This is a genomic window from Streptomyces sp. NPDC001980 (genome assembly GCF_040296885.1).
In the GTDB taxonomy this organism is placed as follows: domain Bacteria; phylum Actinomycetota; class Actinomycetes; order Streptomycetales; family Streptomycetaceae; genus Streptomyces.
The window spans coordinates 113,643-228,985 of record NZ_JBEOYD010000013.1 but is presented as its reverse complement, the minus strand read 5'-3'; the positions used below and the strand labels follow the sequence as shown (position 1 = coordinate 228,985).

98 protein-coding genes and 2 pseudogenes (2 of these 100 cut by a window edge) are annotated in these 115,343 nt (G+C 70.6%); 63 read left to right on the top strand and 37 right to left on the bottom strand.

The genetic code is table 11. The annotated features are described in order from the left end of the window. The 4 genes from ABT137_RS22010 to ABT137_RS21995 all read left to right on the top strand — a co-directional run. Positions 1-232: the final stretch of a hypothetical protein gene (locus ABT137_RS22010; protein WP_351711323.1), read on the top strand. 395 nt of this gene lie to the left of the window's left edge; 232 of the gene's 627 nt are visible here — the last part of the coding sequence; its start codon lies beyond the left edge, outside the window; the stop codon is at positions 230-232. 1 nt (position 233) lies between these two features. Beyond that, positions 234-893, top strand: a complete 660-nt coding sequence (locus ABT137_RS22005; RefSeq protein WP_351711321.1) for a hypothetical protein — start codon at positions 234-236, stop codon at positions 891-893. A 69-nt stretch (positions 894-962) separates the two neighbouring features. Further along, complete coding sequence (locus tag ABT137_RS22000) at positions 963-1,841, top strand: LLM class flavin-dependent oxidoreductase (RefSeq protein WP_351711319.1); 879 nt, start codon at positions 963-965, stop codon at positions 1,839-1,841. 58 nt (positions 1,842-1,899) lie between these two features. Continuing rightward, positions 1,900-2,379 (top strand): GNAT family N-acetyltransferase, encoded by a 480-nt coding sequence (locus tag ABT137_RS21995; protein WP_351711317.1) that lies wholly within the window; start codon positions 1,900-1,902, stop codon positions 2,377-2,379. Between the two features lie 30 nt (positions 2,380-2,409). On the opposite strand, the gene ABT137_RS21990 is transcribed toward ABT137_RS21995, so the two are convergent. Then, positions 2,410-2,922 (bottom strand): DinB family protein, encoded by a 513-nt coding sequence (locus ABT137_RS21990; protein WP_351711315.1) that lies wholly within the window; start codon positions 2,920-2,922, stop codon positions 2,410-2,412. Between the two features lie 51 nt (positions 2,923-2,973). Between ABT137_RS21990 and ABT137_RS21985 the strand changes: the two genes are divergently transcribed. From ABT137_RS21985 to ABT137_RS21965, 5 genes are all read left to right on the top strand, one after another. Beyond that, positions 2,974-3,777 (top strand): methyltransferase domain-containing protein, encoded by an 804-nt coding sequence (locus ABT137_RS21985; RefSeq protein ID WP_351711313.1) that lies wholly within the window; start codon positions 2,974-2,976, stop codon positions 3,775-3,777. Positions 3,778-4,658: 881 nt separating this feature from the next. Beyond that, positions 4,659-5,432, top strand: a complete 774-nt coding sequence (locus tag ABT137_RS21980) for an isoprenyl transferase (protein WP_351711311.1) — start codon at positions 4,659-4,661, stop codon at positions 5,430-5,432. Positions 5,433-5,865: 433 nt separating this feature from the next. Further along, on the top strand, positions 5,866-7,191 hold the full coding sequence (gene phoH2, locus ABT137_RS21975; RefSeq protein ID WP_351711309.1) for an RNA 5'-3' helicase PhoH2: 1,326 nt from the start codon (positions 5,866-5,868) through the stop codon (positions 7,189-7,191). A 426-nt stretch (positions 7,192-7,617) separates the two neighbouring features. Beyond that, complete coding sequence (locus tag ABT137_RS21970; protein WP_351711307.1) at positions 7,618-8,313, top strand: aggregation-promoting factor C-terminal-like domain-containing protein; 696 nt, start codon at positions 7,618-7,620, stop codon at positions 8,311-8,313. Positions 8,314-8,559: 246 nt separating this feature from the next. After that, positions 8,560-10,026, top strand: a complete 1,467-nt coding sequence (locus tag ABT137_RS21965; protein ID WP_351711305.1) for an AI-2E family transporter — start codon at positions 8,560-8,562, stop codon at positions 10,024-10,026. A gap of 20 nt (positions 10,027-10,046) precedes the next feature. Here the strand turns inward: ABT137_RS21965 and ABT137_RS21960 are convergent, their stop codons facing one another. Next, positions 10,047-10,586 (bottom strand): alkyl hydroperoxide reductase, encoded by a 540-nt coding sequence (locus tag ABT137_RS21960; RefSeq protein ID WP_351711377.1) that lies wholly within the window; start codon positions 10,584-10,586, stop codon positions 10,047-10,049. A gap of 4 nt (positions 10,587-10,590) precedes the next feature. Further along, positions 10,591-11,142: a peroxiredoxin gene (locus ABT137_RS21955; RefSeq protein WP_351711304.1), complete on the bottom strand. Its 552-nt coding sequence runs from the start codon at positions 11,140-11,142 to the stop codon at positions 10,591-10,593. A 190-nt stretch (positions 11,143-11,332) separates the two neighbouring features. Between ABT137_RS21955 and ABT137_RS21950 the strand changes: the two genes are divergently transcribed. Then, on the top strand, positions 11,333-12,295 hold the full coding sequence (locus ABT137_RS21950) for a LysR substrate-binding domain-containing protein (protein WP_351711375.1): 963 nt from the start codon (positions 11,333-11,335) through the stop codon (positions 12,293-12,295). Positions 12,296-12,301: 6 nt separating this feature from the next. Here ABT137_RS21950 and ABT137_RS21945 read toward each other — a convergent pair whose 3' ends face one another. From ABT137_RS21945 to ABT137_RS21935, 3 genes are read right to left on the bottom strand one after another with little or no spacing between them, the layout of a single operon-like run. Next, positions 12,302-14,650, bottom strand: a complete 2,349-nt coding sequence (locus ABT137_RS21945; RefSeq protein ID WP_351711302.1) for an ABC transporter permease — start codon at positions 14,648-14,650, stop codon at positions 12,302-12,304. Beyond that, the gene (locus ABT137_RS21940) at positions 14,647-15,336 is read right to left on the bottom strand and encodes an ABC transporter ATP-binding protein (protein ID WP_351711300.1); all 690 of its coding nucleotides are present in this window, start codon (positions 15,334-15,336) and stop codon (positions 14,647-14,649) included. The genes ABT137_RS21945 and ABT137_RS21940 overlap by 4 nt, the downstream gene beginning before the upstream one ends. Beyond that, the gene (locus ABT137_RS21935) at positions 15,333-15,857 is read right to left on the bottom strand and encodes a PadR family transcriptional regulator (protein WP_351711298.1); all 525 of its coding nucleotides are present in this window, start codon (positions 15,855-15,857) and stop codon (positions 15,333-15,335) included. Before ABT137_RS21935 ends, ABT137_RS21940 begins: the two co-directional genes overlap by 4 nt. A gap of 209 nt (positions 15,858-16,066) precedes the next feature. On the opposite strand from ABT137_RS21935, the gene ABT137_RS21930 reads away from it, so the two are divergent. Beyond that, positions 16,067-17,005 carry an NAD-dependent epimerase/dehydratase family protein gene (locus ABT137_RS21930; protein WP_351711296.1) on the top strand — a complete coding sequence of 313 codons (939 nt, stop codon included), beginning with the start codon at positions 16,067-16,069 and terminating at the stop codon, positions 17,003-17,005. Between the two features lie 310 nt (positions 17,006-17,315). Continuing rightward, positions 17,316-19,766, top strand: a complete 2,451-nt coding sequence (locus ABT137_RS21925; RefSeq protein WP_351711294.1) for a transglycosylase domain-containing protein — start codon at positions 17,316-17,318, stop codon at positions 19,764-19,766. 185 nt (positions 19,767-19,951) lie between these two features. Here ABT137_RS21925 and ABT137_RS21920 read toward each other — a convergent pair whose 3' ends face one another. The 3 genes from ABT137_RS21920 to ABT137_RS21910 all read right to left on the bottom strand — a co-directional run bounded on the left by ABT137_RS21920 (position 19,952) and on the right by ABT137_RS21910 (position 24,533). After that, positions 19,952-22,045, bottom strand: a complete 2,094-nt coding sequence (locus tag ABT137_RS21920; protein ID WP_351711292.1) for a SpoIIE family protein phosphatase — start codon at positions 22,043-22,045, stop codon at positions 19,952-19,954. A gap of 304 nt (positions 22,046-22,349) precedes the next feature. Further along, positions 22,350-23,063, bottom strand: coding sequence for a cytidylyl-2-hydroxypropylphosphonate hydrolase (gene fomD, locus ABT137_RS21915; protein ID WP_351711290.1), 714 nt, complete (start codon positions 23,061-23,063; stop codon positions 22,350-22,352). A gap of 84 nt (positions 23,064-23,147) precedes the next feature. Further along, positions 23,148-24,533, bottom strand: coding sequence for a class II fumarate hydratase (locus tag ABT137_RS21910; protein WP_351711288.1), 1,386 nt, complete (start codon positions 24,531-24,533; stop codon positions 23,148-23,150). A 186-nt stretch (positions 24,534-24,719) separates the two neighbouring features. On the opposite strand from ABT137_RS21910, the gene ABT137_RS21905 reads away from it, so the two are divergent. Continuing rightward, positions 24,720-25,094, top strand: a complete 375-nt coding sequence (locus ABT137_RS21905; protein WP_351711287.1) for a hypothetical protein — start codon at positions 24,720-24,722, stop codon at positions 25,092-25,094. Between the two features lie 321 nt (positions 25,095-25,415). Here the strand turns inward: ABT137_RS21905 and ABT137_RS21900 are convergent, their stop codons facing one another. Beyond that, a complete protein-coding gene (locus ABT137_RS21900) occupies positions 25,416-27,086 on the bottom strand; it encodes a fumarate hydratase (RefSeq protein WP_351711286.1) in 1,671 nt (556 codons plus the stop codon). Between the two features lie 181 nt (positions 27,087-27,267). Here ABT137_RS21900 and ABT137_RS21895 point away from each other — a divergent pair, with 181 nt between their 5' ends. Beyond that, positions 27,268-27,969: a DUF1707 SHOCT-like domain-containing protein gene (locus tag ABT137_RS21895; RefSeq protein ID WP_294011963.1), complete on the top strand. Its 702-nt coding sequence runs from the start codon at positions 27,268-27,270 to the stop codon at positions 27,967-27,969. Positions 27,970-28,122: 153 nt separating this feature from the next. Further along, positions 28,123-28,506: a WhiB family transcriptional regulator gene (locus tag ABT137_RS21890; protein ID WP_351711283.1), complete on the top strand. Its 384-nt coding sequence runs from the start codon at positions 28,123-28,125 to the stop codon at positions 28,504-28,506. Between the two features lie 135 nt (positions 28,507-28,641). Here ABT137_RS21890 and glpX read toward each other — a convergent pair whose 3' ends face one another. Continuing rightward, entirely contained in the window at positions 28,642-29,679 is a 1,038-nt protein-coding gene (glpX, locus tag ABT137_RS21885) for a class II fructose-bisphosphatase (RefSeq protein ID WP_351711281.1), read from the bottom strand. Positions 29,680-29,805: 126 nt separating this feature from the next. On the opposite strand from glpX, the gene ABT137_RS21880 reads away from it, so the two are divergent. Further along, entirely contained in the window at positions 29,806-30,330 is a 525-nt protein-coding gene (locus ABT137_RS21880; protein ID WP_351711279.1) for a DUF4245 domain-containing protein, read from the top strand. Between the two features lie 105 nt (positions 30,331-30,435). Here the strand turns inward: ABT137_RS21880 and ABT137_RS21875 are convergent, their stop codons facing one another. From ABT137_RS21875 to ABT137_RS21860, 4 genes and pseudogenes are all read right to left on the bottom strand, one after another. Then, the gene (locus ABT137_RS21875; RefSeq protein WP_351711277.1) at positions 30,436-31,026 is read right to left on the bottom strand and encodes a malonic semialdehyde reductase; all 591 of its coding nucleotides are present in this window, start codon (positions 31,024-31,026) and stop codon (positions 30,436-30,438) included. Between the two features lie 151 nt (positions 31,027-31,177). Continuing rightward, positions 31,178-31,417, bottom strand: coding sequence for an exodeoxyribonuclease VII small subunit (locus ABT137_RS21870; protein ID WP_351711275.1), 240 nt, complete (start codon positions 31,415-31,417; stop codon positions 31,178-31,180). A 40-nt stretch (positions 31,418-31,457) separates the two neighbouring features. After that, complete coding sequence (gene xseA / locus ABT137_RS21865) at positions 31,458-32,666, bottom strand: exodeoxyribonuclease VII large subunit (RefSeq protein WP_351711273.1); 1,209 nt, start codon at positions 32,664-32,666, stop codon at positions 31,458-31,460. Further along, positions 32,659-32,799: pseudogene (locus tag ABT137_RS21860) on the bottom strand (amino acid permease); the annotation flags it as partial. The gene xseA and the pseudogene ABT137_RS21860, both read right to left, overlap by 8 nt. Positions 32,800-32,911: 112 nt before the next feature. Here ABT137_RS21860 and ABT137_RS21855 point away from each other — a divergent pair. Both ABT137_RS21855 and ppgK read left to right on the top strand, forming a co-directional pair. Continuing rightward, complete coding sequence (locus ABT137_RS21855; protein ID WP_351711269.1) at positions 32,912-33,925, top strand: 4-hydroxy-3-methylbut-2-enyl diphosphate reductase; 1,014 nt, start codon at positions 32,912-32,914, stop codon at positions 33,923-33,925. Positions 33,926-34,001: 76 nt separating this feature from the next. Further along, complete coding sequence (gene ppgK, locus ABT137_RS21850; protein ID WP_351711267.1) at positions 34,002-34,751, top strand: polyphosphate--glucose phosphotransferase; 750 nt, start codon at positions 34,002-34,004, stop codon at positions 34,749-34,751. Between the two features lie 69 nt (positions 34,752-34,820). Here the strand turns inward: ppgK and ABT137_RS21845 are convergent, their stop codons facing one another. Continuing rightward, the gene (locus ABT137_RS21845; RefSeq protein WP_351711265.1) at positions 34,821-35,372 is read right to left on the bottom strand and encodes a DUF6542 domain-containing protein; all 552 of its coding nucleotides are present in this window, start codon (positions 35,370-35,372) and stop codon (positions 34,821-34,823) included. A 198-nt stretch (positions 35,373-35,570) separates the two neighbouring features. Here ABT137_RS21845 and ychF point away from each other — a divergent pair, with 198 nt between their 5' ends. Next, positions 35,571-36,659, top strand: a complete 1,089-nt coding sequence (gene ychF, locus ABT137_RS21840; protein ID WP_351711263.1) for a redox-regulated ATPase YchF — start codon at positions 35,571-35,573, stop codon at positions 36,657-36,659. Here ychF and ABT137_RS51060 read toward each other — a convergent pair. Continuing rightward, positions 36,611-37,225: pseudogene (locus ABT137_RS51060) on the bottom strand (hypothetical protein); the annotation flags it as partial. The gene ychF and the pseudogene ABT137_RS51060 overlap by 49 nt on opposite strands. 136 nt (positions 37,226-37,361) lie before the next feature. On the opposite strand from ABT137_RS51060, the gene ABT137_RS21835 reads away from it, so the two are divergent. Further along, a complete protein-coding gene (locus ABT137_RS21835) occupies positions 37,362-38,780 on the top strand; it encodes an ATP-binding protein (protein ID WP_351711261.1) in 1,419 nt (472 codons plus the stop codon). Between the two features lie 357 nt (positions 38,781-39,137). After that, a complete protein-coding gene (locus tag ABT137_RS21830; RefSeq protein WP_351711259.1) occupies positions 39,138-41,312 on the top strand; it encodes a DEAD/DEAH box helicase in 2,175 nt (724 codons plus the stop codon). 67 nt (positions 41,313-41,379) lie between these two features. Here the strand turns inward: ABT137_RS21830 and ABT137_RS21825 are convergent, their stop codons facing one another. Further along, complete coding sequence (locus ABT137_RS21825; protein ID WP_351711257.1) at positions 41,380-42,381, bottom strand: LacI family DNA-binding transcriptional regulator; 1,002 nt, start codon at positions 42,379-42,381, stop codon at positions 41,380-41,382. A gap of 246 nt (positions 42,382-42,627) precedes the next feature. Between ABT137_RS21825 and ABT137_RS21820 the strand changes: the two genes are divergently transcribed. The 8 genes from ABT137_RS21820 to ABT137_RS21785 all read left to right on the top strand — a co-directional run bounded on the left by ABT137_RS21820 (position 42,628) and on the right by ABT137_RS21785 (position 54,747). Continuing rightward, positions 42,628-43,962 (top strand): ABC transporter substrate-binding protein, encoded by a 1,335-nt coding sequence (locus ABT137_RS21820; protein WP_351711255.1) that lies wholly within the window; start codon positions 42,628-42,630, stop codon positions 43,960-43,962. 7 nt (positions 43,963-43,969) lie between these two features. Then, a complete protein-coding gene (locus ABT137_RS21815) occupies positions 43,970-44,917 on the top strand; it encodes a carbohydrate ABC transporter permease (RefSeq protein WP_351711253.1) in 948 nt (315 codons plus the stop codon). A gap of 11 nt (positions 44,918-44,928) precedes the next feature. Further along, positions 44,929-45,771, top strand: a complete 843-nt coding sequence (locus ABT137_RS21810) for a carbohydrate ABC transporter permease (RefSeq protein ID WP_502984561.1) — start codon at positions 44,929-44,931, stop codon at positions 45,769-45,771. A 29-nt stretch (positions 45,772-45,800) separates the two neighbouring features. Beyond that, on the top strand, positions 45,801-48,527 hold the full coding sequence (locus ABT137_RS21805) for a glycoside hydrolase family 38 N-terminal domain-containing protein (RefSeq protein ID WP_351711251.1): 2,727 nt from the start codon (positions 45,801-45,803) through the stop codon (positions 48,525-48,527). Between the two features lie 62 nt (positions 48,528-48,589). Beyond that, on the top strand, positions 48,590-51,568 hold the full coding sequence (locus ABT137_RS21800; protein WP_351711249.1) for a glycoside hydrolase family 2 TIM barrel-domain containing protein: 2,979 nt from the start codon (positions 48,590-48,592) through the stop codon (positions 51,566-51,568). Between the two features lie 74 nt (positions 51,569-51,642). Next, on the top strand, positions 51,643-52,350 hold the full coding sequence (locus ABT137_RS21795) for a response regulator transcription factor (RefSeq protein ID WP_351711247.1): 708 nt from the start codon (positions 51,643-51,645) through the stop codon (positions 52,348-52,350). Beyond that, complete coding sequence (locus ABT137_RS21790) at positions 52,347-53,873, top strand: sensor histidine kinase (protein ID WP_351711245.1); 1,527 nt, start codon at positions 52,347-52,349, stop codon at positions 53,871-53,873. Before ABT137_RS21795 ends, ABT137_RS21790 begins: the two co-directional genes overlap by 4 nt. A 46-nt stretch (positions 53,874-53,919) precedes the next feature. Continuing rightward, the gene (locus ABT137_RS21785; protein WP_351711243.1) at positions 53,920-54,747 is read left to right on the top strand and encodes an oxidoreductase; all 828 of its coding nucleotides are present in this window, start codon (positions 53,920-53,922) and stop codon (positions 54,745-54,747) included. Positions 54,748-54,830: 83 nt separating this feature from the next. Here ABT137_RS21785 and ABT137_RS21780 read toward each other — a convergent pair whose 3' ends face one another. Further along, positions 54,831-56,009, bottom strand: coding sequence for a serpin family protein (locus ABT137_RS21780; RefSeq protein WP_351711241.1), 1,179 nt, complete (start codon positions 56,007-56,009; stop codon positions 54,831-54,833). After that, positions 56,006-57,211 (bottom strand): serpin family protein, encoded by a 1,206-nt coding sequence (locus ABT137_RS21775; protein WP_351711239.1) that lies wholly within the window; start codon positions 57,209-57,211, stop codon positions 56,006-56,008. Before ABT137_RS21775 ends, ABT137_RS21780 begins: the two co-directional genes overlap by 4 nt. A 100-nt stretch (positions 57,212-57,311) precedes the next feature. On the opposite strand from ABT137_RS21775, the gene ABT137_RS21770 reads away from it, so the two are divergent. The 6 genes from ABT137_RS21770 (at position 57,312) to ABT137_RS21745 (ending at position 63,900) form a co-directional block, all read left to right on the top strand. Then, positions 57,312-58,529 (top strand): DUF4190 domain-containing protein, encoded by a 1,218-nt coding sequence (locus ABT137_RS21770; RefSeq protein WP_351711237.1) that lies wholly within the window; start codon positions 57,312-57,314, stop codon positions 58,527-58,529. Positions 58,530-58,676: 147 nt separating this feature from the next. Beyond that, positions 58,677-59,429 carry a GntR family transcriptional regulator gene (locus ABT137_RS21765; RefSeq protein ID WP_351711235.1) on the top strand — a complete coding sequence of 251 codons (753 nt, stop codon included), beginning with the start codon at positions 58,677-58,679 and terminating at the stop codon, positions 59,427-59,429. Positions 59,430-59,757: 328 nt separating this feature from the next. Beyond that, positions 59,758-59,961 (top strand): SPOR domain-containing protein, encoded by a 204-nt coding sequence (locus tag ABT137_RS21760; protein ID WP_351711233.1) that lies wholly within the window; start codon positions 59,758-59,760, stop codon positions 59,959-59,961. Positions 59,962-59,982: 21 nt separating this feature from the next. Continuing rightward, positions 59,983-60,402, top strand: a complete 420-nt coding sequence (locus ABT137_RS21755; protein ID WP_351711231.1) for a (deoxy)nucleoside triphosphate pyrophosphohydrolase — start codon at positions 59,983-59,985, stop codon at positions 60,400-60,402. Positions 60,403-60,644: 242 nt separating this feature from the next. Then, a complete protein-coding gene (locus ABT137_RS21750; protein WP_351711229.1) occupies positions 60,645-61,052 on the top strand; it encodes an ATP-binding protein in 408 nt (135 codons plus the stop codon). A 259-nt stretch (positions 61,053-61,311) separates the two neighbouring features. Next, on the top strand, positions 61,312-63,900 hold the full coding sequence (locus tag ABT137_RS21745; RefSeq protein ID WP_351711227.1) for a SpoIIE family protein phosphatase: 2,589 nt from the start codon (positions 61,312-61,314) through the stop codon (positions 63,898-63,900). Between the two features lie 205 nt (positions 63,901-64,105). Here ABT137_RS21745 and ABT137_RS21740 read toward each other — a convergent pair whose 3' ends face one another. Further along, positions 64,106-65,587 (bottom strand): hypothetical protein, encoded by a 1,482-nt coding sequence (locus ABT137_RS21740; protein WP_351711225.1) that lies wholly within the window; start codon positions 65,585-65,587, stop codon positions 64,106-64,108. Between the two features lie 82 nt (positions 65,588-65,669). Between ABT137_RS21740 and ABT137_RS21735 the strand changes: the two genes are divergently transcribed. Together ABT137_RS21735 and ABT137_RS21730 are read left to right on the top strand one after the other, a co-directional pair. Further along, positions 65,670-66,815, top strand: coding sequence for a glycoside hydrolase family 18 protein (locus ABT137_RS21735; protein WP_351711223.1), 1,146 nt, complete (start codon positions 65,670-65,672; stop codon positions 66,813-66,815). Further along, the gene (locus tag ABT137_RS21730; RefSeq protein WP_351711221.1) at positions 66,812-67,801 is read left to right on the top strand and encodes a phosphotransferase family protein; all 990 of its coding nucleotides are present in this window, start codon (positions 66,812-66,814) and stop codon (positions 67,799-67,801) included. Before ABT137_RS21735 ends, ABT137_RS21730 begins: the two co-directional genes overlap by 4 nt. On the opposite strand, the gene ABT137_RS21725 is transcribed toward ABT137_RS21730, so the two are convergent. The 4 genes from ABT137_RS21725 to ABT137_RS21710 are packed head-to-tail and all read right to left on the bottom strand — an operon-like array spanning position 67,776 to position 71,656. Then, complete coding sequence (locus tag ABT137_RS21725) at positions 67,776-68,552, bottom strand: succinate dehydrogenase/fumarate reductase iron-sulfur subunit (RefSeq protein WP_089098984.1); 777 nt, start codon at positions 68,550-68,552, stop codon at positions 67,776-67,778. The two genes, ABT137_RS21730 and ABT137_RS21725, sit on opposite strands and share 26 nt — an antisense overlap. Then, a complete protein-coding gene (locus ABT137_RS21720; RefSeq protein WP_351711217.1) occupies positions 68,549-70,480 on the bottom strand; it encodes a fumarate reductase/succinate dehydrogenase flavoprotein subunit in 1,932 nt (643 codons plus the stop codon). The genes ABT137_RS21725 and ABT137_RS21720 overlap by 4 nt, the downstream gene beginning before the upstream one ends. Before the next feature lie 15 nt (positions 70,481-70,495). After that, on the bottom strand, positions 70,496-71,317 hold the full coding sequence (gene sdhC, locus ABT137_RS21715; protein WP_351711215.1) for a succinate dehydrogenase subunit SdhC: 822 nt from the start codon (positions 71,315-71,317) through the stop codon (positions 70,496-70,498). Between the two features lie 48 nt (positions 71,318-71,365). Beyond that, positions 71,366-71,656, bottom strand: coding sequence for an Rv0250c family protein (locus ABT137_RS21710; protein WP_217557302.1), 291 nt, complete (start codon positions 71,654-71,656; stop codon positions 71,366-71,368). A gap of 343 nt (positions 71,657-71,999) precedes the next feature. Here ABT137_RS21710 and ABT137_RS21705 point away from each other — a divergent pair, with 343 nt between their 5' ends. From ABT137_RS21705 to ABT137_RS21675, 7 genes are all read left to right on the top strand, one after another. Beyond that, the gene (locus ABT137_RS21705; protein ID WP_351711213.1) at positions 72,000-74,234 is read left to right on the top strand and encodes an ABC transporter family substrate-binding protein; all 2,235 of its coding nucleotides are present in this window, start codon (positions 72,000-72,002) and stop codon (positions 74,232-74,234) included. A gap of 227 nt (positions 74,235-74,461) precedes the next feature. Next, positions 74,462-76,369 (top strand): translational GTPase TypA, encoded by a 1,908-nt coding sequence (gene typA, locus ABT137_RS21700; RefSeq protein ID WP_351711211.1) that lies wholly within the window; start codon positions 74,462-74,464, stop codon positions 76,367-76,369. A 699-nt stretch (positions 76,370-77,068) separates the two neighbouring features. Further along, the gene (locus ABT137_RS21695; RefSeq protein WP_351711209.1) at positions 77,069-78,103 is read left to right on the top strand and encodes an ABC transporter permease; all 1,035 of its coding nucleotides are present in this window, start codon (positions 77,069-77,071) and stop codon (positions 78,101-78,103) included. A gap of 86 nt (positions 78,104-78,189) precedes the next feature. Next, the gene (locus ABT137_RS21690; RefSeq protein WP_351711207.1) at positions 78,190-80,001 is read left to right on the top strand and encodes an ABC transporter substrate-binding protein; all 1,812 of its coding nucleotides are present in this window, start codon (positions 78,190-78,192) and stop codon (positions 79,999-80,001) included. Between the two features lie 98 nt (positions 80,002-80,099). Further along, positions 80,100-81,080, top strand: a complete 981-nt coding sequence (locus ABT137_RS21685; RefSeq protein ID WP_351711205.1) for an ABC transporter permease — start codon at positions 80,100-80,102, stop codon at positions 81,078-81,080. A gap of 22 nt (positions 81,081-81,102) precedes the next feature. Then, the gene (locus ABT137_RS21680) at positions 81,103-82,164 is read left to right on the top strand and encodes an ABC transporter ATP-binding protein (RefSeq protein WP_351711203.1); all 1,062 of its coding nucleotides are present in this window, start codon (positions 81,103-81,105) and stop codon (positions 82,162-82,164) included. A gap of 13 nt (positions 82,165-82,177) precedes the next feature. Continuing rightward, complete coding sequence (locus ABT137_RS21675; RefSeq protein ID WP_351711201.1) at positions 82,178-83,287, top strand: ABC transporter ATP-binding protein; 1,110 nt, start codon at positions 82,178-82,180, stop codon at positions 83,285-83,287. A 40-nt stretch (positions 83,288-83,327) separates the two neighbouring features. Here ABT137_RS21675 and ABT137_RS21670 read toward each other — a convergent pair whose 3' ends face one another. Next, positions 83,328-84,050, bottom strand: a complete 723-nt coding sequence (locus tag ABT137_RS21670; RefSeq protein WP_351711199.1) for an alpha/beta fold hydrolase — start codon at positions 84,048-84,050, stop codon at positions 83,328-83,330. A gap of 119 nt (positions 84,051-84,169) precedes the next feature. Here ABT137_RS21670 and ABT137_RS21665 point away from each other — a divergent pair, with 119 nt between their 5' ends. After that, positions 84,170-85,144 carry a helix-turn-helix transcriptional regulator gene (locus ABT137_RS21665; RefSeq protein WP_351711197.1) on the top strand — a complete coding sequence of 325 codons (975 nt, stop codon included), beginning with the start codon at positions 84,170-84,172 and terminating at the stop codon, positions 85,142-85,144. Between the two features lie 6 nt (positions 85,145-85,150). Here the strand turns inward: ABT137_RS21665 and ABT137_RS21660 are convergent, their stop codons facing one another. After that, entirely contained in the window at positions 85,151-85,891 is a 741-nt protein-coding gene (locus ABT137_RS21660) for a class I SAM-dependent methyltransferase (RefSeq protein WP_351711195.1), read from the bottom strand. Between the two features lie 84 nt (positions 85,892-85,975). Here ABT137_RS21660 and ABT137_RS21655 point away from each other — a divergent pair, with 84 nt between their 5' ends. Next, the gene (locus ABT137_RS21655) at positions 85,976-86,365 is read left to right on the top strand and encodes a VOC family protein (protein ID WP_351711193.1); all 390 of its coding nucleotides are present in this window, start codon (positions 85,976-85,978) and stop codon (positions 86,363-86,365) included. On the opposite strand, the gene ABT137_RS21650 is transcribed toward ABT137_RS21655, so the two are convergent. Further along, the gene (locus ABT137_RS21650) at positions 86,356-86,547 is read right to left on the bottom strand and encodes a DUF397 domain-containing protein (protein WP_351711191.1); all 192 of its coding nucleotides are present in this window, start codon (positions 86,545-86,547) and stop codon (positions 86,356-86,358) included. The genes ABT137_RS21655 and ABT137_RS21650 overlap by 10 nt on opposite strands. 7 nt (positions 86,548-86,554) lie before the next feature. Further along, a complete protein-coding gene (locus ABT137_RS21645) occupies positions 86,555-87,406 on the bottom strand; it encodes a helix-turn-helix domain-containing protein (RefSeq protein WP_351711371.1) in 852 nt (283 codons plus the stop codon). Between the two features lie 199 nt (positions 87,407-87,605). Here ABT137_RS21645 and ABT137_RS21640 point away from each other — a divergent pair, with 199 nt between their 5' ends. The 3 genes from ABT137_RS21640 to ABT137_RS21630 all read left to right on the top strand — a co-directional run bounded on the left by ABT137_RS21640 (position 87,606) and on the right by ABT137_RS21630 (position 90,280). Next, complete coding sequence (locus ABT137_RS21640) at positions 87,606-88,013, top strand: ATP-binding protein (protein ID WP_351711189.1); 408 nt, start codon at positions 87,606-87,608, stop codon at positions 88,011-88,013. Continuing rightward, complete coding sequence (locus ABT137_RS21635; RefSeq protein WP_351711369.1) at positions 88,013-88,909, top strand: hypothetical protein; 897 nt, start codon at positions 88,013-88,015, stop codon at positions 88,907-88,909. Before ABT137_RS21640 ends, ABT137_RS21635 begins: the two co-directional genes overlap by 1 nt. A 111-nt stretch (positions 88,910-89,020) precedes the next feature. After that, a complete protein-coding gene (locus tag ABT137_RS21630; RefSeq protein WP_351711187.1) occupies positions 89,021-90,280 on the top strand; it encodes an MFS transporter in 1,260 nt (419 codons plus the stop codon). Between the two features lie 140 nt (positions 90,281-90,420). On the opposite strand, the gene ABT137_RS21625 is transcribed toward ABT137_RS21630, so the two are convergent. From ABT137_RS21625 to ABT137_RS21605, 5 genes are all read right to left on the bottom strand, one after another. Then, on the bottom strand, positions 90,421-91,464 hold the full coding sequence (locus ABT137_RS21625; protein ID WP_351711185.1) for an ABC transporter ATP-binding protein: 1,044 nt from the start codon (positions 91,462-91,464) through the stop codon (positions 90,421-90,423). A 26-nt stretch (positions 91,465-91,490) separates the two neighbouring features. Continuing rightward, positions 91,491-92,531, bottom strand: a complete 1,041-nt coding sequence (locus tag ABT137_RS21620) for an ABC transporter ATP-binding protein (protein ID WP_351711183.1) — start codon at positions 92,529-92,531, stop codon at positions 91,491-91,493. A gap of 46 nt (positions 92,532-92,577) precedes the next feature. Beyond that, positions 92,578-93,558: an ABC transporter permease gene (locus ABT137_RS21615; protein WP_351711181.1), complete on the bottom strand. Its 981-nt coding sequence runs from the start codon at positions 93,556-93,558 to the stop codon at positions 92,578-92,580. Positions 93,559-93,661: 103 nt separating this feature from the next. Beyond that, the gene (locus ABT137_RS21610; RefSeq protein WP_351711179.1) at positions 93,662-95,419 is read right to left on the bottom strand and encodes an ABC transporter substrate-binding protein; all 1,758 of its coding nucleotides are present in this window, start codon (positions 95,417-95,419) and stop codon (positions 93,662-93,664) included. A gap of 82 nt (positions 95,420-95,501) precedes the next feature. Next, positions 95,502-96,530, bottom strand: coding sequence for an ABC transporter permease (locus tag ABT137_RS21605; protein ID WP_502984559.1), 1,029 nt, complete (start codon positions 96,528-96,530; stop codon positions 95,502-95,504). Between the two features lie 521 nt (positions 96,531-97,051). On the opposite strand from ABT137_RS21605, the gene ABT137_RS21600 reads away from it, so the two are divergent. Genes ABT137_RS21600 through ABT137_RS21580 form a run of 5 tightly spaced genes read left to right on the top strand, consistent with a single transcriptional unit; the run spans position 97,052 to position 102,644 of the window. After that, positions 97,052-98,680 (top strand): peptide ABC transporter substrate-binding protein, encoded by a 1,629-nt coding sequence (locus tag ABT137_RS21600; protein ID WP_351711175.1) that lies wholly within the window; start codon positions 97,052-97,054, stop codon positions 98,678-98,680. Positions 98,681-98,686: 6 nt separating this feature from the next. Then, positions 98,687-99,610 (top strand): ABC transporter permease, encoded by a 924-nt coding sequence (locus ABT137_RS21595; RefSeq protein WP_351711173.1) that lies wholly within the window; start codon positions 98,687-98,689, stop codon positions 99,608-99,610. Continuing rightward, complete coding sequence (locus ABT137_RS21590; protein ID WP_351711171.1) at positions 99,603-100,583, top strand: ABC transporter permease; 981 nt, start codon at positions 99,603-99,605, stop codon at positions 100,581-100,583. Before ABT137_RS21595 ends, ABT137_RS21590 begins: the two co-directional genes overlap by 8 nt. Positions 100,584-100,591: 8 nt before the next feature. Continuing rightward, a complete protein-coding gene (locus tag ABT137_RS21585; RefSeq protein ID WP_351711367.1) occupies positions 100,592-101,566 on the top strand; it encodes an ABC transporter ATP-binding protein in 975 nt (324 codons plus the stop codon). Next, positions 101,559-102,644, top strand: coding sequence for an ABC transporter ATP-binding protein (locus ABT137_RS21580; RefSeq protein WP_351711169.1), 1,086 nt, complete (start codon positions 101,559-101,561; stop codon positions 102,642-102,644). Before ABT137_RS21585 ends, ABT137_RS21580 begins: the two co-directional genes overlap by 8 nt. A gap of 229 nt (positions 102,645-102,873) precedes the next feature. On the opposite strand, the gene ABT137_RS21575 is transcribed toward ABT137_RS21580, so the two are convergent. Further along, positions 102,874-104,994 (bottom strand): prolyl oligopeptidase family serine peptidase, encoded by a 2,121-nt coding sequence (locus ABT137_RS21575; RefSeq protein WP_351711167.1) that lies wholly within the window; start codon positions 104,992-104,994, stop codon positions 102,874-102,876. 201 nt (positions 104,995-105,195) lie between these two features. On the opposite strand from ABT137_RS21575, the gene ABT137_RS21570 reads away from it, so the two are divergent. From ABT137_RS21570 to ABT137_RS21535, 8 genes are all read left to right on the top strand, one after another. Then, positions 105,196-105,390, top strand: a complete 195-nt coding sequence (locus tag ABT137_RS21570; protein ID WP_351711165.1) for a hypothetical protein — start codon at positions 105,196-105,198, stop codon at positions 105,388-105,390. A gap of 71 nt (positions 105,391-105,461) precedes the next feature. Beyond that, positions 105,462-106,367, top strand: a complete 906-nt coding sequence (gene mshB / locus ABT137_RS21565) for an N-acetyl-1-D-myo-inositol-2-amino-2-deoxy-alpha-D-glucopyranoside deacetylase (RefSeq protein WP_351711163.1) — start codon at positions 105,462-105,464, stop codon at positions 106,365-106,367. After that, the gene (locus ABT137_RS21560; protein ID WP_351711161.1) at positions 106,364-106,780 is read left to right on the top strand and encodes a DUF6113 family protein; all 417 of its coding nucleotides are present in this window, start codon (positions 106,364-106,366) and stop codon (positions 106,778-106,780) included. The genes mshB and ABT137_RS21560 overlap by 4 nt, the downstream gene beginning before the upstream one ends. 156 nt (positions 106,781-106,936) lie before the next feature. Continuing rightward, positions 106,937-109,342 (top strand): peptidoglycan binding domain-containing protein, encoded by a 2,406-nt coding sequence (locus ABT137_RS21555; RefSeq protein WP_502984558.1) that lies wholly within the window; start codon positions 106,937-106,939, stop codon positions 109,340-109,342. 139 nt (positions 109,343-109,481) lie between these two features. Further along, positions 109,482-110,426: an ABC transporter ATP-binding protein gene (locus ABT137_RS21550; RefSeq protein WP_351711157.1), complete on the top strand. Its 945-nt coding sequence runs from the start codon at positions 109,482-109,484 to the stop codon at positions 110,424-110,426. After that, positions 110,423-111,163, top strand: a complete 741-nt coding sequence (locus ABT137_RS21545) for an ABC transporter permease (protein WP_351711155.1) — start codon at positions 110,423-110,425, stop codon at positions 111,161-111,163. Before ABT137_RS21550 ends, ABT137_RS21545 begins: the two co-directional genes overlap by 4 nt. A gap of 5 nt (positions 111,164-111,168) precedes the next feature. Beyond that, positions 111,169-112,368 carry a sensor histidine kinase gene (locus ABT137_RS21540; RefSeq protein WP_351711365.1) on the top strand — a complete coding sequence of 400 codons (1,200 nt, stop codon included), beginning with the start codon at positions 111,169-111,171 and terminating at the stop codon, positions 112,366-112,368. Then, the gene (locus ABT137_RS21535; protein ID WP_351711153.1) at positions 112,365-112,979 is read left to right on the top strand and encodes a response regulator transcription factor; all 615 of its coding nucleotides are present in this window, start codon (positions 112,365-112,367) and stop codon (positions 112,977-112,979) included. The genes ABT137_RS21540 and ABT137_RS21535 overlap by 4 nt, the downstream gene beginning before the upstream one ends. A 114-nt stretch (positions 112,980-113,093) precedes the next feature. Here ABT137_RS21535 and ABT137_RS21530 read toward each other — a convergent pair whose 3' ends face one another. Further along, positions 113,094-113,957, bottom strand: coding sequence for a transglutaminase-like and tetratricopeptide repeat-containing protein (locus tag ABT137_RS21530; RefSeq protein WP_351711151.1), 864 nt, complete (start codon positions 113,955-113,957; stop codon positions 113,094-113,096). A 50-nt stretch (positions 113,958-114,007) separates the two neighbouring features. Further along, positions 114,008-115,018 carry a GNAT family N-acetyltransferase gene (locus ABT137_RS21525; protein ID WP_351711149.1) on the bottom strand — a complete coding sequence of 337 codons (1,011 nt, stop codon included), beginning with the start codon at positions 115,016-115,018 and terminating at the stop codon, positions 114,008-114,010. Between the two features lie 140 nt (positions 115,019-115,158). On the opposite strand from ABT137_RS21525, the gene fdxA reads away from it, so the two are divergent. Then, positions 115,159-115,343, top strand: the 5' portion of a protein-coding gene (fdxA, locus tag ABT137_RS21520) for a ferredoxin (RefSeq protein WP_089098949.1). 136 nt of this gene lie beyond the right edge of the window; only the first 185 of its 321 coding nucleotides appear in the window; it begins with the start codon at positions 115,159-115,161; the stop codon falls past the right edge of the window.

The window sequence follows — 115,343 nt, the reverse complement described above, 5'->3', positions numbered from 1 at the left end:
GACACGCACGACCGTGCCACCGGAAGTGAACCGCGGTGCCCCGTGCGAACTGCTCCAGGTCACCGTCTACGTGCCATGTCCCGACGGTCGGCGTGTCGCCATTGTCTCGCTCGCAACAGCATCCGTCACACGAGCGAGGCACTACCGTGCCCTGCTCAAGGACGTCGCCAGTACGGTCAGTTTCGAGAACCCCCTCCCGGATGTAGCCGATGACGTACCCGGCAAGGACTGACATGCCGCCGCCCACCCATCCAACGGCCTGGGACGATCAGGCGACCCGCCGGGCCTGGACGAAGTTGTTGATCTGTGCCGCCCTCGGCCAGGTCCTCTGGCCCGCCGCCTGGGTGGCATTGCTGGCGTGGTACGTGAGCATGTCGATCACCTGGACTCTGTGGCTCTTCTTCGTCCCGATGGCCTACGCGTTCTACCGGACATTTCTCCAGTGGGCCCATTGGAGGGGAGCCTTTCGCGCGCGGCTCATCCTGCGTCAGTACCCCTGGCAGATGTACGAATCTCCGGAGAGTGGGATCGGCAACATCCCCGGTGTCCGCAATGGCTACGCCTGGCTGAACTTCCCCAACCCAGAGGTGCCGGACCAGCAGGTGACGATGGTGTTGCACTCGCACGTGCGCTCCATCTGGTGGGGTGGACGCCTCGGCAAGCGTGCCAAAGCCGAACGGAAGGCACAGGTACGGGAGATCTGGTTCGCGGGTGATCCCCGCTTCGCCGCAGTGCTCGCGGCACCAGGGCCTCGCCGCCTTTACGTCATCCATCAGCGCCCGAGTTACAGCCCTGGCCTCCCCGCCGACACCCATGGAGCCGGCCCCGAGGCACTGGAACTCGCCCGCCGGGCCGGGGTCCGTGTACCGGACGTCGGCTCGGTCGGCCCGTGACACCGATGCCTTGCCTCCCGGAACGCAATTCGGTTGTTACGGACTCGGTCCCCGGGTAATACCTCCCCCATGACCTCACTCGGCGCAGTCTTCCGTCCCCAGCTACCCCCCGAGCGGCTGCGGGACGTGGTTCGTGTTGCTGAGGGGGTGGGGCTTGAGGAGTTGTGGTTGTGGGAGGACTGTTTTCGGGAGGGTGGGATCTCCGCGGCGGCGGCCGCGCTCGCGTGGTCGGAGCGGGTGCGGATCGGGGTCGGGCTGTTGCCGGTGCCGTTGCGGAATGTTGCCGTCACCGCGATGGAGGTCGCCGCGCTGCACCGGATGTTCCCTGGGCGCGCGATCGTCGGTGTAGGGCACGGTGTGCAGGACTGGATGGGTCAGGTCGGCGCCCGCGCGGAGTCCCCGCTGACCCTGCTGCGCGAGCATCTCGACGCGCTGCGCGCGCTGTTGCGCGGGGAGCAGGTCACCGTCGGCGGGCGGTACGTCCGGCTCGACGGCGTCGCGCTCGACTGGCCGCCCGCCGGCCCGGTCGAGGTCCTCGCCGGCGCCGAAGGGCCCCGTACCCTCCGCCTGTCCGGTGCCGCCGCCGACGGGACCGTTCTCACCGCCGCCACCTCACCCGACGGGGTGCGCCGGGCCCTGCGGCTCATCGAGGAGGGGCGGCTGGCCGCGGGACGCGGCGCGGCGGAGCCGCACAGGGTCGTCGTGTATCTGCTGACCGCCACCGGGCCCGACGGCCCCGCCCGGCTCCGTGCCGAACTCGTCGCGGAGGGGCTGGAGTCCGTCCCCGACCTCGGTGTCGCCGGCGACGCGGGTGCCGTCGGCAAGGCCGTGCAGCGGCTCGTGGAGGCCGGCGCCGACACCGTCATCCTCCAGCCGACGGCGGACGAGCCCGACCCCGAGGGCTTCGTACGGTTCACCGCGGAGGAGGTCCGGCCGCTGGTGCCGTAGCGGGCGGCCGGGAGCCGACCGCCCGGCGTTGTCAGTGGCGGGTGCCACACTCGCCGGTATGACGACCAACGACGTTCGACTGCGGCCCGTCCGGGACGACGACCTGGAAATCTTCCTTGCCTATGAGCACGACGCGGAAGCCGTCCGGCGGTCGAGGTTCACGCCCCGGCCGCGGGAGGCCTTCCTCCGGCACTGGAGAGAGCGGGTGCTCGGGGATCCGAGCGGCCTGGTGCGGACCGTCGTCGCGGACGGGGAGGTCGCGGGGAACATCGTCGCCTGGTGGGAGGGCGAGCGCCGGTTCACCGGGTACTGGCTCGGGCGGGCCTACTGGGGGAGAGGCGTCGGCAGCCGCGCCCTCGCCCTCTTCCTCCAGGAGGAGACCGTACGGCCCCTGTTCGCCGACCCCTTCGCCGAGAACACCGCCTCCGTACGGCTGCTGGAGAAGAACGGCTTCGTGCCGTACGAGGACGCGGAGCACCCCGTGGACGAGGGATTTGTGCTGCTGGTCCTGCGCGACCACGCCACGGGGGCTCCTTGATGCCCTCGCGGCGCGCCGCCTAGGGTCCCGTCAGGCCGTGCCCGTGACGCGCGGATGGTCCCCCGTCGCCCCGTCGATCAGCTCCCGCACGATGTCCATGTGCCCGGCGTGCCGCGCCGTCTCCTCGATCATGTGGACGAGGACCCAGCGGAGCGAGACGGCGTGGTCCCGCCAGTCCGGGCGGCCCAGCGCGTCCAGCGGGCGTCCGGTGATCACCGCGTCGGCCGCGGCGCGCGCACGGCCGTAGAAGTCGACGATCTGCTGGGTGGTCTCACCGGGACCGACGGACAGGTCGTCGTCGGTGTAGGGGTCGAACCACAGCGGCTCGACCTCGGCGCCGAAGGCCGAGACGAACCAGCCGTACTCCACCGACGCCAAGTGCTTCACCAGCCCCAGCAGGCTCGTGCCCGACGGCGTCATCGGGCGCCGCATCCGTTCGTCGTCCAGGCCCTGCAGTTTCCACAGGACCGCGTCCCGGTGCCGGTCCAGGCTCGCGTGCAGGATTTCCTTCTCGCCGGCGGTGTACGTGCTGTCGGTCGTCATGGCGGGAGAAATTAGCAGCGGGCACCGACAGTCCGCTGCGATGCTGCGGCCATGGCAGAGCTGCAGCGGACGCACCGCACCTTCGAGGACCTCGTCGCCGAGGGCGCCGCCGTGCCGACCGAGGGGTGGGACTTCTCCTGGTTCGAGGGGCGGGCCACCGAGGCGCGCCCCTCCTGGGGGTATGCCCGTGCGGCCGGCGGGCGGCTGGCCCGCGCCACGGCGGCGCTCGACATCCAGACCGGCGGCGGCGAGGTGTTCGACTTCGCCCTCGGCACGGCGGCCCCGGACCGGCCCGGGCTGCTCGCCGCCACCGAGGGCTGGCCGCCGAACGTCCCGAAGGCGAGCGCGCTGCTGGGCGCCTGCGGTGTGGTGGTCGTCGCCTCGCCCGAGGACGCCCCGCTGCCGTTCGCCGACGAGACCTTCGACCTGGTGCTCAGCAGGCACCCGGTGCGGGCGCACTGGGCCCAGATCGCGCGTGTGCTGCGGCCTGGTGGCACGTACTTCGCGCAGCACGTCGGGCCCGCCAGCGTCTTCGAGCTCGTCGAGTTCTTCCTCGGCCCGCAGCCGGAGGCCGTCCGCGGCGGCCGCCACCCCGACGCCGAGCGCGCCGCGGCGGAGGCGGCCGGGCTCGAGGTGGCCGGTCTGCGGGCGGAGCGGCTGCGGATGGAGTTCCACGACATCGCGGCCGTCGTGTACTTCCTGCGGAAGGTCGTGTGGATGGTCCCGGGCTTCACGGTCGAGGCGTACGAGCCCCAACTCCGTGCCCTGCACCGGCGGATCGAGGCGGAGGGGCCCTTCGTCGCGCACAGCTCCCGGCACCTCTTCGACGCGCGCAGACCGGCCCGCCGGCCGTGATCCACCGGCCTTGGAATGCCAGGCGGCGAAGAATGGCCAAGAACCGCCGCCCCGGTTCCCGGACGGTCACGCGACCGCGCGGGAAGCGAAACGATCAAGATGGGGCATTGCGGTACGTGAGCGATCAATGCGGGCAACTCGTGAGCTAGGTCGCGCATCTACGCATAAGTGAAGGGTGGACCCTTTCGTTCATCTCCCATTTTCACAGCGTTCTCACATCGTTACCTCTTTTGCTTCGTATCACCCAATCGGCTCACGTAAGTTCAGACCAAGGCAATTCGCGTGAGCAAAGCTGCGCGGGCGGTACCGCGCAGTGGAGGGGGCTGCGCGGTGCCGTATCGCCCCGCTCGCTCCCGTCAAGCCACCGTTCGCACCCGGGGTAGCCCATCGGGGGGACGGGCGAACAACTCGCCGAGGCATCCACAAGACGGCCCAAACCCTCTTGATCTCCCCGTAAGCGGCTACTTTTCCTGGGATTCCGCTGTGAATCGGCCATCCGGGACTCCCGAATCCAGCGTTTCAGGCCCACCGGGGCGTCGCCGGGCGACTCCGGAGAGTAGTTGATGCGCGCTGATGCGCGCAGCATCACTTACGAAGGGTTATGGTGGAACCCCCCCCTCGGGCCGGTCCGTCTCCCCCCCACGGACCGGCCCGTTTTTTTCCCCCGCTTTTCAACCTGCCTCAGAGGCGCGCCCCAAAGGGGCGCTGGGGGTACCCCCGGCCGAAGGCTGGGAGGAACTGCGCGACCCGCCACGACCCACCCGCGGTCGCTCAAACAACCTCAACCCCCCACCCTCCAGGGCGTCAACCGGCTCAACCCCCGGAGGAGTAGGCTTCGGCGGGCGGACTCCCGCATCCGATTCACGAGGGGCGGACTTCAAGTGAACCTGCGCGACAAGCTGCGCGGCCTGCTCGTCAGGCTCTACGCACGCCGGGTGGAAGGCCACCTGGACCACGCTCAGGTGCCCAAGCACATCGGCGTCATCATGGATGGCAACCGACGCTGGGCGAAGGCCGCGGGATCCAGCACGGTGCACGGTCACCGCGCCGGCGCGGAGAAGATCGAGGAGTTCCTCGGCTGGTGCTCCGAGACCGACGTCGAGGTCGTCACCCTGTGGCTGCTGTCGACCGACAACTTCGACCGCGCCAAGGAAGAACTGGTCCCGCTCCTCGGCATCATCGAGGACGTGGTCCGCACCCTCGCCGCCGACGGCCGCTGGCGCGTCCACCACGTCGGCACCCCCGACCTGCTGCCCGCCCCGATGCAGACCGCGCTGAAGGAGGCCGAGGAGGCCACCGCGCACGTCGACGGAATACTGGTGAACGTCGCCATCGGCTACGGCGGCCGCCAGGAGATCGCCGACGCCGTCCGCTCGATGATCCTGGACGCCCACGACAAGGGCGTCGCGATGGAGGACCTCGCCGACTCCGTCGACGTCGACATGATCGGCCGTCACCTTTACACCGGCGCCCAGCCGTACCCGGACCTGGTGATCCGCACCAGTGGCGAGCAGCGGCTGTCCGGATTCATGCTCTGGCAGACCGCCCACTCCGAGTACTACTTCTGCGAGGTCTTCTGGCCCGCGTTCCGCAAGGTCGACTTCCTGCGCGCCATGCGCGACTACGCGGCCCGGCACCGCCGCTACGGCGGGTGACGTCATCGTGACGGCGGACGTCAACACGGCATACGACCCCCGCCACCGCCGCCACGCTGGATGACCACGTCGTCACGGTGGATGACCGCACGCCACTCATGAGGCGTAAATCACCCATATTGGGGCGCGAGTAACACGGAGTTCACCTGCGCGTCGTTGCGGACCGTGGCATGGCGGCGCATGTTCGAGGGCATAAGCCAGACAGGTCGACGCCCGAACCCCGGGCGTCGGATCTCAGCGGGCGGCTCGGGGCCGTCCGCCCGGGAGGCCCTTTGCACCAGCCCGACCGTGCGGTCACGGCACGGAAGAAGCAGCGGGGGGCCGGTTTTCGGCCCGTGCAGGGTGGCCGTCAACCGGTCGGGTTTTTCCCGCCCTCCCGGCCCAGCTCTGCCTTCGTCGCTCCCCGACCTCATCCGAGGGGGTACGTCCTTCCGTGGTGACCAGCACAACGCGCCGCAAGTCCGACCGGCGCACCTATGTTCTCGACACCAGCGTCCTGCTGGCCGACCCGAACGCCATGGCCCGCTTCGAGGAGCACGAGGTAGTGCTCCCGATCGTCGTGGTCACGGAACTGGAGGCCAAGCGGCACCATCCCGAACTCGGTTACTTCGCCCGGCAGGCGCTGCGCCTGCTCGACGACTACCGGGTCCGGCACGGCCGCCTCGATGCCCCCATCCCGATCGGGGACCTCGGCGGCACCATTCGTGTCGAGCTCAATCACTCGGACCCCAGCGTGCTGCCGAGCGGCTACCGCCTGGGGGACAACGACTCCCGCATCCTCGCGGTGGCCCGCAACCTGCAGGCCGAGGGTTACGACGTCACCGTCGTCTCGAAGGACCTGCCGCTCAGGATCAAGGCGTCGTCGGTCGGTCTCCTCGCCGAGGAGTACCGCGCCGAACTCGCCATCACGGACTCCTCCGGCTGGACCGGAATGTCCGAACTGACCCTGCCCGGCGAGCAGGTGGACATCCTCTTCGAGGAAGGGCACGTGTACGTACCGGAGGCCTCCGACCTCCCCGTGCACACCGGCCTGACCATCCAGTCGGAGCGCGGCAAGGCGCTCGGCCGGGTGACCGCGGAGGGCAACATCCGCCTGGTGCGCGGCGACCGTGAGGCGTTCGGCATCAAGGGCCGCAGCGCCGAGCAGCGCATCGCGCTGGACCTGCTGCTCGACCCGGACGTCGGGATCGTGTCGATGGGCGGCCGGGCCGGCACCGGCAAGAGCGCGCTGGCGCTGTGTGCGGGCCTGGAGGCGGTGCTGGAGCGCCGCCAGCACCAGAAGGTGATGGTCTTCCGTCCGCTGTACGCGGTCGGCGGGCAGGAGCTGGGCTATCTGCCGGGCTCCGAGGCGGAGAAGATGAGCCCCTGGGCGCAGGCGGTCTTCGACACCCTCTCGGCGGTCACCAGCCGCGAGGTCATCGAGGAGGTCACCGCCCGCGGGATGCTGGAGGTGCTGCCGCTCACCCACATCCGCGGCCGCTCCCTGCACGACGCGTTCGTGATCGTGGACGAGGCCCAGTCGCTGGAACGGAACGTCCTGCTGACCGTTCTGTCCCGGATCGGCGCGAATTCGCGGGTCGTTCTGACCCACGATGTGGCGCAAAGGGACAATCTGCGGGTGGGGCGTTACGACGGTGTGGTCGCCGTCGTGGAGAAGCTGAAGGGGCATCCGCTTTTCGCGCATGTCACCCTCACCCGGTCCGAGAGGTCCCAGATCGCCGCCCTTGTGACCGAAATGCTGGAGGACGGGCACATCTGAACCATCTGATCCCTGTGTCCAACTTGGGCTGAAGACCCACTCGTTGGCGCCGTCCGGCAAAGGCCCCGAGCCTAGCCGGGCGGCGCCTTCGTGCGTGGCGGTTTCCTGAAACCCCCTGGGAGAAACCGGATGTGAGCTTTCACACGCAACTCTGAATTGCCACCCGGCGTCGGGTTACGGCAGAGTCTCACTCCTGTCAGGCCCCGCATACGACACACCCGTACCCCCAGCGGTACGGAACAACAGAAGCACCACTGCTAATTCCATAGCGACGTCGTATGCCGCCCGAGCACCACGCGGCGCTCCCTCCGGGGAGTTGCCCACCGGGCCCGTGTCTCCCGTGACCCAGTAGTGAGGAGACCAGTGTCAGGGGCAAGATTGCGTCCGCCAGGGTCACCGAAGCGGGCGATGCTGGAAGGAAACCGTGTGAGCCGGATCTCGGTCCGGGGATTCGCAGTGGCCTCGGCCACCGCGGTCACCGCCGTCGGAAGCGTCGTAGGCGTTGCCTCGGGCAGCGTCGCCCAGCCCAACAACGACGCCGAGGCGACGGCAGCCGACACCACGCTCCTCGCCGACCTGCCCGCGGGTCAGCAGGCCCAGGTGCAGACCGCGTCCCTGACGCAGCAGGCCGACGCCGTGGCGATCCAGGCGGACGCGTCCGCCAAGAAGGACGCCGAGCAGGCCGCCCGCGTGGCCGCGGCCAAGACCGCAGAGGCCAAGAAGGCCGAGGCGGAGAAGGCGGCCAAGGAGGCCAAGGAGCGCGCCGAGGCGAAGGAAGCGGCCAGCCGGTCCTCCGTGTCCTCGTCCAGCTTCCCGGTCCAGAGCTCGTACACCGTGGCGCAGATCCAGGCGATGGCGCAGCAGATGGTGGCCAGCGGCCAGTACCAGTGCTTCAGCAACATCGTGGACCACGAGTCCAGCTGGAACTACCAGGCGGTCAACGCCTCCTCCGGCGCCTACGGTCTCTTCCAGGCCCTGCCCGGCTCCAAGATGTCCTCCGTGGGCGCCGACTGGCAGACCAACCCGGCCACGCAGATCAAGTGGGGCCTCAACTACATGAACTCCCGGTACGGCAGCCCGTGTGAGGCGTGGTCGTTCTGGCAGGCGAACCACTGGTATTAGGCGTTCCGCCGGGGTTCGCCGACAAACACCGGTTGCGGTTCGTTGTCGGCTCTCGGCCGCCTGTGGCTGGTCGCGCAGTTCCTCCCCCAGCCTTCGGCCGGGGGTACCCCCAGCGCCCCTTGCGGGGCGCTGAAGCGGGCCTCTCTCAACCTTCAACAGCCCCTCCCCGTCCTAAGGGGAGGGGCTGTTGCCCTGTACGGTCGTTGCGGACGACTCCAGGGGGGAGTGGTGGGGAGAGGGCGGATCATGTCGCGCGTGCCTGAGTGGCTCGGCCGTATCGGGGCCGGACTGACCGAGATGGGCGAGCGGTTGGACGAGCGCCGGGCCGAGGTGGAGCGGGAGCACGCCGAGCCGGAGCCGCCCGCTCCGGCCGTACCCGTTCCGGCACCCGCCCCGGCCCCGGACCCACCGGCCCCCGCGCCCGTCCGGAAGCCGGTGCCGCGTCCCGACCCGGTGACGGCCATCCCCTGGGGCGTGCGGGTCGCCGCCGAGGCCGGCTGGCGGCTGCTGGTGCTGGCCGGCGCGGTCTGGATCCTGATGCGGGTCATCAGCTCCGTGCAGCTGGTGGTGTTCGCCTTCGTCGTCGCCCTGCTCATCACCGCCCTGCTGCAGCCCACCGTCGCCCGGCTGCGCCGCTACGGCGTACCGCGCGGTCCCGCCACCGCGCTCACCGCCATCTCCGGCTTCGTCGTGATCGGCCTGATGGGCTGGTTCGTGACCTGGCAGGTCATGGAGAACATCGACACGCTCTCCGACCAGATCCAGAACGGCATCGACGATCTGCGCAACTGGCTGCTCAAGAGCCCGTTCCACGTCACCGACAAACAGATCAACCAGATCGCCAAGAACCTCCGCGAGGCGATCGGCGCCAACACCGACCAGATCACGTCGTTCGGCCTGGAAGGCGTCCAGGTCGTGGTGGAGGCCCTGACCGGTCTCCTGCTGGTCTTCTTCTCCACGCTCTTCCTGCTCTACGACGGCGACCGCATCTGGCGGTGGTTCCTCAAGCTGGTCCCCGCCGCCGCCCGCGAGGGCGTGGCCGGCGCCGGCCCGCGCGCCTGGCGCACGCTCACCGCCTACGTCCGGGGCACGGTCCTGGTCGCCCTCATCGACGCCATCTTCATCGGGATCGGCATCTACTTCCTGGATGTCCCGATGGCCGTGCCGCTGGCCGTCTTCATCTTCCTGTTCTCGTTCATCCCGCTCGTGGGCGCCGTCGCCTCCGGCGCGCTGGCGGTGATCGTGGCACTGGTCACCCAGGGCGTCTTCACGGCGGTCATGACCCTGGCCGTCGTCCTCGCGGTCCAGCAGATCGAGGGCCACATCCTGCAGCCGTTCATCCTGGGCCGGGCGGTCCGCGTCCACCCCCTCGCCGTGGTCCTCTCGGTCACGGCCGGCAGCCTGGTGGCCGGGCTGGGCGGCGCGGTGGTGGCCGTTCCGCTGGTGGCGGTGACGAACACGGTGGTCAGTTACCTGCACCAGTACTCGCGCGAGCGGTACCCGGACACCGAGCCCGAGGACGGCGATCAGCCATCCGAAGCAGCCCCTCCCGCGCCTGACGACGGCGATCAGCCACCTTCTTCAGCCCGTCTGGGGGCACCCCCTCTGGGGGCACCCCCTCTGGGGGAGTTCGAGGACGAGGCCGTCCACGCCGAAGGAGGGTCTGTGGGCGCAGCCCCCAGGAACGCGGAAGACCCCGCCCACAAGAGGTGAGCGGGGTCCACCGAGGGCGCCTACTCGAACTCGGCCAGCACGACTTCGGCTTCCAGGGCGGAGCCCACCGCCTGGACCACCGAGGCGATCTTGAACGCCTCCTGGATCACCTCGCGGCCGACCCCGGCCTTGCGCAGCACCTGCTCGTGGGAGTCCAGGCACATCCCGCAGCCGTTGACCGCGGACACCGCGAACGACCACAGCTCGAAGTCGACCTTGTCGACGCCGGGGTTGCCGATGACGTTCATCCGCAGGCCCGCGCGCAGGGTGCCGTACTCGTGGTCGGAGAGCAGGTGGCGGGTGCGGTAGAAGACGTTGTTCATCGCCATCACCGCGGCCGCGGCCTTGGCCGCCGTGTACGCCTCGGGCGTGAGGTTCGCCTTCGCCTCCGGTGCCAGCTCGCGCAGCACGATCGGGGAGCGGGCGGCGATGGCGGTCGCCAGGACCGTGCCCCACAGCTGCTGCGCGGGCAGCTCCGAGTTGCCGATGACCGAACCCAGGTTGAGCTTCAGGTCCTTGGCGTAGTCCGGGACACGGGACTTGAGGGCGTCGAGGGACACGGGGTCACTCACCCGCCAGGAGCGCGACCGGGTCGAGGGTGTCCTCGCCCTTGGTCCAGTTGCACGGGCAGAGCTCGTCGGTCTGGAGGGCGTCCAGGACCCGCAGGACCTCCTTGGGGTTACGGCCCACCGAGCCCGCGGTCACCATGGAGAACTGGATCTCGTCGTTCTGGTCGACGATGAAGACCGCGCGCTTGGCGAAGCCGTCCTCGCCCTCGATGCCGAGGTCGCGCATCAGCTCGTGCTTCGAGTCGGCCATCATCGGGAACGGCAGCTCGCGCAGGTCGTCGTGGTCCTTGCGCCAGGCGTGGTGGACGAACTCGGAGTCACCGGAGAAGCCGAGGATCTGCGCGTCGCGGTCGGCGAACTCCTCGTTCAGCTTGCCGAACGCGGCGATCTCGGTGGGGCACACGAAGGTGAAGTCCTTGGGCCACGCGAAGACCACCTTCCAACCCTGGTAGGTCTTGTGGGTGATCGTCTCGAACTCCTTGCCCTTCTCCAGCGAGACGCAGGCGGTCAGTTCGAACTCGGGGAACTTGTCACCGACAGTGAGCACACGCTCTCCTTGCAGCGCGGAGCCACCCCGGATCGCGGGGCCGGCTCCGATGGGTTGGACGCCGCCGATCGTGGCACACGGTGCATTGATTCCTGAAATAGCTACACTCGGTCGGGTTGATCGGAGGTGGCTATTAGTGGCTCTGGGTAATCCCCTGGGGAGTGGTGCCGGCGTCGGGGCCGGTATCGGTATCGGGGCCGGTACCGGTGTCGGGGGCAAGCGGCGGCAGCCCAGTCTCGCGCAGTTGCGTGCCTTCGCCGCCGTCGCCGAGCACCTGCACTTCCGGGACGCGGCCGCCGCGATAGGCATGAGTCAGCCCGCGCTGTCGGGGGCCGTCGCGGTGCTTGAGGAGACGCTCGGCGTCACGCTGCTCGAACGGACCACCCGCAAGGTGCTGCTGTCGCCCGCCGGCGCGCGGCTCGCGGTACGGGCGAAGGCGGTGCTGGACGAGGTGCAGGCGCTGCTGGCGGAGGCGGAGGCGGTGCGGGCGCCGTTCACCGGCGCGCTGCGGCTCGGGGTGATCCCCACCGTCGCGCCGTATCTGCTGCCCACGGTCCTCGGACTGGTCCACGACCGCTATCCGGACCTCGACCTCCAGGTCCACGAGGAGCAGACCGCCAGCCTCCTGGACGGGCTCGCCGCCGGCCGGCTCGACCTGCTGCTGCTCGCGGTCCCCCTGGGCATCCCCGGGGTCGTCGAACTCCCGCTGTTCGACGAGGACTTCGTGCTCGTCACGCCGCTCGGGCATCCGCTCGGCGGCCGCACCGGCATCGCCCGCGAGGCGCTCAAGGAGCTGAACCTGCTGCTCCTGGACGAGGGCCACTGCCTGCGCGACCAGGCCCTGGACATCTGCCGGGAGGCGGGGCGGGAGGACGTCGCGGTGACCACCACGGCCGCCGGGCTCGCCACCCTCGTCCAGCTGGTCGCCGGCGGGCTCGGCTGCACCCTGCTGCCGCACACCGCCGTCAAGGTCGAGACCAGCCGCAGCGAGCAGTTGCTCACCGGTTCCTTCGCGGAACCCGCGCCGAGCCGCCGGGTCGCCCTCGCGATGCGCGCCGGGGCGGCGCGCGGCGCCGAGTACCGGGAGCTGGCGGCCGCGTTGCGCGAGGCGCTGCGGCCGCTGCCCGTCCGGGTCCTCGGCGCCGGTTCCTGACGCCGGCTATTCGGTGCGCAGGCCGTCCGGGCGCATCAGCCGCAGCAGGGGCGGCAGGCTGAGCAGGGTCACCGCCAGGACGACCGCCGCGCCGAAGCCGGTCATCGCCAGCACGCCCGGCCAGTCCACGCGCACCGTGGAGCCGACCATCTTCAGCAGCACCGTGCCCAGCGTCAGCCCCACCACGCCGGCCAGCAGCAGGCCGAGTCCGACCGGGATCGCCGTCTGCCACAGCACCGACAGGCTCAGCGTGCGGCGCCGGGTGCCGAAGGCGACCAGGGCCGACAGCAGCTTCTTGCGCTCGCGCAGCTGCTCCAGCTGGCCGACCAGCAGGCTCGCGCCGATCAGCGCCAGTACGGCGGCGGCGCCGACGAACAGCCCCGTGCGGATCGAGTTGAACTGGCCGTCCCGCTCGGTCGAGGTCAGCGTCTCCGCGTGCATCAGCGGGTCGATCCGGACCGCCGTGTTGATCACATACTCGTGGGCGTTGCGCACCCCGGAGTCGATGGACAGATAGACCACGCCCTGCACCGCCGTGCTGGCGCCGGCCGGCAGCGCGCCCGGGGTGAGCAGGAAACCGCCGCGCTTGTAGCCGGTGGGGTCCTCGCGGGTCGTCGCCTGCTTCAGCCCCGCCGGTACCGTCCAGCGGCTCGGGGAGCCTTCGTCGTCGCCGGTGTAGGAGGGATTGAGGTACAGCGTCCGGCCGTGCTTCTCCCCGGCCGCCAGCAGCTTCGTGGTCTCGGAGTCGCTGTCGGACCCCTTCACCAAGAAGGCGTCGCCGTCGTGGCAGGACGGCAGGGTGGCGACCTCCCGCAGCGAGGCGCAACTGCCCACGCTCACCTGGGCGGTCTGGCCCGGGTCCTTCTTCAGGTCGCCGACCTGGCCGTCGGCGATCGAGACCACCTTCCGCACGCCCTTGGTGCCTGCCATGGCCCCGGCGACCTCGGGCACCGGGACGCCGTCCGGTACCTGGACCGACATCTGCGCGCGGTTGAGGTCGTTGGCGGTCACCTTGGTGTAGTCGGCCTCGACGCCGGCGAAGACCATCTGGAGCGCGATGGCACCGGCCACCGCCACCGCGATGCCGTTGACCAGGCGGGCCGCCGTACCGCTGCTCAACTGCAGTCGCCGGACCGCCAGTTGCCAGGCCACCGCGCCCCGGCCGAGCCGGCCGACGACCGTCTCCACGACCCACGGCAGCAGCGCCGTGATGCCGACCAGGAGCAGCAGGACGCCGCCGGTCACCAGGTACTGGTTGAAGTCGCCCTCGCCCCGGCCCTGCCCGATCATCGGGTAGAGCGCCGCCAGACCGGCCACCGGGAGCAGCAGCCGCCACCACAGCCGGCGGCGCGCGGGCTTCGCCGTACGCACCACGCCGAGCGGCTCGATGACCACCCCGCGCAGCGCGAACAGGGTCACCAGCACGGCCGCCGCCGGGACGGTGACCGCCACCAGCAGGGCCAGCACGGGGGAGGGGTTGAGGTAGCTCGGGAAGACGCTGGTGCCGAACACGTCGACGTTTCCCGCGAGCTGACGGCCGATGAGGAAGAAACCGGCGCCGAGGACGAGTCCGAGCAGTGCGCCCGCCATCGCCTCGCCGGCCGCGATCCGCCGTACCATCCGGCCGTCGGAGCCGATCAGCCGCAGCGCGGCCAGCCGCCGGTCGCGACGCTCGCCGCCGAAGCGGACCGCGGCCGCGACGAACACGGCGACCGGCATCAGCAGCACCACGAACACCAGGAGGACGAGCAGGGTGAGGACCGGGTCGGACTCCTCGTCCGGCGACCGGGGGCTGCCGAAGTGGTCGATCCGGGCCACGTCCGGCGGGTGGATGTGGGCGGCGAGGTCGTCGGAGCCCGCGTAGTAGGCGAGTTCCTGGGAGCCGGTCAGCCCGCTCTCCGCGATGGTGGCGGTGATCCGGTACGGCAGCCGGGCCCGCAGGAGGGCCCCGTCGGGGGAGTCGAGCAGCCGCTTCAGCGCGGGCGAGACGGCCATCTCGCCGGGCGCCGGGTACTCGGTGAGCCCTGGCGGCACCGGCGCCTTCGCGCCCTCCCGCTGGATCATCCGGCCGCGGATGTCGTCGCCGCGGTAGGGGGTTTCGATGTCCGCGATGACGAATGTCTTCTCGCCGGGCTTCAAGGGGTGGCCGAAGACGTACGTGTAGTCCGCCCGTGCCACGTCGCGCTGGTGGCGTACGGCCAGCGCGCTCGGGATGGCCGTGGTGAGCAGCAGCAGCGCCACCCCCAGGCCCACGCCGACCGCCGTCATCCCGGCCCGGAACCAGCCCTCGCGGCCGCCCCCGAAGGCGAACCGGACCCCCATGGCCAGATCCCTGGACCACTGCCGGACGTTCATACCGCCCGCTCCATGTCCCGGGACTTCCCGTCCCGTACGACGATCTCGCGGTCGGAGTAGGCGGCCACCCGCGCCTCGTGGGTGACGAGGACGACGGCCGCGTTGGTGGAGCGGGCGGCGTCCGTCAGCAGCTCCATCACCCGCTCGCCGTTGAGCGAGTCGAGCGCGCCGGTCGGCTCGTCCGCGAACAGCACCCGCGGCCCGGTCACCAGCGAGCGGGCCACCGCGACCCGCTGCCCCTGACCGCCGGAGACCTCACCGGGCCGCTTCTTCGCGAGGTCGTCGACCTCCAGCTTCTCCATCCAGCCCAGCGCGGCCCGTTCGGCCTCCTTGCGGGAGGTGCCGTTCAGCCGCAGCGGCAGCGCGACGTTCTCCACGCAGGTCAGCTCGGGCACCAGCTGGCCGAACTGGAAGACGAACCCGAACTCGCTGCGCCGCAGCGCGCTGCGTTCGGCGTCGTTCATGGTCGCCATCTCGCGCCCGGCGTAGACGATCGAGCCCGAGTCGGGCGGCACGATGCCGGCGAGACAGTGCAGCAGGGTCGACTTCCCGGAGCCGGACGGCCCCATCACGGCGACCACCTCGCCCGGGTGTATGGAGAACTCGGCCCCGTCGAGGGCGACGGTCGGGCCGTACGCCTTGCGGAGAGCCTCGGCCGCGAGCAGCGAACCAGCGGGGGCGTTCACTTGGTCACCTCCGCACGGAGCTTGTCGAGCCGGGCCGCGGTCAGTTCCAGCCAGCGCAGGTCCGCCTCCAGGTGGAACAGGGCGTGGTCGCAGACGAGCTGGTCCGCGAGGTCGCCGTGGCGCTTGCGGTCGGTGAGGATGCGCATGCTGCGCAGGTGCTCGGAGCGCTGGCTGTCGAGGATGTCGCCGGCGTTCCGGTGCGTCAGCAGCGCGAGCACGACCTTGGTGTACAGGGTCGACTGGAGGTACTCCGCCGGCTTCTCGGGTGTCGCCAGCCACTGCTCGACGTCGGTGACCCCGGCGTCGGTGATGGCGTACCGCTTCCGCTCGGGTCCGCCGCCGGCCTCGATGCCGTCGACTTCCACGAGCCCGTTCTTCAGCAGCCGGGACATCGTCGAATAGACCTGGCCGTAGTGGAGCGGCCGGTCGTGACCGAACTTCTCGTCGAAGGCCCGCTTCAGGTCGTAACCATGGCGCGGGCCGGACTCCAGGAGCCCCAGGAGGGTGTGACCGATGGACATGGAGAGGACTCTACACACGGTGTATACGTCGCGTGTATACGCGCCGTGTGTAGATCATGGCCCGCTGTGCGGACCCGCAGGTGGGAGCCGATTGTCACGGTTCTGCGACAGGCGATGTCACAGCGGCGGGAGCCGTCTCGTCTCCGGTCCGACAGCGGGTTTCCCGCAGCGGGCCGCAGCGGGCCGGAGCGGGCCGGATCAGGAGGGTGATGATCGTGCGGGTGTTCGTGGCAGGGGGCAGTGGGGTTCTGGGGCGGCGGCTGGTACCGCAGCTGGTGGCGCGGGGGCATCAGGTGACGGCCACCACGACCGGCGCGGCCCGGCTCGGGCTGCTGACGGAACTGGGCGCGGACGGGGTCGTGATGGACGGCCTGGACGCGCTGTCGGTCGGCGCGGCGGTGGCGGCGGCCCGCCCGGACGTGATCGTCCATCAGCTGACCGCGATCTCCATGGCGCACGCCGGCAAGCCCGACATCAAGCACCCCGACCGCTGGTTCGCCCTCACCAACCGGCTGCGCACCGAGGGCACGGACCACCTGCTCGCCGCCGCCGAGGCGACCGGCGTGCGGCATGTCGTCGCGCAGAGCCACGCCAGCTGGAACGGCATCCGCGAGGGCGGCTGGGTGAAGACGGAGGAGGACCCGCTGGACCTGATGGAGGGGACCCCTGCGCACGGCGGGATGCTGGCGCTGCGCCACCTGGAGGACGCGGTCCTGCGGGCCGGCGGCGCGGCCCTGCGCTACGGCGCCTTCTACGGCCCCGGCGCCATCGACGACCAGGTGGAGCTGGTCCGCGAACGCCAGTACCCCCTGATCGGCCGCGCCGCCGGCTACAGCAGCTGGATCCACCTCGACGACGCGGCGAGCGCGACCGTCCTCGCGGTGGAGCAGAAGGCGCGGGGCGTGTTCAACATCGTCGACGACGAACCGGCGCCGGCCGCCGAGTGGCTGCCGTACCTGGCCGCGTGCGCCGGGGCGAAGCGGCCGCTGCGGGTGCCGGTGTGGCTGGCCCGCCTCGTGGCCGGCGAACAGGCGGTCGCCATCATGACCCAGGGCCGCGGCTTCTCCAACGCCAAGGCCAAGCGGGAGCTGGGCTGGGAGCCGCGGTACCCCTCCTGGCGGCAGGGGTTCAAGGCGGAGCTCGCCTGAGCCCGGTCGTCGCCGCCCGCGCCTCCACACCGAATCGTCGGGCAGGGCTACGGGCCACTCCGGGCGGTGCGGTCCGACCTGCTCTTTTCCATCTCGGTGGTATCACTTGCCCCCGCCGGGCAACCCTCCGCCTTCTCCGCTCGTCGGTTCCGTTGGGTGGGGGTGCTGATTGTCACGTCCGAAAAAGGGCAGATCGTGCGTCCTCTGTCATAGAGAGCGGTGTTAGTTTTCTGGACTGACCTGAGCCACGTACCTGTGTGACACCCGTACACACGTGTGACAGCCGAGACGAAGCGGAGCAGACGGACTCATGGGACGAGCGGACGAGAGAAGAGCGCGACAGCGTGGCGGCCGCCGCGCCGCGCCTGGGAACCGCACGTCCCCGCAGGCCGGGCCCGAGACGCCGACGACGGCGGAGGGCGGGACCACGACGACGGTCGAGTCACCCGCCGCCCCGGCCGCTGAGGGCGCCACCCGCGCGGAACGCCGCAAGGCCGCCGCCAGGAAGCCGGGCAAGTCCGGTCCCCCCGGCAAGCCCGGTGCGCCGGGCAAGCCCGCCAAGGGCCGGATACGCAGGCTGTTCACCTGGAAGAAGATGCTCGGCGCCTTCTTCACCGTCTGCCTGCTGGGCATCGGCTCCTTCATCGCGCTGTACATGATGGTGAGCGTCCCCGAGGGCAACGCGCTCGCGCAGACGCAGAGCAACGTCTACAAGTACAGCGACGGCTCGGTCCTGGCCCGCAAGGGCACCGTCAACCGCGAGATAGTCGACCTCTCCAAGGTCCCGAAGGAGGTCCAGCACACCTTCGTCGCGGCGGAGAACAAGACCTTCTACACGGACAACGGCATCGACCTCAAGGGCATGGCCCGCGGCCTCTACAACACCGCGAGGGGCCGCGGCACCCAGGGCGGGTCGACCATCACCCAGCAGTACGTCAAGAACTACTACCTCGACCAGGACCAGACCGTCACCCGCAAGCTGAAGGAACTGGTCATCTCGCTGAAGGTGGACCGCGAGAAGACCAAGGACGAGATCCTCGCGGGCTACATCAACACCAGCTACTACGGCCGCGGCGCCTACGGCATCCAGGCCGCCGCCCAGGCCTACTACCGCGTCGACGCCGACAAGCTCACGGTCGAGCAGGGCGCCTACCTGGCCGCGCTGCTGCAGGCGCCCAGCCAGTACGACTGGGCGGTGGCCGGTCCCATCGGCAAGAAACTGGTGAAGGCACGGTGGAACTACGTCCTGGACAACATGGTCGGCCAGAAGTGGCTGGACAAGTCCGAGCGTGACGGCATGAAGTTCCCGATCCCCAAGGAGCCGAAGGCCGCGTCCGGACTGGAGGGCCAGAAGGGCTACCTGGTCGAACTGGCCAACACCCAGCTGGAGAACCAGCTGATGAAGTCGCAGGGCATCACCCGGTCCGAGGCCGAGGCCCAGGTCGTCGACCAGGGCTGGACGATCACCCTGAACATCGACCCGAAGAAGCAGGCCAAGCTGGAGGCGGCCGTCAAGGGCCAGCTCACCAGCAAGCTCGACGGCAAGAAGCGCAAGGTCGACAAGAACGTCCAGGCCGGTGCCGTCTCCGTCGACCCCAAGACCGGCAAGATCCTCGCCCTGTACGGCGGCGTGGACTACTACAAGCACTACACCGACAACGCCACCCGCGCCGACTACCAGCCGGCGTCCACCTTCAAGCCGATCATCCTCGCCTCCGCGCTCGACCGGGACGCCAAGACGCAGGACGGCAAGGACATCAACGCCAACGCGATCTACGACGGCACCAGCGGCCGCCCGGTCAAGGGCAGCGACATCGCCTTCTCGCCGCCGAACGAGGACGACGCGGACTACGGCAACATCACCGTGCAGACGGCGATGAACAAGTCCGTCAACTCGGTGTTCGCGCAGATGGGCGTGGACGTCGGCATGAAGAACGTGCTGCAGACCGCCGACGACCTCGGCCTGGACACCGAGAAACTCCAGGCGGTGCCCGCGATGACCCTGGGCACCATGGGCGCGAGCCCGCTGGAGATGGCCTCGGTGTACGCGACGCTCGACAACCACGGCCAGAAGGTCACCCCGTCGATCCTCGCGTCGGCGGAGAAGACCGGCCGCAAGGTCGACCTGCCGGACCCGATCGGCACACAGGTGATCAGCCGTGAGGCGGCCGACCAGGTGACGTCGGTCCTGACCGGTGTGGTCGACGACGGTACGGCCAAGGTGTCGGTGGCCCAGAACCCGCTGCGCAAGGGCCAGCAGGTGGCCGGCAAGACGGGTACGTCCGACTACAACAGGTCGGCCTGGTTCACCGGTTACACGCCGGACCTGGTTACCTCGGTCGGCCTGTTCGGCGAGGACGCCAAGACCCACAACCAGGTCCCGCTGACCGGTGCCACGGGCCTGATCCCCGGCACCGGCCGCATCAACGGTGGCGGTTACCCGGCGCAGATCTGGGCGGCGTACACCTTCGGCGTCACGAAGAAGGCCAAGTTCGACCTGAACACCGAGCTGGGCGCGGCCGTCAAGCCGACGGAGACGCCGAGCCCCAGCGCGACCTTGTCGGAGTCCCCGTCGGAGACCCCGAGCGAGGCCCCGACGAAGTCCGCGTCGGTGTCCCCGCCCGCGTCGAAGACGCCGAGTGCGCCGCCGACGACGACAGCACCGACCACGACACCGCCGACCACACCACCGACGACGGCGGACACCTCCCCGACGGACGGCGCCACGGACAACCCGCTGGATCCGGCGGACGGTCAGTAGCGAACGTCCGAAGGGGCGCCCGGTGCATTCCACCGGGCGCCCCTTGCGTCGGCCCTCTCGGCCGCGGTTCGGCTCAGCTCGTTCTCGAATCGCCCATCGCCAACCTCACCGACGGGCCGCACGCGGGCACACAGAAGTCGCAGGCGGCGGCCCGCAGTTCCCCGCCGCCCTCACGCCCTGCGGCGCTACCGGTTCAACTCGAACCACACGACCTTCCCGGTACTCAACCGGGTCGCCCCCCACCGTCTGGCCAGTCTGTTGACGAGGTACAGCCCCCGGCCGCCCTCGTCCGTCGCCCGGGCCTGCCGCAGCCGCGGCAGCTGGGGCACGTCGTCCCCGACCTCGCAGCGCAGCACATCCGTCCGCAGCAACCGCAACGTCACCGGCCGCGACGCGTACCGCACCGCGTTCGTGACGACCTCGCTGACCAACAGCTCGACGGAGTCGGTGAGTTCCTCAAGTCCCCAGCGGGCCAGGGCCCTGCGCGCCAGCCGCCGGGCCCGCCCCGGCGCCGCGTCCTCCGGCTCCAGGAACCAGTACGCCACATCGCTCGGCGCGATCCCGTCGAACCGGGCCGCGAGCAGCGCGATGTCGTCGTCGCGGTCACCCGGCCCGAGCATGTCGAGCACCTCGTCGCACAGCGCTTCGAGCGGCGGCGGATGGTCCGGCCCCGTCAACTGCGCGGTCGCGGCGAGCTTCTCGCGCAGCTGCTCTATGCCGGTCCACACGTCCCGCAGCCGGGACTCCACCAGCCCGTCGGTGTACAGCAGCAGCGTCGCCCCGGCCGGCGCGTCCAGTTCCACCGCCTCGAAGTCGACCCCGCCGACGCCGATCGGCGCCCCGGCCGGCACCCGCAGCACCTCGGCCCGGCCGCCCAGGTGCAGCAGCACCGGCGGCGGATGACCGGCGTTGGCGATGGTGATGCGGTGCGACACCGGGTCGTAGACGGCGTACAGGCAGGTCGCCATCCGGTCACTGCCCAGCCGCTGGGCCTGCTCGTCCAGGTGGTGCAGGACCTCCTGCGGCGGCAGATCAAGGCCCGCCAGCGTCTGCGCGGTCGTCCGCAGCTGGCCCATGATGGCCGCCGACGTCATCGAGTGGCCCATGACGTCACCCACGACCAGCGCCACCCGGCTCCCGGGCAGCGGGATCGCGTCGTACCAGTCACCGCCGACCCGGGCCGTCTCGGCCGCCGGCAGATAGCGGGACGCCAGCCGCACGCCCGTCGCGGTCGGCAGGTTCTCCGGCAGCATGGTCCGCTGCAGCTCGTCGGCGATGTAGGCCTCCCGGCCGTACAGCACCGCCTTGTCGATGCCGAGCGCGCTGTGCGTGGCCAGCTGGGCGGCGACCAGCAGGTCGTCGGCCTCGAACGCGAGCCGCTCCGGGCGGCGCAGGAACAGGGCCGCGCCGATCACCCGGCGCCGGCCGCGCAGCGGGGCGAGGATCGCGTGCTGGGCACCGGGTACGTGGGACTCGTTGCCCTCGCCGAGGAGTTCGGGGAGGGCGGCACGGGCGGCGGGTGAGTCGGCGAACACCGGTCGTACGCCCCGCAGCACCTCGTTCAGCGCACCGCCCGGCCGTACCTCGCACAGCTCCGCGGTGAGCCCGGCCAGGCCGATGTCGGCCGGATCCGGCTCCGGGACCGGCACCGGCAGGAAGCCGCCGTCGGTGTCCCGCTCCTCCGGGATCCGGTCGGTGCGGCGCAGCCGCAGCACCACCGGGCCGACGGGCCGCTCGTCGCCGACCGGCAGCGGGTCGCGCAGATAGACCAGGATCGCGTCCGAGAAGGTCGGCACGGTCGCCCGGCACAGCCCCATCACGATCTCGTCCAGGTCGATGCCCCGGGCGATCCGCCGGGTCGCGGCACCCACGAAGCGCAGCCGGTCGCCGTCCCGCCGCATCGGCATCGGCCGGCCCGGCGGCAGCCCGCGACCGGTACGGCGCTCCTGCGCGGCCACCGCCCGCTCCGGCTCGGCGCCGGGCTGCGGCGGGATGCCCTCCGGAGCGGGGCGGGGCCGGTGCGGATCGGGCTCAGCGCTGGTGGGCTGGGCGTGCTCGGGGCCGTTGACGGAGTGCTCCTCGGACGTGCTGGTACCGGGACCTGAGGGCGTCTCGCCCGCGCGGGCCTGTGCCGGTAAGGCGGTGCCGCCGCGCGGACAGGGCTGCGGTTGGCCCTGGGTCTGCAGCTGCGGCTGCGGGGTACGCAGGAGCGCCCCGCGGGCCTCCGCGGGGTCGGCGCCCGGCTGTGGGCGCTCGTAGGAGGTGGGGTGCTCCGTCACGCGTGTCGAATCCGTCCGTCCGGGGCTGCGCGCCGGGCGCGCAGGTGGTCCCGCCGAAGTGCCGATACCCGGATTACGTGTCCCAGGAACGGAATTTCGGCGTGGCTGGAGGCTGTTCCTGTGCCACCGGCGAACGATCTGCGGTCCGCGCACCGCTCGCCGGTGTTGCCCTCGTACCCCTCGCTCACGTCCTGCCGCCCCTCGGTGACGTTCGGTCAAGCCCGGCGCATGGTCCGGGAGTTGTGCTCACGCTTCCTTGCGGAGGACGATCCTACGGTTGTGGACCGGGGGCGCATCAAGAGTCTCATGAGGACACGTGCGCGGGCGTACGGTCCCAGTCCTCCGGCAGTGAAGGTACCGCCCAGGACGGGTCCGGGCGCCAGTGCTGCCAGCCGGCCGAGAACGGCGCCTCCCAGGCCTCGACGGCGGCCACCGCGGCCAGGCCCGCCGTCCGCACCGCCGCGGCCGTCTCCGCGTCCATCAGCCCGTCCCGCTGGGCCTGCGCGAACTCGTCCTCGTCGAGCCACCGCCAACTGCGGTCCGGGTGCACGGAGATGTCCAGAAAGTAGTCCTCCGAGTCCACTCCGCCGCCCCAGCGGACCAGTGGCTGCTCAAGGTTGACGTACCAGTTCTTGAACTGCCAGCCCGGCTCCCAGAACAGCCATACCGACCAGGGCTGACCGGGCCGGGCCAGCTTCAGGACGCCGGTGCCGCGCCAGTGGCCGTGCCTGACGGACCGGGGTTTGGTGTAGCGGGACTCCAGCGGTTCTTCACCGAGCGACGAGCCGTCGGCGAGCACGGGCCTGACGCACTCGGTGCCGGGGGCCAGCCAGACGGCGAGGAACTCCTCGTCGTCCCGGACGACGGTGACGGGGCGCGCGATGTGGAAGCCGTGCCCGGCGTTCTCCCGGTACCGCCACAGGATCTGGCTCCCGGGTGTCCAGAAACCGGTCCCGTCGCCGGTCGCACCGCCCGTTTCCCCGCGCATCACGCGTCTCACCGCTCCACCGTCTGCCATGCACAGATATTAGGTGCCGTAGGCATACGACGCTGCGGCGGACGTCACGGTTCTGGCCGGGCGGCGCGAAACGTTCGCACGTGGTTACGGCCGTGTCATCCGCAGGACATCCAGCGCCTCGTCCAGCTGCCCGACGGTCAGGTCGCCCCGCTCGACGTACCCGCCCTCGATGACCACCTGGCGGATCGTCTTACGTTCCGCGAGCGCCTTCTTGGCCACCTTGGCGGCCTCCTCGTACCCGATGTACTTGTTGAGCGGAGTGACCACGGACGGCGACGACTCGGCGTACTCCCGCGCCCGCTCCCGGTTCGCCGTGATCCCGTCCACGGTCCGGTCGGCCAGCAGCCGCGACACGTTGGCGAGCAGCCGGACGGACTCCAGCACGTTCTTGCCGATGACCGGCAGCATCACATTGAGCTCGAAGTTCCCGGCGGCGCCGGCCACGGCGATGGTCTGGTCGTTCCCGATGACCTGCGCGGCCACCATCAACACGGCCTCGGGAATGACCGGGTTGACCTTCCCGGGCATGATCGAGGACCCCGGCTGCAGGTCCGGCAGCGAGATCTCGGCGAGCCCGGTCCGCGGCCCCGAGGACATCCACCGCAGGTCGTTGGCGATCTTCGTCAGCCCGACCGCGACGGTCCGCAGCTGCCCGCTGGTCTCCACGATCCCGTCCCGGGCGCCCTGCGCCTCGAAGTGGTTGCGGGCCTCCGTGAACGGCAGCCCGGTGACCCGGGCGACCTCCTCGATCACGGCGCCGGAGAACCCGGGCGGCGTGTTGATCCCGGTCCCGACGGCGGTCCCGCCGAGCGGCAGCTCCGCGAGCCGGGGCAGCGACGCCCGCAGCCGCTCGACGCCGTACCGCACCTGGGCCGCGTACCCCCCGAACTCCTGCCCCAGCGTGACCGGCGTCGCGTCCATCAGATGCGTCCGCCCGGACTTCACGACGTCGGCGAACTCCTCGGACTTGCGGGTGAGGGAGTCGGCGAGATGGTCGAGGGCCGGGATCAGGTCATGGGTGACGGCGGCGGTGGCGGCGATGTGGATGGACGACGGGAACACGTCGTTGGAGGACTGCGAGGCGTTCACGTGGTCGTTGGGATGGACGTCCCGCCCGAGCCGCTCGGTCGCCAGCGTCGCGAGGACCTCGTTGGTGTTCATGTTCGACGAGGTGCCGGACCCGGTCTGGAACACGTCGACGGGAAAGTGCTCGTCCCACTTCCCCTCGGCGACCTCCTCGGCCGCCTCCTGGATCGCCCGCGCGATGTCCTTGTCGACCACCCCCAGCTCGGCGTTCACCTTGGCCGCCGCGCCCTTGATCCGGGCCAGCGCCTCGATGTGCGCGCGCTCGATCCGCTGCCCGGAGACGGGGAAGTTCTCGACGGCCCGTTGTGTCTGGGCCCGCCACTTGGCGTGCGCGGGCACCCGGACCTCGCCCATGGAGTCGTGTTCGATGCGGTAGTCGCTCATGCCCTTGTCAGCGAACGGGACGCGGTGGTTGTTCCGGACGCCTGCTGCATTGGCACCACCGAAGTCACCGGGTCGGGGGACTGCGTCCCCGCCCGCCGGGCGGGACATCACGAACAAATGTGACGATCACCCCAAGGTGACAGGGCGACTCCCCGCCGTCACCACGGCTGGCAGGAGGACCACTCGATGAACTTCACTCCCAAGGGTCTGCTCGGCGCCCTCGCGGCGGTGTCCATAGGCGCGGCGACCCTCCTGGGCGCGGGAGCCGGCACCGCCGGTGCCGCCGGCGGTGCCCACCGGGCCCACTGCGACCGCGTGGAACGACCCGTCTGGGGCGGCGACCCCAGCCGCAACATGACCGGCCACGGCTGCACCCTGCCGTCCAGTGAGCGCCCCTGGTACCGCGTCGCGATCGACGACCTGGCGCAGCCCCACCACACGACGGACTACGCGAACGGCCCGGTCGACCACACCGAGAAGCTGCACGACGAAACCGTCCGGTGCATGGGCTACACCAAGGACGGCGACACGGTGAACTGGTTCGGCTGCATCCCCGACTGACACCCAAGGGGGAGTCCGAGGACGACAACCGGCCGGCACCACATCTCAGCCCGTCCGGCGTCCGGGGACGAGAGCCGGTCCACACTCCCGCTCTCCAGCCCGTCCGGCGTCCGAGGGTGAGGGCCGGTCCGTACCCCCACTCGCCAGCCCGTCTGGGGGTACCCCCTCTGGGGGAGTTTGAGGACGAGGCCGTTCAGGCCGAAGCGGGGGTCCGGGGGGCGGCAGCCCCCGAAGTGGGCGGTCGAAGGGGGCCCACCCCCTGGAGGACGGGACGGGTAGGGGCGGCGGGGGCGACATCCGTCCCCCGCCGCACCGGACGCACTACGCCAGCCCGGGGCCCCGGACCGGGATCGAGGTGAACGTCGGAGCCGGGGCAGGGTCCTGGAAGAAGTCGTTGCCCTTGTCGTCCACGACGACGAACGCCGGGAAGTCCTCGACCTCGATCTTCCAGACCGCCTCCATGCCGAGCTCCTCGTACTCGACGACCTCGACCTTCTTGATGCAGTCCTGGGCGAGCCGGGCGGCTGGCCCGCCGATGGAGCCGAGGTAGAAGCCGCCGTGCGCGGCGCACGCGTCGGTGACCTGCTTGCTGCGGTTGCCCTTGGCGAGCATCACCTTGGAGCCCCCGGCGGCCTGGAACTGCTCGACGTAGGAGTCCATGCGCCCGGCGGTCGTGGGCCCGAAGGACCCGGAGGCGTAGCCCTCGGGCGTCTTCGCGGGGCCCGCGTAGTACACCGGGTGGTCCTTCAGGTACTGCGGCATCTCCTCGCCCGCGTCGAGCCGCTCCTTGATCTTGGCGTGCGCGATGTCACGCGCCACGACCAGCGGGCCGTTGAGCGAGAGCCGGGTCTTGACCGGGTACTTCGTCAGCTCGGCGAGGATCGTGTCCATCGGCTGGTTCAGGTCGATCTTGACGACGTCCGACGACTCGTCCAGGTGCTCGTCCGTCGTCTCCGGCAGGAACCGCGCCGGGTCCGTCTCCAGCTGCTCCAGGAAGACGCCCTCGGCGGTGATCTTCGCGACCGCCTGGCGGTCCGCGGAGCAGGACACGGCGATGGCGACCGGGCAGGACGCGCCGTGCCGCGGCAGCCGCACCACGCGCACGTCGTGGCAGAAGTACTTGCCGCCGAACTGCGCGCCGATGCCGATCTTCTGTGTCAGTTCGAAGACCTTCTGCTCCAGGTCCTTGTCCCGGAAGCCGTGCCCGAGCTCCGAGCCCTCGGCCGGGATCTCGTCCAGGTAGTGCGCGGAGGCGTACTTGGCGGTCTTGAGCGCGTACTCGGCGCTCGTGCCGCCCACCACGATCGCCAGGTGGTACGGCGGGCACGCGGCCGTGCCGAGCGAACGGATCTTCTCCTCCAGGAACTTCATCATGGAGGCCTCGTTGAGGACCGCCTTCGTCTCCTGGTAGAGGAACGACTTGTTGGCCGAGCCGCCGCCCTTCGCCATGAAGAGGAACTTGTAGGCGCCGCCGTCGGTGGCGTACAGCTCGACCTGGGCCGGCAGGTTCGACCCGGTGTTCTTCTCGTCCCACATGGTGAGCGGAGCCATCTGGGAGTAGCGGAGGTTGAGGTTCAGATAGGCGTCGTAGATGCCGCGGCTCAGCGCCGCCTCGTCGCCGCCCTCGGTCAGCACGTTCTGCCCGCGCTTGCCCATGACGATCGCCGTGCCGGTGTCCTGGCACATGGGCAGCACGCCGGCCGCCGCGATGTTCGCGTTCTTCAGCAGGTCGAGGGCGACGAACTTGTCGTTGCCGGACGCCTCCGGGTCGTCGATGATCCGGCGCAGCTGGGCGAGGTGGGCCGGGCGCAGGTAGTGCTGGATGTCGTGGATCGCCTCCTCGGCGAGCTTGCGCAGCGCCTCCGGCTCCACCTTGAGGAACGTCCGCCCGTCCGGCCCCTCGACGGTGGACACACCCTCCGAGGTCACCAGCCGGTACGGGGTGGTGTCCTCGCCCTGGGGGAGCAGATCGGTATACGCGAACTCAGGCATCTCAGCCCATTCCTCACTCTGACGGACGGCCGCCCGCCGACGCTGGCGGGCGCTGTCCAGCGTAGAACCTGCCGTTGACCGGGATCCTGTGAGGTAAGGCTCAGTTCGGGAACCGTACGGGTTTTCCACAGGTCGCGACGAGGGGTAGTCGCGATCTATCGCGTTTCGGTACGCTGCTGCCGTGGACCTTCAGAAGCAGACCCCTCAGGAGCGTGCCGGAGCGCCGGTGGCCGAGCTGCGCGCCTCGGACGCCGACCGCGACCGCATCGCCGACATCCTGCGGGAGGCCCTCGCCGAGGGGCGCCTGACCGCCGACGAGCACGCCGAGCGCGTGGAGGGGGTGCTGAACGCCAAGACGGTGGGCGAGTTGGAGGTCTTCATACGGGACCTGCCCGCGGCCCACGCCCGCCCGGCCGCCCCGGCCTACACGCCGGTGCCGCCGCGGCCCACGCCCGGTGCGATCCCCGTCGAGGCGGACGGCAACGTGGTCGCCGTGTTCAGCAGCGCCCGCCGCCGCGGCCGCTGGCGGGCCGGCCGCCGGCTGCACGCCTACGCGGTCTTCGGCTCCATCGAGCTGGACCTCACCGAGGCGATCTTCGAGTACCAGCAGGTCGTCATCAAGGCGATCTCGGTCTTCGGCGACATCCAGATCCGCGTCCCGGAGAACGTGTCGCTGCGCGGCACCGGCGGCGGCGTGCTCGGCAACTTCGAGGCGGACACGCTGGATTCGGTCGACTCCGACGCGCCGGTCGTCTACGTCGACGGCTGGGCCGTCCTCGGCAACGTGGAGGCGCGGCCGAAGCGCGGAAAGCTCATCGCGGACATCCTGGACCGCGTTCAGGACAAGGTCGACAGGAAGTTGCGCAAACACCTCGACCGTTGACGGTCGCGAATCACTCCTTGCCCAGCGGCCTCAGGGGTCGTGAACAAGCCGCCGGGGTACGGCTGTTGAGGACGCTGTGCATAGGCCCGCGCACAGCGGGTAGGCCTTGCTGCATCGTCTCTCGCTCGCGAAGCCGTCGTCAGGAGTAGACCCGTGCTGCAACCGCCGCATTCGTCCCTGCAGGTAGCTGCCGTTCCGGCCCAGCGGGTGCCAGTGCGGGACAGGGACCAAGACGCACCCTGGCACACCGAGGCGGTGTGCCGGCGCGACGAGGCAGGCCTGTTCTTCGCACCCTCCAAGGAACCCACCGCCGCCCGGCTCTCCCGGGAGGAGGCGGCCAAGCGGGTCTGTGCCCGCTGCCCGGTGATGGTCGAGTGCCGCGAACACGCGCTGCTCCAGCCCGAGCCCTACGGCGTCTGGGGCGGCCTCACCGCAGCGGAACGCCGCGTGGTCCTGGCCCGCCGCAGGCGCCGCGACATGGAACTGAAGAAGGCGGCGAGGGCGGCAGCGGGGAACCGCATAGCGCAGGCAGGCTGACAAAAGGCGCCCTCTCCGCACAGAGGGCGCCTTTCTGATCGGCCTACGGGACAGCGCGCCCCAAGGGGCGCGGGGAACTGCGCGACCAGCCACAACGCACGTGTAGAAGCGTACGGTCGGCAGCCCCCGACCGCGTTACTTCGGCCTGTCGAAATCCACCGTGCTGTACGCCCGCAGCTTGCGCAGCCGGTGCTCGGAGTCGATCCGCCGCACCGTCCCCGACTTCGACCGCATCACGATGGACTCGGTCAGCGCGGTCTGCGACCGGTACCGCACCCCCCGCAGCAACTCGCCGTCGGTGATGCCGGTCGCGACGAAGAACACGTTCTCCCCGGTCACCAGGTCCTCGGTCGTCAGTACCCGGTCCAGGTCGTGCCCGGCGTCGATCGCCCGCTGCCGCTCCTCGTCGTCCTTGGGCCACAGCTTGCCCTGGATGGTGCCGCCCAGGCACTTCACCGCGCACGCCGAGATGATGCCCTCGGGCGTGCCGCCGATCCCGAGCAGCATGTCGACGCCCGTGCCCTCGCGCAGCGCGTAGATCGAGCCCGCGACGTCACCGTCGGAGATCAGCTTGATGCGCGCGCCGGCCTCCCGGATCTCCTTGATGATCCCTTCGTGCCGCGGCCGGTCGAGGATGACGACGGTCACGTCCTCCGGAGTGGCCCGCTTCGCCTTGGCGACCCGCCGGATGTTGACGGAGACGGGCGCGTCGATGTCGACGAAGTCCGCCGCCTCCGGGCCCGTGACCAGCTTGTCCATGTAGAAGACGGCGGACGGGTCGAACATGGCCCCGCGCTCGGCCGCGGCCAGTACGGCGATCGCGTTGGGCATGCCCTTCGCGGTCAGCGTCGTCCCGTCGATGGGGTCGACGGCGATGTCGACCTCGGGCCCGGTGCCGTCACCGATGCGCTCCCCGTTGAAGAGCATCGGGGCCTCGTCCTTCTCGCCCTCGCCGATGACGACCACGCCGTTCATCGACACGGTGGAGACGAGGGTCCGCATCGCGCGCACCGCGGCGCCGTCGGCGCCGTTCTTGTCGCCGCGGCCGACCCAGCGTCCCGCGGCCATCGCGGCGGCCTCGGTCACCCGGACGAGCTCCAGGGCGAGGTTGCGGTCGGGGGCCTCGGAGGGAACATCGAGTTCGGACGGCAGATGATGATGATTCTCGGTCATCGGTACGCACCTTTCTGATACGACGACGGCCGGATGAGGGTTTCGCCTCGACTCTATCGTCAGGCTGACAAAATGAGCAGGGGACCCCACGGATGAGCGCAGCGGGCACCTGCGACGATAGGGGACGTGGCAGGCACGAACGGCAAGCAGAAGACGGTCCGGGACATGATTCTCTCCCTGGCCCTGATCGGCCTCGCGGCGGGCTTCATCTACCTGCTCGTCCCGCACGACGATCACGCTCCCGACATCCAGCGGGTCGACTACCGGGTCGAGCTGCTGACGGCACGGCGCGCGGCGAGCTACCCGGTGGCGGCGCCGCAGGGCCTGCCCAGCACCTGGAAGGCCACCTCGGTCCGCTTCCAGGGCGAGGCCGGGGACCGCTGGCATCTCGGCTACCAGACCCCCGACGGTCAGTACGTCCAGATCGAGCAGTCGACTCAGAAGCGCGCGGACTTCATCGACGACGCCAGCCAGGGCGCGTCGGCCACGAAGACGACCGAGAAGATCGGCGACCGCACCTGGACGCACTACACCGGCGGCCGCTACGACGCGCTGGTGCTGGACGGCACCACCGGCTCCACGACGGTCGTGGCCGGCACGGCCTCCTTCACCGAGCTGGCGAAGATGGCGGCGGCCCTGAACGTGTCCTGACGCGGGCGTCACGACGCGCACGCGAGAGGCCCCCGGCGCCGTTGCCGGGGGCCTCTGTCACGTCTGCGGAGTGACTGTCCGCGGAGTGACTGTCCGCGGGGTGGCTCAGACGGACGTGACGACGTCGTCGTAGGCCAGGCGCGGGGAGCGCGGGAACCAGGCGTCCGGACCGGGCCTGCCGATGTTGACGACCACGAACGGGGTGTGGTCGTCGTCCAGGAACTCCTTCTGGATGCCCGCGAAGTCGACGCCGGTCATCGGGCCGGCCGAGAGGCCGGCGGCACGGATGCCGATGATGAAGTAGGCGGCCTGGAGGGCGGCGTTCAGGGCCGCGCTGCCCTCACGCACCGCGCGGTCGGCGAAGACGGCGTCCTTGGCCTGCGGGAAGTGCGGGAAGAGCTCCGGCAGCTCCTCGTGGAACTCGTTGTCCGCGGCGAGGATCGCGACCAGCGGGGCGGTGGCGGTCTTCTTCTGGTTGCCCTCGGCCATGTGCTGCACGAGGCGCTCGCGGGCCTCGGGGGAGCGGACCAGGACCACGCGCAGCGGCGACTGGTTCATCGAGGTCGGGCCGTACTTGACCAGGTCGTAGATCGCCTGCACCTGCTCGTCGGTCACCGGCTCGTCGGTGAAGGTGTTGGCGGTGCGGGCCTCGCGGAACAGCAGGTCCTGAGCGGTGGGGTCGAGAACGAGAGACATGTGAACTTCCTGGGGGGTCGCATCGCGTTCATATCCGGACCGCGGTCCGGATAGGCTGACGGCACGACCATACGCGAGGGAAGATTCAAGGTTCAACAAAAACCGGACCGTGGTGATCCGCCTCACACCGACAACGCCGACAGCCCCCCGCTCAGTCCTCCTCCTCGGCCCCTTCCCCCTCGTCCTTCTCCTCGGCGAGCGCCGCGTCCAGCCGGGCCCGCGCCCCCTCCAGCCACCGCCGGCACACCTTGGCCAGCTCCTCGCCCCGCTCCCAGAGCGCCAGCGACTCCTCAAGGCTCGTCCCGCCGGCCTCCAGCCGTCGCACGGTCTCGATCAGCTCGTCCCGCGCCTGCTCGTACGAGAGGGCGGCCTCTTCCGTCTTGCTGCTCATGCACTGACCTTTCTCATCGACTCGTACGACACGGGTGACGTCAGCCGTCCGCCCGCACCGTGAACTCCCCCTCGGCGACCCGCGCCCGCAACGCCTCGCCCGGCTCGACGTCCCCCGGATCCCGCACCACCTGGCCGTCGTCCTTCTGCAGCACGGCGTAACCGCGCTTCAGCGTGGCGGCGGGCGAGAGGGCCACCACGCGCGCGTGCGTGTGCGTCAGCTCGGAGTCGGCGCGGTCGAGCAGATGCCCGAGGGTGCGCCGCGAACGGTCCACCAGCGAGGCGACGTGATCGGCCCGTTCGTCGACCATCCGGTGCGGATCCTCCATGGCCGGCCGCGCGAGCGCGTGCGCGAGCCCCCGCTCCTCCCGCGCCACCAGCGCGTCGACGCACCGCCGCCCCCGGTCCCGCAGCATCCGCACCCGCTCCGCCTCTTCCCCCACGTCCGGGACGACCCTCTTGGCGGCGTCGGTCGGGGTGGAGGCACGCAGGTCGGCGACAAAGTCGAGCAACGGATTGTCGGGCTCGTGCCCGATGGCGGAGACGACCGGCGTACGGCACTCGGCGACGGCCCGCACCAGCTGCTCGTCGGAGAACGGCAGCAGATCCTCCACGCTGCCGCCCCCGCGCGCGACGATGATCACATCCACCTCCTCGATCGCGTCGAGCTCCTTCACGGCCTGCACGACCTGCGGCACGGCGTGCACGCCCTGCACCGGCACGTTCCGCACCTCGAACCGCACCGCGGGCCACCGGTGCCGGGCGTTCTCCAGCACGTCCCGCTCGGCGGCCGAGGCCCGCCCGCACACCAGCCCGATCAGCTGCGGCAGAAACGGCAACGGCTTCTTCCGCCCGGCGGCGAACAGCCCCTCCGCGGCCAGCGCCTTCTTGAGCATCTCCAGCCGCGCCAGCAGCTCCCCGACCCCGACCGGCCTTATCTCGGCAGCCCGCAGGGACAGCTGCCCACGCGGCGCGTACCACTCGGGCTTCGCGTGCACGACGACCCGGGCCCCCTCGCCGACCACGTCGGCCACCGCGTCGAACACCTGCCGAAAACAGGTCACGCCGATCGAGATGTCGTACGACGGATCCCGCAACGTCAGAAACACGACCCCCGCCCCCGGCCGCCGCGACAGCTGGGTGATCTGCCCCTCGACCCAGACGGCCCCGAGCCGGTCGATCCACCCCCCGATGAGCCGGGAGATCTCACCGACGGGCACGGGAGCTTCAGCGGACGTGTTCAAAGCCATGCGCCGAGAGTAACGGCGCGCACCGACAGCTCCCGTCGTGCGCGAGGACGACGACCGCCGACACCATGAACACCAGCAGGACCACGATCTCCATGGCGAGCACGAGAAAGCCGACGACGGCGGTCGCCCGCACCCGCTCCCGCGGCCGCATGTCTCGCCGTATGGCCCGCACCCCCGGTCTTCCGTCAGTCTCCCCGGGATCGTCACCCGGACGCGATCTTCGACCCCCCGAACGCGGCCTTACGATGGGTGCCATGACTGCTTCGCCTGGCCGCCGTGTCCTGCTCGCCGCCCCCCGTGGCTACTGCGCGGGTGTGGACCGCGCCGTGATCGCCGTCGAGAAGGCCCTGGAGCAGTACGGGGCCCCGATCTATGTCCGGCACGAGATCGTCCACAACAAGTACGTCGTGCAGACCCTGGAGAAGAAGGGCGCGATCTTCGTCGAGCGGACCGAGGAGGTCCCGCCGGGGAACATCGTGATGTTCTCCGCGCACGGCGTCGCCCCCGTCGTCCACGAGGAGGCCGAGCGCGGCCGCCTCGCCACCATCGACGCGACCTGCCCGCTGGTCACCAAGGTCCACAAGGAAGCCGTCCGCTTCGCCAACGAGGACTACGACATCCTCCTGATCGGCCACGAGGGCCACGAGGAGGTCATCGGCACCTCCGGCGAGGCCCCCGACCACATCCAGCTGGTCGACGGTCCGGCGGACGTCGCCAAGGTCGAGGTCCGCGACGAGTCCAAGGTCGTCTGGCTCTCCCAGACCACCCTCTCCGTGGACGAGACGATGGAGACCGTCGACGCCCTCAAGGAGAAGTTCCCGCAGCTGATCTCGCCGCCCAGCGACGACATCTGCTACGCCACGCAGAACCGCCAGCTCGCCGTGAAGCAGATGGGCGCCGAGGCCGAACTGGTCATCGTGGTCGGCTCCCGCAACTCCTCCAACTCCAAGCGGCTGGTCGAGGTCGCCAAGCTGGCCGGCTCCCGCGCGGCCTACCTGGTCGACTTCGCCAGTGAGATCGACGAGGCCTGGCTGGAGGGCGTGACGACCGTCGGCGTCACCTCGGGCGCCTCCGTGCCCGAGGTGCTGGTCGAGCAGGTCCTGGAGTGGCTCGCCGAGCGCGGCTACGGCGACGTCGAGATCGTCAAGGCGGCCGAGGAGTCCATCACCTTCTCGCTCCCCAAGGAACTCCGCCGTGACCTGCGCGAAGAGGCGGCCACCCTGGTCGCCGAGCGCGGCGGCACCGGCGCCGGCGCGTGACCACCGTCCGTACAACTGTGTGACCGCGGGGTCGTCCGACGTCGTGACTGTCAGTCGTACGACGTAACGTGAAGCCATGCAGATCTTCGGCGTGGACATCGGTGGTTCCGGGATCAAGGGCGCTCCCGTGGACCTGGACAAGGGCGACCTGGCCCAGGAGCGGTGCAAGGTGCTCACCCCGCACCCGGCGACGCCGGACGGCGTCGCCGACGGGGTCAAGCAGGTCGTCGACCATTTCGGGTGGAGCGGCCCGGTCGGGCTCACCTTCCCCGGGGTGATCACCGACGGCACTCACATCCGTACGGCGGCGAACGTCGACAAGAGCTGGATCGACACCGACGCGCGCACGCTGTTCAGCGAGCGGCTCGGCGGTCTCCCGGTGACCGTGGTCAACGACGCGGACGCGGCGGGCGTGGCCGAGATGGAGTTCGGCGCGGGCCGCGACCGCAAGGGTGTCGTCCTCCTGCTCACCTTCGGCACCGGCATCGGCAGCGCCCTGTTCGTCGACGGCGAGCTGGTCCCCAACACCGAGCTGGGCCACCTGGAGCTGGGCGGGCACGACGCGGAGAAGAAGGCCTCCAGCAAGGCCAAGGAGGACGAGGAGCTGAGCTGGGAGCACTGGGCGCACCGGGTCAACAAGTACCTGGCGCACGTCGAGATGCTCTTCACCCCCAGCCTGTTCATCATCGGCGGCGGGGTGAGCCGCAAGGCCGACAAGTTCCTGCCGTACATCGAGGGCATCAAGGCCGAGATCGTCCCGGCCCAGTTGCAGAACAACGCGGGGATCGTGGGCGCGGCGATGCGCGCCGCGCACCACGCCAAATAGGCGGCACCCCGGCACCCCGGCACCCCGCGACCCCGGCCCGTCGGCCGGGGTCAGGTTCGTCGGCCGGGGTCAGGTTCGGCGGCGCCGGACCGTCCGGACCATCCGGATCATCCGGATCCGGCGGACGATGACGATCACCCCGGCGATCAGCGTCCCGCCGTAGAGCCAGCCGGCCTGCGTGGACAGGGCCGTCACCAGGCTCATCACCCCGCCCAGGAAACCGCCGCCGCCGTCGTCGGCCACGGCCAGCAGGCCGACGGCGAAGGCGATCGGGATGACCACGGGGGCGGTCAGCAGATCGCCCCCGCGCACCCACAGCGCGGTCAGCGCGGACACCGGCAGGGACAGCACGCCGTACACGGTCAGGGACGCCCCGAGGAGCAGGTCGTCCAGGAAGCCGAGAAGGAGCATCGCGGCCATGCAGAAGAGGCCGCAGCCGAGCCCCGTGAGCCGTGGATTCGGCAGCCGCGCGGGCTGCGCCACCGGTGCCGGACGCGACCTTCCCGGAGCGGGCCGGCGCCCGGCCGTCCCCGGCCGCGGTCTCGCCTGCGGGGGCAGCTGCGCACGGGGGCCGCCTCGACGCGGTCCGGGCTGTCGGGGTCGGCTCCTGTGATGCTCCACCGGACCAACCTAGGTCGGTTTATGTGCCTGATCGCAGCCCAGACACGCCGAAACCAAGCCGAAGAGCGGACCTTGGCCAGGTGTTCGACACGGCCGCCGACGGGGTGCCCCGAACCCCGTAAACTGGTGGATCGGCCGGCCCGCCGGCACTGGCAGCCCCCCCGGCTCACTCACCCACTCACTACGGGAAGTCGCAACGTGTCGCTCACGATCGGAATCGTCGGCCTGCCGAATGTCGGCAAGTCGACCCTGTTCAACGCCCTGACCAAGAACGACGTGCTCGCGGCCAACTACCCGTTCGCCACGATCGAGCCCAACGTGGGTGTCGTCGGCGTCCCCGACGCCCGCCTGGCCAAGCTGTCCGAGATCTTCTCCTCGCAGCGGATCCTCCCGGCCACGGTCGACTTCGTCGACATCGCGGGCATCGTGCGGGGCGCCTCCGAGGGCGAGGGCCTGGGCAACAAGTTCCTCGCGAACATCCGTGAGTCCGACGCGATCTGCCAGGTCATCCGGGCCTTCAAGGACGAGAACGTCGTGCACGTCGACGGCAAGGTCTCGCCGAAGGACGACATCGAGACGATCAACACCGAGCTGATCCTCGCCGACCTCCAGACCATCGAGAAGGTCCTGCCGCGTCTCCAGAAGGAGTCGCGGATCAAGAAGGACGTGGCGCCGAAGGTCAAGGCCGTCGAGGAGGCCAAGGAGATCCTGGAGAAGGGCGACACCCTGTTCTCCCAGGGCATCCTCCAGGGTTCGGACCGCGCCGAACTCCTCCACGACCTCCATCTCCTCACCACCAAGCCGTTCCTCTACGTCTTCAACGTCGACGAGGACGAACTGACCGACGACACCTTCAAGACCGAGCAGCGCGCCCTGGTCGCCCCCGCCGAGGCGATCTTCCTCAACGCCAAGCTGGAGCAGGACCTCGCCGAGCTCGACGAGGAGGACGCCCTGGAGCTGCTGGAGTCGGTCGGCGCCGAGGAGCCCGGCCTCGCCACCCTGGCCCGCGTCGGCTTCAACACCCTCGGCCTGCAGACCTACCTCACGGCCGGTCCCAAGGAGTCCCGCGCCTGGACGATCAAGAAGGGCGCGACGGCCCCCGAGGCGGCCGGCGTGATCCACACCGACTTCCAGAAGGGCTTCATCAAGGCCGAGGTCATCTCCTTCGCCGACCTGGTCGAAACCGGCTCGGTGGCGGAGGCCCGCGCCAAGGGCAAGGCCCGCATGGAGGGCAAGGACTACGTGATGCAGGACGGGGACGTGGTGGAGTTCCGGTTCAATGTGTAGCGGGTGATGTTCCACCACGTGGCTGATCTGGCAAACGCCCAGTTCAGAAGGGGTCCGACTCTCCGGGGTCGGGCCCCTGGTTTTTTCCCGTGCTGGGATGGCGCTGGGAAAGCTGACCCCCCGTCACCCATCATCACCCCTACCGCGCTGGGATAGTGCTGGGATGACAGTGAGGCTTCCGTGCTGATTCGTGGGCTGCGGCGCCGGGGGCAGTTGAGCAGCCTGCGCTCACCCGCTTGCAGGCTCCGCACCACACGGTGCACGAACACCGTGTACTCGTCCATGTCCGGCTTCAGGCCCACCGCCGCCGGCAACAGGAACAGCCGATCCGAAACCCCTACGTCCTCCTCGCGGTGGAACGTCCCTCCTCCCTGGCCGTGTCCGTCCCACAGTGGCCCCCCGACGGCCGCTTCGCTCCGCGCGCCTACGGGCGGGACGAGCAGGTGACGGAAGAGCTCGGGCACCTCCTCGTCGTTGGCCGCCGCCGCGATCTGGGCGAGCGGGCCGATCATGTCGACCGCCTTCTCGATTTCGTTCTCGTGACGGGCCGGCCACCACACCACCGAAGGCGGTGGGCGGCGGCTGATCGACGAATTGGTCGGCCGCGCCCAGGTCTACGGCCTCCGACTGACTGGCGAGGCTACCTACTAATGTCTATGTTGGTAACGTTCTTGTTAGTATCATGCGTGGAGGTCGGCGGACATGGTGGCCTTTGTAGGCCGTCGGCAGGAGCTGGCGACGCTGGAGCGAGAGCTGCAGAAGGTGGCGGCAGGGGTTGGCGGGGAGCGGCCCGGTCGGTGCGTGATGCTGCGTGGGCGGCGCCGGGTGGGCAAGTCGCGACTGGTCGAGCGGTTTGCGGAGCGCTCCGGAGCCCCGTTCCTGTTCTACGCGGCGACTGGCGCGTCCCCCAGGGATGATCTGGCACGGCTGGCCCGGGACGCCCAAGCATCGACGCTGCCGCTGGCGGGGCTGGTGGCCGCCGCGCGGCCGGAGAGCTGGGATGCCGCGTTCGACGTGCTGGCTGCGGCGCTGCCCGCTGACCGGGCGAGCGTGCTGGTCATCGATGAAGTGCCGTACCTGATGGATACCGCCGGCGCCTTCGAGGGGATGCTGCAGCGGGCCTGGGACCGGGTTCTGGAAACCAAGCCAGTGCTGCTGGTCCTCATCGGCTCCGATCTGTCAATGATGGAGGCACTGAACAGCTACGGACGACCCTTCCATCAGCGGGGCCGGGAGATGGTGCTGGGACCGCTCAACCCCGCCGAGGTGGGGCAGATGCTTGGGCTGGATCCGGCGGAAGCCTTCGACGCTGCACTGGTCACCGGCGGGCTGCCGCTGATCTGCGCGGAGTGGCCGCGCGGCGCAGGGCTGTGGGACTTCCTTGGTGAGGCGCTGAGTGATCCGGTCTCGGCCCTGCTGGTATCGGCTGAGCGCTCGCTGGCTGCCGAATTCCCCCCGCAGGCCCAGGCGCGTACGGTGCTGGCGGCGATCGGCAGCGGCGAGCGGACCTTCACCAACATCGCCCGCGCGGCCGGCGGGATCGGGGCCACGCCGCTGCAGCGAGCTCTGGAGCTGCTGACGGACAAACGGATCGTCGCTGGGGAGCTGCCTGTATCACTGCGTCCGTCGAAGGATCGCCGCTACCGGGTGGCAGATCCCTACCTGCGGTTTTGGCTGCACCTGCTGGGTCCGTCCATGGAAGAGATCGAGCGAGGGCGGGGCGATCTGACCTTGGCGCGCATCCGGGAGAACTGGACCAGCTGGCGCGGCCGGGCGATCGAGCCGCTCATCCGCGAGGCGCTTGCCCGGATGCTGCCCGACGACCAGCTCCCCGCAGCCCCCGCGGTGGGCGGCTACTGGACCCGCACCAACGACGTCGAAATCGACATCGTCGGGGCGGACCGTGCCCCCATTGCCAAGGAGTTGATCTTCGTCGGCTCCATCAAGTGGCTGGAGCAGTCGCCCTTCGACCGGCACGACCTGGCAGCACTTCATCGACACCGGGCCGCTCTCACCGACCAACCCGTTCCAGTCGTGGCGGTCTCGCGGAGCGGCGTCGACTCTCCGGGCCTCGATGCCACCTACGGCCCGGGCGATTTGCTCACCGCCTGGCCGCTGTGAGTGGCGGATTGCGGGCGAGGCGCGGGAGTTGGTGGGCACGATCAGGCCGCAGACGTTGCGGAGAAGTCCCTCAACCTCGGCCCCTCTCCGGCGCTGTTGTGTAGCGTGGGCGACCCTGAGTCCCTGTCGTACTTGTCGCGGATCCCGTGCTGGATCGGCGCCGCATTTTCTGACGCTCAGTCAGCCCTGCTCGGCGCTGCCGACGGAACCGTTGTGACGACCTGATCGGTCGAGCCCGACACCGGACTTGAGCCTCACCGTCGTGCTCCGGCAGGCCGACGCCCCGGCCCCGCCCGTGATGTCGGTGCGGGGTGGGAAGATGCCGGTACGGCCGGTGAGGAGTGAGGGGCGGGGCGGGTGGGGCGGGAAGAGCGAGGCGTGGTCGCGCGGGGAGCGCGGCTGGCCGAGGCGGCCCGGAACGTGGCCGGTGATCACGGCAGGGCCGTCGAGGCCGTACGGGCGGCACTCACGCCGATCCAGGACGCGGCGGTACGGCGGGAGCTCGACGCCATCCCGGTCGCGCGGCTCCAGGACGTGACCGAGGGCCGGCTGCGGCTGGGCGGCGTCGAGCAGAGCGGGCTGCGGACGGTGGGCGCCGTGCTCGAGGCGGGCCCGTACCGGCTGCTGCAGATACCCGGTGTCGGGCGGCGCACCGTCGACCAGATGATCGCCGCGGCCCGCCGGCTCTCCGAGGCCGTGCGCGAGACCGTGGCCGTCCATATCGACGTGGACCGGCCGGAGCCGAGCACCACCGCGCTCGTCGTGGCCTTGCAGGTGCTGGTGGAGGCGGGGCCGGAGGCGCGGCGCGCCGTCGACCGGGCCGGCGCCCTGACGCGACGGCTGGAGCCGCTGCTGGCCGACGCCAGGCCCGCCGCCGGGCGGTTCCGGATGCTCCTCGCCGGCCGGGAGAAGAAGGCCCGCGCGCTGGCGGCGGTGACCGAGCTCCGTCCGCTGGTGGACGAGGCGGACCAAGAGCGGCTGCCCGAGCTGTTCGCCCAGGCCTCGGTGGACCTGCTCCGGGGGCCGTCGTCCGACCTCGCCGCCTGGGCGGACTTCGAACTGCGCTCCGCCGAGTACTACGGCCTGCTCGCCGAGATCTCCGGGGCGGCGCCCGACGCGGCCGCCGCCGAGGGCTTCCTGCCCGACGAGATCGCCGAGCGGGTCCGGGCCCAGCACCTCGACGACTCGCACCGGCGGGTCTCCCTGCGTGGCTACCAGGCGTTCGGCGCGCGGTTCGCCCTCGCGCAGCGCAACGTGATCCTCGGTGACGAGATGGGCCTCGGGAAGACCATCCAGGCGATCGCCGTGCTGGCCCACCTGGCCGCCGAGGGGCAGAGCCACTTCATGGTGGTGTGCCCGGCGAGCGTCCTCGTGAACTGGACGCGGGAGATCGAGGCCCGCAGCGCCCTGCGCGTGCTGCTGCTGCACGGCCCCGACCGGCGCGACGCGTTCGCCGACTGGAAGGGGCGGGGTGGGGTCGGGGTGACCACGTTCGACGCCCTGCGCGGCTTTCCCGCACCGGGTGGCGGCGAGGTCGGCCTGTTCGTGGTCGACGAGGCGCACTCGGTGAAGAACCCGAAGGCCAAGCGGTCCCAGGCGGTCGCCCAGTGGGCGGAGCGCTGCGAGCGCACCCTCTTCATGACCGGCACCCCGATGGAGAACCGGGTCGCGGAGTTCCGCAACCTGGTCGGGATGCTCGACCGCGGCGTCGCGGAGTCCCTGGAAGACGGCGACGCCCTGGCCGGATCGGTCGCCTTCCGCAAGGCCGTCGCCCCCGTCTACCTGCGGCGCAACCAGCAGGACGTGCTGACCGAACTCCCCAGCCTCCAGCACACCGACGAGTGGGAGGAGCTGAGCGCGTCGGACGAGGAGGCGTACCGCGACGCCGTACGCGCCGGCAATTTCATGGCGATGCGCAGGGCCGCCTACCTGCGCCCCGAGAAGTCGGCCAAGCTGGAGCGGCTCCGGGAGATCGTCGAGGAGGCCGGCGAGAACGGGCAGAAGACGGTGGTCTTCTCCTACTTCAAGGACGTCCTGCGCGTGGTCGGGGAGGCCCTCGCCGACGGCGCCACGGTCTTCGGCCCGCTCACCGGCGGTGTCCCGGCCGCACGCCGGCAGCAGGTCGTCGACGACTTCGCCGCCGCCCCGGGCGCCGCGGTGCTCCTGGCGCAGATCCAGGCGGCGGGCGTCGGCCTCAACATGCAGGCCGCCTCCGTCGTCGTCATCTGCGAACCCCAGATCAAGCCGACCATCGAACACCAGGCGGTGGCCCGGGCCCACCGCATGGGCCAGGTCAGGCCGGTCCGGGTGCACCGCCTGCTCGCCACCGGGGGAGTGGACGAGCGCCTGGTGAAGATGCTGGAGCGGAAGACCCGCCTGTTCGACGCCTACGCCCGCCGCAGCGCCGTGGCCGAAGCCACCCCGGACGCGGTCGACGTGTCGGACACCGAACTGGCCCGCCGGATCGTCGAGGAGGAACAGGCGCGGCTGGGCATGACGGACGGGAACCACGTCGAGAGAGCGGATGCCTGATGTATGGACGGGATGGACGGGAGAACGCGCTGCCCCGGCTCCGTCGAGCCCGGCGAGCAGCGGGCCGCTAGCCCGACTCCCGCACCCGCAGCTCCGCCCCCACCTTCAGCTGGTCGGCGGGCAGGGGTCCGCTGCCGGTCAGCAGCCGGGCCGCCTGTTCGACGGCGAGCGCGCCGAGGCGGCGGGTGTCCAGGGCCACCGTGGTCAGCGGGGGGTCGACGAGCGTGCCCAGCTGCAGACCGTCGAAGCCGACCACGGCCAGGTCCCGGGGGACCTGCCGGCCGGTCCGGCGCGCGGCGCGCAGGGCCCCTATGGCGATGATGTCGTTGAAGGTGAACACGGCGGTCAGGTCCGGGTGCCCGGCGAGGAGCTCCTGGAGCGCGCTCTCCCCGCCCTCGACGCTCTGGTCGGCGCGGGCCACGAAGCTCGCGTCCAGTCCGCACGCGGACATCGCGGCGTCGAACCACCGGTGCCGGATGCTCGGTTCGGACCGTTCGGCGTGGTCGAGCATGCCGATGTGCCGGTGTCCCGCCGCGGTCAGATGCCTGATCGCCGCGTGCACGCCGCTCTCGCCGTCGATCCGGATCGAGCTGAACCGCTGGGTGCGGTGCTCGCGGTCGATGAGCACCACGGGGAGTCCCCGGGTCAGCTTGTCGATCTCGTCCTCGGGCAGGCTGAGATAGCCCACGACGGCGTCGACCTGGGCGGCGATCACCTCCAGCGTGCCCCGCTCCTCCTCGGTCCGGTCGCCGGTGTCGTACACGACGACGTGCCAGCCCCGGTCCCGGGCCGCCTCCAGCGCGGCCGCGGCGACCTCGGTGAAGAACGGGTTGAGCAGGTCGGGGATCACGAGGCCGACACTTATGGTGTCCTGCCGGACGAGTCCCCGGGCGAACCGGCTCGGGCGGTAGCCGAGCGCCAGGGCGGTGTCGAGAACACGCTGCTTGGTGGAGACGCCGATCTCGCCCTTGTCGTTGAGCGCCCGTGACACGGTCTGCCGGGACACGCCCGCAGCCTGCGCCACATCGTCGATCGTGACCCTACGGGGTCCGGTCCCCGACGACGCCATCACTCACCTCCGCGTAATTGCCGACGCGCCAGCGTCGCAGGGACACCGAGTATGCCCCGGTGCGTAGAAACCTTGACACTCTGGCGTTCGGAAGCCCACACTCCCAATCACTTCCCGTTACCGCTCCCGTGAGCGCTCACGTTACCGCTCACGGAACTACATTCCAACCAGAAGGCATCCGCCTCCAGGTGTCAACGTCGACCCGCCTGGGCGTCCCGTCGCCAGGCGTTCTCTGGAACGGAAGATATGAGAAGCACAGCCACGCGCACCCGCCTCGCCGCAGCAGCCGCGACCGCAGGCATCGTCGTACTCGCCGGGTGTTCCTCGTCCGGTTCGTCGGACAAGGCGTCCGCGTCCTCCTGCGAGCCCGCGAAGGGCAAGGTCACCCTCCAGTACTGGAACACCGTTCCGGGCATGGACAAGGTCGTCGACCTGTGGAACAAGCAGCATCCGAACATCCAGGTCGAGACGAAGAACATCTCCAACGACCAGTACGGCACCCTCGGCAACGCCCTCAAGGCGAACAAGGCGCCGGACCTCGCCCAGGTCGGCTACGACGAACTGCCCAACCTGCGTACCCAGAGCGCCTTCGTCGACGCCTCCGCCTGCAAGGCGGCCACCGCGGCGAAGTCGAAGTTCGTGCCGTGGACCTGGTCGCAGACCAGCTTCGGTGACACCGGTGTCTTCGCGATCCCGCAGGACACCGGCCCGATGGCGCTCTACGTCCGCAGCGACCTCTTCAAGAAGTACAACGTCGCCGTTCCCACGACCTGGGACGAGTACGCGACGGCCGCGGAGAAGCTGCACAAGGCGGACCCGAACCTCGACATCACGTTCTTCGACCCGAACAACGCCGAGTGGTTCAACGGGCTCCTCTGGCAGAACAACGCCAAGATGTACGGCTACTCCGGCGACAAGTGGCAGGTCAGCGTCGACTCGGCACAGAGCAAGCAGGTCGCCGACTACTGGCAGAAGCTGATCTCCGAGAAGGTCGTGCGCACCGACCTCGCCCACGGCTCGACCCAGATGTACGCGGCGTACCAGAAGGACCAGATCGCCACCTACGTCGGCGCCGCCTGGGGCTACAGCATGTTCCGCGACAACCTGCCCAAGCAGGCCGGGAAGTGGTCGATCGTCCCGATGCCGTCGTGGGGTTCGAGCGGCTCCTCCGGTGACTGGGGCGGCTCGACCGTCGCGTTCATGAAGGGCAGCAAGCACCTCTACGAGTCGGTCGAGTTCAACACCTGGCTGAACACCGACCCGGATGCCCTGGCGATGGAGAACAAGCTCGGCGGGCTCTACCCGGCCGCCACCGCCGGTCTTGACCTGCCCGCGCTGAAGCAGGGCGTGCCGTACTACAACAACGAGAAGATCTTCGACGTCTTCGCCGACGCCTCCAAGAAGATCGACACCAGCTTCGCCTGGGGCCCCACGCAGAAGACCGTGAACCTGGCCCTCCAGGACGCGATGGCCAAGGCCGCGGCCGGCAGCGGCACCCTCAGCGACGCGCTCGCGACCGCCCAGGCGGCCGCGCTGAAGTCGATGAAGGACCAGGCGATCCCGGCGACGGCGGGCAAGTGACCACGGTATGACCGACCTCGCAACCCGCTCGGCCGGCGTGCGAACCACGCCCGGAGGCCGCCGTCGCCCGAACGGCGGCGGCCCCCGGGCGGCCACCGTCGCCGCCTTCGTGACCCCGTTCTTCCTGCCGTTCCTGCTGTTCTACCTGGTGCCGGTCGGCTACGCCCTCTGGCAGAGCTTCCGCGTCGTGCGCCGCTCCGGCGGCCAGTACGGGACGTCGTACACGACCTTCGGCGGCTTCGAGCAGTACGGGCAGGTGCTCCAGAACCACGAGTTCTGGTCCAGCATCGGCCGCATAGGGCTGTTCGGCATCGTGCAGGTGCCGGTCATGCTGTTCGTGGCCCTGATCATCGCGCTGCTCCTCGACACGCCCCTGCTACGGGCCAAGGGGTTCTTCCGCATCGTCGCGTTCATGCCGTACGCGGTGCCCGGCGTGATCGCCGCGATCATGTGGTCGTACCTCTACTCGCCCCAGCTCAGCCCGGTCGTCGACCTGCTGAACGGCATCGGGCTGCACCCCGACTTCCTCGGCCCGGGCGCCGTGCTCTGGTCGGCCGCGAACGTCTCCACCTGGCTGTGGACCGGCTACAACATGCTGATCATGTTCTCGGCGCTGCAGTCGATCCCGCAGGAGCTCTACGAGGCCGCGAAGCTCGACGGTGCCAGCAACTGGACGATCGCGTGGCGGGTCAAAGTGCCCATCATCGCCCCGTCGATCGTGCTGACCACCGTCTTCTCGATCATCGGCACGCTTCAGCTGTACGCCGAGCCGGCCGTGCTGCGGCAGATCTCCTCGAACATCTCCAGCACGTTCACGCCGAACATGCTCGCCTACACGGTGGCCTCCGGGAACAACTACCAGCAGGCCGCGGCCATCTCGGTGGTCATCGCCGTCATCACCTTCGTCTTGAGCTTCGGGTTCATGCGACTGACCTCGAAGAAGGCCGGACTGTGAGCACCTCGACCATGCATCGCGAGAGCCGGGTCAGCCGTACGGCCGCCATGGGGCTGATGCTGCTCCTGGCCGTCTACTTCCTGCTGCCGGTGTACTTCCTCGTCGTCGCGTCGACCAAGCCGCAGGGCGACCTCGCCGCCACCAACGGGCTGGCGTTCTCGCACTTCAACCTGTTCGACAACCTGCACACCCTGTTCACCCGCAGCGACGGCATCTTCGGCCGCTGGGCCCTCAACACCGTCCTCTACGCGGTGCTGGGCGCGGCCGTGGGCACCCTGATCTCCGCGCTGTGCGGCTACGCCCTCGCCAAGTTCGACTTCCGCGGCCGGGAGTTCCTGTTCTCCGTCATCCTCGGCGGCGTCCTGGTGCCCACCACCGCGCTCGCCCTGCCGCTGTTCCTGCTGTTCTCGGCGACCGGGCTCGTCAACACCTACTTCGCGGTGTTCCTGCCCAGCATCGTCAGCCCGTTCGGCGTCTACCTCGCGCGGATCTTCGCCAACGCCTCGGTGCCGCAGGAGCTGATCGAGTCGGCGCGGCTGGACGGGGCGGGCGAGTTCCGGATCTTCTTCTCGGTGGGCTTCCGGCTGATGACACCGGCCCTGGTGACCATCTTCCTGTTCCAGTTCGTGGCCATCTGGAACAACTTCTTCCTGCCGATGGTGATGCTGCAGAAGGAGTCCCTCTTCCCGATCACCCTCGGCCTGTACGAGTGGAACGGCCAGACGGCCCGCGCCCCGCTGCTCCAGGAGTCCATCATCACCGGCTCACTGGTGTCGATCCTGCCGGTGATCGTCGTCTTCATCCTCCTCCAGCGGTTCTGGCGCACCGGCCTCGCCGCCGGCTCGCTCAAGTGACCCCCCACGCACAGAAGGTGTTCCCCACCATGCCCAACCCGGCTGTCTTCGTGCCCCACTTCCACTGGGACCGCGAGTGGTACGAGCCGTTCCAGGTGTTCCGGCACCGGCTCGTCACCGCCCTCGACACCGTGCTGGAGACGGCCGAGGCCGACCCGGACTTCCGGTTCACCGTCGACGGGCAGATGGCCGCCGTCGAGGACTACCTGGAGATGCGGCCCGAGAACCGCGACCGGGTCGCCGCCCTGGTCCGCGAGGGCCGGCTGGCCGTCGGGCCGTGGCTGATCCTGCTCGACGAGTTCCTCTGCTCCGGCGAGACCGTCGTCCGCAACCTCCAGATGGGATGGGCGGCCGCCGAACGGCTCGGCGGCGCGATGCCGATCGGCTACCTGCCGGACATGTTCGGCCACATCGCGCAGATGCCGCAGATCCTGGCCCGCGCCGGCATCGAGCACGCGGCGCTGTGGCGCGGGGTGCCCGGCACGGTCGACGGGCACGCCTTCCGCTGGCGCGCGCCCGACGGCTCCGAGGTGCGCACCGAGTTCCTCTTCGACGGGTACGACAACGGCCTCGACGTGCTGCTGGTACCGGACCGGATCCGGCACGCGCTCGGCGAGTACGCCGAGATGACGGCGGACCGGTGGGGCGGCGACCCGGTGCTCGCCATGGCCGGCACCGACCACAACGCCCCGGACCCGCGACTGGCGGACTGGCTGCGCAAGGCCTCCGGGGAGGAGCGGCCGATCACCGTAGCCACCCTCGACGAGTACATCCGCAAGCACGCGCGGGACGAGGTGATCGCCGTCGTCTCCGGTGAGCTGCGCAGTCACGTACGGGGCAACATCCTGCCGGGCGTGCTGTCCGTGCGGCTCGGGCTCAAGCAGCGGATGGCCGCCGCCGAGCGGACGGTCGACCACGCCGAGCGGATGAACGCCCTGTGGTCCGGCCGCGACGACGCCAACTTCCTCGCCCTCGCCTGGCACAAGATCATCGAGTCGACGGCGCACGACTCGGTGGTCGGCTCCGGCACCGACGAGACCTGCGACCAGGTCGCGGCCCGCCTCGCGGAGGCCGCGCAGACCGCCCGCGCCGTCCGGGACGCGGCCCTCGCCGAGCCCGCCGCCGGGGTGCCCAGCGACGCCTACCTGGTCGCCAACCCGCTGCCGGCGCCGCGGACCGCACTGGTCGAGGTGGACGTCGTCGCCGCACCGGAGGGGAGCACGCTGGTCGCGACCACCGCCGACGGCTCCGCGCACCCCGTACAGCTGGTCTCCCAGGCCCCCACCGTCCTCAGCGACGAGCGACTCGACGCCTCCCAGCTCGAACGGGTCCTGCGCCGCATCCACCGCCGCGAGCTGTTCGGCCTGCTGATCAACGGCTACGAACTCACCCCGAACTCCCTGGTCTTCCACCTCGCCGAGGTCCCGGAAGGCCCCTTCGACCTGATGACCCTGCGCGGCGAGGTCGCCGCCGCGGCCGCCGCCCATCCGGGGGAGTGGCGGGTGCGGACCCTGGCCCAGGCCCGGGCCACCGCGCTGGTGGCCGTGCCCGTCCCCGCCGCCGGACTCGCCGCCTTCCGGGTCGGGTCGGGCGACGACCGGCCCACCGCCCCGGCGCCGCGACCCGCGACGGCGACGGCCGACACCCTCTCCAACGGCCTGGTCGAGGTCGCCGTGGCCGTCGACGGCACCCTGGACGTGACCGGGGTCGACGGCACCGCCCTGTCGGGCGTCGGCCGCCTGGTGGACGGCGGCGACCGCGGCGACAGCTACAACTACGCCCCGCCCGCCCACGACGTCCTGGTGTCCGAACCGGTCCGGGTCGGCGTCGAACTCCTCGAAAGCGGCCCGCTGCGGGCCCGGTTGCGCGTCACCCGCGTCTACGAGTGGCCGGAGGCGCTCGCCGACGGCGACCGCGACCGGCGCGGCGGCCGTACCGTCCCGACCCCCGTGGACATGCTGGTGGAAGTCCGCGCGGGTGAGCCCGTCGTCCGGATCTCCACGTCGTTCCTGAACCGGTCCGCCGACCACCGGCTGCGCCTGCACGTCCCGCTGCCGCTGCCCGTCACCACGTCGGCGTCGGCCGGGCAGTTCGCCGTCACCGAGCGCGGCCTGACCGCCGAGGGCGGCTGGGGCGAGTACCCCCTCCCGACCTTCCCCGCGAGCACCTTCGTGTCGGCGGGCCCGGCCACCGTCCTGCTCGACCACTCCGCCGAGTACGAACTCGTCGACGACGGCTCCGCGCTCGCCCTCACCCTGCTGCGCGCCATCGGCTCCATCAGCGTCAACATCCACCCCCTGCGCGACGAACCCGCCGCGAGCGAGATCCCGGCACCCGGCGCCCAGGACCTGGGCATGCGCATCGAGAACCGGTTCGCCGTGCTGCCCTGGGCATCCGGCTGGCAGGGCGCCAACGCGGTCGCCCTCGCCGAGGAGTTCCGCAACGACTCGCTCGTCACCCGCGGCACCGCGCCCGGCGGCGCCCCGCTGCCCCCGGACACGGCCGGCGTGCAGGTCGACGGCCGGGACGTGCACGTGTCGAGCATCCGCCGGATCACCGACCCCGCGCACGGACCCGGTACCGAACTCCGGCTGGCCGCGATGCGGGACACCGCGACGACCGTCCGCGTGACCGGCGCCTTCACCGAGGCCACCACCGTCGACCTGCTCGGCCGGCCGCTCGCCCCCGAACCGGTCCGGGACGGGCTCGAACTCGACCTCGGCCCCTGGGAGATCCGCACGGTCGTCCTCCGTTAGCCGGGCCGCGCCCCCGGCACCGAGAAAGCCAACTCCCCCAGCACCGAGAAAGATGTGACGTCTTGTCCTCCGAGCTCCCCGCGTACGTATCGGACCCCGCCCCCTGGCACGGCGCCCTGCGCCCGGCCCGCTCCTGGCTGCACTCCGACGCCCCCGCCCTCTCGCTGAACGGCCCCTGGCGTTTCCGGCTGTCGGCCACGGCGGCCGTGGCCGCGGAGTTCACGGCCGGGGACTTCGACGACCGGGACTGGGACAGCATCCCGGTGCCCGCCCACTGGGTGCTGGAGGGCGACGGCGCCCATGGCCGGCCGATCTACACGAACATCCAGTTCCCGTTCCCGATCGACCCGCCGCACGTCCCCGACGAGAACCCCACCGGCGACTACCGCCGCCACTTCGACCTGCCCGCCGGCTGGCCTGACGCCGAGCGCGTCCTGCTGCGGTTCGACGGCGTCGAGTCGCTGTTCAAGGTGTGGGTCAACGGCGTCGAGATCGGCAGCGCGAGCGGCAGCCGGCTGGCCCACGAGTTCGACGTGACCTCCGCCGTGCGCCCCGGAGACAACGTCGTCGCCGTCCGCGTGCACCAGTGGTCGGCGGCCAGCTACCTGGAGGACCAGGACCAGTGGTGGCTGCCGGGCATCTTCCGGGACGTCACCCTGCTCGCCCGCCCGGCCGGGGGCATCGAGGACGTCTGGCTGCGCACCGGGTACGACAACGGGCGCGGGCGCGTCGAGACGGAGGTCACCGCCGACCCGGCCGCCTTCCCGGTCACCCTGCGCATCCCCGAACTGGGCGTGGAGCAGGTCTGGCAGACGGCGGCCGACGTGGCGCCCGTCGACGTCCCGGAGGTCGAGCCGTGGTCGGCCGACCTGCCCCGGCTGTACGACGTGACCGTGTCCTCGGCCGCCGAGAGCATCGCCCTGCGGGCCGGTTTCCGCACGGTCGAGATCCGCGGCGACCAGTTCCTGGTCAACGGCCGCAAGGTCGTCTTCCACGGCATGAACCGGCACGAGGCCCACCCCGAGCGCGGCCGGGTCTTCGACGAGGCGCACGCCCGCGCCGACCTGGCCCGGATGAAGCGGTTCAACGTGAACGCCATCCGCACCAGCCACTACCCGCCGCACCCCCGGCTGCTCGACCTCGCCGACGAGCTCGGCTTCTGGGTCGTCCTCGAATGCGACCTGGAGACCCACGGCTTCGACAAGGTCGGTTGGGCCGGCAACCCGACCGACGACCCGGCCTGGCGCGCGGCCTGCCTGGACCGTATCGAGCGCACCGTCGAGCGGGACAAGAACCACCCCGGCGTCGTGATGTGGTCGCTCGGCAACGAGGCCGGCACCGGAGCCAACCTCGCCGCCATGTCCGCCTGGGTGCACGCCCGCGACCCCGAGCGCCCCGTCCACTACGAGGGCGACTACACCGGCGACTACACCGACGTCTATTCCCGGATGTACGCGACGGTGCCGGAGACCGAGCAGATCGGCACCGACGGCTCCCGGACGCCGCTGCTCGGCTGCACCCCCGCCCAGGGCGCCCGGCAGCGCACCAAGCCGTTCCTGCTCTGCGAGTACGCCCACGCCATGGGCAACGGTCCGGGCGCCCTCGACCAGTACGAGGAACTGGTCCACCGCCACCCGCGGCTGCACGGCGGCTTCGTCTGGGAGTGGCGCGACCACGGCATCCTGGCCACCGCCCCCGACGGGACGCCGTACTACGCCTACGGCGGCGACTTCGGGGAGGTCGTGCACGACGGCAACTTCGTGATGGACGGCATGGTGCTCAGCGACGACGTGCCGACGCCCGGCCTCCACGAGTTCAAGGCGGTCGTCCAGCCGATCCGGTTCGCCTTCGACGGCGACAAGCTCGCCATCACCAACCTGCGGCACTCGGCCGACACCGCCGACCTGCGCTTCCGCTGGCGCGTCGAGTTCGACGGCATCCCCGTGGAAGCGGGGGAGCTGGAGGCGCCCCTGCTCGCGGCCGGCGAGTCGGGACGGGTGCCGCTGCCCGCGCTCGCGGTGGCCGCGGACGCCGAGACCTGGCTGACGGTCGAGGCGGTACTGGCGACGGACACGGCCTGGGCCCCCGCGGGGCACCAGGTCGCCACCGCCCAGCTGGACTGCTCGGTACGGCGGCCGGTGCCCGCCGTCCGGCCCCGGTCCGGCTGGCGGCCGGGCGAGGGGACCCGCACGCTCGGCATCGCCGAGTTCACCGGCGGATCCCTCACCCGCCTCGCCGGACGCCCCGTCACCGGGCCGCGGCTTGAGCTGTTCCGCGCGCCGACCGACAACGACGAGGGCACCGCCGACCGGCTGGAGGGCAGCGACGCCAGTGCCGCCGGGGTGTCCAGCGCCGAACTGTGGCGCCGGGACGGACTCGACCGCCTCACCACCCGGCGGATCAGCGTGGAGCACGCCACGGACGCCCTGCGCACCGTCGACCGGGTCTCCGCCGCGGACTCCGCGCTCTCCGTGACGGTCGAGTCGGTCTGGTCGGTCGAGGACGGCGAGCTGGAACTGCGCGTCGAGATCGAGCCCTCGCGCGGCTGGGCCACGGTGTGGCCGCGGATCGGGGTCCGCTTCGAACTGCCCGACGGCACGGCACCCGTGGACGGCGCCGAGTGGTTCGGCCTCGGCCCGCTGGAGTCCTACCCCGACAGCCTCCGCGCGGCCCGCACCGGCCGCTTCTCGGCCACCGTCCGGGACCTGTCGGTCGACTACGCGCGCCCCCAGGAGACCGGCCACCGCTCGCAGCTGCGCGCGCTCACGCTGACCAGCGGCGACACCCAGGTACTGCGCGTGACGGCCCTCCCCGACACCCGCGGGCGGCGCCCCGGCTTCACCCTCTCCCGCCACACCCCGCAGCAGCTCGACCGGGCCGCCCACCCCTTCGAACTCCCGGAGTCCGCCACCAGCCACCTCATCATCGACGCGGCCCAGCACGGCCTCGGCTCCCGCGCCTGCGGACCGGACGTGTGGCCGGAGTTCGCGCTGCGCCCCGAAGCCCGCACCCTCAGGCTCCGCCTCACGGCAGGCACCTGAGCCACCGGACCCGACAGGTCTTTCACAGTCCGTTCCCACGCGGTCCACGGCCGGGAGGTGGACGGTCACCGGCCATGAAGTTATCCACCGGTACCCCACGGATCCTGGTCGTGGACGACGAGAAGGACCTGACCGACCTGCTGGTGACGGTGCTGCGGGCCGAGGGCTGGCGGACCGAGCCGGCGCCGGACGGCACGACGGCGCTGCGGGCGGCCCGCGGCTTCCGGCCCGACGCGGTCGTCCTGGACCGCGGGCTGCCCGACCTGGAGGGCCTGGAGGTGCTGCGGCGGCTCCGGGCCTGGCGGCCGGACCTCCCCGTGCTGTTCCTCACCGCCCGGGAGAGCGTCGAGGACCGGGTCGCCGGCCTGTGCGCGGGCGCCGACGACTACGTGCCCAAGCCGTTCGACCTCGACGAGGTCGTGGTCCGGCTGCGCGCCCTGCTGCGCCGCTGCGACGCGGGCGGGCCGGGCGGCTCGCTGCTCGTCGTCGACGACCTGACCCTCGACGAGGAGACCCGGCAGGTGCACCGGGCGGGCACCCCGGTCCGGCTCACCGCCCGGGAGTTCGAGCTGCTGCGCTACCTGATGCGGCACCCGGGCCGGGTCCTCGGCCGGGCGGAACTCCTCGACAACGTCTGGGCGGAGGACGCCGACCGGCATCTGAGCATCGTCGAGAGCTACGTCAGCTACCTGCGCCGCAAGATCGAACGCGACCGCCCCGTCCTCATCCACACCGTGCGCGGCGTCGGCTACCTGATGAAGCCCGCCGCGGCGAAGCGATGAGAGGCCGCCCGCGCCGCCCGCACCGGCCGCGCAGCCTGCGCTCCCGGATGATCCTCTCCAGCAGCCTGCTGCTGGCCGCCCTCTCCGTCGTGATCATCGCGATCTCCGGGCTGGCCATGCGCACCTACCTGATGGCCGGCCTGGACCAGCGCCTCGACGCCCTCGCCGAACACTCCTCGGCCGCCCGCGGCCAGATCGGCGCCCCGACCGCCGGCCTGCCCTACCTCAGGGCGTTCGGGGTCCCGGCGGGCACCATCGGCGTCTCCGTGTCCGGCCGGTCCGGCACGGGCACGGTCCGGCACGCGGCGGTCGTGACCGACTCCGGGAAGCTGACCGCCCCGACCGCCGGGCAGCGCCGGATCCTCGCCACGGTCGAGGCCGACGGCCACCGCCACACCCTCGACCTGCCCGGCCGCGGCACCTACCGGGTCAAGGCCGTGCGCGCCGACTCCCGGGACGACGAGATCACCATCGTCACCGCCGTGTCGGTTCGGCCCGTGCAACGAATGCTCGGCCGCCTGCTGGCCGTCGAGTCGGCCAGCGCGGCCGCCGCCCTGCTCGTGGCCGCGGTGATCGCGGCCACCGTGATCGGCCGTCAGCTACGGCCCCTGCAGCGCGTCGCCGCCACCGCCACCCGCATCTCCCGCGAACCTCTGGGGCACGGCGCGGTCCGTGCCCTGGAACGCGTCCCGGAGACCGACTGCGGCACCGAGACCGGCCGGCTCGCCGAAGCCGTCAACCGGCTGCTCGGCCACGTCGAGAACGCCCTCGCCGACCGCTACGCCACCGAACTGCGCATGCGGGACTTCCTCGCGGACGCCGGTCACGAGCTGCGCACCCCGCTCGCCTCCGTCGCCGGCCACCTCCAACTGGTGCGCCGCGCCCCGAAGCAGGCGGCCCCGCAGGCCGAGTACGCGCTGGGCCGCATGGAGTCCGGCATCGGCCGGATGCGCACCCTCGTCGAGGACCTGCTGCTCCTCGCCCGCCTGGACACCGGGCGCCCGCTGGCCCGCGAGGAGGTGGGCCTCGGCCCGCTGCTCGCCGAGGCCGTGGCCGACGCCCGCGCGGCCGGACCCGACCACCGCTGGGAGTTCCTGATGCCGGGCAACCTGGTACTGGTCGAGGGCGACCCGGACCGCCTCCACCAGGTCGTCGCCAACCTCCTCGCCAACGCCCGCGCCCACACCCCGCCCGGCACCAAGGTCACCGTGACCGTCCGGACCGCCGACGGCCAGGCGGTGGTCCGGGTCGCCGACGACGGCCCCGGCATCCCGCCCGACCTGCTGCCCCGCGTCTTCGAACGCTTCGCCCGCGGCGACGCCTCCCGCTCCCGGGCCACCGGCAGCAGCGGCCTCGGCCTCGCCATCGTCGCCGCCGTCTCCGCCGCCCACGGCGGATCCGCCGAGGTCGGCAGCGAACCGGGCCGCACGGTGTTCACCGTACGGCTGCCGCTGTGCCCGGCGTACGCCGGTGAGGTGAACCCGCCCCGGAAACCCATTGGACGTGAACTCCCTTACGGGTGAGGGTGGTTGGCTGGACCGACGGCGGAGATCAGCAGGGAGACGGGACATGACCAGGATCTGGCTCATCACCGGCGCGAGCAGCGGCTTCGGCCGGGCGCTCGCCGAGGCCGCGCTCGCCGCGGGCGACACGGTCGTCGGGGCGGCCCGGCGCCCCGAGGCACTGGCGGAGCTGGCAGCCGTCCACCCCGGCCGGGTCGACCCGGTCCGCCTGGACGTCACGGACACGGCGGCGATCGAGCCGGCCGTACAGGACGTGATCGCCCGGCACGGCCGGATCGACGTCCTCGTCAACAACGCGGGCCGCACGCACGTCGGCGCCTTCGAGGAGACCACCGACGCCGAACTGCGCGACCTGTTCGACCTGCACGTCTTCGGCCCGGCCGCGCTGGTCCGGGCGGTCCTGCCGCACCTGCGCAGGCAGCGCTCGGGGGCGATCGTGCAGATGAGCAGCATGGGCGGGCAGATGTCCTTCGCGGGCTTCTCCGCCTACAGCGGCACGAAGTTCGCGCTGGAGGGCATGTCCGAGGGGCTCGCCGACGAGGTGCGGGAGTTCGGGATCAAGGTGCTGATCGTGGAGCCGGGCGCCTTCCGCACCGCCCTCTTCGACGCCGGCAGGGCCGGGGCCAGCGACGACACCGGCGTCTACGCCAAGGTCGCCGAGACCCGCGCCGGCGTCGAGGGCGGCGACGGCAGCCAGCCCGGCGACCCGGCCAAGGCCGCCACCCTGATCCTGGCCGCCCTGGACGCCGAGGAGACCCCGCTGCACCTGCCCCTGGGCGACGACGCGGTGACCGCCGTACTGACGCAACTGGACGTCGTACGACGGGACATCGCCGCGTGGGAGAAGCGGACCAGGGCTACTGATTTCGGCTGAGCAGCAGCGCCCCGTGAGGGGCGCGGGGAACTGCGCGACCAGCCACGACGGCGCCGCAGACGAACGACGGCGCATCGCGGCACTTACAGCCGGCCCACGGCCGTCGGCTCCGTCACCCACCCCGCCGCCAGCACCAGCCGGCTCTCCCGGTGCACGGCGAGGAAGCCGAACGGCCGGTCGACGGTGACCCGGACCACCGTCGACTCGTGCCGGTACTGCGGTGGGCCGCTGCCCGGCGCCGCCACCACGGCGGTGACCGCGGCGGCCCGGAAGCCCAGCGGCCCGAACTCCGCGACCGCGGACTGCCCGGCGGCCCCGATGGCGAGCGGCGCGGCACTGATCCCGGGGAAGTGCCCCTCGCGGGCGTCCGCGGCCGTGGTGAGCCCGAACAGCCCGTGCAGCTGGAGCAGATCGTGGTCGGCGCGGACCGTGAAGCCCGGGGTGGTCACGTCGAGCCGGATCGGGTCCGGGGCGACGGACGGCTGCCGCTCCACGACCACACCCGGCCCCGCGGGCCCGTAGGGGAGCTGTCCGCCGGTCGTCACCGGCAGGGCCCGCTCCAGGACGCCGATGCCCGTGTGCAGCACCTGCCCGGGGGCCATGCCCTCGGCGCCGAGCACCAGATGCACGTCGAGACCGTTGTCGCCGAGGACCTTCACCGTGGTGACGTGCCCGTCCGGACCGGCCGCCACCCCGATCCGGTCGGGCCGGACACTGCTGCGGTTGAGACCGGCCAGCTCCCGCCCCTGCCAGGGCCCGGAGCCGGGCCGCAGCACCGTCTCCCGGAACGGGTGCCGCCAGTCCGTGCGCAGCGCCAGCGCGGTCGCCAGCACCAGCCGGGCGCCCTCGGCCAACTGGACCGGCAGCCGCTCGACCAGCCCCTCGGTGCGCTTCGCCGCCCACGCGTCCAGCGCCTCCCGGGAGGCCGCGAGATCGGGGCCGAGCACCCCGTGCGCGTCGGCGGGCAACCCCGCCGCCCACTGCTCGCGCAGTTCCAGCGCGCGATCGGTCCACAGCCCCAGGGCCGACCCGACGCCCGGCATCGAGTCGAGCCCCGCGAGTAACTCCCGGGCACCGGCGGCAGCCTGATCGGCTTGCCTGCCCACGGCCCGGGTCAGTTCGTCCCGTGCCGGGCCGGCGGCGCCGTCGGCGAGGAAGGCCAGCAGCGGCCAGACGCCGGCGGCCGAGAAGACCGTGCCCTGTCTGGTCTGCCGAGCCCAGCGTGCGGTGAGCGCGTTGACGGCGTTGACGGTGTCGTTCATTCGTCGTGCTCCCAGGGGTACTCGGGGAAGGGCAGGGGATCCGTCACCCAGCCCGCCGCGAGGACGAGCCGGGAGTGCCGGTGCAGGGCGAGGAAGCCGAAGGGCCGGTCGAAGGCGGCGTCGATCCGGGTGGTGACGTAACGCCGCTCGGGCGGGAGGCCTGTCGCGGCCAGCCCGAACGCGGTCACCGCCGCGGCCTCGAAGCCCAGCGCGCCGAACTTCGCCATGGTGGCCTGCCGGGCGGACCCGACGGCCAGCGGGAAGGCACTGATCCCGGGGAAGTGGCCGCGGCGGGTGTCCATCGCCGTCGTGAGCCCGAACAGCCGGTGCAGTTCGAGCAGGTCGTGGCTCGCCGTCAGGTCGTACGCCGCCGTCGTCACGTCGAGCCGCGGCGGCTGCGGTGTCTCGGACCGCACCTTCGCCACGCTCAGCCCCGGTCCGGGCTCGCCGTAGGGGAGCCGTCCGCCCGGCACCACCCGGTGCAGGCCGTCCAGGATGCCGATACCGGCCGCCAGCACCTGCCCCGGTGCCATCCGCTCCTCGCCGAGCAGCAGATGGACGTCCAGGGCGTTGCCGCCCAGCACCTTCAGTTCGGTGACGAAGCCCTCCGGGGTGTCCGCCAGGCCGATCCGGTCCAGCTGCACGCCGGAGCGGAACAGACCGAGCCGTTCGACGGCCGCCCAGGGCTCGTACGCCGTGTCCAACGGCAACTCCTGGAAGGGCGCGAGCCAGCGCGTACGCATCGCCAGCGCGCCGGCCAGGACCAGCTCCGGGTCCTTGTCCAGGCTGACCGGCATCCGGTCGATCAGCCCGCCGGTGCGGTCCACGGCCCAGGCGTCCAGTGCCGCGCGGTCCGCCGCCGCGTCCCCGGTCAGCACTCCGCGCGTGCCGGCGGGCAGCCCCGCCGCCCACGCCTCCCGCAGCTCCAGGGTCCGCCTGGTCCACACGCCCACCGCGGTGTCCAGGCCGCGCATGCCCGCCATCCCGCCGAGCAACTCCCGTGCCATCCCGGCCACTTCGTCCGCCGGCAGGCCCAGCGCGTCCGCCAGCTCGCCGCGCGCCCCGCCGTCCGCCCCGTCCGCGAGGAAGGCCAGCAGCGGCCACACCCCGGCCGCCGAGAACACCGTGCCGCCCTGCGACGCGGCCGCCCAGCGCGCGGTCAGCCCGTTCACCGCGCGCACGGCCGCCTTCCCCACCCTCATTCCGCCCCCGTTCACGGCGCGCTTACGATGCGCGCAGTCGTACGTCAGTTCAGCCGTCCGTTTCCGCGCGGCTCGACGCCCCCTCAGGAGCACGGTACCGGTGTCCATACCTCCGCCCCCCGGCCCCCACCAGCCACAAGGGCCCTACCCACCGCCCCAGTCGGGCCCGCCGCAGTACCCGCAGTACCCGCAGGCGCCGTACGGGCAGCAGCCGCCCTACCCGGGGCCGTACCAGGCCTGGGGGCAGGGCTACGGCCCCTACGCCCCGCAGCCGCCCGTCAACGGGCTCGCCATCGCCTCCCTCGTGCTCGGGCTGCTGTGCTGCCTGCCGGGGGTGGGGCTGGTGCTGGGGCTGGTCGGGCTCGGGCAGATCCGCAAGCGGGGTGAGCGCGGCAAGGCGATGGCGGTCATCGGGTCGGTGCTCTCCGGACTCGGGCTGGCCCTGTGGGTGCTGGTGCTGGCCACCGGCGGGGCGGCGGAGTTCTGGGAGGGTGTCAAGGAGGGCGCGAACGACAGCTCCAGCCTCTCCCTGTCCACCGGCGACTGCTTCGACACCCCCGACGGCACGCTCACCGGCGACCTGGTGTCCGACGTCACCGTCGTGGACTGCGAGAAGGCCCACGACGGCGAGGTCTTCGCCACCTACAAGCTCAAGGGCCCGGACTACCCGGGCGACGACAGCGTCGGCGACTCCGCCGACCGGCGCTGCTACGCCCTGGAGGACGGCTACGCGATGGACGGCTGGGCGATACCCGGCGACGTCGACGTGTACTACTTCACGCCGAGCGAGGACAGCTGGGGGTACGGCGACCGGGAGGTGGCCTGCGTCTTCGGCAACACGACCGAGGGCCGCACCCTGTCCGGCTCGCTGCGCAACGACGAGAGCGTGCTGGACGCCGACCAGGTCGCCTACCTCGACGCCGCGCACGTCCTCAACACCGCCCTCGCCGCCGTCCCCGAGGCCGAGTACGTCGAGGACGACCTGCCCGGCTACCGGCAGTGGGCGGACCGGGTGACCACGGCCCTCGGCAAGCAGACCGCGATGCTGCGCGCGCACGGCTGGGGCCCGGACGGACGGAAGCCGGTGAACGACCTGATCGCGGACCTCGACAAGGCCAAGGCGGAGTGGGCGAAGGCCGCGAAGGCCACGGACGCGGACACGTACTACGCCCATTACGACAAGGGCTCGGCGCTGCTCGACCCGAAGCGGACCGTCACCGCCCGCAAGGCTCTGGGCCTCGCCACGACCCCGCCCTCGTACGACGACGGGGGCGGCGGCTCCGGCAGCGGAGGAAGTGGCTCCGGCGTGGAGGTGTGATCGCGGCTATAACGGGGAGAAAGTGCCTGCGTAAAGCCTCCCCGGGCCACATGTCATCACATCGAGTGATTCTCTGGCCTTTGCTTGCACGGCTCAACCCACGGTTGCCACGCTGTTGCTGTCTGTACAACCTGATGGGAGCGGCCAGTGACTTTCGGTGAGCAGCCGGCGTATCTGCGTGTCGCGGGTGATCTCCGCAAGAAGATCGCCGACGGTTCGCTGCCGCCCCACACCCGGCTGCCCTCGCAGGCCCGTATCCGCGAGGAGTACGGCGTCTCGGACACGGTCGCCCTGGAGGCCCGCAAGGTACTGATGGCCGAGGGGCTGGTCGAGGGCCGGTCCGGCTCCGGGACCTATGTGCGTGAGCGGCCCGTGCCCCGGCGGGTGGCCCGCTCCGGGTACCGCCCGGCCGGCGGCGCCACCCCGTTCCGCCAGGAGCAGTCCGACGCGGCGGCGCGCGGCACCTGGGAGTCCAGCAGCGAGCAGACCGGGGCGGGCGCCGCGATCGCCGACCGGCTCGGCATCCACGTCGGCGACCGCGTGATGTGCACCCGGTACCTGTTCCGGGACGCGGGCGAGCCGATGATGCTCTCCACCTCCTGGGAGCCCCTCGCCGTCACCGGCCGGACCCCCGTGATGCTGCCCGAGGAGGGCCCGCTCGGCGGGATGGGCGTGGTCGAGCGGATGCGCGCCATCGACGTCGTCGTGGACAACGTCACCGAGGAGGTCGGCGCCCGCCCCGGCCTCGCCGAGGAACTGCTCACCCTGGGCGGGGTCCCGGGCCATGTCGTCCTGGTGATCCAGCGGACGTACTACGCCTCCGGCCGCCCGGTGGAGACCGCGGACGTCGTCATCCCGGCCGACCGATACCGGGCCTCCTACCATCTGCCGGTGAGGTAGGCGGGCGTACCACCTCTTCGTGAAGTAGCGCACACCCTTGCGATGGTTGACGCCTTCACGACTCAGGTCCGGACCTGTGCCCGCCGCTGGAATCCGGCCGTTCTCGCAGGTGGCCCGGCTGTCCTCGCCATGCCTGCGACCCGAAGTGCGGGGCGCGCGAACGGCGCATTCGTTGTCGTGCGCCCCCACCGTTCTGGCTGGTTGCGTACCTCTTTGTGAAAAGGCGTATTCGCTGCGTAAAGGTTAGGCGTACGCTCGGGCATATGCGGAGTGCGGTTTCCTTAGCGGGGCGGGGATGGGCGGGAGCCGGGAGATGCGGAGGGGCGCGATGACGGAAGGCACGGTCTCTCTCCCCTGGCTCGTCATACGGCAGGACGACAACGGCAATCGCTACCGGGTCGGCCGGTACGCGACCCGGGCCGAGGCGCAGAAGATCGCCGACAGTCTCGACGACCGCGGACACAAGCAGCTCTACTGGGTCGAGCGCATCGGCCACAGCAACGGCAACGGGGACGGCGGTACCCGCAACTGAGCCTCCCGTAGGCTCCGGCCCATGAGCGAACGGATCGTGGTGGTCGGAGCGGCCCTGCTCGACACCGGCCGCCTCCTCGCGGCCCGCCGCAGCGCACCCCCCGAGCTGGCCGGCCGCTGGGAGCTGCCCGGCGGCAAGGTCGAGCCCGGCGAGACCCCCGAGCACGCCCTCGTGCGCGAGCTGCACGAGGAGCTCGGCGTCGAGGCGGAGACGCTGACGCGGGTGCCGGGTGAGTGGCCACTGCGGGAGCCGTACGTCCTCCAGGTGTGGACCGCCCGCCTCCACCCCGGTTCCCCGCAACCCAAGCCCCTTCAGGACCACGACGAGCTGAGATGGCTCGCACCGGGCGAGATCTGGAACGTGAACTGGCTGGACCAGGACGTCCCGGCGGTACGCGAGGTGGCCGCCCGATTGAGTGCGGGGCGCAGCCCCGACGAATAGGGGCGCTGGGGGTCCCCCCGGCCGAAGGCTGGGGGAGGAACTGCGCGACAAGCCCCCACGGCGCCGCACCCGCCCGACAATCGCACCCCCCGAGCCCCTGGGCGCACGGCCCTCCCGGCGTAAGCCGTTCGCACCACAGTGCGCCCTCTCTCGCGGTACTGCCTCCCAGTAATCGGGTATGTGCCCATTAACCCCACGAAACCGGACAGTGCCGGGCTCGCAGCCGGGGAAGCGACTGGGAAGTGATCGGTGTGATCGACACCGAAGGTGACACCGTCGAGTGGACCTTTCCCGCGGAACCGGGCGCCGTGCGCAGCGCCCGGACCGCGGTCCGAGACCAACTGCGCGGCTGGGGCCTCGACGGCCTCGCCGATCTCGCCGCCCTGCTGGTCAGCGAGTTGGTCACCAACTCGCTGCGGCACGCCACCGGCCCCATCGGCGTACGCCTCGTCCGCCCGCCTCAACTCGCCGACACCCTGCGGGTCGAGGTCTCCGACCCGCTCCCGGACCCGCCGCGCGAGCGTGCGGCCAGCCCCGACGACGAGAGTGGCCGCGGCCTCCAGTTGGTTGCGGGCTCCTCGCGCAGCTGGGGTACCCGGCCGGGGGACAACGGCAAGACGGTCTGGTTCGAGCTGGCCGTACCGGGGTGAACGGGGTGAACGGGGTGTACACGCAGTGCTACGGCGTCCACCCGCGAGAGTGGCCGATCAACGCGTGCCGGAGTACGTGATTCGACGGCGTGTTCCCTGGTTAGAAGACTGGAAGTGTTGTCACGGTCCGGTCCGGAAATCGTCGGGACCGTGCTGTGATCGTGAACACCGTGTCAGGCGGCACCGTAGTGCTGGATACTGCGGGCAGCCGCACCCGGTGACCGGTGCCGGACGCGGTGAGCTGGAGGGGACGGTTCGCGTGAGCGAGATACCAGCTAAGGCCACGGAGTCCGAGGACCCGTCGGACGGCGCGAGGGCGGGGACCGCGGAGACAGCCGCGGTCCCTGGCGACGCCGTGTGGCAGAGCAGCCCGCCCGGCTCGATCTACGACTACATCAAGGTCGCCTCGTTCTCCATCGGCGCCGGCGGCCTGGTCGACCAGTGGAGCCTGCGCGCCGAGCAGATCTTCGGCATCCCCGCCGAGCGCGCCGTCGGCATGGACCCCATCGAGGCGTTCGTCGACCCGGACCTGCGCGAACGCGGCCAGCGGAAGATGGCCGAGATCCTGGACGGGCGGGAGTGGACCGGCGTGGTCCCGTTCCGGATGCCCGGCAGGGCGGACGGCGAGCGCGGCGAGGAGGGCATCGCCGAGGTCTACGTCATGCCCACCCGCACCGCCGAGGGCGAGAACGCGGCCGTGTGCATCGTGGTCGACGTCCGCACCCTACGCAGCATCGAGACCGACCTCGCGGCCTCGCAGTCGATATTCGGTCAATCTCCGTTCGGCTTCCTGCTGATCGACACCGACCTGCGGATCCGCCGCGCCAACGTACGGTTCTCCTCCATCTTCGGCGGCACCCCCGACGACCACCGCGGCAAGGGCGTCCACGACTACCTCCCGCGCTCCGAGGCCGAGCGGGTGGCGGCCACCCTGCGCCGGGTCCTGGAGACCGGCAACTCCATCACCGACATGCACGTCACGGGCTTCGTACCGGGCTCCGAGGAGCGCCGGCACTGGTCCATCAACCTCTACCGGGTGCACAGCGGCACCGGCCGCCCCATCGGCATCGCCTGGCTGGGCCTCGACATCACCGCCCGCCGCGCCGCCGCCCGCGAGGCCGCCGCCGCCCGGCGCAACCTCGCCCTCCTCAACGAGGCCGGCGCCCGCATCGGCAACTCCCTGGACCTGGAGACCACGGCCCGCGAGCTCCTCGACGTGGTCGTCCCCGGCTTCTGCGACCTCGCCACCGTCGACCTCTACCAGGGCCTGCTGGCCGGCGACGAGACCCCGCCCGGACTCGCCGACGGCAGCGCCGAACTGCGCCGGGTCGCCTTCGCCAGCGCGGTCTCCGACGCCCCCTTCGTGGGCGGCGGCGTCCCGGTCGCCGTCGGCGCGGTCCACCACTACCCCTTCAACTCCCCGTGCGCGGACGCCCTGCGCACGGCCCGCCCGCAGCACGTGCCGGCGGCGGAGGGCGGCCTCGTCCAGTCCACGCTGGCCGTGCCCATGGTCGCCCACGACACGGTCGTCGGCCTCGCCCAGTTCGCCCGCACCAAGGGCAGCGAGCCGTTCGGCGACCGGGACCGGGACCTCGCCGTGGAGCTGGCCGCCCGTGCCGCCGTCTGCATCGACAACGCCCGCCTCTACCGGCGCGAGCACGAACGCGCGTTGATACTGCAGCGGTCCCTGCTCCCGCCCGGCGACCCGGAGGCCTCGGGCCTGGACATCGCCTGCCGCTACCTGCCCGGCAACGCGGCCACCGAGGTCGGCGGCGACTGGTTCGACGTCATAGAACTCCCCGGCCACCGCACGGCGCTGGTGGTGGGGGACGTGATGGGCCGAGGTCTACGCGCGGCGGTCGCGATGGGTGAACTCCGCACCGCGGTCCGCACGCTGGCCCTGCTCGACCTCGAACCGGCCGAGGTGCTCTCCGCGCTGGACGAGATCGCCCGCGGCCTCGGCACCCCCGGCGGGGTCCAGCAGGCCACCCGCACGGCCCGCCAGCCCCGCGACGCCGACCTCTCCGAGGTCTACCTCGCCACGTGTGTGTACGCCGTCTACGACTCCGTCACCAGGCGCTGTACGTTCGCCAACGCCGGCCACCTGCCGCCCGTCCTCGTGGAACCGGGCGAGGCCGCCCTGATGCTCGACGTGCCGCCCGGCATGCCGCTCGGCGTCGGCGGCGAGCCCTTCGAGGAGGTCGAGGTCGAACTCCCCGAGGGCGCGCTGCTCGCGCTGTACACCGACGGCCTGGTCGAATCCCGCGACCACCCCCTCGACGAGGGCCTCCAGGCCTTCGTGGGGGCCCTCACCGACCCGTCCCAGCCCCTTGAGGACGTCTGCGACCACGTCCTCAGCACCCTCGACACGCACCACGGCGAGGACGACATCGCGCTGCTGATGGCACGTGTACAGGGACTGCCGGCCGAGTCGGTCGGCGACTGGACGCTGCCGCGCGAGCCCCGCAGCGTCGGCCGCGCCCGCGAGTACGCGCGCGGCCAGCTCCTCACCTGGGACCTGGAGCCGCTGGTCGACACGACGGAACTCCTCGTCAGCGAACTCGTCACCAACGCGCTGCGGTACGGCGAGGGCGAGATAAGGCTCCGCCTCCTCCTCGACCGGACCCTGGTCTGCGAGGTCTGGGACTCCGGCCTGGTCCAGCCGAGGCGCCGTAGGGCGCGGGACACCGACGAGGGCGGGCGTGGCCTGCAACTGGTCGGTCTGCTCAGCGCGGCGTGGGGCTCACGCCGGACGCCGCGGGGCAAGACGGTGTGGTTCGAACTCCCGCTGCCGGACGGGGAGACGGGTCTGACCGACCCTGCGGAGGCTTTGCTCAGCCTGTTCTGAGGAGGGGCCCTCCGGACGCTGGTCATGCGCGGCGCCGTGGGGGCTGATCGCGCAGTTCCTCCCCCAGCCTTCGGCCGGGGGTACCCCCAGCGCCCCTGAAAGCAGGGGGTTGCATGACCGCCCCTTTGGGGGCGCGGGGAACTGCGCGACAAGCCCCCACGCACCCGCAGCCGCCCGACGATCCTCCGCGGCACCCCCTGACGCGCTACCCCAGCCTCCCCCTGCTCTCCGGCCCCCCGAAGGCCACCACCGGCCCCCCGTCCCCCTCCTCGCCCAGCAGCACACCCCCGAGCACCGCCCCCGCCACCCCGCTGCCATGCGCGGCCTCGCCGGTGAACGGGTTCCCGTGCGCCCGTACGTCCCGCTCCGCCAGCTCCAGCGCCCGCCGCGCCAGCCTGTCGGCGTCCGCGGGCGCAGCCCGCCCCGCCGCCGCCAGCAGTGCCCGCGCCTCCGCCCCCACCGCCGCCCGATGCGTCCCCACGAAGTCGTCCGCCGCCCCCAGCGCGCTGCGCGCCACCAGCCCCGCCCCCGCCGCGATCACCCCGGACCGCCCGCCCCCCGTCCCCTCCACCGCCCGTACGACCCGGCGCAGGGCGTCCAACGGGTCGTACGGCCCGCCGGTCACCTGCCCCCGCACGCCGGCCAGCACGGCGTCGGCGTGCGCCAGCCGCGGCGGCAACGCCGTCCCGCGCAGACCCGCCAGCTCCGCCTCCGCGCCGGTGAGGGCGGCCGGCACCAGCCCCGCCGCCGTCCGCAGCTCCTGCGCCAGGCGTTCCACCGCGCCCAGCAGCACCCCGGCCTGTGCCACGGCCCCCTCGGCGGCCCGCACCCCCCGCCGGAACCCGTCGCCGTCGCCCGAATCGGCGGCCTGGCGGGCCTGGTTGAGCCATGAGGTCGCGAACACCAGCCGGTCCTTGGCCTGTTCGACGTATCCGACGACGGAAGCGACCGCGGCCGCACCGTACCGCTCACCCGCCCCGGCCAGCGCCGCCGCCACCCCGCCGGTCCGCCCCGCCAGCTGCCGGAACCGCCCCTCGGCCTCGGCCAGCGCGTCCCCCGCATCCCACACGGCGTCGAACCCCGCGGCCTTCGCGTCCAGTTGCCGCCCCGCCTCCGCGCACCGCCCGACCACACCCACCAGCGCCTGCCGCCGGCCGGCGTCGTCCTCCGGCACCCCCTCCTCGTACCGCCGCCAGATCGCGAACGCGGCCGTCAGCTCGGTCTCGGCCGCCCGCAGGGCCCGTTCGGCGGACGCGGCACCGTCGACGTACCCGAGGGCCTCCCGGCTGGTGCGGACGCAGTCGTCGGCGAGGACCAGGGAGGCCCGCGCCTGCCGCTCGACATCGGCGGGCGACGGCGCCGGCGGGGCGGGGGAGAGGATCCCCGGCGTGGTGCGCGAGCGGGCCCGTCGTATCCGGCGTACGTAGCCGTAGCCGCCCAGCGCGCCGGCCGCCGCCACGGCGACGAGCGGCAGGACGTAATCGGTCGCCGACACCCCGTCCGCCGCCTGGGCCGCGGAAACCGTTCCGCCGCCCGCCACGGGAACCGGATCTTGAGTGACGCTCGTCATCACCGGCAACACCAGCCAGACCGCCCCGGCCACCCCGCCCAGCACCGCATGCCCCACCCGCACGGCTATGTGTCCCGTGGCATGCCTCGGCCGACCCCGGATCAAGGATGACGTCACATTTCGGAGGGTATGGGCAGCCAGCCGGCTTCGCGACCGGGGCGGAGACAGCCGGGGGACGACGAGAAAAGGGGGACGGAACATGAAACGGAGCCCGAACCAGGAGAACGACCCGGAACCCGACACCGCCGACCCGAACCCCCCGTCCGTCCCGCCCGCACCCGCCGACGCGCCCGAACCCCCGCAGGGGTCACCCGCACCCGACGACGGAAGTCGCACGGGCCGGGCGGGTGGGAAAAAGAAAATCGGCAGGTGGGCGCTGGGCGTCACCCTCCTCCTGCTGCTCCCCCTCCTCATCGCCGAGACCGCCCTCCGCATCAACTACGCCGGCGACCCGAAGGCCGGTACGTACAGCCGGAACCGGGACGCCCTCTGGCTCGGTCACGCGTGGGTCGACGGTCGTAGGACCGACGCCGACGTCACCGCCCTCGCCGCCCGGCTCGCGGACACCGGCATTCGCGACCTCTACGTCCATGCCGGACCACTGGAACACAACGGCACGCTGCCCAAATCGGCCTATCCCAAGGCCCGTTGGCTGATAACAGCCGTGCATCGAAAACTCCCCGGCGTCCGGGTGCAGGCCTGGCTCGGCGACGAGGTCGCGCCCGAGAAGCCGTACGCCATGCATCTGGAGAAGAAGGCGACGCGGGACGCCGTCGTCGCGTCGGCCCGGCAGGTCGTCGGCGCCGGGTTCGACGGAGTGCACTTCGACCTGGAGCCCCTGCACTCCGGCGACCGGAACTACCTCGCCCTCCTCGACGCCCTGCGCCCCGCAACCCCGCTGCTCTCCGTCGCCGCACACCAGATCGATCCGCTCCCGGCCTTTCACTCCTTCTGGGGTACCGTCACCGGCCATCCGAAATGGTGGTCGCAGGAGTATTTCGGACAAGTCGCCCGTCGGGTGGACCAGATCGCGGTGATGTCGTACGACACCATGCAGCCGCTGCAGAGCCTGTACGGCGGGTACGTCGCGCAGCAGACCAGCCTCGCGCTGGAGGTCACACCGGCGGACACCGATCTCCTCATGGGGCTGCCCTTCTACCACGAGAACCGGTTCGGGCACTGGGCGCACGCCGAGACCGTGCCGGCGGCCGTGCGCGGGGTTCGGCTGGGACTGTCACGGACGGACCCGGATCGCGCTACCTTCGGCGTCGCGCTGTACGTCGACTTCGCCGCCACCGAGGATGACTGGACCTCTTATCGGAAGGACTGGGTTCGTACGTCATGACAACCGCTCGTGCCCACCTCACCCGTGACGACCTCGCGTCGCTCTCCCGCGAGGCCCTCGGCCGTGCGCCCGCAGCCGTCACCCGGCTGCGCGGCGGGAGCAAGAAAGGCGTCTACCGGCTCGCCCTCGACAACGGCCGGAGCGCGATCGCGTACGTCTGGTCCCCGGAGGAGGACTACTGGGGGCCCGTCGACGCCGACATCCGCGACCCCTTCGCACACGCCTCCGGTCTCGGCCTCTTCCTGTCCGCCCACGACCTGCTGACCGAACTCGGCGTGCGCACCCCGCGCCTGCTGTTCGCCGACGAGGACGCCGCGCACCTGCCCGCCTACGCCGCGGTCGTCGAGGACGTCCGCGGCGGCAGCCTGGAGGTGCTGCTCCGCAGCGACCCGGGCGCCGCACGGGTGCCGCTGGCCCGGCTGGCGGGGACGCTGGGCGTGCTCCGCGAGCACGTCTCCGCCGGCTACGGCAAGGCCGCCCTGGTGGAGGAGGGCGGGAAACCGCTCGGCAGCTCCTGCGAACAGGTCGTCGCGGACCGCGCGATGCGCGACATCGCGGAGGTGGCCGAGCGGGATCCCCGGCTGCGCGAGGTACGGCAGGCGCTGACCGAGCGCGTGCACGATCTCTACGACGCGGTCGAACCGCGCGACCACGCCTCCCTCGTGCACGGCGAACTCGGCCCGGACCACGTCCTGGTGACCGAGGAGGGCGATCCCGCGCTCATCGACATCGAAGGCCTGATGTACTTCGACGCCGAATGGGAGCACGTCTTCGTCCAGCTCCGCTTCGGGCCCGCCTACGACGTGCTGCGCACCGCCGACCTCGACGAGGACCGGATGGCGCTGTACCGGCTCGCGATGCACCTCAACCTCGTCGCCGGGCCGCTCCGGCTGCTGGACGGCGACTTCCCGGAGCGCGAACCGATGCGGGACATCGCCGAGTCCAACCTGCGGCAGGTGCTCAGCCTCCTGCGGGGCGCCTCCTGATCTTCGAGCCGAGCCACACCAGCGGGTCGTACTTGCGGTCGACGGCCCGCTCCTTCAGGGGGATCAGCGCGTTGTCGGTGATGTGGATGCCCTCCGGGCACACCTCCGTGCAGCACTTGGTGATGTTGCAGTAGCCGAGGCCGTGTTCGTCCTGGGCCGTGCGCTTGCGGTCCAGGCCGGAGGCCTCCGCCGCGTCCAGCGGGTGCATGTCCAGTTCGGCGACGCGCATGAGGAAACGCGGGCCGGCGAAGGCCGTCTTGTTCTCCTCGTGGTCGCGGACGACGTGACAGGTGTCCTGGCACAGGAAGCACTCGATGCACTTGCGGAACTCCTGCGAGCGGTCCACGTCCTCCTGGTACATGCGGTACTCGCCGGGGCCGAGGTCGGCCGGCGGTACGAAGGACGGGACCTCCCTGGCCTTCTGGTAGTTGAAGCCCACGTCCGTGACCAGGTCGCGGATGACCGGGAAGGCGCGCAGCGGGGTGACCGTGATGGTCTCGTCCTGCTCGAAGACGGACATCCGGGTCATGCACAGCAGACGCGGGCGGCCGTTGATCTCCGCCGAGCACGAACCGCACTTGCCCGCCTTGCAGTTCCAGCGGACGGCCAGGTCGGCGGCCTGGGTGGCCTGGATGCGGTGGATGATGTCGAGGACCACCTCGCCGTCGTTCACCTCGACCTTGAAGTCCTCCAGGCCGCCGCCCTCGACGTCGCCCCGCCACACCCGGAAGTGGGCCGTGTAGCCGCTCATTCGTACAGCTCCTCTTCGGCGAGGTACTTGACCAGCTCCTCCTTCTCGAAGAGGGCGAGCAGGTCGGCTCGGATGGGGTCGGTGGTCTCGCGGGTGAGGTCGATCTGGCCGCGCTCCGGGTCGGTGGCCGCGAGCCCGCCGGTGGGGTCGGCCAGCCGGCAGAGCAGGTTGACGGGGCGCCACCGGCGGTCCATGACCGGATGGTCCTCGCGGGTGTGACCGCCGCGCGACTCGGTGCGCTCCAGCGCGGCGCGGGCCACGCACTCGCTGACCAGCAGCATGTTCCTGAGGTCCAGGGCGAGGTGCCAGCCCGGGTTGAACTGCCGGTGCCCCTCCACCCCGGCCCGGCGCGCCCGTACCCGCAGCCCGGCGAGGTTCTCCAGGGCCTGCTCCATCTCGCCCTCCCGGCGGATGATGCCGACCAGGTCGTTCATGGACTGCTGGAGCGCCTGGTGGAGGGTGTACGGGTTCTCCGGCGGGCCGGAGTCCGGTTCCTGGCCCTCGGCGGAGAAGGGCCGCAGCGCCTCGGCCGCCGCCGCGTCGATCTGCTCGTCGTCCACCGCCGGCCGCTCGTCGAGGTCCGCCGCGTGGTCGGCCGCGTGCCAGCCCGCCCGGCGCCCGAACACCAGCAGGTCGGAGAGCGAGTTGCCGCCGAGCCGGTTGGAGCCGTGCATGCCGCCGGCCACCTCACCGGCCGCGAAGAGCCCCGGTACGCCACGGGCGGCGGCGGTGTCGGAGTCCACCGCGACCCCGCCCATCACGTAGTGGCAGGTCGGCCCGACCTCCATCGCCTCCGCCGTGATGTCGACGTCCGCCAGCTCCTTGAACTGGTGGTACATGGACGGCAGCCGGCGCCGGATGACCTCCGCCGGCATCCGCGTCGACACGTCCAGGAAGACCCCGCCGTGCGGGGAACCGCGGCCCGCCTTCACCTCGGAGTTGATGGCGCGGGCGACCTCGTCGCGGGGGAGTAGCTCCGGGGGACGCCGGTTGTGGTCCGGGTCCTCGTACCAGCGGTCGCCCTCCTCCTCGGACTCGGCGTACTTCTCCTTGAAGACGTCCGGGATGTAGTCGAACATGAACCGCTTGCCCTCGGAGTTGCGCAGCACCCCGCCGTCGCCGCGCACCGACTCGGTGACCAGGATCCCCTTCACCGACGGCGGCCAGACCATGCCGGTCGGGTGGAACTGCACGAACTCCATGTTGAGCAGCGGCGCCCCGGCGAGCAGGGCGAGCGCGTGGCCGTCGCCGGTGTACTCCCACGAGTTCGAGGTCACCTTGAAGGACTTGCCGATGCCCCCGGTCGCGACGATGACGGAGGGCGCTTCGAGGACGAAGAAACGTCCGGTCTCCCGCTCGTACGCGAAGACCCCGGAGACACGTGTGCCGTCCTTGAGGATCCGGGTGACCGTGCACTCCTGGAAGACCTTGAGCCGGGACTCGTAGTCGCCGGTCTCCTTCTCGTCCTCCTGCTGGAGCGAGACGATCTTCTGCTGCAAAGTCCGGATCAGCTCAAGGCCCGTACGGTCGCCGACGTGGGCGAGGCGCGGGTACTCGTGGCCCCCGAAGTTGCGCTGGGAGATCTTCCCGTCCTTCGTGCGGTCGAAGAGGGCGCCCCAGGTCTCCAGCTCCCAGACACGGTCCGGGGCCTCCTTGGCGTGCAGTTCGGCCATCCGCCACTGGTTGAGGAACTTGCCGCCGCGCAGGGTGTCGCGGAAGTGGACCTGCCAGTTGTCGTGCTCGTTGACGTTGGCCATGGCCGCCGCGATGCCGCCCTCGGCCATCACCGTGTGCGCCTTGCCGAACAGCGACTTGCAGATCACCGCCGTGCGGGCGCCCCGCTCGCGCGCCTCGATCGCGGCCCGCAGTCCGGCCCCGCCGGCGCCGACGACCACGACGTCCCACTGCTGCCGCTCCACCGCTGACATCAGAAGCCCCAGTCCTTAAAAGAATCGCGGATCGTCGAAGACACCGGACGCGAGCAGGTAGACGTAGAAGTCGGCGAGCGCCACGCTCACCAACGACGCCCAGGCGAGCAGCATGTGCCGGTCGTTGAGCCGGCCCACGAACTGCCATGCCTTGTAGCGCACGGGGTGCTTGGAGAAGTGCTTGAGCTTGCCGCCGACGATGTGCCGGCAGGAGTGGCAGGACAGCGTGTACGCCCAGATCAGCACGATGTTGACCAGGAAGACCAGGGTGCCGAGGCCCATGTGGCCCCAGTTCTCGTGCGTGTCCCGGAAGGACAGGACCGTGTCGTAGGTCAGCACGCAGGCGACCAGCAGGGCGAAGTAGAAGAAGTACCGGTGGACGTTCTGCAGGATCAGCGGGAAGCGGGTCTCACCGGTGTACTTCGCGTGCGGCTCGGCCACCGCGCAGGCCGGCGGGGACGCCCAGAAGCTGCGGTAGTACGCCTTGCGGTAGTAGTAGCAGGTCAGGCGGAAGCCCAGCGGGAAGATCAGGATGATGATCGCCGGGGAGATCGCCCACCAGCTGCCGAAGAGGTCGGCGTTCGGGCCGGACGGCATGGTCCTGCAGTTCTCGGCCAGACAGGGCGAGTAGAACGGCGAGACGTACGGCGCCGAGTAGTAGTGCGCGTTCGAGAAGGCCCGCCACGTCGAGTAGACGACGAACGCGAACAGACCGGCCGCGGTGACGGCGGGTGCCAGCCACCAGCGGTCGGTCCGCAGGTGCGGGGCGGAGATCGCGGCGCGCGTACGGGTGCGTACGCCGCCGCTGTTCTGATGTGGTTCCGTACCAGTGGCCAACGGATGACTCCGGTCGGTTCGGGGGTCGGGGCCTGCGGGCGGGCGCTCCTAGGGGGCGTGCCGGTCGCGGGCGCCGAGACCCTCGTCGTCCGTGTCCGTCCACAGGTTGATGTCGTACGGGTCGTCGGAGATGGTGACGAGCTCGGGGCGTTTGCTCGGGGCGCCGGAGTTGGCCGCCTCCCGCAGCAGTGCCACGCTCTCGCGCAGGTGATCGGCGTCGGATCGGACGCGGCGCATCTCCAGTCCGCCGCTCCCGAGCTGCTGCTCCAGGCGGCCGACGGACCGGTTCAGGTCCTCTAGGCAACGCTGGACTGACGTCAGGTCGTCGTGCACGGACATGACGTGACCTCACTTCCGCGGACTTCGTGGTCCAAGGCGGCAACGTTCATGCGCCTGCGAGTGTTGCGCGTCACACCTACTGATGTGAAGCCATGTGCAGCGATTGGCGGATTGCGTGCCTCCGTCGCACGCCCGCACGCGCTCTGTTTGCGCCGGGGAAGAGCACGGCATTGCGCCGCACGGGTGGCCTTTGGCAGCCCCCGCCGCCGTGTCGTACCCGGCCGGTGGACCCCGTCCATTTCAGTGGGGTCCGTACTTCTGACGTACATGTGATCAACTCCAAAATACCCCCAAATGTGAACAGACCCCACCCGTGGTACCGGGCCACACGGAGGTAGCAGAGATGTCTCACCACGGCGTCGGCGCGGGGCAGCGCCCCGAAGGGGCGCGGGGAACTGCGCGACCAGCCACAACGGCGCTGCAGCTGAAGGACGGCCCATCGCGCCGCCTCCAGCGAAGCGCCCTCGCCTTCCTCGCCGCAGGCGCCCTCGCCGTGCCCCTCCTCGCCGGCTGCGCCTCCGACGACGAGGGCAGCAAGCCGCTGGCCGGTCAGGACATCGTGCCGGTCGCCCGGGACGCGGTCGCCGAGGGCGGCACCCTGAAGATGGCCGTGGACGCCGTACCGGAGACCCTCAACACCTTCCAGGCCGACGCCGACGCGGGCACCACCCGGGTCGCCCAGGCCGTCCTGCCGTCGATGTTCACCATCGACGCCACCGGGAAACCGGTCCGCAACCCGGACTACCTGGAGTCCGCGAAGGTCATCGAGACCGAGCCCCGCCAGGTCGTCCTCTACAAGCTCGACCAGCAGGCCGTCTGGAGCGACGGCCGGGAGATCGGCGCCGCCGACTTCGCCGCCCAGTGGCGCGCCCTGTCCGGCAAGGACTCCGCCTACTGGACCGCCCGCAACGCCGGCTACGACCGCATCGCCCAGATCGAGCGCGGCGCCAACGACCTGGAGGTCCGGGTCACCTTCGACCGGCCGTACGCCGACTGGAAGTCGCTGTTCTCGCCGCTGTACCCGAAGGACGTCATGGGCACCCCGGACGCCTTCAACGACGGCGCCCGCCGCAAGCTCACCGTCACCGCGGGCCCCTTCCGGGTCGACAAGGTCGACACCGCCAAGAAGGACGTGGTCCTCACCCGCAACCCGCGCTGGTGGGGACGTCCGGCCAAGCTCGACGAGATCGACCTGCACGCCGTGGACCGCGCGAAGCGGGCCTCCGCGCTCGCCGCCGGCACCGTCGACGTCGCCGACATCGACGCCGCCGACGCCGACCGGATCACCGTCGCCGGCCGCGAGAAGGGCACCGGCCTGCCGTTGCAGGGCGCCGGGAAGACCTCGGCCAAGAAGCTGCGGTCCTGGGCGCTGACCCTCGGCATGGACGAGGAGAAGCTGCCCAAGGGGCCGAAGAAGCTCCGCAGGAGCATCGCCAAGTGGCTGGAGCAGCAGCACGAGCTGCGCGACTTCGGCGTCCGCAAGTCGCTGGAGCCCGCCTACACCCAGCTCGCCCTCAACGGCTCCGAGGGCCCGCTCGCCGACGAGCGGGTCCGCCGGGCCGTCGCCCGCGCCCTCGACCGCCGGGCCCTCGCCAAGCTGGTCCTCACCCCGCTGGGGCTGCCCGCGGTGCCGGTCGACAGCCACGTCGCCCTGTCCGGGCAGGCCGCCTACACCGACGGCAGCGGGGCCATCGGCGGCCTCGACACCCACGAGGCGCAGGCCCTGCTCGCCGACGCGGGCTGGGTGGCCGGCGGACCGGTCAAGACCGGCGGCAAGGCGGCCGGCGGGGAGGACGAGAAGAAGGGCGACAAGAAGAAGGGCGACAGCGAGCAGGGCGACGAGTCGGACGGCGGGCACGACGGGCAGTACATCGTCGGGGAGGACGACAAGGCCTACGACAAGGACACCCGCGACCACCAGAAGGACCACGCCCACGGGGCGCCCGGGGCGTACGCGCCGAAGGGCACGGCGGCACCCAGGGGTGCGGGGGCGCCGGCCGGGCCGCTGGCCAAGGACGGGAAGGCGCTCTCACTGCGGTTCGTGCTGCCGTCGGGGCCGGGCTCGGAGACCGTCCAGGCGGTCGCCGACCAGATCACGCAGATGCTGGACAGGGTGGGGATCGCGACCGAGATCCACAAGGTCTCGGACGACAGCTACTTCAAGGACCACATCGCGTCCGGGCAGTACGACCTCGCGCTGTACTCGTGGCCGTCGTCCGCGTTCCCGGCGACGGACGCGCGGCCGATCTACGCGAAGCCGGTGGTGGCGGCCGACGGCTCGCTGAACGTCGAGCAGAACTACACGCGGGTCGGCACCGACCAGGTGGACCAGCTCTTCGACCAGGCGCTGGGCACGCTGGACGAGGACGAGGCGGACGGGCTGCTGCGCAAGGCGGACTCCAGGATCTGGGCGTCGGCGGGGTCGCTGCCGCTGTACCAGCGGCCGCAGCTCGTGGGCGCGAGGAAGGACCTGGTGAACGTGGGCGCCTTCGGCTTCCAGACGCCGGTGTACCAGGACATGGGGTTCCTGAAGAAGGGGGCGAAGGCGTCGCCGAGCCCGAGCCCGAGCAAGGGGTAGGGCGGGTCGGGTCCCGTCGTCGGGTGCGGGTGCGTGGGGGCTGGTCGCGCCCACGCGGCGGAGCCGCATATTGGTACCGCCCGCGCCCCTTGCGTTGGCCCGGCGAGCCCCTGCTGGAGAGTGCACGTACCATGGGGTGAGGCCGTGGCGTGTTCAGCCCGGCAGGGTCCGCGTAACACCGACGTACGCGCAGGCCCCTTCCTCACACTCCGGGAGTACGCCGCACTATGGCCACGCGCCACGACATCCGCAATGTCGCCATCGTCGCTCACGTCGACCACGGCAAGACGACCATCGTCGACGGCATGCTGAAGCAGGCCGGCGCGTTCGCAGCGCACCAGCTCGAAGGCGTCGACGACCGCATGATGGACTCGAACGACCTGGAGCGTGAGAAGGGCATCACGATCCTGGCCAAGAACACGGCGGTGAAGTACCACCCCAAGGACGGGGGTGACGTCATCACGATCAACATCATCGACACCCCCGGCCACGCCGACTTCGGCGGCGAGGTCGAGCGCGGTCTGTCGATGGTCGACGGTGTCGTGCTGCTCGTCGACGCCTCCGAGGGCCCGCTGCCGCAGACCCGGTTCGTGCTCCGCAAGGCGCTCCAGCAGCGCCTGCCCGTCATCCTGTGCATCAACAAGACGGACCGCCCGGACTCCCGCATCGACGAGGTCGTCAACGAGACGTACGACCTCTTCCTCGACCTGGACGCGGACGAGGAGCAGATCGAGTTCCCGATCGTCTACGCCTGCGGCCGTGACGGCATCGCCTCGCTGACCAAGCCGGAGAACGGCACGGTCCCGGCCGACTCCACCAGCCTGGAGCCGTTCTTCTCCACGATCCTGGAGCACATCCCGGCCCCGACCTACGACGAGGACGCCCCGCTCCAGGCCCACGTCACCAACCTGGACGCCGACAACTTCCTCGGCCGTATCGCGCTGCTCCGCGTCGAGCAGGGCGAGCTGCGCAAGGGCCAGACGGTCACGTGGATCAAGCGTGACGGCACGATGTCCAACGTGCGCATCACCGAGCTGCTGATGACCGAGGCGCTCACCCGCAAGCCCGCCGAGAAGGCCGGCCCGGGTGACATCTGCGCCGTCGCCGGTATCACGGACATCATGATCGGCGAGACCCTCGCCGACCCCGAGAACCCGATCCCGCTCCCGCTGATCACGGTGGACGAGCCCGCGATCTCCATGACCATCGGTACGAACACCTCGCCGCTGGTCGGCCGTGGCGGCACCGGCAAGGGCGCCGACAACAAGGCGGCCGTCAAGGACCGCAAGGTCACCGCCCGCCAGGTCAAGGACCGCCTCGACCGCGAGCTGGTCGGTAACGTCTCCCTCCGCGTGCTGGACACCGAGCGTCCGGACGCCTGGGAGGTCCAGGGCCGCGGTGAGCTGGCGCTCGCCATCCTGGTCGAGCAGATGCGCCGCGAGGGCTTCGAGCTGACGATCGGCAAGCCCCAGGTGGTCACCAAGGACGTCGACGGCAAGACGTACGAGCCCGTCGAGCGCATGACGATCGACGTGCCCGAGGAGCACATGGGCGCGGTCACGCAGCTCATGGGTGTCCGCAAGGGCCGTATGGACAACATGTCGAACCACGGCTCCGGCTGGGTCCGCATGGAGTTCGTGGTGCCGTCGCGCGGTCTCATCGGCTTCCGGACCGAGTTCCTGACCCAGACCCGCGGCACCGGCATCGGTCACTCGATCCACGAGGGCTTCGAGCCCTGGTTCGGCACCCTGCAGACCCGTAACAACGGCTCGCTGGTCGCCGACCGCTCCGGAGCCGTCACCGCCTTCGCGATGACGAACCTCCAGGAGCGCGGTGTGCTGTTCACGGACCCCGGCACCGAGGTGTACGAGGGCATGATCGTCGGCGAGAACTCCCGCTCCGACGACATGGACGTCAACATCACCAAGGAGAAGAAGCTCACCAACATGCGGTCTTCGTCGGCCGACTCGTTCGAGGCGATCGTGCCGCCGCGCAAGCTGTCGCTGGAGCAGTCGCTGGAGTTCTGCCGTGACGACGAGTGCGTCGAGGTGACCCCGGAGGCGGTTCGCATCCGCAAGGTGAACCTGGACGCCCGCGAGCGGGCCCGCGCCGCCAGCCGCGCCAAGCATGGCTGATCGCGCCTGATTGCAGGACGCCTGAACCCGGGTGCCCCCATGATGGGGGTGCCCGGGTTTTTTGCAACCGGTTTTCGAGTGGGCGGGACTCGGCCAACCTCGGGTCGGTGTCCGAAATGCGGAGATCCGCGCCCGATACCCATGTAACAAGTCCGTTTCGCGGCCTTCTCCCGTCGAACGCTTTGTCCATTTTTCGGAAGAACTACGCGCCAGCTGTGACTGAATTGAGATTTAAAGACAGTGGTCGGCACCTGGCTCATGGCAGATAGTTAGCCGCGTAGCGCTCGGGTCAATGGGTCTCGCGCTGTGGGGACAGCGCTCGACTCACGAGCACCAGGGGGTGTCTGGCCCTCCGTCAGGGGTGTCGGAGGGTGTGGACGGAAACCTCCTGTTGGTGAACACGTGAAGTCATGAGGAGAAGTCCCATGTGCAGTGTCACAGGCACCAGGTGGGTTCCGTCGTCGGCCACGCCGTCCATCGCGTCCGACTGTCCTTGTTCGTCCGGCGGTTGGTCCTGAAGCAGCGTCCGGCCGCGTAGCGCCGTCGCTCGCCTACGCGCGTCCGGCTGCGGCATTCCCGCTCGCCGTGGGGACGCCCTGACGCTTCATCGAATCACGCCTCATCGGCTCATGCCACAGCGGTCGCGTGCCCGTGCGGGCCGCCGGTTGGGCACACCCATACCTGTGAATTGGACGAACTGTGACAAGTCCTACGGACATTGAGGGTGGCGGACGGTCGGTCGTCGTGGACGGCGGACCGGAACCCGACACCAGGACCGGGACGGTGAAGGTCGAAGGCCGCTCGCCCGGCCAGCTGATGTGGATCCGCTTCAAGCGCGACCGCACCGGTGTCATCTCGGCGTTCGTCGTGGCCTTCTTCTTCCTCGTCGCGGCGGCGGCGCCGCTGATCTCGAAGCTGTACGGCAAGAACCCGTACACCATCTACGCCGACGAACGCCCGGAACTCTTCGACAGCGCGGGTGTGCCGGTGCAGCCCAACGGCGGCATCAGCAGCGAGTTCTGGTTCGGCCTCGAACCGGGCAACGGCTACGACGTGTTCACCAAGCTGATCTACGGCATCCGGACCTCGTTGATGATCTCCGTGGCCGTGACGCTCGCGACGGTGCTGACGGGCATCCTCCTGGGCATCGCGGCCGGTTACCTCGGGGGGAAGGCCGACTACGCGATCGGCCGGCTCATCGACTTCCTGCTGGCGTTCCCCGCGCAGCTGTTCTTCATCGCCAGCATGCCGGTTGTGGTGTCGCTCTTCGTCAGCCCACGCGACGAGACGCCGACCTACGTGCGGGTCCTCGCGCTCATCCTCGTCCAGTGGTTCCTCGGCTGGATGAGCCTCGCCCGCATCCTCCGCGGTACCTCTCTCGCCCTGCGCGAGCGGGAGTTCATCGAGGCGGCGAAGGTCAGCGGAGCCTCTCCCTGGCGCGTCATCCGCAGGGAGATCCTGCCGAACGTGGTCACACCGATCCTCGTGCAGGCGACGTACATGCTGCCGAACTTCGTGACCGCGGAGGCGGGGCTGTCCTTCCTCGGCGTGGGCATCGTCGAACCGACCCCCGACTGGGGCCAGATGTTCTCCAAGGCCTCGACCGAGCTCGTGCTGCAGAACGACATCACCTACATGTTCTTCCCCGGCGTCTCGATGGTCATCTTCGTCGTCGCATTCAACCTGCTCGGGGATTCGGTCCGGGACGCCTTCGACCCCAAGACGGCGCGCTGACCGGCAGTTAGTGGGCGTCCTCGCCCGGATACCGCACAGCCGTACCTATTGCACCGGCGACACAGAGATGGGTGGAGCTTTCAGTGATGAGTAAGGGCGGACGCCGTACATACGCCGCATTGTCCGTGCTCGCGGCCGGAGCACTCGTGCTCACCGGCTGCAGCAAGGGCGGCAGCAACGCGAGCGACAACGACAAGAAGGACCAGGAGAACGCCAAGCGGCAGCAGGCGTCCATCAAGTTCGGCGACGCCGCGGACTCCCAGGGGCCGGCCACGACCGTGCCGGGTGCCAAGACGGGCGGCACTCTGGAGGTGCTGCAGCGCGACTCCTACGCCCACCTCGACCCGGGCCAGATCTACGTCTCCGACGAGGGCTCGCTCGCGACGCTGATCCACAGAGGTCTCACCGGCTACAAGTCCACCAACAACAAGGGCAGCGGCCACGAGGTCGTCGGCGACCTCGCCACCGATTCCGGCACCACCACGGACGGCGGCAAGACCTGGAAGTACACCCTCAAGGACGGCATCAAGTTCTCCGACGGGACAGCGATCACGTCCGCGGACTTCCGCCAGACCTTCGAGCGGCTCTTCGCGTCCTTCATCAACCAGGGCCCGACCTACCTCCAGAACTGGCTGGCGGACACGAACGGCGCCGACTACCGCAAGCTGCTCCCGGACGGTCCCTACAAGGGCAAGCACCTGCCCGACAGCATCCTTGAGACCCCCGACGCCAAGACCATCATCTTCCACTTCAAGACCCCGCACCCGGACCTGCCGTACGCGCTGGCCATGGCGGGCTACGACGTCGTCTCCAAGAAGGGCGACACCAAGGAGAAGTACGACAAGAGCCCGGTCACGAGCGGCCCGTACAAGATCCAGTCGTTCAAGTCCGGCAAGTCGATGGTGCTGGTCAAGAACCCCAACTGGGACCCGAAGACGGACCCGATCCGCAACCAGTACGTGGACCAGATGAACTTCACGTTCAACGTCCAGTACGAGGACTCCACCAAGTCCCTTCTCGCGGACACCGGCGCCGACCAGACCGGCGTCAGCTTCAACAACTCGGTGGACGCGGGCAACATCAGCCAGGTACTCGGCGGTGACGCGGCCATCAAGGCCCGCACGGTCGCCGGCTACCAGCCCTACGTCGGCCAGCTCAACATCAACATGTCCCACGCGGCCCTGCAGGACAAGACGGTCCGCGAGGCCATCGCCTACGCCCTGCCGATCACCCCGATGATCCGTGCCTTCGGCGGCAGTTCCGCCGCAGAGGTCGCCGGCGGCTTCATCAGCCCGACCGTCAGCGGCTACGACGCCTCCTTCGACCCGTGGGGCAAGAAGAAGAACCCTGGTGGCGACGCGGTCAAGGCCAAGGCGCTGCTGAAGAAGGCCGGCAAGGTCGGCATGAAGCTGACCTACGGCTACATCAACACTCCCGAGGGGCAGCAGTACTCCGCCGCCATCGCCGCCGCGCTGAACAAGGCCGGCTTCAACGTCCAGCGCCAGGACATCCCGGCTGAGACGTTCTACGACCAGATCGGCAAGGTCGACAACAACTACGACATCTACCACTCCGCCTGGGGTGCCGACTGGCCGTCCGCCTCGACCGTGATCCCGCCGCTGTTCGACGGCCGAGCGGTCGCCGACGGCTCGCCCAACTACTCGCACATCAACGACGCCAAGGTGAACGCCGACATCGACGCGGCCAACAAGATCAGCGACCCGGTCAAGTCGGCGGCGGCCTGGGAGAAGATCGACCAGTACCTGGCGAAGGACGCCGTCAACGCCGTCCCGACCATCGACTACAAGCAGGTCCAGATCGCCGGTTCCAAGGTCGGCGGCCTGGTCTACGACGACGTGATCGGCGGCATCGACCCGCGTCGTCTGTACATCAAGTAACCCCCCTCGTCCGACCGGTACCCGGTGCGTGAGCACGCCACAGGCGGCAGCGCACCGGGTACCGCCCGGCCCGCCGACGTCAGAAAGCCCCGGTTGTCATGCTGCGCTTCCTCGTCCGCCGGTTCCTCGGTGCCGTCGTCATCCTCTTTCTGCTGAGCATCGTGACGTTCCTGCTGTTCTTCGGGATGCCGCGTGACCCGGCGCTGTTGATGTGCGGCAAGACGTGCAACCCGCAGGCCCTCGCGAACATCCACCATGTGCTCGGCCTCGACAAGCCGATTCCCGAGCAGTACGGGATCTTCCTGCACAACCTCGTCCTCGGCAGCAACCAGTTCGCCCAGGGCCCCTGCCCCGCCCCCTGCTTCGGGTACTCGTACCACACCAACGACCAGGTCTGGGCCACGATGATGGACCGCCTGCCCACCACGCTCTCGCTGACCCTGGGTGCCGCGGTGGTCTTCCTGACCGTTGGCCTGGGAACCGGCCTGATCGCAGCGTGGAAGCGGGGAACGCTGCTCGACAAGACGGTCACCGCGGGGGCGATGGTGATCAGTTCGCTGCAGATCTACTTCCTCGGCCCCCTGGCACTGGCAGCGCTCGTCTACCAGTCCCACATCTTCGACAAGCCCTCCTACAACAACTTCACCGCGGACCCGGTGAGCTGGTTCAGCGGGCTGATCATCCCGTGGGTGGTGCTGTCCACGATCTTCGCCTCGCAGTACACCCGTATGGCGCGCTCGTCGATGATCGAACAGCTCCAGGAGGAACACGTGCGCACCGCCCGCGCCAAGGGCATGTCGCGCAAGTACGTGTTCTTCCGCTACGCCTGGCGCGGCTCGCTCATCCCGATCGTCACCATCTTCGGCATCGACCTCGGCACGCTGCTCGGCGGTGCCATCATCACGGAGTACACCTTCGGACTGCCCGGCCTCGGGCGCCTCGCGGTGGAATCCGTGCAGTTCAGCGATCTGCCGCTGCTCCTCGGCGTGATGCTGTTCTCGGCCGCCATGATCCTGCTGTTCAACATCATCGTCGACGCGGCCTACGCGTTCATCGACCCGCGCGTCCGGCTGTCCTAGGCCGGGCAAGAGGAGAACCGTCGTGACCACTCTGACCAAGGGCGCCGGCACCCCCGCACCGGCCGACGCGGGTGCCTTCCTCTCGGTGCGGGACCTGCACGTCAGCTTCAAGACCGAGGACGGCGTGGTACGGGCCGTGGACGGGCTGTCGTTCGACGTGGAGCGAGGCAGGACACTCGGCATCGTCGGCGAGTCGGGCTCCGGGAAGTCGGTCACCAACCTGACCATCCTCGGCCTGCACAACCCCCAGTTCACCACGGTCGAGGGCGAGATCCTCCTGGACGGCCAGGAGTTGATCACCGCCCGCGAGTCGGAACTGGAGAAGGTGCGCGGCAACAAGGCCGCCATGATCTTCCAGGACCCGCTCACCGCGCTGTCGCCGTACTACACGGTCGGCCGGCAGATCGCCGAACCGTTCATGAAGCACCGGGGCGCCTCCAAGCGGGCGGCCTGGGACCGGGCGGTCGAGATGCTTGCCAAGGTCGGCATCCCCAACCCGAAGGAGCGGGCGAAGGACTACCCGCACCAGTTCTCCGGCGGTATGCGCCAGCGCGCGATGATCGCGATGGCCCTGGTCTGCGACCCCGACCTGCTCATCGCCGACGAGCCGACCACCGCCCTGGACGTGACCGTCCAGGCGCAGATTCTGGACCTGCTCAAGGACCTGCAACAGGAGTTCGGATCGGGCATCATCTTCATCACCCACGACCTGGGGGTGATCGCCGACATGGCTGACGACATCATGGTGATGTACGCGGGCAGCGCGGTGGAGCGCGGCACGACGGACGAGGTCCTGCGCGCGCCCCAGCACCCGTACACCTGGGGTCTGCTGAACTCGATGCCACGCCTCGACTCCGACCTGGACGCGCCGCTGAACCCGATCCCCGGCATGCCGCCCTCCCTGCTGACCCCGCCCTCCGGCTGCCGCTTCCACCCCCGCTGCACCTTCCAGGACCGGGTCGGCGGCACCCGCTGCGTCACCGAACGCCCGCTGCTGGGCCCCGACCGCTCCGCGGCCTGCCACCTCACGGCGGACCAGAAACGCACCATCTTCATCGAAGAGATCAAGCCCCGTCTGGGCTAGGAGACGACACGTCATGACCCAGGACATGGTCCTTCCCGCCCCGCGCGAGGCGACAGCCGGCGAACCGCTGCTGGAGGTCTCCGGCCTGACCAAGTACTTCCCGGTCAAGGGCGGCTTCCCGATCCGGCGCACGGTCGGGCACGTCCAGGCCGTGGACGGCATCGACCTGACCGTACGGGTGGGGGAGAGCTTCGGCCTGGTCGGCGAGTCGGGCTGCGGCAAGTCCACGACGGGCCGCCTGATCACCCGCCTGCTGGAGCCGACGAACGGCACGATCAGCTATCGCGGCCAGGAGATCGGCCACGCCTCCCGCAGGCAACTGGCGCCGATCCGATCCGAGATCCAGATGATCTTCCAGGACCCGTACTCGTCGCTGAACCCCCGGCAGACGGTCGGCAAGATCATCTCGGGCCCGATGGAGATCAACGGGATAGAACCGGAGGGCGGCCGCGAGAAGCGCGTCAGGGAACTGCTGGAGATCGTCGGTCTCAACCCGGAGCACTTCAACCGCTTCCCGCACGAGTTCTCCGGCGGCCAGCGCCAGCGCATCGGGGTGGCCCGCGCCCTGGCCCTGGAACCGAAGCTGATCGTCGCCGACGAGCCGGTCTCCGCCCTGGACGTCTCCATCCAGGCCCAGGTGGTCAACCTCCTCCAGCAGGTCCAGAGGGAACTGGGCATCGCGTTCCTGTTCATCGCCCACGACCTGGCGATCGTGCGGCACTTCTCGCAGCGGGTCGCGGTGATGTACCTCGGCAAGATCATCGAGGTCGGCGACCGGGAGGCGATCTACACCCGCCCCCGCCACCCCTACACCCACGCCCTGCTCTCGGCGGTACCGGAGGTCAACCTCACGGACGAGCCGGACGCGGTCGGCCGCGAACGCATCCGCCTGGCCGGCGACGTCCCGTCCCCGATCTCCCCGCCCTCAGGCTGCCGCTTCCGCACGCGCTGCTGGAAGGCCCAGGACAAGTGTGCGACGGAGGAACCCCCGCTGATCCGGATCGCCGGCAACCACGAGGGCCACCTCACGGCCTGCCACTTCCCGGAGGACCCGACGACGGAGGCCCGGGGCGAGGACATCGTGCTGGATCCGGCGCTGGCGGCGCTGGAGGAGGAGGGCTGACCGCCCGGAGCCCACGCAACGCCGGGCGGTGGCCGGCCGGTCAGGCGGTGCCCGCCGCCGTGTCCGCCGTTGCGCCCTCCGCCGTGCCCGCCGCCGTGGCCAGGATCCGGGCCAGCTCGGCGGGCCGGGTGACCATGGGCCAGTGACCCGAGTCGATGTCGGCGAAGTCGAGGTGCTTGGCCCGGGCGAGCTCCGGGACATCGCCGCCGCTGATCCACTCCTGTGCCTGCGCGGGCGTGAACTCCGGGCACACGACGACGGCCGGGACCTCGAACCGCCGTTCGTCGGTCAGCCGCACCACGCCCCTGGACACCCCCACGGGCACCGGGATCGCGGCGGCCGCCAGCTCCCGCCGGGCGACCTCGTCGAGGTCCGCCGCGTCCGGCCCCTCGAACGGCTCCCAGCCCGGGAACGGCATGACCCCGTCCCGTACCTCGAAGAAGTCGGCGTACGGCCGGCCGTCGGCGGACGGGAAGCCGCCGATGAGGACGACCTTGGCCAGCCGTTCCGGCCGCCGGTCGGCGGCCAGCCAGGCCAGTGTGCAGGCGGCCGAGTGCCCCACCACCACGGGCCTTCCGGGCGCCGCGTCCACCGCGGCGAGCACCGCCGCCACCTGGTCGTCGAGCGTGGCGGACGCGGCACCGTCCCCCTGGCCGGGGAGTGTGATCGGCACCGGACGATGACCCAGCGGCTCCAGCGCGGACACGACGTCGCCCCACACGGATCCGTTCAGCCACAGGCCGCCGATGAGCAGTATGTCCATGGTCAGTTCCCCTTCTCCGGCTTCACGGGCCTTACCGTAGGAGGAGATCCGGACGATCTGCTGCCGGATTGTCCGGCGGCCGTCGGCCGGTGCCCGCCGAAGCCGACTAGCCTGCCTCCGTGCCGAACGATCTCAGCCCCACCGCGCGGGCGATCCGCACTCTGGAGATACTCCGGACCCGCCCCGGTACGACGGCCGGTGAACTCGCCGTACGGCTGGGCGTCACGGAGCGGGCCGCGCGCCGGTACGTCGGGATCCTGCGGGAGGCCGGCATCCCCGTGGAGTCGGCCCGCGGGCCGCACGGCGGGTACCGGCTGGGGCGCGGGACACGACTGCCGCCGGTGCATTTCACCCAGGCCGAGGCGCTCGGCCTGGTGATGGCGGTGCTCGGCAGCCGGTCGGCCGGGAGCGACGCCGACGATGCCGACGACCTGGTCGGGACCGCCCTGGACAAGGTCGTCAAGGCGCTGCCGGAGAGCATCGGCCGTCAGGCGGCCATGCTGCAGGAGCATGCGTCGGCCGCACCCGACCCGTACTCGACGCGCCCGGATCCGGCGATCACCAGCGAACTCGTCGACGCCGTCGCGGCCCGGCGCCGGATCTCGATCGGGTACCGCAGTGAGGCCGGCGACGAATGGGAGGAGGAAGTGGATCCCTGGTCCCTCGTCGTCCGCTACGGGCGCTGGTACCTGCTGTGCCATTCCCATCGCGTGAACGCGATCCGCACCTACCGGGTCGACCGGGTCCGCGAGGTCCGGCCGACCGGACGCGGGTTCGAACCGCCCGAGGGCCTCGACCCGGTCGCGGTGCTGGAGGAGAACCTCGGCCTGGGCTGGGAGCTTCCCACCCGTGTGGTCTTCGACGCCCCCCTGGCCGAGGTGGCCCCGTGGATCCGGCCGCCCATGGGACGGGTGGAGGCCCTCGGGGAGGACCGGTGTGTGCTGGTCGGCAGCACCCGCAACCCCGACATGTACGCGCAGGAGTGGCTGGCGCGGGTCCCGTTCGCCTTCCGCGTCGAGGGCGGGGCGGAACTGCGCACCGCGGTCGCGGCACTCGGGGCACGCTTCACCGCGGCGGCCGCGGGACCCCCGTGACTGCTCCTACCCCTGCCGCGCGACGGTGATGATCTCGGGGCTCCCGGAGGTGACCGGCCCGCGCGCCCAGTCGCCGTACTGCTCGACGACCTCCAGGCCGGCACCGTTCAGGAAATCGGCGAGGGCGTCGGGTCCGAGGAAGCGCAGGGTGGACCGGCACACCTGGGGCTGGGGCCAGGGTGCGCCCTCGTAGGTCTCCGTGAAGGTCACCCGATCCCCGACCGGAGAGCCGTCGACCTCGTGCCAGACACGGACCTGACGGCCGTCCGGGTCGACGACGTGGTGCACGCGGTCCGGCGTCCAGGTCTCCCAGGCGCGGGCGGCGGGGTTCCGGGTCTCGAAGACGAACCGGCCGGTGGGGGAGAGGGCGGTGCGCACGGCGGTCAGCACGGCGCGCAACTCCTCGTCGCCGAGCAGCTCCTGGAAAGCGTGACCTGTCATCACGACCAGATCGAAGCCCTGGCCCTCCCACCGGCGGGTACGCAGATCACCGAGCACCCACTCGACACGGGGTTCGGCCCGACGCGCCTGTACGAGCATCGCCGCGGCCGGCTCAAGCCCCATCAGCGACCCACCGTGCCCCGCTGCCCGCGCCCCGCGCAGCAACCGCCCGGTCCCGCAGCCGACATCGAGCACCGACCCGGCGGACATCACCAGGTCCAGGTAGAAGTCGTCACCCGGCCCCCACGGGTTGAGGCTGTCGTAGAGCGCGGCGAGCGACAGATCCGCGTACGAATGATCGACCACCGCGGCAGTGTGCCACATGATGTTGAACGCGGGGTCAGGAACGGCTCTCTTCTTGAACTTCTATCAACTTCCTTTGGACTGAGGGTGCTTCATCACATAGAGCTGTGGGTGCCGGACCTGGACCGGGCGACGGAGTCCTGGGGCTGGCTGCTGCGAAGCCTGGGCTGGACGCCGTACCAGGACTGGCCGGAGGGGCGGAGCTGGCGGCTGGGGGAGACGTACCTGGTGGTCGAACGATCACCGGCGATGCGGGGCGACGGCGCAGGGTACGACCGTATGCGACCCGGCCTGAACCACCTGGCGTTCCACGCACCGGACCGGGCGACGGTCGACGCGCTGACGGAAGCCGCTCCGGCACATGGGTGGACGTTGCTGTTCCCGGACCGCCATCCGTTCGCCGGCGGGCCGGACCACTACGCGGCGTACCTGGAGAACGAGGACGGCTTCGAGGTGGAGCTGGTGGCTCAGGGATGAGCGGCCTGGAGGGCGTCGACGAAGACGGCGAAGCTGTGGGGGCGGAAGGTGAGGGTGGCTCTGGTGGGGGCTTTGGAGTCGCGGACGGATATGTGGGAGGGGTGGTGGGCTACCTCGACACAGGCGTTGCCGTCGCCGCCGCCGGAGTAGGACGACTTGCGCCAGTTGTCGAGGTCGGTCATGAGTGCCTCACAGCTCCTTCGCCAGCCTGTGGATGAAGTCACGCGACCGGCCTGGGTCGAGTGACGCCGACTCCAATCTACGGAAGTGTGTTCGGAACACACCCAGCTGTGCTTCGGAGTCGACGAAGCCCGTGCCGTGAGGGCCGTCGCGTACGACGGTGTCCAGCTTGGGGACGGCGCCTCCGGCGTACACCATGGCGGCGCCTACATCGATGAAGTGCTCCAGGTCGAAGGGGATCACGCGTACCGAGGTGCCCTCGGCTTCGGAAAGCTCCAGCACTCGGGTGAGTTGAACCCGTGCAGCAGTGCGGCTGCCCACCATCATGCGGAGTGCCGCTTCATGGATCACGGCCTCGTACGGTACGAGCGGGGCCTTCTCCAGGATGACGCGCCTCTGCATCCGGTGCCGGACGCGCAGTTCCCTCTCCTCTTCGGGGAGTTGGGGAACGCGGGACGAGAAGAGTGCCCTTGCGTAGTCCTCGGTCTGAAGGAGCCCGGGAATGAACAGGAACTCCACGTCCCACTGGTAGGCGGCGTGGTACTCCAGTTCCGACAGATCGAGGAACGACGAGGGCAGACGCCCCCGATATTCCTCCCACCACCCGCGTGTTCGATCGGCGGCCATCGCCGCGAGGGCGTCGACCAGTTCCTGGTCCGTGCAGGCGTAGTGGGCCGCGATCCTGCGAGCGCGCGCCTCGCTGACGCCTGCGAGACCGGCCTCGAACTGGCTCACCTGTGCAGAGTCGGTTCCCAGCAGTTCGGCGGCGTCGCGTCCTTTGAGTCCCGCCGCCTCACGCAGTTTCCGCAGCTCAGCACCAAGCCGCTGCTGACGTGCGGTCGCCTGTTGTCGGCGTGGCATGGCTTCCTCCTCCACCCCCAACTGCACAGAGGCAGTGACTCGTTCGAGCGCTAGATTACGGCAACGACTTGCGCGGTGCCAAAATTGACCCCTACTGTCGGTGACGTAATGGACACGCTGTGGAAGTGCACCGCACCGTTCTCGTGCGGCGATGCCACCGTGCGTGAAATCCCCTTCATCTGGCCGGAGTTGATGACGCATGCCCGAGAGCTGGGACTACACGCTCTACGTTCCCAACGATCCGAGAGCGGTGACGATCTGCCGTCGCACTCTGCGTCTGATCCTGACGATGCACGGGTTGATCGGTCTCGCCGACACCGCGGAGCTGCTGGCGGCGGAGCTGGTCTCCAATGCCGTACGGCACACGAAGGGGCCGGCCGCGCTGAGGGTGCGGCGCTCCCCGGAGGGTGTCGTGTGGATCGGGGCGTGGGATGCGGATCCCGTGCTTCCGGAGCCGCCGGGGTCGTCGGGGGTGGTGACGGAGCTCGAAGAGGCGGGGCGGGGGTTGGGGCTGGTGGTGGCGTGTGCGGACTGCTGGGGCTGGCAGCCGTCCGCCCGGTTCGGGGAGCGGGGCAAGTACGTGTGGTGTGAGCTGGGGGTGGCGTGATGGTGGGGTCGTCGCATGAGGCGTTGCATCGGATCTTCCAGAAGGATCCGGGGTTGCTGACGCATGCGTTGCAGCGCGTTCTGGGGGTGCCGTTTCCGGAGACGCGGGAGTTCGCGGCGATGAACGTGGATCTGACGGAGATCGAGCCGGTTGAGCGTCGGGTGGACACGTTGCTGCGGGCGGAGACGGACGAGGGGACGTATCTCCTGGTCGTGGAGTCGCAGGGGGAGGTGGACGGCCGTAAGCGGGGGAGCTGGCCGTACTACTTGTCGTATCTCTATGAGAAGTACCGGTGTGAGCCGGTGCTGATCGTGATCACGCAGAGCAGTGCGACCGCGCGGTGGGCCTCGCAGCCGATCAGGCTCGGCTTGCGGGGGTGGGAGTCGCTGACGGTGCGTCCGCTGGTGCTGGGGCCGGACAACGTGCCGGTGATCGCGGATGAGCGGGAGGCGGTGCGGGACGTACCTCTTGCGGTGCTGTCGGCCATGACACACGGGCGAGGCCGGAATGCTGCGGCCATACTGGAGTCGCTGGCAGCCGCCCTGAAGACCATCGACCGCGACAGTGCCGCGGTCTTCGTGCAGTTCGTCGACTCGTGCCTGGTCGATCCCCGGGCGAAGCAGATGTGGAGGGACCTGATGACGGCGATGCAGTACTTCTGGCGGCACCCGCTGGCGGAGCAGGTGCGTGAGGAAGGCCGGGAGGAAGGCCGGGAGCAGGGGCGGATCCAGCAGTGCGCCGAGATGGTGCTGCGAGTCCTGGAATGGCGTGGCATTCCGGTGAGCGACTCCGTTCGAGAACAGGTGGACGCCTGCACCGATCTGGACCAGCTCGAAATCTGGGCCCAGCGGGCGGTGCACGTCACGGACGCCGCGGAGCTGTTCGGCGAGTCCTGAACGGCGGGGCTTGGGCGCGGGGCGGGGGAGCCTGACCCGTGAGCCGTACTTGGCGGGAAGAGTGCGCGACGGCGACCGGGCCGAGGTGGTGAGGGCGTAGGGTGCCCGTCCATGTCTGTTGCTGAGCACCCCCCGTCCCTGCTGCGCAACACCGGTTTCGTGCGCCTCGCGTTCGCCCGGATCATTTCCGTCCTCGGCAACGGGTTCGCCCGGATCGCGCTGGCTTTCGCGGTGCTCGCGCTGCCCGGCGCGACCCCGGGTGACCTCTCACTCGTCGTCGCCTGCCAGGCGGTCCCGCAGCTCGCGCTGGTCCTGGTGGGCGGAGTGATCGCGGACCGGGTGTCCCGATCCGCGCTGATGGCCGTGTCGGACGTGCTGGGTGCGCTGTCCTACGGCGGACTCGCGGCCATGGTGCTCAGCGGCCACGCCCCCGTCGCCGCGCTGTGCGCGCTCGCCGTCGCGGCGGGCACCGCGACCGCTCTGTTCGGGCCCGCGATGGACGGGGTCATCCCGCAACTGGTGCCGTCCGGGGCGCTCCAGCGAGCCAACGGTCTGTTGCGGGTCGGCACCAACACCTCACTCCTGCTGGGGCTGGCCCTGTCGGGCGTGACCGTCGCATGGGTCGGCGCGGGCTGGGCGCTGGCCATCAACGGTCTCTCCTTCGTGGTCAGCGCCGCGCTCACCTCGTCCCTGCGCCTGAGCCGACGGCCGCGGAAGTCCGCCTCGGGCTGGGCCGATCTGCGTGAGGGCTGGCGGGAGTTCGCCTCCCGGCAGTGGCTGTGGGTGGTCGTCGTGCAGTTCTCCCTGGTTGTTGCGGCCATGAACGCCAACGCCGGCGTACTGGGTCCGCTGGCCGCGAGCGCTCACTTCGGCGGGGCCCGCGCATGGTCGCTGGTGGTGGCCGCCCAGGCGCTGGGGGCCGTGGCGGGCGCCGGGATCGCGGCCCGTGCGCGCGTCACCCGGCCCATCCTGGCGGCGGTCCTGTTCACCCTCCCGTCCGCCCTGCCGCCGGCCCTCCTCGGGACCGGAGCACCCCTGTGGGCCGTTGTCGCGGGTGCCTTCACCGCGGGAATCAGCCTGGACTTCTTCGGCGTGCTGTGGTCCACCACCATGCAGCGCGAAGTCCCCGAGGAAGCTCTGTCCCGGGTCAGTTCCTACGACTGGTTCGGCTCACTCACCCTCGCTCCGCTCGGCCTCGCGCTGGCAGGACCCGCTGCCCACGCCTTCGGCACCGACCGGATGCTGATCGTCTGCGCCGTCCTGATCGTCGCGGCCACCCTCGCCGCGCTCCTGTCTCCCGGGGTGCGGTCGCTGCGGGCCGCACCGGGTGCGGACCAGCCCGAGCTCCTCGGAGCCAGTACCGCTTCCTGAGGGCGCCGACCGGCCATGAGAAGGGCCCGCACCTGGGGAGGTGCGGGCCCTTGCTCCCCTGGAGCGGACGTTCAGGGCTCGGGTCAATGGGCCAGTGAAAGTCCGTTCCGCAGGCGGCGGCTGACGGAAAAAGGGGTGTGTCAGGCCGCGGCCTCGGGGTCCTTGGAGAGACGCGGGGCGGGAATCGTCTCCTGCACCTCAGGGTAGTGGCACGCGGTGAGGTGGCCGGGCTTGTTGCCGTCGACCTGGACCAGCGGCGGGGCCTCCGTCGCGCACTTCTCCGTCGCCTTCCAGCAGCGGGTGCGGAAGCGGCAGCCGGACGGCGGGTTGATCGGGGACGGGACGTCACCGACCAGCCGGATCCGCTCGCGCGGCTCCACGTCCACCGTCGCCTCGGGCACGGCGGACAGCAGGGCCCGCGTGTAGGGGTGGCGCGGGTTGTCGTACAGGTCCTCGCGGTCGGCGATCTCCACGATCTTACCGAGGTACATGACCGCGACGCGCTGTGAGAAGTGCCGCACGATCGCGAGATCGTGGGCGATGAAGACGAAGGCGATGCCCAGTTCCTTCTGGACCTTCTGGAGAAGGTTCACGACCTGCGCCTGGATGGAGACGTCGAGCGCCGAGACCGGCTCGTCGGCGACGATCAGCTTCGGTTCCAGGGCCAGGGCGCGGGCCACCCCGATGCGCTGGCGCTGGCCGCCGGAGAACTCGTGCGGGAAGCGGTTGAAGTGCTCCGGGTTCAGGCCGACGATCTCCAGGAGCTCGCGGACCCGGTTCTCGCGGCCGCCGGCCGGGTTGATGTCGTTGATCTCCATCGGACCCGCGACGATCTTGCCGACCGTCTGGCGGGGGTTCAGCGACGCGTACGGGTCCTGGAAGATCATCTGGATCTCGGACCGGATCGGCGCCAGCCGCCGGCGGTTGGCGTGCGTGATGTCCTGGCCGCGGTAGGTGATCTTGCCGTCCGTCGGCTCCAGCAGACGGGTGATCAGCCGGCCGGTCGTCGACTTGCCGCAGCCGGACTCGCCGACCAGGCCCAGGCTCTCGCCCTCGGCGACCTGGAAGTCGAGGCCGTCCACCGCCTGCACCGCGCCGACGGTCCGTTTGATCGGGAAGCCGCCCTTGATCGGGAAGTGTTTGGTCAGCCCGGAGACGTCCAGGAGGGGGTTGGTGTTGCTCATGGTCGTGAAGTCCCGTCTCGTGTCCGTCAGTTGTGGCCGGCAACGGCCGCGTAGTCGGCGAAGAGTTCGTCTCGCTGGCTCAGTTCCAGGTGGCAGGCGGAGCCGCGGCCCTCGACCACGTCGAGCACTGGACGCTCACTGGAGCACCGTCCACCCGGCACCTTGTCCGCGAACGCGCAGCGCGGGTGGAACCGGCAGCCGGAGGGCGGGTTGAGGAGCGACGGCGGCGAACCGGGGATCGGCGACAGCGGGACGTCGACCGGTCCTTCGAGGGTCGGCATGGAGTTGAGCAGACCAAGCGTGTACGGGTGCTGCGGCGTGCCCAGCACCTGCTTCTTGGTGCCGCGCTCCACGCACCGCCCGCCGTACATCACCAGCACGTCGTCAGCGATGTCGGCGATGACTCCGAGGTCGTGGGTGATGAAGATGATCGCCGTGCCGAACTCCTGCTGGAGGTCCTTGAGCAGGTCCATGATCTGGGCCTGGACCGTCACGTCGAGCGCGGTGGTCGGCTCGTCGGCGATCAGCAGCTCGGGGTCGCAGACCAGGGCCATGGCGATCATCGCGCGCTGGCGCATACCGCCGGAGAACTGGTGCGGGTAGTCGTCGACCCGGACGTCCGGCTGCGGGATGCCGACGCGCCGCAGCATTTCGATCGCGCGGGCCCGTGCCACCTTCTTGGAGGCACCGGTGTGCTTGCGGTAGGTCTCCGCGATCTGCGTGCCGATGGTGTGGTACGGCGACAGCGAGGCCAGCGCGTCCTGGAAGATCATCGACATCTTGTTGCCGCGCAGCTTCTCCAGCTCCCGCTCGGAAGCCGTGAGGAGTTCCTGGCCGTCGAGCAGGATCTCGCCGTCGATCTGGGTGCGAGCGGGGTCGTGCAGGCCCAGGATCGTCAGGTTGGTCACGGACTTGCCGGAGCCCGACTCACCGACGATGCCGAGCGTCTGGCCCTTGGCGATGTCGAAGCTGAGCCCGTCGACGGCCTTGACGATGCCGTCCTCGGTGGAGAAGTGGACTTTGAGGTCCTTGACGGAGAGGAACGGCTGCTGATCGGTGCTCGTCACTGGGACGCTCCTGGGGGGTGATGCGAGGTTGGGGGTGGGGCGGAGGTCAGGCGAGCCGGATCCGCGGGTCGATGAGAGCGTAGACGGCGTCGACGATGATGTTGAAGAACACGATCGCGCCGGCGGACAACAGGGTCACGCCCAGGACCATGGGCAGGTCGCTCTTGTCCACGGAGTCCACCGCGAGCCGCCCGATGCCTTGGAGGCTGAAGGTGTACTCGGTGATGATCGCGCCGCCGATGAGCGTGCCCAGGTCGATGCCGAAGACGGTGACGATGGGGCCCATCGCGCCGCGCCAGGCGAACCGGAAGAACACGTTGCGCGCGGACAGGCCCTTCGCACGAGCTGTCCGCACGTAGTCCTCGCTCAGCTGCTCCACGAGCTGCGAGCGGGCCATACGGGTGTAGTTCGCGGTGAAGATGATCGCGAGGACCAGCCAAGGCAGCAGCAGCCCGGAAGCCCAGGCGATGGGGTCCTGGGTGAGCGGGGTGTACGACGGGTTGTCCAGGATGCCGAGCTTGGCGACGAACAGGTACATCGCCAGGTAGCCGACGAAGTAGATCTGGAGCGAGGAACCCAGCAGCGACGCCGAGCTTGCCAGCTTGTCCTGCCACTTGCCCTGCTTGACGGCGGCCAGCATGCCCGCGCCGACGCCGAAGACGAGGAAGACAACCGCCGAGCCGAAGGCGAGCGAGAGGGTCAGCGGCAGCCGGTCCATGATCGTGCCGAGGACGGGCTCACGGTTGGCGAACGAGTAGCCAAGGCAGGGGGCGTCGCAGTGTCCGAAGCCGACGTAGTCGCGGCCGACGAAGACACCCTTGAGCCACTCCCAGTACTGCACCGGAACGGGGTGGTCGATACCCAGGTTCTTCCGGATCTGGGCCAGCATGTCGGGCGTGCAGTTCTTGCCGCAGGACATCGTGGCAGGGTCACGCGGAATGGCATAGAAGAGCCAGAAAGTGACCGCGCTGATGATCAACAGGATGATCAGCGCGCCGAGGATTCGGCGGACAAGGAAGCGGAACATGGGGCCGTGACTTTCCGGACGGGGCGCCGTCGCCGGGGGGCAAGAGAGGGGGGTGGGCCGGAGGGGGCGGCCAGGTCATGGCCGCCCCCGGGGACTGACGCGCTTACTTCTTGGCGTACAGCTTCGTGAGCGCGATGCAGGTGTTACCGGCGTCGTACACGACGTTGCCGACCTTGGATCCGTACATCCAGTTACGGATGGAGTGGTAGTCCGGGACCACCGCGGAGAGTTCCATGATCTGCTTGTCGATGGCGCCCCAGGCCTTGTTCGCCTGGGCCGTGTCCGCGATCTTGGCGGCAGCGTTGATCGCCTTGTTGACGCTCGGGTCGTTCAGCTGGGCGTAGTTGCTGCGCCCGTCACCGATGTTCTCACCGCTCCAGCAGGGGTAGAAGACCGAGTAGCCGTTCGGCCAGTCCGGGCTCCAGCCGGCCGCGAACAGGTCGTACCCGTTGTCGATCTTGCCGATCTGGGTGTAGAAGGTCGTCTTGTCGATCTGCTTGTTGACGACCGTGAAGCCGGCCGCCTCCAGAGCGTTCTTGATCGCGACGGCCTGCTTCACGGCGTTGTCGGACTGCTGGTACGCGATGACCAGCTTGTAGCCCTCCTGGCCGGCCTCCTTCAGCAGGGCCTTGGCCTTGGCCGCGTCGCCGCCCGGCTTCTTGTCCACGCCGTACAGGTCGAACTTGGTGTAGCCGGGGGTCACCGGGCTGAGGATCGTGGTGGCCAGCTCGCTGGTGGAGCGACCGCCGCGGATGGTCTGCAGCTGCTGGTGCGGCCACGCCCAGTTGATCGCCTGGCGGACCTTCACGTCCTTGACGCGGGTCATGTTGATCGGCCAGTAGTAGGTGACCGTGTCGACCTGGGTCAGGACACGCTTCTTCAGCGTGGCGTTGGTGAGAACCTGGGCGATGCGCTCGGCCGCGACCTCGTTGAAGATCGACATCGCGTACTGGTCGTTGCCCTTGTCGGCGATGTAGCGGTCGGTGGAGGCGACCGGCTGGAAGCCGAACTGGAAGATGTACTTGTCCGGGTACGCGTTGCGGATCGAGTCCGTGGCGGCGTCCCAGTGCTCGTTGCGCACGTAGGTCAGCGACTTGCCGACGCTGCGGCTGCCGATCTTGTAGGGGCCGAGGGCGTACGGACGCTTGTCGTACGCCTCCTTGGTGTCGTGCTTCTTCGGCACCAGGCCGTAACCCGGCATGGCCAGGGTGTAGTTGAAGTCGGTGCGGGCCTCGGTCAGGGTGAAGGTGATCGTCTTGCCCGAGACCTCGATCGAGGCGAGGCTCTTGCCGCTGTAGGGGCCCTTGTACTTGTCGCCGCCGACCAGCCACTGCTGGACGTAGCGCGGACCCTCGGTGACGAAGTCGGCGAAGAGACGCTCGAAGGAGTGGCGGACGTCGTCCATGGACAGCTCGGCGCCGTCCTCCCACTTGACGCCGTCCTTGATCGTGAAGGACCAGGTCTTGCCGCCGTCCTTCATGGTGCCGGCGTCGGTCGCGACGTCGCCGACCAGAGTGGCGCCGCCCTTCTCGTCGACCTTGTAGCCGGTCAGACCGCGCAGGATCGGCCGGGTGATGGCACCCTCGGTCGACACGTAGATCTGGGCCGGGTCCAGGTGGTCCATGTCGAACTGGTCGAGCGAGTAGATCGTCCCGCCCTTGACCGCGCCGGCGACCTCGGGGGCCGGACCGGTCGAGTCGGCCTTGGTGCCGACCGGGATGTTCATGGTCTTCGCGTCGGAGACCGACGGGATCTTGGACGCGCTCTTGCTGTCGTCACCGCTGCTGCAGGCGCTCAACACGGTGGTGGAAGCCGCGGCCACACCGGTCGCGATGAGGAAGTTTCTGCGAGAAAAAGACATGTCGAGCCTGCCTGTAGGGGTCAATTCGGAACGGTCGGGACCAGCCGGACGTCGTTGAACCGGGCCGGATGGAACTGAGTGGCTACCGCTTGGACTTCGGGTCGAGCGCGTCGCGCACGGAGTCACCGAGCAGGTTGAACGCCAGGACGAAGATCACCATCGAGAGGCCCGGGAAGAGCATGAAGGTGAAGTCCTGGCTGTAGAACTGGGCGCCTCGCTGGATCATCACGCCCCAGTCCGGAGTCGGGTCGATGATGCCTACGCCGAGGAACGCCAGGCCGGCCTCAGCGGTCACATAGGCCGGCAGCATGAGCGTGGACTGGATGATGATCGGCGTCCACAGGTTGGGCAGAAGTTCCTTGAACACGATGCGCATCGGAGACGCGCCCGTGACCTTGGCGGCCTCGACGAACTCCCGCTCGCGCAGACCGAGCACCTGGCCGCGCAGCAGACGGGCGATGGACGCCCAGCCGAAGGCGGAGAGCACCAGGATCAGCGCGGTGGCGCGGAGCGAGGTCGGGATGTCGTCGTCGGGGGCGACGAAGATGCCGTAGACCACGGGCATGAAGGCGATGAAGAAGAGCGTCGACGGGAACGACAGCAGAATGTCGATGACACGGCCGACGAAGTAGTCAGTCCTACCGCCGAGGTAACCCGCCGTGACACCGACGATGACCCCCACGACACAGGTCAGGATCGTGGCGGCGACCGCGATCCCGAGCGAGGTCCGGATGCCGTAGAGCAGGAACGTGAAGACGTCCCGGCCCAGCTGCGGCTCGATGCCGAACCAGAACTCGGAGCTCATGCCGCCGTTGGGCCCTGCCGGGTACGAGAAGGCGTCGAGAAGGTCGGGGCGGTCGCTCGCGTACGTCGTGTACGGGTTCTTCCCGTACAGCTTCGCTATGAGCGGGGCCGCGATCGCGATCACGAAGAAGAAGATCACGACGTAAGCGGATATAACGCCCGTACGGTCGCGCTTGAAGCGCTTCCAGGCCAGGCGGCCCGGCGACCTGCTCTCGCTGCCCTTCGAGCCGTCCGAAGTGATCGACTTCTTCTCGGTCTCGTCGGTCACCTCAAGCGGGGCAGCCGCGGATGGAGTTGGGGGGGTCATGGTGCTCCTGGCCCAAGGGAGGGTCTGATGACTCCGCAGGGCACTCCCCTACGGGCTACGCCGGACTTTTTCAACGCAATTCATTCAAGGTCAATAAATTCTCGGGCGCCTTGGGTTTCTCTTTACTTTCTTTGCCTGGCCTTGACCGTTCCGTAGCTACGCGGGTAGCGCCTCGTAATCGCACCGTGCTTTAGTTCGGGCGAATGACGCAAAACGGGCAATGAGTTCGTTATGCGGACGCGAGGGTGCCGAAATGCGTACATCGGCGGGCCGCAATCCAACGTTTCGGCATCGTTACGCGGAGATCCATTGCGCCGCCGCCGCAAGATCCTCAAGAGGGTCGCGGAGGGGTGCCTGCAATCGGGTGACGTGTCCCTCTAAAGGTCGTCATGGGGTTCCCTGGGCGCCTCCGTTCGGGGCAGTGGGTGAGCAATATCGACCTATTTGGTCGATATTGACCGATAGCGGGTCATCTGTGGATCCGCCGGTCCACCGATCACCCTTCACGGAGGAGGCACGCCATGCGTTCAGCCACGCACGCCCGAGGGGCGGCCTGCGCGCTCGTGGTGGCGCTCGCCGCCACCGCCTGCGGGGGCGGCGGCAGCGGGGGCGGCGGCGGCGAGAGCGGCGTGCTCAGCTCCTCCTGGGGCGACCCGCAGAACCCCCTGGAGCCGGCCAACACCAACGAGGTCCAGGGCGGCAAGGTCCTGGACATGATCTTCCGGGGCCTGAAGAAGTACGACCCGAAGACCGGCAAGGCCCAGGACATGCTCGCCCAGAAGATCGATACGAGCGACTCGCAGAACTTCACGATCACGCTCAAGGACGGCTGGACGTTCTCCAACGGCGAGAAGGTGACCGCCAAGTCGTTCGTCGACGCCTGGAACTACGGAGCGAGCCTCAAGAACAACCAGAAGAACGCCTACTTCTTCGGCTACATCCAGGGCTACGACAAGGTCCACCCGGCGGCCGGCTCACAGAGCGCCGACACGCTCTCCGGCCTGAAGGTCGTCGACGACAAGACCTTCACCGTCGCGCTCAACCAGAAGTTCTCCAGCTTCCCCGACACCCTCGGCTACGCGGCCTTCGCCCCGCTGCCGCAGTCCTTCTTCACCGACCACGCCGGCTGGCTGGCGCAACCGGTCGGCGACGGGCCGTACCGCATCGAGTCCTACACCAAGGGCTCGCAGATGTCCCTGAAGAAGTGGGACGGCTATCCCGGTGCCGACAAGGCGCAGAACGGCGGGGTGACCCTCAAGGTCTATACGGACAGCGACACCGCCTATACCGACCTCATCGCCGGCAACCTCGACCTCGTCGACGACGTTCCCGCGTCGCAGCTGAAGAACGTGAAGAGCGATCTCGGTGACCGTTACATCAACACTCCGGCCGGCATCATCCAGACGCTCGCCTTTCCCTACTACGACAGTGCCTGGAACAAGAGCGGGGCAGAGAAGGTCCGCACCGGCCTCTCCATGGCGATCAACCGGAAGCAGATCACCGACACCATCTTCCAGAACACCCGCACCCCGGCCACCGACTGGACCTCGCCGGTGCTCGGCGTGGACGGCGGCTTCAAGGAAGGGCTGTGCGGGAGCGCCTGCGACTACGACCCCGCCCAGGCCAAGAAGCTCATCCAGGAGGGCGGGGGGCTGCCCGGCGGCCAGCTCAAGATCACGTACAACGCCGACACCGGCTCGCACAGGATGTGGGTGGACGCCGTGTGCAACTCCATCAACAACGCACTGGGCAACGACAAGGCGTGTGTGGGAAACCCGGTCGGTACGTTCGCCGACTTCCGGAACCAGATCGGTCAGCACAAGATGACCGGACCGTTCCGCGCGGGCTGGCAGATGGACTACCCGCTCATCCAGAACTTCCTGCAGCCGCTCTACTACACCAACGCCTCCTCCAACGACGGCAAGTGGTCCAACAAGGACTTCGACAAACTCGTCGACCAGGCGAACGCCCAGACCGACACCGCCAAGGCCGTGTCCACCTTCCAGCAGGCGGAGGAAGTCGTCCGCGACAACATGGCCGCCATTCCGCTCTGGTACCAGAACGGCAGCGCCGGTTACTCCGAGCGGCTGTCGAACGTGACCCTCAACCCGTTCAGCGTCCCCGTCTACAACGAGATCAAGGTCAGCTGAACCGGCATGGGACGCTACGTCGTCCGGCGGCTGCTCCAGATGATCCCGGTGTTCGTCGGGGCCACGCTGCTGATCTTCCTCATGGTCAATGTCATGGGCGACCCGATCGCGGGGCTGTGCGGTGAGCGGGCCTGCGATCCGGCGACCGCCGCCCAGCTGAAGAAGGAGTTCGGACTCGACAAGCCGGTGTGGCAGCAATACCTCACCTATATGGGGAACGTCTTCACCGGCGACTTCGGTACGGCGTTCAACGGGCAGCCGGTCACCCAGCTGATGTCCACCGCGTTCCCCGTCACCATCCGGCTGACGATCGTGGCCATCGTCCTGGAGATCGTCATCGGCATCACGCTGGGTGTGGTGACCGGACTGCGGCGCGGACGCCCCGTCGACACCGGAGTGCTGCTGGCCACCCTGGTCGTCATCTCCGTGCCGACCTTCGTCACCGGTCTGCTGCTCCAGCTGCTGCTGGGAGTGGAGTGGGGCTGGATCAAACCCTCCGTCTCCCCGGAGGCCACCTTCGGCGAGCTGATCGTGCCGGGGCTGGTGCTCGCCTCCGTGTCGCTCGCCTACGTCACCCGGCTGACCCGCACCTCCATCGCCGAGAACAAGCGGAGCGACTACGTCCGTACGGCCGTCGCCAAGGGCCTGCCCCGCCGCCGGGTCGTGACCCGGCACCTGCTCCGCAACTCGCTCATCCCCGTCGTCACCTTCATCGGCACCGACATCGGAGCCCTGATGGGCGGCGCGATCGTCACCGAGCGGATCTTCAACATCCACGGCGTCGGCTACCAGCTCTACCAGGGCATCCTGCGGCAGAACACCCAGACGGTGGTGGGGTTCGTGACCGTGCTGGTCCTGGTGTTCCTGGTGGCCAACCTCCTGGTGGACCTGCTCTACGCCGTACTCGACCCGAGGATCCGCTATGCCTGAGCAGCCGTTCGAGCAGGACCGGGCGATCGCCGGGACGGGCATGGGCGGGGCGATGGACCTGGCGGCGAGCGAGGCGCAGACGCTGGAACGGACGCCGGGAGGACCGCTCGGCACCGGGCCCGCGGCCAAGCCCCGCTCCCTCTGGTCCGACGCCTGGCGGGACCTGCGCCGCAACCCCGTCTTCCTCGTCTCCGCCCTCGTCATCCTCTTCCTCGTCGTCATCTCCCTGTGGCCGTCCCTGATCGCCTCCGGCTCCCCCCTCAAGTGCGACCTCGCCAAGGCCCAGGAGGGCTCCCAGCCGGGCGCTCCCTTCGGCTACGACGGGCAGGGCTGCAACGTGTACACGCGGACCGTCTACGGGGCCCGTACGTCCGTCACGGTGGGCGTCTGCGCCACGCTCGGGGTCGCGCTGCTCGGGTCGGTGCTCGGCGGGCTCGCCGGGTTCTTCGGCGGCATCTGGGACTCGGTGCTGTCCCGGATCACCGACGTCTTCTTCGCGATCCCGGTCGTCCTCGGCGGTCTCGTCCTCCTCTCGGTGGTGACGAGTAATACGGTCTGGCCGGTCATCGGGTTCATGGTGCTGCTCGGCTGGCCCCAGATCTCCCGGATCGCCCGCGGCTCGGTGATCACCGCCAAGCAGAACGACTACGTCCAGGCGGCCCGCGCCCTCGGCGCCTCCAACTCCCGGATCCTGCTGCGGCACATCGCACCCAACGCGGTGGCCCCCGTGATCGTCGTCGCGACCATCGCGCTCGGCACCTACATCGCCCTGGAGGCGACCCTGTCCTACCTCGGCGTCGGCCTGAAGCCGCCCAGCGTCTCCTGGGGCATCGACATCTCCGCCGCCTCGCCCTACATCCGCAACGCCCCGCACGCGCTGCTGTGGCCCTCCGGGGCCCTCGCGCTCACCGTCCTGGCCTTCATCATGCTCGGCGACGCGGTGCGCGACGCCCTCGACCCGAAGCTGAGGTGAGCGCCGCCGTGCTGCTCGAAGTGCGCGATCTGCACGTGGAGTTCCGGACGCGAGACGGGGTCGCGAAGGCGGTCAACGGCGTCTCGTACGCCGTCGACGCGGGGGAGACGCTGGCCGTGCTGGGCGAGTCGGGGTCGGGGAAGTCGGTGACCGCCCAGGCCGTGATGGGGATCCTGGACGTGCCGCCCGGGCGGATCGGCGGGGGCGAGATCCTCTTCCGGGGGCAGGATCTGCTGAAGCTGAAAGAAGAGGAGAGGCGGAAGATCCGGGGCGCCGAGATGGCGATGATCTTCCAGGACGCGTTGTCGGCGCTCAACCCGGTGCTGAGCGTGGGCGACCAGCTCGGCGAGATGTTCGTCGTGCACCGGGGGATGTCCAGGAAGGACGCGCGGGCGAGGGCCGTCGAGCTGATGGACCGGGTGCGGATCCCGGGCGCCGCCCAGCGGGTGCGGGACTATCCGCACCAGTTCTCCGGGGGCATGCGGCAGCGCATCATGATCGCCATGGCGCTGGCCCTGGAACCGGCGCTCATCATCGCCGACGAGCCGACGACCGCCCTGGACGTGACCGTGCAGGCCCAGGTCATGGACCTGCTCGCGGAGTTGCAGCGCGAGTACCGCATGGGGCTGATCCTCATCACCCACGACCTGGGGGTGGTCGCCGACGTCGCGGACCGGATCGCCGTCATGTACGCGGGGCGGATCGTCGAGTCCGCGCCCGTGCACGACATCTACAAGGCGCCGGCCCACCCCTACACACGCGGGCTCCTCGACTCGATCCCGCGCCTCGACCAGAAGGGGCAGGAGCTCTACGCCATCAAGGGCCTGCCGCCCAACCTGATGAACATCCCTCCGGGGTGCGCCTTCAACCCGCGCTGCCCCATGGCCCAGGACGTGTGCCGTACCGACGAGCCGCCGCTGTACGAGGTGGATCAACACCGGGGCAGTGCCTGTCACTTCTGGAGGGAGTGCCTCAATGGTTGAGAGGGTGGTTGATCCGATCCTGGAAGTGAGTGGACTGGTCAAGTACTACCCCTTGACCCAAGGCATCTTGATCAGGAAACAGATCGGTGCCGTCAAGGCCGTCGACGGTGTTGACTTCGTGCTCAACAAAGGCGAGACGCTCGGCATCGTCGGGGAGTCCGGCTGCGGCAAGTCGACGGTCGCCAAGATGCTCGTCAATCTTGAGCGGCCGACGGCGGGGTTGATCAAGTACAAGGGCGAGGACATCACCAGGTTGAGCGGGCGGGCGCTCAAGGCCGTCCGCCGCAACATCCAGATGGTCTTCCAGGACCCGTACACCTCCCTCAATCCCAGGATGACCGTCGGCGACATCATCGGGGAGCCGTACGAGATCCATCCGGAGGCGGCTCCCAAGGGCGACCGGCGCAAGCGGGTCCAGGAGCTGCTGGACGTCGTGGGGCTCAACCCCGAGTACATCAACCGCTATCCGCACCAGTTCTCCGGCGGCCAGCGGCAACGCATCGGCATCGCACGGGGGCTGGCGCTGCGCCCCGAGGTGATCGTCGCCGACGAACCGGTGTCCGCGCTCGACGTCTCCGTGCAGGCCCAGGTGATCAACCTGCTCGACCGGCTCCAGAACGACTTCGACCTGTCGTACGTCTTCATCGCCCACGACCTGTCGATCGTGCGGCACATCTCGGACCGGGTCGGGGTGATGTACCTCGGGCGGATCGTGGAGATCGGCAAGGACGAGGAGATCTACGACCACCCGACCCACCCCTACACCCAGGCCCTGCTCTCCGCGGTGCCGGTACCGGACCCGGAGGCGCGGGAACACCGGGAGCGGATCATCCTGAGCGGGGACGTGCCGTCGCCGACGAACATTCCGTCGGGGTGCCGGTTCCGCACGAGGTGCTGGAAGGCCGAGGAGCGGTGTGCGGTGGAGGTGCCGTTGCTCGCGGTGCCCGAGGTGTTCCGGCTCGCGTCGGGGCCGGCGGCGCATGCCTCCGCCTGCCACTTCGCGGAGGAGAAGCGGGTGGTGCCGCCGGAGGAGCGGGCCGGGGAAGCGCCGGACGATCTTGGTGACGGGGGTGCGTAGCGGGACGAACCGGGGTCAATCTCGTTAACACACAGGCAACTTCGGCGACCCGGTCCCGATATACGGACGCGGCACGCTTAACAGCGTACGGCCGTGCGGGTGCCGTAAACGGGCCGGGATGCGCCATGTCATCCCGGCCCGTTGCCGTGTGCGGGTGCGTGGGGGCTGGTCGCGCAGTTCCTCCCCCAGCCTTCGGCCGGGGGGACCCCCAGCGCCCCTTTGGGGCGCGTTACACCAAGCCCAGTGACCTCTTCAGGAAGTCCAGTTGGAGCAGCAAGAGGTTCTCCGCCACCTGTTCCTGTGGGGTCATGTGGGTCACGCCCGACAGAGGCAGGACCTCGTGCGGGCGGCCTGCCGCCAGCAGAGCGCTGGAGAGGCGGAGGGAGTGGGCCACGACCACGTTGTCGTCCGCCAGGCCGTGGATGATCATCATCGGGCGGTGGGGTTCGGCGGCGTCGACCAGGCCGGCGTCGTCGATCACCGAGTTGCGCCGGTAGACCTCCGGCTGCTCGCCGGGGTGGCCGAGGTAGCGCTCCTGGTAGTGGGTGTCGTACAGGCGCAGGTCGGTCACCGGGGCGCCCACCACCGCCGCGTGGAAGACGTCCGGGCGGCGCAGGGCCGCGAGGGCGGCGAGGTAGCCGCCGAAGGACCAGCCGCGGATCGCCACCTTGGTCAGGTCGAGGGGGAAGTCGGCGGCGAGCGCCTGGAGGGCGTCGACCTGGTCCTGCAGGACGATCGCCGCGACGTCGTCCTTGATGGACTTCTCCCAGGCGGGGGAGCGGCCCGGGGTGCCCCGGCCGTCGGCGACGATCACCGCGAAGCCCTGGTCGGCGAACCACTGGGAGGTCAGGTGGGCGTTGTGCGCGGCGACCACCCGCTGGCCGTGCGGACCCCCGTACGGGTCCAGCAAAACCGGAAGGGGAGTGTCCCCGTGGTAGTCCTGTGGCATAAGCACGGCGCACGGAATTCGGCGTGCGCCCCCCTCGGTGAGTGTCACGCGCGGGGACAAACTGGGGTCTTCGGCATATGACGTGACAGTCGCCAGATGCTTTCCGTCATGCAGTACCTGGGCCCGGGTGCCCGGGCGGTCCAGGGTGGCGGAGACCAGTACGGTCACGCCCCCGGCGCGCACCGCCGTATGCACGCCGGGCTCCTGCGACACGCGCTCCACGCCGAGCTCGTTCACGCGGTAGACGTGCACCTCGCCGATCTCGGGGGACTCGGCCTCCTCGCCGGCGGACGCGGAGACCAGCACGTCATCGGCGGTCACGTCGAGAACCGCATGGATGTGCAACTGGGGTCCCGTGAGCGGCCGTTCACCCACCGCGAGCACCCGGGCGCCGCCCTCGTCGGCGATCCGGACCAGCTGTCCGGAGGGGCTCCAGCAGGGCACCCCGCCGAACAGTTCAAGCCATGTTGGATCTTCGTCGGCGTGCACCATCCGGGTCGCCCCCGACCCCGGGTCCACGGCCAGGAACAGCTGGCTGCGCTGGTCGCGCGCCTGTACGAGCAGCAGCGGTGCACCCGCCTCTGACCAGTGCACATGCGCCACGTACGGATAGCGTGCCCGGTCCCAGGAGACCTCCCTGCGCTCCCCGTCGAGGTCGTGGACGAACAGGCGTACGTCCGCGTTCGCGGTGCCCGCCGCCGGGTAGGCGACATGATGTGGCTCACGCCCCGGGTGGGCGGGGTCGGCGATCCACCACCGCTGTACCGGCGTGTCGTCCACGCGCGCCACGAGCAGCCGGTCGGACTCCGGCGACCACCAGAAGCCGCGCGAACGCCCCATCTCCTCGGCTGCGATGAACTCGGCCAATCCGTAGGTGACCTGTTCCGACTCCGGCTCCGCGAGCGCCCGGTCGCCCGCGCCCTCGGCACCCACCACGCGCAGGGCGCCCGCCGCGACGTACGCGACATGGCGCCCGTCGGGGGACGGACGCGGGTCGATCACCGGCCCGGGGACGGTGAGTTCACGTGCCGTACCGGCCCTGAGCTCGGCCGTGAAAAGCCGTCCTGACAAGGCGAAAGACGCCAACTCCAGAGCCGTGTCGGTGGCGTAGCCGACGATGCCGGCACCACCCTCCCGGCTGCGTTCGCGACGGGCCCGCTCCTGGGGCGAGAGGTGTTCCTCGGCGCCGCCGAGCAGGGTGCGCGGGTCCGCCGCGAGGCGCTCCTCGCCGCCCGGTACGTCAAGGACCCAGAGGGAGTTGGCGCGGTCGGTGCCGGAGCCGGAGCGGAGAAACGCCACGCGGGAGCCGTCGGGGGCCACGGTGAACGCGCGCGGCGCGCCGAGCGTGAAACGCTGGGTGCGGGCGTGCCGGCGGGGGAATGAGACAGCCTCGGTCGTCATCCCCCGACCATATTGGCCATGCGCCCCCTTGTGCGGCCGTGCGCCGAGCGATGCGCGAGCACGCATAGTTATGATCACTACCGCTGGGTGGGTATGAACCTGCTGGCATGCGCATGGATTTGCTGTACCGATCTACATCTGGTCTACAACCCCCATAGTCCGAACCCCCCGCATCCCTGGGATCTTTGGAGGTGAGCCGCCGTGGCACTCTCGATTTCGGCGGTGGTGCTGCTGGCGATCATCGTCTTCCTGCTGATCAGGAAGTCAGGTCTGAAGGGCGGCCACGCGGTTGTCTGCATCCTGCTCGGCTTCTATCTCGCCTCCTCGACCATCGCACCGACGATCAGCGATCTGACGACGAACGTCGCCAGCATGATCGGCAGTATCAAGTTCTGACCCCGATCACTTTTCGTACCGGTCGACCGGGGCTGCGCGGCACTGTCGGTGTCGTTTCGTAGGGTGGGCACATGACGGAACTGCCCGCCCCCAGCCTTTGGCCGGGGGGACCCCCCTCGCGCTTCGCGCGCCGTCTGTTGCTCGTGCACGCGCACCCGGACGACGAGTCGATCAACAACGGCGCCACCATGGCCCGCTATACGGCCCAGGGTGCCCATGTGACGCTGGTCACCTGCACGCTCGGCGAGGGCGGCGAGGTCATCCCGCCCGAGCTGCGGCATCTCACCGGCCCCGCGCTGGGCGAGTACCGGCTGGGCGAGCTCACCACCGCCATGCGCGAGCTCGGTGTCGACGACTTCCGGCTGCTCGGCGGTCCCGGCCGCTACCGCGACTCCGGGATGATGGGCGTACCGGACAACGACGCGCCCGGCTGCTTCTGGCAGGCCGACGTCGACGAGGCCGCCGGGCGGCTGGCCGAGGTCATCCTGGAGACCCGCCCGCAGGTCCTCGTCACGTACGACGACAACGGCGGGTACGGCCATCCGGACCACATCCAGGCCCACCGGGTCGCCATGAGAGCCGTCGAGCTGGCCGCCGAGGCCGGCCACCGCATCCCCAAGGTCTACTGGAACCGCGTGCCGCGCACGGTCGCCGAGGCCGCCTTCGCCAGGCTCCAGGACGAGCTGCCGGGGCTGCCCTTCGCCAAGTCCGCCGCCGTCGACGACGTACCGGGCGTGGTCGACGACCGCCGGGTCACCACCGAGATCGACGGCACCTCGTACGCCGGCGCGAAGGCCGCCGCGATGGCCGCCCACGCCACGCAGGTCGAGGTGGCGCCGCACGGCGCCCGCTACTTCGCGCTCTCCAACGAGCTGGCCCAGCCCTTGTTCACCACGGAGTTCTACGAGCGGGTGGGCGGCGAGCCGGGCGCGGCGCGCGAGACCGATCTCTTCGCGGGCCTCGGGGAGGCGTCATGAGTTCCGGAGGACGCGGGTCGATGCTCGCGCAACCCCTGCAGGCGCCCTCGGCGAGACGGGTCGCGGCCCTCGTCGGGCTGGTCGTGCTCGGGGCCGTGGTCGGCGCCGCGGGCGCCCTCGTCCAGGCCGGCTGGTTCCCGGGCGGGCTGCTGCTCGCCCTGGCCGGCGCCGCCGGGCTCTTCCTCGGCGGGGCCCGGGCCATGGCGAGCCGCTCCGGAGCCGTCGCACCCGCGTTCGGCTGGGTCGTCGCCGTCATCTTCCTCACCGCCAGCAGGCCGGAGGGCGACTTCCTGTTCGGCGCGGGAGGGGGCTCGTACCTCTTCCTGCTCGGTGGCATGGCGCTGGCTGTGATCTGCGCCACAATGGGTTTGGGGCGGCAACCCGAAGCCGGCGGCGCCCGACTTGGCAAGTGACGTACCACTTCGCCGTGGGGCGCCCGTGCGAGTCCGGTGTGGGTTTCCCCAGCGGTCGTGGGATAAGCGTCAGAAGTGGCCAGTATGGTGGTGCGCGCCGCCGAGCCGCCCCAGCGAGGTCGTCACGGGCGGTGGAGCCAACCGGGAGAACCTGCCTTGAGTCGTGAAACTGACACTCCGTCCTCCGGGCCCGACGGGCGCGGTGGATCCGCATACCCCTCGGGCACGCCGCCGTACGGGACCCCCATGGCTTCCGACGACGGTACGGACGCGGCCCGTTCGGCCGCCCAGCCGGAGGAACGCAAGACCGAGACCACCCTGACGACGCGGATCCGGATCAACATCCCCGGCTCCCGGCCGATTCCGCCCGTGGTCGTCCGTACCCCTGTCGCGGACGTCGAGGGCGGCACGGGCGCCGTGGGCGGCACGGGCGCCGTGGGCGGCACGGGCGAGGAGACGGGCTCGCACGCGTGGCCGGCAGGCGCCGCCATGTCGACCGGCACCGTGGAGCCGCCCGCCGCCGAGCAGGCGCCCGCGCCGGGCGGCGAGGAGAAGGCCAGCGACTGGTTCGCACCGCGCAAGTCCGGCCCGGCCAAGGGCGGTCCGCGCGGCGGCGCCACCAACGGTGCCGGTACGCCCGCAGGTTCGCCCGCCGCGGCCCCGAACGGCACGGCACCGAGCGGCCCGGCGACCCAGGGCGGTGCGCGGCCGGGCGGCGGCCGTCCCGGCGGTGTCGTCGGCTCCATGAGCGTGCCGGGCACGTCCCGGTCCGGCGGGACCAACGGCGCGGGGCTGCCCGCGGGCGCGACCGGCGGCCCGGTGGCCCCCGGCCACGGCGGCGGCACCGGCTCCTTCGACGTGACCGAGGCGCTCGCCGCGGGCCCGCTCGGCGGCTCCCGGGGCGGCGCGACGGCCGGCGGCGACGCCCGCCGCGACGACCTGCCGTACTTCTCCGACAACGGCGGCGGCCAGAACGGCGCCCAGAGCGGCCCCGGCGTGCCCGGCGGCGGCCCGGCAGGTCCCGGCGGCCCCAGCGGCTTCAGCGGGCCGGGCGGGCCGGGCGGGCTCGGCGGCCCGCAGGGCCCGGCAGGCCCCACCGGCGGCCCGGTCACCGGCGACGGCCCGTTCGTCCCGCCGGTCAACGGCGGCGAGCCCTTCGGCGGCCAGCCCGGCCCGGGCAGCGTGAACGGCGCGGCAGGCGGCGCCTTCAGCGGCGGCGAGCCCTTCGGTGCCCCGAGCGGTCCCGCGGGTCCCGGCGGCGGTCCCGCCGGCCCCGGCGGTCCTCGCGCCCGTAGCGGCGCCCCGGCCCGGCCCGGCGCGCGCACCGCCCCCGGCGGCCCCGGTCTCCCCGGCGGCGGCCTGAGCGACGACACCGCGATCCTCACCCCGCAGAAGCCCGCCCCCGAACCGGGCATGCCCGGCTACGGCTCCCCGGCCGACAATGTCTCCGGGCACACCGTCACCAGCGGCATCCCGGTCGTGCCGCCGGGCGCCAACTCCCCGTTCGCGCCGGGCGCGCCCACCGACGGGCCGCTGCCGCACACGCCCCCGAAGCTGCCCGAGCCGGTCTCGCCGCCCCCGGCCGGGGCCAAGGGCAAGGGCAAGGCGAAGGCCAAGAAGAAGCGCGGCAAGCTGCCGCTGCTCGGCGGCGTCGTCGTGGTCGCCGGCCTCGGCGTCTACGGCGCCGGGCTGCTCATGAACCACTCCGACGTGCCCAAGGGCACCACCGTGCTCGGCGTCGACATCGGCGGCGGCACCCGCGACGACGCCGTCAAGAAGCTCGACGACGCCTTCGGGAAGCACGTGAACCAGCCGCTGAAGCTGTCCGTCGACGGCAAGACCGTCTCGCTGCCGCCGGACCAGGCGGGCCTCCAGTTCGACATGCAGAACACCGTCGAGGCGGCCGCCAAGAGCGACTACAACCCGGTCTCCGTGATCGGCTCGCTGTTCGGCCAGAAGCGGGTCGTCGACCCCGTCATGCCGGTCGACGAGGAGAAGCTCCAGGCCGCCCTCAAGGACCTCGGCGGCAGCTCCGGCTCGGTCACCGAGGGCACGATCAAGTTCACCTCCGGCAAGGCCGTCGCGGTCTACGGCAAGGCGGGCAAGGGCATCGACGCGGCCGGCTCCACGAAGGCGATCGAGCAGGCGTACGAGACGATGGTCGAGACCGGCACCGCCTCCGCGGTGACCGTTCCGACGACCACCCAGCAGCCGACGGTCACCAACGCCGAGGTCGACCGCGAGATGAAGGCGTTCGCGGAGCCGGCGATGTCGAACAAGGCCTACGTGCAGACGGACGCGGCGCACAGCATCCCGTTCGGCGCCCTTTCACTGCCGAAGATCCTCGGCTTCAAGGCAGTAGACGGAAAGCTGGTGGAGACGTACAACCTGGAGGCGCTCAAGGAGGCGTACGGCAGCACCTTCGACGGCGTACTGATCACCCGGGGCACCGGGCAGAAGACGGCTGTCACCCCGCAGGACGTCGCCTCCGCGCTACGCAAGGCGCTGGTCGGCAAGACGGCGGCGCAGCGCATCGGAGTCATCGACACCAACCCCAACTGACGCAGGCCCAAAGAGGGGGCGCCCGGTGCTCACCGGGCGCCCCTTCGTGCTTGTCACGCGCTGCTCATGACATCTGTCATGCGGCTCTCCGGACGACCGGCACTGCCCCCGGCCGGGGGCTCGCCGCCAGCATGGAGGCATGACGACGACAGCGGCGACGACGGCCACCGGGACCCCGGTGGTGGTCGGGTTCGACCAAGTGAGCAAGACCTACGGGAACGTGCGGGCCGTCGACGGGCTCTCGCTGCGGCTGCACCCGGGGGAGACCGTGGCCCTGCTCGGGCCCAACGGCGCGGGGAAATCGACCACGCTCGACCTGCTGCTCGGCCTCAAGCAGGCCGACGCCGGCAAGGTCAGCGTGTTCGGCCTGAGCCCGCGCGAGGCCATCGTCGCCGGGCGCGTGGGCGCGATGCTGCAGAGCGGCGGCCTGATGGACGAGGTCACGGTCGCCGAACTCGTCAAGCTCGCCTGCCAGCTGCACCCCAAGCCCTACAAGGTCACCGACGTCCTCGCCCGCGCGGGCATCTCGCAGATCGCCGACCGCAAGGTCAACAAGCTCTCCGGCGGCCAGTCCCAGCGCGTCCGCTTCGCCCTCGCCACCGCCGGCGACAGCGACCTGATCGTCCTGGACGAGCCCACCACCGGCATGGACGTCTCGGCCCGCCAGGCGTTCTGGGCCACCATGCGGGAACAGGCCGACCAGGGCCGTACCGTCCTCTTCGCCACCCACTACCTCGAAGAGGCCGACGCCATCGCCGACCGGGTGCTGGTGCTGCACCGGGGACGGCTGCTCGCCGACGGCACGGCCGCCGAGATCAAGGCCAAGGCGGGGGCCCGGCGGATCTCCTTCGACCTGGAGGGCGAGATCGACGAGGCGCCGCTGCGGGCGCTGCCCTTCCTCACCGCCGTCGACGTGAGCGGCCAGACGATCCGCATGCAGTCGTCCGACGCCGACGCCACCGTGCACGCCCTGTACGGCCTCGGCGTCTACCCCCGCAACCTCGAAGTCGCCGGGCTCGGTCTGGAGCAGGCCTTCGTCGCCATCACGGAGGCCGAAGAGGCCAAGGAGGCCACGCAGTCGTGAACGCCCTGATCAAGCTGGAGCTCGCCCGCGCCCTGCGCAACCGCAAGTTCCTGTTCTTCTCGGTGATCTACCCCTCGATCATCTTCCTGCTGGTCGCCAGCCAGGGCGGCACCGGCGACACCGTCGACAACTCCGGCCTGTCCGTCGCCGCCTACGTCATGGTCTCCATGGCCTCCTTCGGCGCCCTCACCGCCGTCCTGATGGGCAACAGCGAGCGCATCGCCAAGGAGCGCGAGAGCGGCTGGGTACGGCAGCTGCGGCTGACCACGCTGCCCGGCCGCGGCTACGTCCTCGCCAAGACCGCCAGCGCCGCCGTGGTGAGCCTGCCGTCCATCGTGGTCGTCTTCCTGGTCGCCGCGACCGTGAAGGACGTACGCCTGGACGCCTGGCAGTGGTTCGCGCTGACCGGCGCGATCTGGGCCGGCAGCCTGGTCTTCGCCGCGCTCGGCGTCGCCATCGGGTATCTGGCGAGCGGCGACGCGGTCCGCCCGATCACGATGATCACCTACTTCGGCCTGTCGATCCTCGGCGGCCTGTGGTGGCCGTCCTCCTCCTTCCCGACCTGGCTCCAGGACATCGCGAAGTGGCTGCCCACGCACGCGTACGCTGCACTGGGACGGGCCATCGAGCAGAGCCAGGCCCCGCGCGCCCAGGACATCGCCATCCTCGTCGTCTTCTTCGCCCTGTTCGTCGGCGGCGCGGCCTGGCTGTACCGGAAGGACACGCTGAAGGCGTGAGCACGATGACGGAAGACCTGCGGTCCGAGGACGAAGCGCGGGCGGACCGGCTGGTGCGGATCGGCCAGCCGCCCCGCAACCGGATCGAGGCGATGCGCAAGCTGGTGTGGGTCCTGCCCTGGCTGTTCTTCCTGGCCTCCCCGGCGCAGGACCTGGCCTCCGGCCGCCACTCCAGCGGGGCCACGGCGGCCGGCTGGGCGGGTCTGACGGCCTTCGTCGGGATCTACCTGACCATCGTCTTCCGCTCCATGGGCAGGCCTTTCCGGGGCGGGATCGTCACCGCCGCGATCGCCGTGGAGTGGACCCTCGCGATCACCCTGGCCTTCAGCCTCGGCGGCTCCTGGTTCGGCCTGTTCGTGTACGTCTCCGTGATGTGCGGAGTGACCTTCCCGCTGCGGATCGCCTACTGGACGATCCCGCTGACCACCGCCGCCATGATGCTGGCGGGCTGGTACGTCCACGACATGGACGAGGCCTGGGGCCTCTTCCTCGTGGTGCTCCTGGTCGGCTTCTCCATGACCGGGATACGGCAACTCGTCGCCACCACGGTCGAGTTGCGCAAGGCCCGCGCCACCGTCGCCCAACTGGCCGCCAACGAGGAACGGTTGCGCCTCGCCCGCGACCTGCACGACCTGCTGGGCCACTCTCTCTCGCTGATCACACTGAAGAGCGAGCTGGCCGGCCGGATGCTCCCCGACCACCCCGACAAAGCGGCCCAGCAGGTCTCCGACATCGAACAGGTCAGCCGCCAGGCCCTGGTGGACGTCCGCGAGGCGGTCACCGGCTACCGGCGGCCCCGGCTCGCCGCCGAACTGGCCGGCGCCCAGGTCGCCCTGACCGCCGCCGCGGTCACCGCCGAGATCCCGGCCGACCCCGACCTCGCCGGCGTACCCGACGACGGCGAGGCGGCCCTCGCGTGGGCGCTGCGGGAGGCGATCACCAACGTCGTACGGCACAGCGGCGCGAGTGCCTGCACGGTGGAGCTGCTGCGCCGCCAGACCCTGGACGGCCCGGTCCTCGAACTCGCCGTGGAGGACAACGGTTCGGGCGGCTCCGGCAAGGGCCCCGGCAATGGGCTCACCGGGCTCACCGAGCGGCTGGAGAAGGCGGGCGGCACGCTGGAGGCGGGCCGCCAGAAGCGCGGTTTCCGGCTGGTCGCCCGGGTCCCGCTCAACTCCGGCATGGCCGTAGGATCCGGGGCATGAGCAGCACGATCAAGGTCCTCCTCGCCGAGGACCAGTCGATGGTCCGCGAGGCGCTGGCCGCCCTGCTGGGCCTGGAGGACGACATCGAGGTCGTCGCTCAGGTCGCCCGCGGCGACGAGGTGCTGGCCGCGGCGAAGGCGAACGACATCGACGTGGCCCTGCTCGACATCGAGATGCCGGGCTGCACCGGCATCGAGGCGGCGGCCCAGCTGCACAAGGCGCTGCCGACGGTGAAACTGGTCGTCCTCACCACCTTCGGGCGGCCCGGCTACCTGCGCAGCGCGATGGAGGCGGGCGCCGACGCGTTCCTCGTCAAGGACGCCCCCGCCGCCCAGCTCGCCGAGGCCGTGCGCAAGGTCCTCGCCGGCGAACGCGTCATCGACCCCACACTCGCGGCAGCGGCCCTCGCCGAGGGCGCCAACCCCCTGACCGACCGCGAGCGCGAGGTCCTCCGGGCGGCGGCCGACGGCTCCACGAACGCGGAACTGGCGGCAGCGCTGCACCTCTCGCAGGGAACGGTGCGCAACTACCTCTCGACGGCGATCCAGAAGCTCGCGGTACGGAACAGGGCGGAAGCGGTCCGCATCGCACGCGAAAAGGGCTGGCTGTAGAGGCCTGCCCGCGGTGAGTTCGGCCCCGCCGGACCGCGCCGCGGTGGCTGAGCGCCGTCGCGGCGGGTCGAGGGGGACCGGCGAAGCAACGGTGGCCGGCGGAGTGATGGCCCCTCAGTTGAGACGGGCCCGCGCCGCCCGCGCCTCCCCCCGTACCTTCTCCGCCGCCCCCTCGTCGACCACGTCGATCAGCCCCGCGTACTTCTCCAACTCCTCGGCGCCGTCCGCGAACTCGCCCCGTTCCACCAGCAACCGCGCCCGCTCGTACCGCAGCCGCGCCGGATGCGACGGCATCAGCAGGGACAGGTCGACCGCCCACAGGCCCACGTCCGACCGCTCCGGGCGGGCCGCCGCCCACGCCCGTACGTTGTTCAGGATCCGCCGTACGACGTCCAGGGGATCGGCCGGCTCCAGCATCTCCGGGTCCAGCGGTACCCCCGCCGCCCCCACCACCAGCAGCTCCGCGTCCGACCCGGTCAGCACCCGCCCCCCGTCGAACGGATCGGCCAGCACCTGCTCCTCGGCCGCCCCGAACCCGACCACGAAGTGCCCCGGCAGCGCGACCCCGTACACCGGTGCCCCGGCCCGCCGCGTGACCTCCAGCCACACCACGGAGAGCAGGATCGGCAGCCCGCGCCGGCGCCGCAGCACCTCGTGCAGCAGCGAGGACTCCAGCCGCTGGTAGTCCGCCGCGGTGCCCCGGAAGCCGAACCGTTCGCCCAGCACCCGGTGCGCCGCCGTGGCCCACGCGTGCGGCCCGCCCGGCCGGTACGGCAGCTGCCCGGCCAGCCGGTCCAGTTCCATCTGCGCCGCGTCGATCCCGGCCTCGTCCAGCGAGCCGTCGGCGGCCGCGCCCAGCAGCAGGCACAGCGCCGCCAGATCGGGCCGCTCGGACCGCGCCTCCGCGGCGAACCGCCGCCGTACCTCGGCGGCCCGCCCCGACGACGGCGGACGTGGATGTGGCTGACCGGAAGCCATAGCTGTTTCGTGCCCCTTCGGAATGATCGGTACCGCCTCGCCTGCCGGATTCAGGAGCCGTCCGCCTCCGGCGCCCGGTAGTGGTGGTACGCGTGATGCGCTGCGAAGCCCAGTCGCCCGTACAGCGCCCGCGCCCCCGCGTTGTCCGTCTCCACCTGCAGCCAGGCCGCCGACGCGCCCTCCGCCAGCGCCCGGCGCGCGAGCGCGGCCATGACCTCGGTGGCCAGCCCCCGCCGCCGCAGCCCCGGATCCACCTCGACGGCGGCGAACCCGGCCCACCGGCCGTCCACCACCAGCCGCCCGATCGCCGCAGGCGCGCCTCCCTCAGCCCCGGGCACGGTCGCGAACCACACCGAAGGCCCGCCCCCCAGCACCTTCAGCGCGACCTCGCTCACGCCCTTGCGCTGGTAGCGCGCCAGCCAGTCCTCGCCGGCCGCCCGGGAGAGCAGCACCCCGGCCCCCTCCGCCCGGTCCGCCACCGGAGCCAGCCCCCCGGTCCACAGCTCGGCGCTCACCTCGCGCAGCCACCCGCGCCGCTCCAGCTCCGCGCAGAGCAGCTCCTGGGTGCCCTCGGCGCCGGTCGCGGTCTGCACGTACGCGGGCAGCCCCCGCTCCCCGTACCACCGCCGTACGGCCGCCAGCGCCGCGTCCAGCGGCAGCCCGGGATCACCGAGCGGCAGGACGCTGTTCGCGCGCCGGGTGAACCCCGCGGCCGCGCGCAGCTCCCACTCGCCGAGCCGCTCGCTCTCCACCGGCCGCCACCCGCGCGAGGCGACACGCGCGAGCTCCCCGTACGAGGCCGCGGGTCCCCGCCGGCGCGCCGGAGCGGCCGGCACCACCTTCGCCGCCACCAGCGCGGACTCCGGTATCCGGACGGTCTCGCCGTCCCGCCGTGTGATCGTCAGCATGCCGTCGTCGTCCCATGATGTGAGAACACCCACCGTGTCGGTGAACTTCTCCCCGGTGAGACCATTTCCGGCCAAACGGCGCACGGATACCCGTTTGCCCACGTCAGCAGTGGAGATACGGACCTCGAAGCGTCCTGCGGCCGAGATTTCCACTGGTCAGTTCACCCCTCCTGTTCGGATCATGCCCAGGAACGGAGATACTAGAGGCGGGCATCGACGACGCCGCGCTCCCGCGCGCCAGGCGGCGGAGCCTACGGAGGCCCGCCAGCGCCCAATCGAGGAGGAACGACAGCGTGACCTACGTCATCGCGCAGCCTTGTGTCGACGTGAAGGACAAGGCGTGCATCGAGGAGTGCCCGGTCGACTGCATCTACGAGGGCCAGCGGTCCTTGTACATCCACCCGGACGAATGCGTCGACTGCGGAGCCTGTGAGCCGGTCTGCCCGGTCGAGGCGATCTTCTACGAAGACGACACTCC

Excerpts from the sequence above, each read along its gene's own strand:
- ABT137_RS21615 (WP_351711181.1), bottom strand. The coding sequence starts at position 93,558 with ATGTTCCGCTTCCTTGTCCGCCGAATCCTCGGCGCGCTGATCATCCTG.
- ABT137_RS21780 (WP_351711241.1), bottom strand. The coding sequence starts at position 56,009 with ATGAACGACACCGTCAACGCCGTCAACGCGCTCACCGCACGCTGGGCT.
- ppgK (WP_351711267.1), top strand. The coding sequence starts at position 34,002 with ATGCAGATCTTCGGCGTGGACATCGGTGGTTCCGGGATCAAGGGCGCT.
- ABT137_RS21580 (WP_351711169.1), top strand. The coding sequence starts at position 101,559 with ATGGTTGAGAGGGTGGTTGATCCGATCCTGGAAGTGAGTGGACTGGTC.
- ABT137_RS21785 (WP_351711243.1), top strand. The coding sequence starts at position 53,920 with ATGACCAGGATCTGGCTCATCACCGGCGCGAGCAGCGGCTTCGGCCGG.
- ABT137_RS21945 (WP_351711302.1), bottom strand. The coding sequence starts at position 14,650 with ATGAACGTCCGGCAGTGGTCCAGGGATCTGGCCATGGGGGTCCGGTTC.
- ABT137_RS21645 (WP_351711371.1), bottom strand. The coding sequence starts at position 87,406 with ATGCCACGCCGACAACAGGCGACCGCACGTCAGCAGCGGCTTGGTGCT.
- ABT137_RS21590 (WP_351711171.1), top strand. The coding sequence starts at position 99,603 with ATGCCTGAGCAGCCGTTCGAGCAGGACCGGGCGATCGCCGGGACGGGC.
- ABT137_RS21605 (WP_502984559.1), bottom strand. The coding sequence starts at position 96,530 with ATGACCCCCCCAACTCCATCCGCGGCTGCCCCGCTTGAGGTGACCGAC.
- ABT137_RS21710 (WP_217557302.1), bottom strand. The coding sequence starts at position 71,656 with ATGTCCGTGCACGACGACCTGACGTCAGTCCAGCGTTGCCTAGAGGAC.
- ABT137_RS21720 (WP_351711217.1), bottom strand. The coding sequence starts at position 70,480 with ATGTCAGCGGTGGAGCGGCAGCAGTGGGACGTCGTGGTCGTCGGCGCC.
- ABT137_RS21685 (WP_351711205.1), top strand. The coding sequence starts at position 80,100 with ATGCTGCGCTTCCTCGTCCGCCGGTTCCTCGGTGCCGTCGTCATCCTC.
- ABT137_RS21670 (WP_351711199.1), bottom strand. The coding sequence starts at position 84,050 with ATGGACATACTGCTCATCGGCGGCCTGTGGCTGAACGGATCCGTGTGG.
- ABT137_RS21855 (WP_351711269.1), top strand. The coding sequence starts at position 32,912 with ATGGGTGCCATGACTGCTTCGCCTGGCCGCCGTGTCCTGCTCGCCGCC.
- ABT137_RS21995 (WP_351711317.1), top strand. The coding sequence starts at position 1,900 with ATGACGACCAACGACGTTCGACTGCGGCCCGTCCGGGACGACGACCTG.
- ABT137_RS21560 (WP_351711161.1), top strand. The coding sequence starts at position 106,364 with ATGAGTTCCGGAGGACGCGGGTCGATGCTCGCGCAACCCCTGCAGGCG.
- ABT137_RS21600 (WP_351711175.1), top strand. The coding sequence starts at position 97,052 with ATGCGTTCAGCCACGCACGCCCGAGGGGCGGCCTGCGCGCTCGTGGTG.
- ABT137_RS21535 (WP_351711153.1), top strand. The coding sequence starts at position 112,365 with ATGAGCAGCACGATCAAGGTCCTCCTCGCCGAGGACCAGTCGATGGTC.
- typA (WP_351711211.1), top strand. The coding sequence starts at position 74,462 with ATGGCCACGCGCCACGACATCCGCAATGTCGCCATCGTCGCTCACGTC.
- ABT137_RS21610 (WP_351711179.1), bottom strand. The coding sequence starts at position 95,419 with ATGTCTTTTTCTCGCAGAAACTTCCTCATCGCGACCGGTGTGGCCGCG.
- ABT137_RS21595 (WP_351711173.1), top strand. The coding sequence starts at position 98,687 with ATGGGACGCTACGTCGTCCGGCGGCTGCTCCAGATGATCCCGGTGTTC.
- ABT137_RS21935 (WP_351711298.1), bottom strand. The coding sequence starts at position 15,857 with ATGTCCATCGGTCACACCCTCCTGGGGCTCCTGGAGTCCGGCCCGCGC.
- ABT137_RS21825 (WP_351711257.1), bottom strand. The coding sequence starts at position 42,381 with ATGGCGTCGTCGGGGACCGGACCCCGTAGGGTCACGATCGACGATGTG.
- ABT137_RS21625 (WP_351711185.1), bottom strand. The coding sequence starts at position 91,464 with ATGAGCAACACCAACCCCCTCCTGGACGTCTCCGGGCTGACCAAACAC.
- ABT137_RS21760 (WP_351711233.1), top strand. The coding sequence starts at position 59,758 with ATGACGGAAGGCACGGTCTCTCTCCCCTGGCTCGTCATACGGCAGGAC.
- ABT137_RS21795 (WP_351711247.1), top strand. The coding sequence starts at position 51,643 with ATGAAGTTATCCACCGGTACCCCACGGATCCTGGTCGTGGACGACGAG.
- ABT137_RS21640 (WP_351711189.1), top strand. The coding sequence starts at position 87,606 with ATGCCCGAGAGCTGGGACTACACGCTCTACGTTCCCAACGATCCGAGA.
- ABT137_RS21875 (WP_351711277.1), bottom strand. The coding sequence starts at position 31,026 with ATGTCTCTCGTTCTCGACCCCACCGCTCAGGACCTGCTGTTCCGCGAG.
- ABT137_RS21805 (WP_351711251.1), top strand. The coding sequence starts at position 45,801 with ATGCCCAACCCGGCTGTCTTCGTGCCCCACTTCCACTGGGACCGCGAG.
- ABT137_RS21835 (WP_351711261.1), top strand. The coding sequence starts at position 37,362 with ATGGTGGCCTTTGTAGGCCGTCGGCAGGAGCTGGCGACGCTGGAGCGA.
- ABT137_RS22000 (WP_351711319.1), top strand. The coding sequence starts at position 963 with ATGACCTCACTCGGCGCAGTCTTCCGTCCCCAGCTACCCCCCGAGCGG.
- ABT137_RS21690 (WP_351711207.1), top strand. The coding sequence starts at position 78,190 with ATGAGTAAGGGCGGACGCCGTACATACGCCGCATTGTCCGTGCTCGCG.
- mshB (WP_351711163.1), top strand. The coding sequence starts at position 105,462 with ATGACGGAACTGCCCGCCCCCAGCCTTTGGCCGGGGGGACCCCCCTCG.
- ABT137_RS21705 (WP_351711213.1), top strand. The coding sequence starts at position 72,000 with ATGTCTCACCACGGCGTCGGCGCGGGGCAGCGCCCCGAAGGGGCGCGG.
- ABT137_RS21905 (WP_351711287.1), top strand. The coding sequence starts at position 24,720 with ATGAACTTCACTCCCAAGGGTCTGCTCGGCGCCCTCGCGGCGGTGTCC.
- ABT137_RS21820 (WP_351711255.1), top strand. The coding sequence starts at position 42,628 with ATGAGAAGCACAGCCACGCGCACCCGCCTCGCCGCAGCAGCCGCGACC.
- ABT137_RS21730 (WP_351711221.1), top strand. The coding sequence starts at position 66,812 with ATGACAACCGCTCGTGCCCACCTCACCCGTGACGACCTCGCGTCGCTC.
- ABT137_RS21540 (WP_351711365.1), top strand. The coding sequence starts at position 111,169 with ATGACGGAAGACCTGCGGTCCGAGGACGAAGCGCGGGCGGACCGGCTG.
- xseA (WP_351711273.1), bottom strand. The coding sequence starts at position 32,666 with ATGGCTTTGAACACGTCCGCTGAAGCTCCCGTGCCCGTCGGTGAGATC.
- ABT137_RS21790 (WP_351711245.1), top strand. The coding sequence starts at position 52,347 with ATGAGAGGCCGCCCGCGCCGCCCGCACCGGCCGCGCAGCCTGCGCTCC.
- ABT137_RS21630 (WP_351711187.1), top strand. The coding sequence starts at position 89,021 with ATGTCTGTTGCTGAGCACCCCCCGTCCCTGCTGCGCAACACCGGTTTC.
- ABT137_RS21755 (WP_351711231.1), top strand. The coding sequence starts at position 59,983 with ATGAGCGAACGGATCGTGGTGGTCGGAGCGGCCCTGCTCGACACCGGC.
- ABT137_RS21635 (WP_351711369.1), top strand. The coding sequence starts at position 88,013 with ATGGTGGGGTCGTCGCATGAGGCGTTGCATCGGATCTTCCAGAAGGAT.
- ABT137_RS22005 (WP_351711321.1), top strand. The coding sequence starts at position 234 with ATGCCGCCGCCCACCCATCCAACGGCCTGGGACGATCAGGCGACCCGC.
- ABT137_RS21910 (WP_351711288.1), bottom strand. The coding sequence starts at position 24,533 with ATGAGCGACTACCGCATCGAACACGACTCCATGGGCGAGGTCCGGGTG.
- fomD (WP_351711290.1), bottom strand. The coding sequence starts at position 23,063 with ATGGCAGACGGTGGAGCGGTGAGACGCGTGATGCGCGGGGAAACGGGC.
- ABT137_RS21675 (WP_351711201.1), top strand. The coding sequence starts at position 82,178 with ATGACCCAGGACATGGTCCTTCCCGCCCCGCGCGAGGCGACAGCCGGC.
- ABT137_RS21930 (WP_351711296.1), top strand. The coding sequence starts at position 16,067 with ATGATCGTGCGGGTGTTCGTGGCAGGGGGCAGTGGGGTTCTGGGGCGG.
- ABT137_RS21925 (WP_351711294.1), top strand. The coding sequence starts at position 17,316 with ATGGGACGAGCGGACGAGAGAAGAGCGCGACAGCGTGGCGGCCGCCGC.
- ABT137_RS21990 (WP_351711315.1), bottom strand. The coding sequence starts at position 2,922 with ATGACGACCGACAGCACGTACACCGCCGGCGAGAAGGAAATCCTGCAC.
- ABT137_RS21900 (WP_351711286.1), bottom strand. The coding sequence starts at position 27,086 with ATGCCTGAGTTCGCGTATACCGATCTGCTCCCCCAGGGCGAGGACACC.
- ABT137_RS21575 (WP_351711167.1), bottom strand. The coding sequence starts at position 104,994 with ATGACGACCGAGGCTGTCTCATTCCCCCGCCGGCACGCCCGCACCCAG.
- ABT137_RS21810 (WP_502984561.1), top strand. The coding sequence starts at position 44,929 with ATGCATCGCGAGAGCCGGGTCAGCCGTACGGCCGCCATGGGGCTGATG.
- ABT137_RS21775 (WP_351711239.1), bottom strand. The coding sequence starts at position 57,211 with ATGAGGGTGGGGAAGGCGGCCGTGCGCGCGGTGAACGGGCTGACCGCG.
- glpX (WP_351711281.1), bottom strand. The coding sequence starts at position 29,679 with ATGACCGAGAATCATCATCATCTGCCGTCCGAACTCGATGTTCCCTCC.
- ABT137_RS21725 (WP_089098984.1), bottom strand. The coding sequence starts at position 68,552 with ATGAGCGGCTACACGGCCCACTTCCGGGTGTGGCGGGGCGACGTCGAG.
- ABT137_RS21530 (WP_351711151.1), bottom strand. The coding sequence starts at position 113,957 with ATGGCTTCCGGTCAGCCACATCCACGTCCGCCGTCGTCGGGGCGGGCC.
- ABT137_RS21815 (WP_351711253.1), top strand. The coding sequence starts at position 43,970 with ATGACCGACCTCGCAACCCGCTCGGCCGGCGTGCGAACCACGCCCGGA.
- ABT137_RS21985 (WP_351711313.1), top strand. The coding sequence starts at position 2,974 with ATGGCAGAGCTGCAGCGGACGCACCGCACCTTCGAGGACCTCGTCGCC.
- ABT137_RS21550 (WP_351711157.1), top strand. The coding sequence starts at position 109,482 with ATGACGACGACAGCGGCGACGACGGCCACCGGGACCCCGGTGGTGGTC.
- ABT137_RS21870 (WP_351711275.1), bottom strand. The coding sequence starts at position 31,417 with ATGAGCAGCAAGACGGAAGAGGCCGCCCTCTCGTACGAGCAGGCGCGG.
- ABT137_RS21965 (WP_351711305.1), top strand. The coding sequence starts at position 8,560 with ATGTCGCGCGTGCCTGAGTGGCTCGGCCGTATCGGGGCCGGACTGACC.
- ABT137_RS21735 (WP_351711223.1), top strand. The coding sequence starts at position 65,670 with ATGAAACGGAGCCCGAACCAGGAGAACGACCCGGAACCCGACACCGCC.
- ABT137_RS21650 (WP_351711191.1), bottom strand. The coding sequence starts at position 86,547 with ATGACCGACCTCGACAACTGGCGCAAGTCGTCCTACTCCGGCGGCGGC.